We start from the raw sequence: 115,343 nt of genomic DNA, 5'->3' as shown, positions 1-115,343 counted from the left end.
CGAAGGGTGATCATGCCGATGTTGCCGCCGCTGGAGCCGATGTGCGGGCCGTCGGCTTCAGAAGAACCCTGGGTCGCAAACACTTCCGCGAGGTTTTCCGGGTCGCCCAATTGGTTGGAATAGACGCTGTAGTTGCCCGAATCGTTGATCGGCACGCCATCGACGGAAACCCCGATCTGGTCGGAGTTCATGCCGCGCATGGTGAAGTTGGTGCCACTGGTGCCACTGGCGTCATCACTGGAAACGTTGATGCCCGGCGTGTATTTGAGCTTGTCGATGGCGTTGGCGGTCGACGACATCTGGTCCATGGCTTCCTTGGTCACCGTCGAACGCGCCTTGGCACTTTCTTCGCGGATCATGTGGCCGTTGCCCAGGGTCTGTTTGCCGGCGATGTCCACCGAGCCAACGTCCTGCGTGGTGTCTGCCAAAACCAATGGCGCAAAGCTACCTAGGCCCGATGCAAAAAGCAGGGCAGAGAGTGTGTTGATCTTCACAAGTAGATCCCTTACGTGCATCTATCTGTTGTTATGGAGGGCGGTACTGGCTGTCAGAACCGGGTGAACGGCGACGCCAGTCTTCCTGACCACCTGCTCAGGAATCCGAGGATGATCCTTGGCGCGTGTAACGGTTTGGTGACAGGTTTGGGCAATTAGGATGAAGGTTAAGTGAAGGATCTACAGACAGCGCGATACCTGACCTGTAGCAGTCGCCAGGAAATGATCGCGAGAAAAATAGTTGTAAACGGCAGTGGCCAGCAAACCGATCGTGTCTAGCGCAACACAATCATGCGGCCCAAGAGCGAGTGCTGTTCAAACCCCAGCACCGCCTGCAGGGCATTCAAAACCGCGACTGGGTCCTGGCTCGGAAAACTGCCACTGACACGCTTGGCGCCCATCTCGTCGTTCAGCAACAGAATGCGCCCCGGATAGTAACGGCTCAGGTCCTTGACCACGTCAGCCAACGGCGCCTTGTAGTAATTGAGCCAGCCGTCACGCCAGGCCAGGCGGGATTCACTGTCGACCGCGTGTATCGCTTCGGCCACACCGTCGGCGTAAGCCACTTGCTGGCCCGCCGTCAGAACCTGCTGCTGGCCTTGCCTGGACGGCGTCACGCCAACCCGACCGGACAACACCGTCACCTGCGCGCCAGCCGGTTGCAGGCGCACTTCGAACTGTGTGCCCAACACCCGTGCTTCGCCGCTGCCGGCCTCGACCACAAAGGACTGGCCGGTGTGGGTCACGCTGAAAAAACCGGCACCGCGACGCAGCTGGATATGCCGCTCACCGTGGCTGAAATCCACGGCGATGGCGCTGTCGGCATCCAGGGTCACTTGGGACTGGTCGGCCAGGGTCACGGTCTTCACCTCACCCGGCGCGGTCACGTAATCGGCGCCCAAATCATCCACCCAACGCGACGGCTGCCAACCGGCGCCCATCGACACCATCACCAGCAGGCACGCGGCCATGGCCAAGGCGCCAGACCAGCGCAGGGTGCGCGAACGTTTCGAGCTGTTCATCGCATTGAGGTAACCCTGCAAGGCCAGGGCGTCTTCGCCTGCCAGTGTGCGCGCCGGTACTTCGCTCAACTCCCACAGCACCTGGGCCTGGGAATAGGCCTCGACGTGGGCAGGATCGGCCCGCAACCAGCGGCTGAACGTGGCCTGGTCGCCACTGCTGGGCTGGTCGTGCAACAGGCTCAGCCAGTCGAGCGCGGCCTGTTCCTGGGCGGGCGTGGGGGTGACGTTCACGGTGCTTTCCCTGGCGTGCGTGGGGGCAATGGTTCGCGAAGGCTGGCCTTGCAGGCTTCAAGGGCACGCATCATATGTTTTTCCACGGCGCTTTGGGACAAGCCCATGGCCCTGGCGATTTCTGCGTACTTGCGGCCGTGGATGCGGTTGAGCAAAAAAATCTGCCGTGTGCGCTCCGGCAGGCTGCGCAAGGCGGCTTCGACATGGCGCAGATCATTGCCCGCTTCGAGCGCTGCCTGGGGTTCTGAGCCCTGATTGTCCTGCTGCTCCGGCAGCCAGCCTTCGCTGCTGCGCACACGGGCGCCTTCGCTGCGCAAGTGGTCAATGGCGATGTTGCCGGCGCAACGCAGCAAGTAAGTGCTGAGCTCTTCGACCTGCACCAGCGGGCGGCGCCAGAAGCGCAGGAATAGATCCTGTACCAAATCAGCCGCCGTGGCGCGACACCCCACCCGGCGGCTGACCAGGGCTTCCATTTGCGAACGCTGGGACAAAAACACCTGCAAAAAATGCGCACGCCCACCGGCCGCATCGGTGTGCGGGCTGTCCTGGGATTCGGGTGGCGTGCTGATCATCATCACAGGCTCAGATTAAGGCGAAGGCCGCGACAGGGCTGGCCAGCAGGCCGACGCCCGCCAGGATCAAGGCCAGCCTTGGTCGATACGGCAACAGCAACACCAGCAGCAGCGCGCTGAGCATCAACACCGCGCACCACTCCACCAACCCTTGGGCCCAGCCTGAAGCGGCGACGGCGGGCCAGATCGACACGCCCAGCAACAACCAACCGGCCATGCGCAGGCTTGAACGCCGCGCGGGCGATGGCTTGCTGTGCAGCAACTCGCCGTGATGGCGGTCGGTGGCCAGGCACAACGCGGTAAACCCGGCGTAACACATCAACAGCGCGAGCAGCATTCAGTGCGCCTCCTGCTTTAGTGTGATTGACCGCACGCGTTCGGCCTTGGGTTGCGTTCGGTGCTGCATCTTCCACGCCGCCCAGGTGAGGAACAGGCCGCTGGCCAGGCAGGTCAGGTCGAAGCCGGCCATGGCCCAGTCACCCTTGGCCAATGACGTGCCCAAGTGCTGTGAGGTGGTCAGCGCGTTGAGCAGTGGAATCGCCACAAACAGCAGCGCAGCGAAGCTCAGTTGCTCGACCCAAGCCTGGCGACCACGGCGCCATACAGCATGTAGCAAGCTCAGGCCCCAGACGATAAAGAAGGTTTGTATTTCCCAATCGGAACGTTCGGCGAAGCTCACCGGCAACAGGCGGTTGGCCCAGAAAAACGCCGCGATGGCGATCATCAAGCCAGACATGCTGGCGATGTTGAGCACTTCCACCAGCCGCAGTTCAAACGGCATTACGCCGGTTTTAGCGTGCTTGAGCTGGCGCTTGCCCAGCCAGATCACCAGGCCGGTGCCGATCATCGCCGTGCCCGCCAGGCCACAGATAAAGTACAGCCAGCGCAGCACCGGGCCGGCGAAATGGCCCATGTGCAGGCCATAGAAACTGCCACCAATCGCCGCCGGCAGCGATTGCTCGCCACTGACCCGCAGCAACTCGCCGGTGGTGCCGTTGAATGACACGCTGCTGCCAAAGTCATGCACCACGCGGTCGGAGCCGGCGCGCACCACATTCACCGACGCATTCACATCGCCAGGGTTGTTGACCACCAATCGGCCCACATGCCCACCGGCCCATTGCGTGCGCGCCTGCTCGTACAGTGGCCATAACGGCAGCAACTTGCCCGGCTGGCCGAGTGCCGGTGCATTGTCAGTATTGGGGAACACTTCATTAAAGAACGCGCGGCTGTCGTTGCCGTACGAGGCGAGGATCGGCGCGGGCATCACCATGCTCATGAAGATTACCAGGCTGCTGTAGGTGATCATCAGGTGAAACGGCAGCACCAGCACACCCACCGCGTTATGCCCGTCGAGCCAGGAGCGCTGGCCCTTGCGTGGGCGGAAGGTGAAGAAGTCCTTGAAGATTTTCTTGTGGGTGATGATTCCGGTGATCAGCGCGACGAACATCACCATGGCGGCGATGGTCGACAGCCAGCGGCCCCACGGGTAAGGCATTTGCAGCTGGAAGTGGAAGCGGTAGAAAAAATCGCCGCCCATGCTTTCTCGGGCCTGAACGGGTTCAGCAGTGACGGGATCGAGGACTTTCTGGATGAAGTTGCCGCGTTTGCCGGGGTCAATCTTGTCTTGCCACATCACCGACAGGCCAGGGTCACGGCTGTTGGGCAGAGTGATAAACCAGCGCGCGGCGTTGGGCGCCTGTTGCTGCAGATAGGTTTGCGCAGCGGCAAGGCTGCGCGCTTCGTCCAAGGGATACGCCTGCACTTCGGGCTGCATCCAGTGGGTAATTTCGTCCTTGAAATAGGCCAGGGTGCCGGTCAGGAATATCGCAAACAGCAGCCAGCCGAAGATCAGGCCGGCCCAGGTGTGCAACCAGGCCATCGCCTGGCGAAAGCCCTCTTTCATGTGCGTGCCATCCAAAAACCCACGCCCGCCAGGGTGGCAAACAACGCGCTGGGCAGCATCACGCCAAACCAGGCGCGCGAGGCTGTGCGGCAAGCGAAGCACCAGATAACGGCCAGCAGATAGAACACAAACGAACTCATCATCCCGGTGATGACCGCATCGGCGCGCGAGGTGGGCATCCACAGCGCCAGGCACACGGCGGCCAGGGACGCCATCAGATAGCCGCCGACCACGGCAGCCAGCGCACGCGAAGTGACGGCGAGGCGGTAGGTGACGGGCAGTGAGGGTTTGCTTTTCATGCGGGAGACGCCAGATTCATCAGCGCGCAATATTAATGATAAATATTCTCATAAGCAAAAGAGAACGGATGAATCACCTGCCCGCATGGATTGCCGAATGCGTATCACGCCCCTTACAATGCGAACAATTCTTGTTCTCTAAAGTACATTGATACTTTCGGAGTGAACGCGTTGCAGCCGCCCAACACCGTCGAAGTCCTGTACCACGACCATCACCTCTGGCTTACCGGCTGGTTGCGACGCAAGCTCGGCTGCCCGCAAAGCGCGGCGGACCTGGCGCAAGACACCTTTATCCGTGTGCTCAGCGCCCGCGAAGCCCCCACGCTGATCGAACCACGCGCCTTCCTCACCACCATAGCCAAGCGCGTGCTGTGCAACTTCTACCGCCGCCAGGACCTGGAACGCGCTTACCTTGACGCCCTCGCGCAGATCCCCGAACACGTGGCGCCCTCGGAAGAAGAGCGCGCCATCATCCTGCAAACCCTGGTGGAGCTGGACCAACTGCTCGACGGCCTGCCCGTGCAGGTCAAGCGCGCCTTCCTGCTGGCCCAGCTCGACGGCCTGACCTACGCACAAATCGGCGCCGAACTGGGCATCTCCATCGCCACGGTCAAGCGCCACCTGAATAAAGCAGCGATGCGCTGCTACTTCGCCCTATGAACTTTTCCACGCAAGTGGCCGAACAGGCGGTGCACTGGCTGATGGAAATGCAGCAAGGCGCGCTTAGCCCACGTCAGCAAGCGGCGTGGCAGCACTGGCTGAATGCCCACAGTGAACATCAGCGCGCGTGGGACCATATCCAGCGCGTCAACCAGCGCCTGCGGGGCATGCCCTCGCCTCTCGCTCACGCGGCGCTGAACACGCCGCAATCGAGCAGCCGCCGCCAGGCGCTGAAGCTGTTGCTGATTCTCGGCGTGGGTTCGGCGGCCGCCTGGGGCTTGCGCCAACAGCATATTTTGCCGCCGCTGAGCGCCGACTACCGCAGCCCTATCGGCGAGCGTCGCAAGGTGCAGTTGGCCGATGGCAGCCAGTTGCAGCTCAATACCGGCAGTGCGGTGGATGTGCATTTTGATCGGCAGCAGCGCCTGATCCGTGTGCTCGAAGGCGAGATCCTGTTGACTGCACGCGCAGGCGATACGCCACTGCGCGTACTCACCGGCCAGGGTTTGCTCAGCAGCCAGGCCGCCCGGCTGAACGTGCGCCAGTTCAACGACCATACCCAACTGGCGGTGTTCGACGGCCACGTCGAGGTGATGCCCAACAACTACAGCGGTTTGCCGTTGACGGTCGAGGCCGCGCGCCAGGTCAATTTCACTCGCAAAGGCTGGGACACACCGCGCCCGACCGACGCCAACAGCGGCGCGTGGGCCGACGGCATGCTGGTGGCGGCGCATATGCGCCTGGAAGATTTCCTTACCGAGGTTGGCCGTTATCGCCGGGGCCAGCTCAACTGTGACCCGCAAGTGGCGAACCTGCTGTTGTCCGGCAGTTATCCATTGGCCGACAGCGAGCGCATTCTCGACCTGCTGGAAGTCAGCCTGCCGGTCAAAGTGCGGCGTTTTACCCGTTACTGGGTGACGGTCCAGGCACGCGCCTGAAATTTTTTTCGATAACAGTGAGCCGTTTTCCACACCTCGCGTGACAGAGAAGGAAAGCCACCTTGATCCTTCCTTCTCAGGACCGCACGTCATGCCCCAGCAGCCGACCCTTCTCGCCCGCACCTTGCGCCAACTGTTACTCGGCGCCAGCCTCAGTTTCACCGTACTGCCTCAGGTGATGGCGGCCGAGGCCAAGCCGTATCACATCGCACCGGCCTCGCTGGAAGCGGCGCTGAATCAATTTGGTCGCGAAGCTGGCGTGCTGATTTCGTTCGGTTCCCAAGTCACAGCCGGCCTGCAGAGCCGTGGTTTGTCGGGCAATTACAGCGCCGACGAAGGCCTGCAAAAATTGCTGGAAGGCACGGGCCTGCAAGCCCGCGCCGAGGGTGACAAGGCCTACAGCCTGCAACCGGCCAGTGCGCCTGCGACCGTGGAGCTGCAAACCTCCAGTGTGGTCGGCGACTGGCTTGGCGACGCGGCGCAAACCAATGTGTTCGAGCACCCTGGCGCCCGTGACGTGATCCGCCGCGAAGAATTCGAACGCCAAGGCGCCACCCAGGCCCGCGATGTGCTCAACCGCATCCCCGGCGTCAACGCCCCGGAAAACAACGGCACCGGCAGCCATGACATGGCGCTGAACTTTGGTATTCGCGGCCTCAACCCACGCCTGGCCTCGCGTTCCACCGTGTTGATGGACGGCATTCCGGTGCCGTTCGCGCCCTATGGCCAGCCGCAGTTGTCTTTCGCGCCGATCAGCATGGGCAACATGGACGCAGTAGACGTGGTTCGTGGCGGCGGTGCCGTGCGCTACGGCCCGCAGAACGTCGGCGGCATTGTCAACTTCGTGACCCGCGCAATTCCGGATGCACCGACCGTCAAAGGCGGTTTGCAGACCGAGACCAGCCCGTCCTCCAGCCATGACGGCTTCAAGACCACCGGCAACCTGCTGGCTGGCGGCACTGCCGACAATGGCCTGGGTGGCGCAATCCTGTACTCCGGCACCCGCGGCGGCGACTGGCGCGAAAACAGCAACACGCGCATCGACGACCTGATCCTCAAGGGCAAATACCAGCTGGACGACGCCAACAGCTTCAACGCCATGGCGCAGTACTACGAAGGCCAGGCCGATATGCCCGGCGGTTTGAACGTCAAGGACTACAAGGCTGACCCGTACCAGTCCACCCGCCCTTACGACAAGTTCTGGGGCCGCCGCACCATGTTCAACGCCGGCTACCGCTACCAGGAAGACCGCCGCGAATTTACCGCCAACACTTTCTTCACCACCACCTTGCGTAATGGCTACCTGGACCAGGGCAACTTCCTGTCCTTGTCCCCGCGCGAATACTGGGTACGCGGCCTGGAAACACGCTTCGCCCAAGGGTTCGATCTTGGCCCCACCAGCCATGAAGTGGGCGTCGGCTACCGCTATATCAGCGAAGCCGGCCACGAGATGCGCTACCGCACGCCGATCAGCGCCAACCAGCAACTGCCCAACACCAACAGCCGCAACGACCGCGACACCCGTGGCGCCACCGAAGCCAACGCGTTCTTCATCGATGACCGTATTGATATCGGCAAGTGGACCATCACGCCGGGCGTGCGCTACGAGATGATCGAATCCCAGCAGACCAACAACCTGAGCAACGTCAAATACAAAGGCGATTACAACACCGCGCTGCCGGCGTTGAATGTGCTCTATCACGTCACCGAAGACTGGAACCTCTACGCCAACACCGAAGGTTCGTTCGGCAGCGTGCAATACAGCCAGATGCCCAACCGCGTGAGCAGCGGCGAAGTGAAACCGGAAAAAGCCCGCACCTGGGAACTCGGCACGCGCTACGACAACGGCAGCCTGCGTGCGGAAATCGGCGCGTTCCTGATCAACTTCGACAACCAGTACGACAGCAACCAGACCAACGACACCGTGATCGCCCGTGGCGAAACGCGCCACCAGGGTATCGAGTCGAGCATCAACTACGCCCTCGACGGCTTGAGCCCGGCGCTTGCGGGCTTTGACGTGTACGCCACCTACGCCTATGTGGACGCGACCATCCGCGAAGACGGCCCAAACAAAGGCAACCGCGTGCCCTTCTCGTCCAAGCACAAAGGCACCCTGGGCGTGGGTTATACCGAGGGCCGCTGGAAGCTCAACCTCGACAGCAGCTACCAAAGCAGCCAGTTCGCCGACAACGCCAACACCCAGGCGGAAACCGCCGACGGCGCCAACGGACGCATCCCTGGCTACATGCTGTTCAGCAGCCGCGCGGCGTATGACTTCGGCCCGCAACTGTCGGATTTGAACGTGGCGGTCGGTGTGAAAAACATCTTCAACAAGCAGTACTTCACGCGCTCGTTCGACGACAACAACAAAGGCAAATACGTGGGGGAACCGCGCACGGTGTACGTGCAGACCTCCATCGCGTTTTAGGCACCGGCGAGGCTGCGAAGGCGGCGGCACAGGCGAGATATAAGCTGCCTGACCCACCGCTTTCGCAGCCTCGCTAAAGCTCGACAGCTCCCACAGGGGATCGGCTGTGTTAGTGAGGTTCGGTTCGCAGGAACATCGCGCCAAACACACATCCCCCCAGCAACAAAGCTCAACTGTGGGAGCTGTCGAGCCCCAGCGAGGCTGCGAAGGCGGCGGCACTGGCGAGATATAAGTTGCCTGACCCACCGCTTTCGCAGCCTCGCTGGGGCTCGACAGCTCCCACAGGGGATCGGCTGTGTTAGTGAGGTTTCGGTTCGCAGGAACATCGCGCCAAACACAAATCCCCCCAGCAACAAAGATCCAATGTGGGAGCTGTCGAGCCCCGGCGAGGCTGCGAAGGCGGCGGCACAGGCGAGATATAAGTTGCCTGACCCACCGCTTTCGCAGCCTCGCTAAAGCTCGACAGCTCCCACAGGGGATCGGCTGTGTTGGTCAGGCCTCGGTTCGCAGGAACATCGCGCCAAACACAAATCCCCCCAGCAACAAAGATCCAATGTGGGAGCTGTCGAGCCCCGGCGAGGCTGCGAAGGCGGCGGCACTGGCGAAATATTAGCTGCCTGACCCACCGCTTTCGCAGCCTCGCTAAAGCTCGACAGCTCCCACAGGGGATCGGCTTTGTCGTTTAGAGCTACGTTGGCCGACTCTAACTGCCTGCCAGGCAACTCGGGGTGCCCGCCACCAAGGCGTCAATGGCACAGCGCGTCTTGGCGGGCATGTGTGCGGCCGTCGGCCAGATCACGTGGATTGGCGCAGGCTGGTCGCGGTGGTTCGGCAGTACCGCTTCCAGTTGCCCGCGCAGCACGTAATGCGCAATCAACCAGCTCGGCAACCAGGCCAGGCCCACGCCCGCAATCGCGGCATCGGCCACGGCCTGGAGGTCGTCGAGCATCAACAGCGAAGGCACACCGGGGCGCTGCGAGGTATTGCAGCGGTAGGCAATGCCTCGGTGTGCGGCGAGGTCGTCGATAGCGTTGATTGGCCCGACCCGCTGCAAATAGGCTGGCGAAGCAGCCAGGCCAACCGATTGTTCGCCCAGGCGACGCGCACTCAGGCGGTCAGTGTCCGGCAGCGGACCAATACGCACGGCCACGTCGAAGCCTTCCTGTGCGAGATCGATCAACCGGTCAGAGAACGAGATCTCGATCTCCAACGCCGGGTAACGGTCCATCAACCCCCACAACGCTGGCGCTGCGTAATGATGGCCGAAAGCCAAAGGCAAGCTCGCCCTTAAACGCCCGCGTGGCTGCTGCCGCCCGCTCTCCAGCACCGATTCGGCAGCTTCCAGCTCTGCCAGCGCACGCAAACAATGTTCGTAGTACGCCTGCCCATCTTCAGTCAGACGCTGGCGGCGGGTGGAGCGCTGCAACAGGCGAGTGCCCAAGCGTGCTTCCAGGCGCGCAAGGCCTTTACCCACGGCCGAACGCGTAAGGTTCAGTCGTTCGGCAGCCTCGGTCAGGTTGCCGCTCTCGACGACTTGCAGAAAGAGCTCAACACCATCAAAACGCGGAGTGGCCATGCTTAATTGTCGCCCTTAATTCCCTTATCAAAGGAAAACTTATCACGAATAAAGAATTCTGCTCCCGCGAGAATAGCGCTCTCTCTCAAGTAAAAGGAATATCCCATGCCGCCCGCCGCCGCCGTATCCGCCGTCAGTGCCCCGCGCACCGCCAGAGATGGCCTGGCACTCACCGCCGTGTGCCTTGTGGCACTGATGTTCGGGCTGGAGATCTCCAGTGTGCCGGTCATCCTGCCAACCCTGGAACAGCAACTGGGCAGCGGTTTTCAGGATTCGCAATGGATCATGAACGCCTACACCCTGGCCTGCACCAGCGTCTTGATGGCGGCGGGTACGTTGGCCGACCGCTTTGGACGGCGGCGCATGCTGGTGTTGTGCCTGTGGCTGTTTGGATTGGCTTCGCTGGCCTGCGGGCTGGCCAATGATGCTTCCACACTGATCGCGGCGCGCTTTGTTCAAGGCATAGGCGCCGGGGCGATGATGATCTGCCAGTTCGCCATTCTGTCGCACCAGTTCCGCGAACCGGCGGCGCGCGCGCGGGCCTTCGCGATATGGGGCGTGATCGCAGGCGTGGGCCTGGGCTTCGGGCCGATGGTCGGCGCGTTGATTCTGGCGGTCGCGGACTGGCGCTGGGTGTTCCTGGTGCATGTGCCGCTCACGCTGCTGACCTTGCTGCTGCTGCGCATCAGCGTGCAGGAATCCCGCGACCCGGCCGGCCATCGGCTGGATATCGCCGGCATGCTGACCTTGACGCTGTCGGTGTTCGCCTTGGTGTATTTCATTACTCAGGGCAGCGAAAACGGCTTCGGCAGCCCGGCGATGCTCGGCTGGGCCGGTTTGTCGCTGGTCGGGCTGCTGCTGTTCATCTCTGTTGAGCGACGCAGCGCGCACCCGATGTTCGATTTTTCGGTGTTCCGCATCCAGCGTTTCAATGGCGCGCTGATGGGTTCGATCGGCATGAATTTCAGTTTCTGGCCCTTCATGATCTACCTGCCACTCTACTTCCAGGCCGGCCTGGGCTACGACACGCTGACCACCGGCGCGGCCTTGCTGGCTTATACGCTGCCAACCTTGCTGGTGCCGCCGCTGGCGGAACGCCTGGCCCTGCGCTACGGCGCCGAACGTATTATCCCGCTGGGCCTGGGTTTGATGGGTGCAGGGTTTATCACCATGGCGGCAGTCAATGGCGCGCAGCAGCCGAGTATCGTCTGGGTACTGTTCAGTTGCGTGTTAGCGGGCGTGGGACTGGCGCTGACCAACTCACCGACCACCAACACCACCACCGGAGCCGTCTCGGCCGACCGCGCAGGCATGGCCTCGGGTATCGACCTCAGCGCGCGGCTGATCACGCTGGCGCTCAACATCGCCTTGATGGGGCTGGTGCTGCTGCTGGGCATTGGCCATCACCTTTCCAGCCTGCTGCCTGCCACCACGGCGTTGGATTGGCCGGCTATCAGCCAGAACATTGCGGCGGGCAAACTGGACGCGCTGGTACTGGCGCCTTCAGACGCCCAGGCCGCGCTGCGCCACGGCGCCGGCTGGGCCATGCTGTTTGCGGGGTTGGGTGCGTGTGGGCTGGCGATCTTGAGCCGGTACTTTTTCCAGCAGCGCCCCTGAACGAAAACGGGCCTGCAGATGCAGGCCCGTTTTATTGGGGTTGAAAAAACACTCAGCTATCAGCTGTTAAGCGCAGCCTGTTCGTTTTCCAGAAATTCCTCTTCCAACTCGGCCTCGTCGGCCTTGGTATCCGGCAAGCTCTGCCCTGCGGCGCGTGGTTTGCCGCGCAGTTTGCCGTACAGATGCTCCAGCGCATGCTCAAGCTTGGTGGCGGCGCCATCGATCGCCTGTTCCAGCGTATCGGCCTTGTGCAGTACCGACAGTGGTTGATGGCCCTTTGGCCGTGCTTCCAGACGGCAACTCAGATCGTGGGGGCCGGGCTTATCGCCATTCTCATCCTTCAGGTAGACCTCAACGCGGGTCAGGTCTTCTTCATAACGTTCGAGCGTGCTCTCAATGGTAGTTCGTACCCACTCCTCCAGTCGGATGCTGCTTTCAATATGGTTATCGCTATTGACTTGGATTTGCATAGTTCTTCCCTTATTTCAGCTAGCTCGCGAGAGGTCACAACTGCGACACCGGGGTGGTGAAACCATGACCTCTTGATTACACAATTGAGCACTGCGCAGAACATTTCAACCCCTTTGCAAAGATAAATCCCACATTACAAATTAACCCTGACTACGAGCATAAACGCTGTTAGGGTGGGGAGTTAGTTACATGTTCTTACGCCCAGCGAACCTTATAATTGCCCCTCTCCCAACGGGTGCAATCCGCGAAAAATCCCCGCTTCCTCTACCAGCCAGTCATGCACCGCACGCACACCGGGATGGCTCAACGCGCCCGGCGCATACAGCAACACATAACGTTTGTGGTTGGGCACGGCCAGGCCGAAGGGCACGATCAAGGTGCCGCGCTCCAGTTCATCGTTAAGCAAGGTGCGCCGCGCAATCGCCACGCCCATACCGGCGATGGCGGCCTCGATGGTCAGGTGGTTGCGGTTGAAGGTGTGGCCACGGCGCACGTCGGCGTCGTGGTAGCCGATAGCATTCAGGTAAAACTCCCACTCGGCGTATTCATAACTCCCACGCCAGGCGGTGATGTCGTGCAACAGCGGAAAATGCACCAGGTCCGCCGGGCCATGCAACGGCGGCCTCCCGCGCAGCAGGCTCGGCGCGCACACCGGAAAGATCTGTTCATCGAGCAGGGCTGTGGATAACAGGCCGGGGTAGCTGCCGTCGTTCAAGTCGATGGCGAGGTCGAAGTCGCCCTCGTGCAAGGCGATGCTGCTGTCTTCGGCGACCATGCGCAGCTGGATATCCGGGAAGCGCTGCTGCAAACGCGGCAAACGCGGAGTCAGCCACTTGCCGAGAAACGACGGGATCGAGCGCAAGCGCAAAGTGCCGCTGATCATCCCCGCGTCCAGCCGCTGCAATTCCGCATCAATACTGCCGTAGGCCTCGCCCACGGTCGCCGCCAGCCTTTGCCCCTCGGCACTCAGCTCCACGCCACGGGCACGCCGATGAAACAGTCGAAAGCCCAAGCGCTCTTCCAACTGGCGAATTTGTTGGCTCACCGCCCCCGGCGTGATGTGCAGTTCTTCGGCGCAACGGGTAAACGATAAATGCCGCGCGGCGCAGGAAAACACGTGCAGCCAGACATAGGTCTGGCCATGGAGAGGGCGAGTCATAGCGTTTAGTCCTGCTAAAGGGTGTCTTAGGATAATTCGTTGGTCAGTGCCGATCCAGAGGCTCAGTATCGCGCCAATTCCGCCTGCTCTACAAAACATGGCAGCGATTTCTACTCCATTGCTTGTAAGGCTTTAGCATGGCTATCAGTGTTTTCGATCTATTCAAAGTGGGCATCGGCCCGTCCAGCTCCCATACCGTCGGCCCGATGCGCGCAGCGGCGACCTTCGCCCAAGCCCTGACCGACCAGCAATTGCTGGCCGATACGCGACGTATCGAAGTGCGCCTGTACGGCTCGCTGTCCGCCACAGGCGTAGGCCACGCCACCGACCGCGCCAGCGTGATGGGGTTGATGGGCGAATGGCCAGACAAGGTCGACCCCACGTCGATCAATGCACGCATTCAGCAGTTGCGCGAATCCGGTCGATTGCTGCTTGCCGGCAAACAGGAGATTGCCTTCAACTGGCACACCGACCTCCTGCTGCTCGACGAAAGTCTGCCTTACCACCCCAACGCCATGTCCCTGCACGCCTATGGCGAAAACGGCCTGCTGAGCGAGCAAACCTATTACTCGGTGGGCGGCGGTTTCATCATCGAAGCGGCCGAAGCCGCCTCGGGCATCGCGCCTGCCAGCGACGTCGAATTGCCCTACGACTTTTCCAGCGCCGTCGAACTGCTGGCCTTGTGCAACAAGCACGGCCTGCGGGTTTCCGAGTTGATGATGGCCAATGAACGCGCGTGGCGCTGCGACGAAGAAATCCGCAGCGGCTTGCTGCATATCTGGTCGGTAATGCGTGAATGCGTGGAGCAAGGCCTGCGCGATGAAGGCATCTTGCCAGGCGGTTTGGATGTACCGCGCCGGGCGGCGAAATTGCATCGCAGCCTGCTGGAAATCGGCAAACCCAACGTGATCACCTCCACTTTGTCGGCGATGGAATGGGTCAACCTGTTCGCCCTCGCCGTCAACGAAGAAAACGCCGCCGGCGGGCGCATGGTCACCGCGCCGACCAATGGCGCAGCAGGGATTATCCCGGCCGTGCTGCATTACTACATGAAGTTCAACGCCGATGCGTCGGATGACGATGTGGTCAATTTCTTCCTGGCGGCTGCCGCCGTGGGCATTCTCTGCAAGAAGAACGCTTCGATCTCCGGCGCCGAAGTCGGCTGCCAGGGCGAAGTGGGCTCAGCTTGTGCCATGGCCGCCGCCGGCTTGGCCGACATCCTCGGCGCCACGCCAGAGCAATTGGAAAACGCTGCCGAAATCGGCCTGGAACACAACCTCGGCCTGACCTGCGACCCGGTCGGCGGCCTGGTGCAGGTACCGTGCATCGAGCGCAACGCCATCGCGGCCGTCAAGGCGATCAACGCCACGCAAATGGCCCTGCGCGGTGACGGCAAACACTTTATTTCCCTCGACCGGGTGATCCGCACCATGCGCGATACCGGCGCCGATATGCATGACAAATACAAAGAAACTTCACGGGGCGGCCTGGCGGTCAGCTGGGTGGAGTGCTGATCGGAGCACTTTTACCCGTCCCCTACGTGAGCCCGCGCAAAAATAATAACGAGGCAATATCGATGACTGATGTACGTACACCTGCCGCTGAAAACCCTGCTGTTGCTGTAGATAACGCTTTAGACAACACTGTCACCACCGGCTGGACCAAACACGACACCACCTGGATGCTCGGCCTCTACGGCACCGCCATTGGCGCCGGCACCTTGTTCCTGCCGATCAACGCCGGCGTTGGCGGCTTCTGGCCGCTGATCGTGCTGGCGTTGCTGGCCTTCCCGATGACCTTTTTCGCTCACCGTGGGCTGACGCGCTTTGTGCTGTCGGGCAAATCCGGTGACATCACCGAAGTGGTCGAAGAACACTTCGGCGTCGGCGCGGGCAAGCTGATCACGCTGCTGTACTTTTTCGCGATTTTCCCGATCCTGCTGGTGTACAGCGTGGCGCTGACCAACACCCTGAGCAGCTTCATGGAACACCAACTGCACTTGGCCCCGCCGCCTCGGGCGATCCTGTCGCTGGTGCTGATCCTCGGCCTGATGGCCATTGTGCGCTGCGGCCAGGGCGTGATCGTCAAAGCCATGAGCGTGCTGGTGTACCCCTTTGTCGCCGCCTTGCTGTTGCTGGCCGTGAGCCTGATCCCCAACTGGAACGGCGCGTTCTTCGCTTCCGCCAGTGAAGGCATGCCGTTGCCGCTGTTCTTCAAGACGCTGTGGCTGGCGATCCCGGTGATGGTGTTCTCCTTCAACCATTCGCCGATCATTTCCGCCTTTGCCGTCGACCAGAAGCGCGTCTACGGCCCACAGGCCGAACGCAAAAGCAGCGGCATCCTCGCCACCGCCCACGGCATGATGGTGCTGACGGTGATGTTCTTCTGCTTCAGCTGTGTGCTGGCCCTGTCGCCGGCAGACCTGGCGGCCGCCAAGGCGCAGAACATTTCGATCCTGTCGTACCTCGCCAACCACTTCCAGACGCCAGTGATTGCTTACGCCGCGCCGTTGATCGCACTGGTGGCCATCACCAAGTCCTTTCTCGGCCACTACATCGGCGCCAGCGAAGGTTTCCAGGGTTTGATCGTCAAATCCCTGCGTGGGCGTAACCGTTCGATGTCATCCAAAGGGCTGGAACGCTGCACCGCGCTGTTCATGGTGCTGACATGCTGGGCCGTGGCGACCTTCAACCCAAGCATCCTGGGCATGATCGAAACCCTGGGCGGGCCGATCATCGCGTGCCTGTTGTTCCTGATGCCGATGTACGCGATCCGCCGCGTGCCCTCTCTGCGCCAGTATTCGGGCCAGGTGTCGAATGTGTTTGTGGTGCTGATCGGGTTGATTGCGCTGTCTGCGATCGTTTTTTCGGTTTTGCCCTGAAATCGAACACAACCCATGACAAATGTGGGAGCGGGCTTACCCGCGATAGCGCTCTTTCAGCCAGAAATTATTCTGCTGATACACCGCAATCGCGGGCAAGCCCGCTCCCACATGGGTATTGCAGCGCCTGGTAGAGCGCTATACGGCACGCCCCTTGCTGTACAGCTAACGAGGCAAACGGACCTTGTGAAACCTCAGCGACGGAGTGGCCGGTGGTCAGGCAATGCGAACTTAACCAGACACCGGTCGTCAATGACTGCATGTTCTTATCAGGCGGTAACGCACCATGGACAATCCTTTTCAGATCATCACTGACACCTTCACGCCCACCTACCGCGTCAACCTGAGCATCCAACGGCTCGACGGCAGCATCATGCTCACCCTCTCGGACGAGACGGGGGTGGTGGCCAAACGCATGATCAGCGCCGAACAACGCAACGACCCAGAGCGGCTCAAGCGCCTGGTGCAAAGCATTCAGTTCGGCATCGCCATCGAACAGGGCCACAGCGCCATGGAGATTCTGGCGGTGATGACGGACGGCGACAGCCATAAACTCTTGCAGCCACCGCCCGCCCGCACCCTGCCCTTCAGCGTCGGGCTTTAAAGCTCGCCCTTCTCGGTTTCAAGGCTCGCCTCGCCCTTGCGCCGCGGGCCTTCGACCTTCACCGACGGGAACGCCGACGAAGCGTAGCGCACCACCAGAATCGAGAACGCCAGCAATAGAATGCCGCCGCACAAGTAGATGATGCCGACGTCCGGCGGGTTGTGGTGCGACACGTTGGAGATCAGCAGGCGCGTCAGCGCGGTGATCGCCACGTAGATCAGAAAGCGCACGGGCATGTGGTTGGTCTTGAAATAAATCCCGACCATTGCGCCCAACTCCAGGTAGATGAACAGCAGCAAGATGTCATCAATCTTGATGTGCCCGTTCTCCAGCATCCCCAAAAACTCCATCACCGCCGCCCAGGCTGTTACGGCACCAATGGCGAACAGCGCCAGGTAGTGGAACGTCTCGACGAACAGATTGCCCAGCGACTCGGCCAGCCCATGGACTTGCTGACGCAGCTTTTCGGCCCAGTTGATTTTCACGATGATGCTTCCTTAGGTCGGCTCGACCGGATATTGCGGGTTAGACGTGACGGTTGTTCTGCATGCAGAAAAAAGGCCAGTGGCAGGTATAAGATGATGGCGGGGTGACATGAGACACGGCAAACCCCTATTTACCGGCTACATTAAAAAACTGCTACCCAAACACAGTGGTTTGACTTAACCTTTTGGCTGTATATAAATACAGTAGTCGCAAAAGACAACTATCGTGAAGGCATGTGAGGTGGTGAATGGCCGTCGAAGTGGTATACCGCAGCAGCCGAGATCTGGAGCGTTTGTTCATGGATAAAGCCGAAGCTGACCGTCATGACAAGATGCTTGAACTCGCTGAGTTGCTGGCAGAAGTGTTGCAAAAAGCCGTGCCGTCCCTGAGCGAGCAGCAGGTGGAGGAAGCCGGGATCTACATGGCGAAAAATCGCGATGTGTTTGCCAAGGCGTTCAAGAGCCAGCCGGACGCATTGTCCGAGTTGCTGAACCCGGCGGCAGAATAAAGCCCGAATTGAACAGGCCCTGAATCATTGATTCAGGGCCTTTTTAATGCCTGGGCTATTTGTAGAGCAGGCGCTCGGCCAGCTCGTCCGCCACCCGCGCGGGGGAGCGTTTTTCGGCTTGGGCATGGGCGAAGATTTCGGTGAGGCGCGTGCCGATGTTCGACAGGTGTGCGGTGATGGCGGGCAACTCGGTGCCGGCGTGTTTGAGGGCGACGTAGATCAGGCCACCGGAGTTGATCACGTAGTCCGGAGCGTAAAGGATGCCGCGCCCTTCCAGTTGGTCGGCAATGTCCAGGGTGGTCAATTGCGCGCTGGCGGAACCGGCCACGGCGGCGCAACGCAGTTGGCCGACCGTGTGGCGGTTGAACACCGCGCCGACACCGCACGGCGCCAGAATGTCACACGGCGTGCTGAGCAACGCATCATTGGCGATGGGGTGTGCGCCGAGCTGCTCCATGGCCAGTTGCACCTTGCCATGGTCGATGTCGCTGACCAGCAGTTCGGCACCCGCCGCGTGCAGTTGTTCGGCCAGAGCAAAACCGACATTGCCCAGGCCCTGGATCGCGACGCGCAGGCCTTCGAGGTTGTCACTGCCCAGACGCGCCATGGCGGTGGTGCGGATGCCGGTGAACACCCCCATGGCGGCATGGGGCGCCGGGTCGCCGGCGGCTGTAGTGCTGGTAACGAAGCGGGTGTGTTGGGCGATGCAGTCCATGTCGGCCACCGAAGTGCCGCTGTCGATTGAGGTGACAAAACGGCCGTCGAGTTTTTCGATACAACGGCCGAAGGCTTCAAAAAACGCGGCGCGGCTTTCCACGTGCACGGGGCGGATGATCACCGCCGTGCCGCCGCCCACCGGCAAGCCGGCCAGGGCAGCTTTGTAGCTCATGCCTTGGGCCAGGCGTGCGGCATCGGCCACGGCACTTTCATCGTCGGGATAAGCAAGATAACGGCAACCGCCCAAGGCGGGGCCGAGGCGGCTGTTGTGGATGGCGATGACGGCCTTCAACCCGGTGACCGGGTCGACGCTCAGGTGCAGCGATTCAAGGCGGGTGCTGTGCATAAGCGCAAACATCGTCAAGCTCCCGAATCACTTCTGGTAGAGGCCCCAGTATAGGCTTGCGGTAGAAAACTGCTGAATCACGCTGGAATAAGACGCCAGGTTTCATAGGCATCAGGACATAAGCCCGCAGGACATTTCCTAAGTTACTGGACGAAAATTCACAGCAAGGCTAAAACGTGGGCATCCGCCGGAGAATGCAATGAATCCCCGCACAGCCTTTTTCGCCTGCCTGGACCGCTCACCGCCTGCGCTGTTTGAAGCCGCGTTGTGGATGGCGGCTGAACACGATCCGAGCGTGCAACCCCTGTTGATCCTGCAAGACCTGACCTTGCTGCAACAACAGATCAGCGTAGGCATGCCCATGCTGCCGGCGGATGAACTCGGCCAGCCGTTGCTGCGGCGCATGAATGACCTGGGGTTTGCCCAGGATGATTCCACACCGCTACGCCCCGCCGCCGCGTTGCTCGACAAGGTACTGCTGCGCAAACGCGGCCAACCCTTGGCCATGGGCCTGATCGCGCTGGAGATGGCGCGGCGCCTGGATATCCCCATGGCGGGGGTTAATTTCCCCGGCCATTTCCTGCTGCGGGTGCCCGGTGCCGACCACCTGTTGGACCCTTGCGGTGGCCGGCGCCTGTACCCCAACGACTGCCGCGAGTTGTTGCACCGCCAGTACGGGCCAAACCTCAAGTTGCAGGCCGAGCACCTGCTCACCGCCGAACCGCGCGCGATCCTGCAACGGCTGTCGCGTAACTTGCGCCAACTGCACCTGGCCAACGACCACCCGCTGTCGGCCCTGATCGACGCCGAGCGCGTGCTGGAGTTGGGCAATGCCAGCGCTGCGGATTACCTGGCGCGGGCCAGCCTTTACCAGCGCCTGGACTGCCCGAGTGCCGAGCGCTTTGACCTGGAACACGCCCTGTTGCTGAGCGAAGACCCGATCCAGCGCCTGCGCCTGGCCGAGCGGCTGGGGCATTTGCCGCCTAACACCGTGGTGCACTGAACTACTTGTTTTTGGCGATCAGGATTTATTGTGGCGAGCGGGCTTGCCACAACAAGCCAGCTCCCACATTTGATCTGCTTTGAATCAGTGATTGGCCGGTGCCTTGAGCATTTCGCTGTGCAACGGGCCCTGCGGCGCGTTGGAGCCAGGCGAGCGCACTTGAATGATCAACAGCGCCGCAATCACCGCCGGAATCGCGCAGAAGAAGAAAATCTGCTCCACCGGAATATGCATCGCCAGCAACATGCTGCCAAACAGCGGCCCCAGGATTGAACCGAAGCGCCCCACACCCAACGCCCAGCCGGTGCCGGTAGCGCGCACGTGTGCCGGGTAGAAATTACTGGCGAAGGCGTTGAGCGTCAGCTGCCCGCCAATAATGCAGAAGCCGGCCGCGAACACGCAGGCCACCAGATAACGCGGGTTGTCGTGGTTCAGCCCGAGCAAAATCGTGCAGACCGCAGCCGCCGCCAGCACGCCGGAGAGCAACCGCACCTTGCTTTTCAGGCGGTCGGCAAACCAGGCCATGCCGATGGCGCCCAAGGTGCCGGCAAACAGGAACATCGAGGTCACAAGGTTCGCTTGCTTCAACGCCAGGCCGCTCTCCAGCAGCAGCGTCGGCAGCCAGCTGATCATGAAATACAGCAGGATCAGGCTGACAAAAAAGGTCGCCCAAATCAGCAAGGTCGGGCGCGCATAGCCGTTGCGAAACAGTTCCACCACCGTGAGTTTGCTGCCCTGCTCCTGAAGGTTTTGCACCTCACTCGCCTGCGGTGGCTGCCAGTCGGGCAGCATGCGCGCCGTGACCTTTTGCAACCGCGCATACGGCGGCGCATCCCGCAGCAAACGCGGCAAGGATTCCGGCAGCAACCACACCAGGAAAGGGAACAGCAGCAACGGCGTCACCCCGCCCGCCAGGAAGACCGCCTGCCAGCCGTAACCTTCGATAAACCCCGCCGCCACAAACCCACCCGCCGCGCCACCGAACGAGAAGCCGCAGGCGGCCAGGGTCACCATCAGGGTGCGCATGCGCGGCGGGGAATATTCCGACATCAACGCCATGGCGCTGGGCATCGCGCCGCCCATCCCGATGCCGCAGATAAACCGCGCAGCCATCAGGGTGGTCAGGGAATTGGCGAACACCATCAGCACGGTAAGGCTCGCGTAGATGAGTACGCAGCCAAGCAGGATGCGGCGCACGCCGAAGCGGTCGGCAAGCGGCGTCACCAATAACGAGCCCAGGGTCAGGCCCAACAGGTTGGCGCTGAATACCGGGCCGAACGCGGCTTTTTCCAGCCCCCAATCCTTGGCCAATGCAGGCACTACGTAGCCCAGCACCTGGGCGTCATAGCCGTCGGTTACCAGCAGCAGCGCCAGCAACAGGAGAATCAACCACTGGTAGCGCGACACCGCACGGGCGTCGAGTGCCGCGCGAAAGCTGGCAATCTGATTGTGCATCGCAAGGTACCTGTTATTTTTATAAGGATGACGCGGATCAAACGGTGGGAGCTGGCTTGCTTGCGATGACGGTGTGTCAGCCAGTGCATTATCAACTGATAGACCGCTATCGCAGGCAAGCCAGCTCCCACATTGATTTAGGGTGTGTCAGGGGTGTCAGGTTGATTCGCCGGATGCGCCTGCACAAACGCCGGATGCTGCGCCGCCAGCGCGGCCACTCGCCCGATACGTGGGTACGCGCCCAACGGCACCTTGAAGCGCTCAGCCGCGTACAGCTGCGGGATCAGAAACGCATCCGCCATCCCCGGCTGGTCAGCAAAACAAAAACCTTCATCGCCAATCAACTGTTCCACCGCGCCAAGGCCCTGGCTTATCCAATGCCCGATCCACTCGAGCACTTGCGCCTCGTCATGCCCCCATTTGCGCAACAGGTTTTGCGTGCTGGAGTTGTGCAACGGATGGATATCGCAGCCAATGATCGACGCCACCGCCCGCTCATGGGCACGGGCCGCCAAGTCCTTGGAGAGCAGCGGCGCCTGTGGATAACGCTCTTCCAGGTACTCGATGATTGCCAGTGATTGGATCAACAGTTCACCCTCATCGGTACGCAGCGCCGGTACACGGCCCTGCGGGTTGATCGCCAGGTAGTCGGGCTGGCGATTCGCGCCGCCCGGCGGCACCAGCAAATTAACCGGCACGGCGGTAAAGTCCAGGCCCTTGAGCGCCAGGGCAATGCGCACCCGGTACGACGCCGTAGAACGGTAGTAGGTATAGAGTTGCATCGCCCTGCCCTCTTAGCGTGCTGCGATCACGGTGCCACGGCATTCGCCGAAACCGATGGAGGCAAAACCTTCACGGCTGCAACGGGCACGCAGGATGATTTCGTCACCATCTTCAAGGAATTTACGCACTTCACCGGAGGCCAGTTCAATCGGCTTTTTACCGCCTTCGGTGATTTCCAACAGGCTGCCGTACTGCCCCGGTTGCGGCCCGGACAAGGTGCCCGAACCAAACAAATCACCAGCCTGCAGCTGGCAGCCGTTGACGCTGTGGTGTGCAACCAACTGCGCTACGGTCCAGTACATGTGCTGGGTGTTGCTCAGGGCCAGGCGGTGTTCCGGCAGGTTTTGCTCGCGCATCGCAGCGGTGGTCAGCAGCACTTCCAGCTCGATGTCCAGGCCTCCCGTGGCCTGGTCACGCGTATCCAGCAGGTACGGCAGCGGCTGCGGGTCACCTGCGGGACGTGCCGGTTGGGCCTTGCGGAACGGCTCCAGCGCTTCGGCAGTGACCACCCACGGCGAGATGCTGGTGATGAAGCTTTTCGACAGGAACGGGCCGAGCGGCTGGTATTCCCAGGCCTGGATATCCCGTGCCGACCAGTCGTTGAGCAGGCAGAAACCGGCAATATGTTCAGCGGCGTCGCCTATGGCAATCGAGTCGCCCATGGCATTGCCCTGGCCGATCCAGATGCCCAGTTCCAACTCATAATCCAGGCGCGCGCACGGGCCGAAGGTTGGCTCGGTCTGGCCGGCCGGCAGCGTCTGGCCTTTAGGCCGACGTACGTCCGTGCCCGAGGGGCGAATGGTCGAGGCGCGACCGTGATAGCCAATCGGCACGTACTTGTAGTTGGGCAGCAACGGGTTGTCGGGACGGAACAGTTTGCCGATATTTTGCGCGTGTTCGATGCCGACGTAGAAGTCGGTGTAATCGTTGATCTTCGCCGGCACATGCATCTGGCAATCCGCCGCGCGGTGCAGTACCTGCGCCTCACGGGTGTGCAGCTTGCTGCCTTCGGCGAGCAGTTCCAGCAGGCGCTCGCGCAAGGCTACGCGTGGGCCACGGCCGAGTTCGAAAAAGCCGTTCAGTTGGCCACCGGCAGTGGCTTCGACCGCACGGCGTGCTTCACCTTCAAACTCGTCCAGCGCAGCGTGCAGGTCAAGAATCGAATCGCCAATTGCCACGCCACTGCGCGGGGCCGAGCCATTGATGCTGAACACGCCCAGCGGCAAGTTCTGCAAGGGGAAATCGCGGTGGCCGTTGGCGGAGGCTACCCAGCTGCGGGCAAGTGTTGGCTGAGTCATGGTTATCTCCGGTTCGGGTTGAAGGTGGCGGGCAGCGAGGCCCAGCACGCGTCGTAAGAAGGTTGCAGTTGTGGGCACTCAAGGGCGAACTGTGTGGGGCGCAGCACTTGGCTGGTCTCGAACATGAAGGCCATGGTGTTATCGATCTTGTGCGGCGCCAGCGCCACGTTGATGGCTTTGGTGCAGGTCTCGCCGTCCGGGCCGTGGGCGCTCATGCAGCTGTGCAGTGACGCGCCGCCCGGCAGGAAACCCTCGGCCTTGGCGTCGTAGGCGCCCTGGATCAGGCCCATGTATTCGTTCATCAGGTTGCGATGGAACCACGGCGGGCGGAAGGTATTTTCGGCCACCATCCAGCGCGGCGGGAAGATCACGAAGTCGAGGTTGGCCAGGCCGTGCACGCTGGTGGGCGAGGTCAGTACGGTGAAAATCGACGGGTCCGGGTGATCGAAACTCACCGTGCCGAGGGTGTTGAAACGGCGCAGGTCATATTTGTACGGCACGTTATTGCCGTGCCAGGCGACCACGTTCAGCGGCGAGTGGTCCAGCTCGCAGGCCCACAGTTCGCCGAGGAATTTCTGCACCAGCGTGGTCGGCTTTTTGCTGTCTTCGTAGTGAGCGACCGGTGTGAGGAAATCACGCGGGTTAGCCAGGCCGTTGCTGCCAATTGGCCCCAGGTCCGGCAGGCGCAGTGGCGCGCCGTGGTTTTCCGCAACGTACCCGCGTGCCTGGGCATCCAGCAGTTCGATGCGAAATTTCAGACCCCGGGGCAGCACCACGATTTCCAGCGGCTCGACGTCCAGCACACCCAACTCGGTGGCGATACGCAGGCGGCCCTGCTCGGGGACGATCAACAGTTCGCCATCGGCGTTGAAGAACACCCGTTCCATCGAACGGTTGGCGCGGTAGTTGTAGACGCTGATGCCGGAGGGTTTTTCCGACCCGGAGTTGGCGACCATGCCGACCAGGCCGTCGATAAAGTCAGTCGGTTCGCCGGGAATATCCAGCGGGTTCCAGCGCAAGCGGTTCGGTGTCACCGCACCCAAAGGCCCACCGGCCAATTGCCGTTCCAGCTTGATAAACGCCGGGTGGTTGGCCGACGGCTGAATGCGATACAGCCAGGTGCGGCGGGCTTCGCTGCGCACCATGGTAAAGGCCGTGCCGGAGAACAGCTCGGTGTACAGGCCGTAGGGAGCTTTTTGCGGGGAATTCTGGCCGACCGGCAATGCGCTAGGCAACGCTTCGCTGGCGAACTCATTGCCGAAACCCGACTGGTATTCGAGGTTCATGGACCGTCCTCTGTGCGGAAGTTGTTTTTATCGTAATCCAGTTACGCATAACGTAATTTGATCACTATCGACCGTCAAGCTATAAAGACGCCCATTCATCTCTCGGATTCTCGCCCTTCCATGGAAAAGCCCCGCGACACCGGTAAACAGAAAGTCCGCTCGGCCGAAGTGGGCACCGATATCCTCAAGGCGCTGGCCGAGCTGTCCCCCGCCACCTCGCTGTCGCGTCTGGCCGAACATGTGCAGATGCCGGCGAGCAAGGTCCACCGCTATTTGCAGGCGCTGATCGCGTCGGGGTTTGCCGAGCAGAACACCGCCACCAACCACTACGGGCTGGGCCGCGAGGCGTTGCGCGTGGGCTTGGCGGCGCTGGGCAGCATGGACGTGTTGAAAGTCGGCGCGATGCCCCTGGCAGAACTGCGCGATGAGTTGAATGAAACCTGCTTTCTGGCGGTGTGGGGCAACCAGGGCGCGACCGTGGTGCAGATCGAACCGGCGGTGCGTGCCGTCACCGTGGTGACGCAGTTGGGTTCAGTGTTGCCGCTGCTCAGCTCGTCCACCGGGCTGGTGTTTAGCGCTTACCTGCCCTCTCGGGAAACCGTGGAATTGCGCGAACGCGAGATTCAGGCCGGGACTGCCCATGCCCTGGCGGACGACAAGGCTTACGCCAGCACCTGCGCACAGATCCGCAGCCGGGGCCTGCACTTTGTGCATGGTTTGCTGATGCCCGGCGTCGATGCGTTGTCGGCGCCGGTGTTCAATGCGGTTGGGCAAGTCGCGGCGGTGATGACCGTGGTCGGCCCCACCTCACTGTTCCATGCCGATGAAGACGGCCCGGCGGCGCAGCGCTTGCTGGCGGCGACCCGGGCCGTGAGTTGGCGCATGGGCTATCAGCCCTGAATCACTCGTCCCAGCGTGACAGGGCCAACGCCACGCGGTTTTCCACGGCTTTGACCTGCGCGCCGCCCACCACGTAATTGTTGCTCAGCATCGAGAACACCAGCTTGCGCCCTTTGGTATCGGTGATGTAACCGCTCAAGGACGACACCCCGCCCATGGAGCCGGTCTTGGCATGCAGGTTGTTCTCGGCCGCGGTACCGCGCAGGCGATAACGCAGGCTGCCGCCGGTCATGCGATCGGTGTTACCGGCAATCGGCAACGCGTTGTACCAGGCGTTGAACCACGGCTGTTTGCTCGCGGCCAGCAGCAGGTCGGTAAGGTTCTGTGACGACACCAGGTTACGCCGCGACAGGCCCGAGCCGTCGACCTGGCTCAGCGTCGCCGTGTCCAGCCCCTGGCGCTTGAGAAACCCGGCCACCGCCACCGCACCCGCTGCCGCTGTGCCGCTGTTGGCCGTCTGGCGGCCCATGGCCTTGAGCAAGGCTTCGGACATATTGTTGTTCGAGAGTTTGAGCAGCGGCGTAATCAATTCCTGCAACGGCGCCGATTTATGCTCGGCCAGTACCGTTACCGCCGCCGGGCTTGCGCCGCCCATCACTCGACGGCCAAGCACCATGATGCCTTGCTGCGCCAGCGCTTGCTCGAACAGGTTGGCCACCAGTTGCGTTGGCTCCCACACACTCACCAGCTGCTCGCTCTGTCGCCCCGGCGCCACGGCACCACTGAGCTGCAGCAGGTTGGTGCCATGGCGACGGTTGATCCCGTAGGTGTTGCCCGGACCACTGATAGCGCGGTTGCTCAGTTGCAGGTAGTTGGTCGGCGGGAAGATGTCGACACTCACGGCCTGCCCGGCCCGCGCTGGCGCCTTGGCGGTGACCAGCACGCTGCCGGCATCAAAATCGGTATTGGGTGACACGGTCAGCGCCGAAATCTGTGCGCCGTAGTAGGTGGTTTCATCATCGTGGGACCAGTCGACACCCAGCCGCTCGGCGTCAAACCAGGTGTCGTCAAACACCAGATCGCCCTGCACCTGACGCACGCCCTGGCTGGCCAACTGCGCCGCCAACGCCTGGTAATCGGCGAACTGAATGGTCGGGTCGCCCAGGCCACGCAGGTACAGGTTGCCAGTCAGACGGTCGCCCTGGCGAATGCCGTTGCTCAACAGTTGCGTGGCGAACCGGTACTGCGGCCCGAGCACATCCATGGCTGCGGCCGTGGTCAGCAGTTTGAGGTTGGAAGCCGGCACCAGCCGCGTGCGCGGGTTGTGCTGATACAGCGTGGCGCCACTGTTGGCGTCCCGCACCATCAGCGAGACCGAAGCGCCCTGCAGCGCCGGGTCGGCCAGCAATTGGTCGAGGCTCTGGCCGGTAGCCGTCTTCGAAGGCGTGGCGCAACCACCCAGTAACAAACTCAAGCCCACCAGCATCGCGCTGGTGTGTATCCATCGACCCAACTGCATCAGTACCGTTTTCCCGCAAAAAATTCAGTGGCGGCAACGCTACCAGCTCAATGCCGTTGTGGCGAGCGTGGCTGCTGTGGGATCGGGCCTGTTGTGGCGAGGGAGCTTGCTCCCTCGCCACAGGATGTCGCCTGCCTTAGAACTGCAGGGTGCTGGAAACCGACACCTGCCGCGCATCGCCGATGGACACAAACTGGGTGTTCACCGACGAGGTGTAGTAGGTGCGATCAAACAGGTTCTTCACGTTGAGCTGGAACTTGACCTTCTGGCCGTCGATCTTGGTGTCGTAGCTGGCAAACGCATCGGCCACGGTGTAACTCGGCAGTTCGAAGCTGTTGGCCGCGTCCCCGGCCCGTTCGCCCACGTAACGTGCACCGGCGCCCACACGCAGTTGGTCACCCCCCAAGAGGCTGCCGAAGTCATACACGGCCGACAATGACGCAGTGTTTTTCGCCACGTTTTGCAGGCGATTGCCTTTGAGCGTCGGGTCTTCGGTCACCTCGGCATCGGTGTAGGCGTAGCTGCCGATCAGGCTCCAGTTGTCGGTGAGCTGGCCGCTGGCGTCCAGCTCAAGGCCACGGGAACGTACCTTGCCCGCCACACTGTAGACGGCGGCCAAACCGTCGCCGACCTGCACCAGCACGTTGCGTTTTTCGATATTGAACAGCGCCGCACTCGCGGTGATGCGCCCCGGTATGTCGAGCTTGGTGCCCAGCTCCCAGGCCTTGGACTGTTCCGGTTCCAGGCTGCCGTCCAGCACGCTTTTGTTCGCCAACGGTGCGATGGTGGAGTTGGGTTTGAACGACTCGGTGTAGCTGCCGTAGAACGACAGTTGATCGGTGTAGCGATACACCAGGCCGGCACGCGGCACCCACTTCTGGCCATTGCCATCGGTGTTGGCGGTGAACGGCACGCCTTTGCCGGCGTATTGGTCGTACATCTGGTAGCGCGCACCGCCGACCAGAATCCACTGGTCATTGAGGTGAATGGCGTCCTGGAAGAACAGCGAATCGCTGCGCAGCAGGTCGGTCTGGTTACTGTCCGGCGCGCTGACTTTGGTGCCCGCGACTTCGTTGCCATACACCGGGTTGTTGTAGTCGAAGACACCGCGCGGCGCCTGGCGAATCAGGTCGGCACGGTAGATCTTGCGGTACTCGTCGTCGAGCCCGAACACCAGGTCGTGCTGCATGCCGCCGACATTGACCTTGCCTTCCAGGCTGGTGGTGGCGAAGCGGTCGGTGGTCAGTGCTCCTTGGGTGCCGTCCATGCTGCGGGTCAGGGTGCCGTTGGTGTTGACCTTGACTACGCGCACCTGGCTGGCGTCGTAGGTTTCGCGGTTCCAGCTGTAGCCGAAGTGCGCCTTCCAGTCGTCGTTCAAGTCGTGGTCGACTTCCAGGCGGTACAGGTCGGAGCGGCCTTGCATATTGTTGAACGGCTCATCCAGGCGACGGGTCGCGGGGATGTTCAACGGGTGGTTGGTCTTGGGGTCGATGGCGGTGCCACGGTCGAACGGCGAGAGAAATTCGCGGTGCTCATAGGCGAACACTACTTTGGTGGTGTCGCCGTACCAGGCCAGAGACGGCGCCACTAACGTTTCGCGGTGAGTGCCGAAGTTGCGCCAGTAATCCTCGTCTTCGTGGTCGACGATCAGCCGATAGGCCAGGCCGCTGTCACCAATCGGGCCGGTGGTGTCGAGGTTGCCGCCGCTGCCGTTCTTGCCGTCACCGAAGGTCGAGCCACGCGCGGTCAACGAGGTGGACTGCACCAGCTCGGGCTTTTTGCTGACGATATTGACCACGCCGCCTGGGTCCTGGATGCCATACAGCAAAGACGACGGGCCTTTGAGCACTTCGACGCGCTCGGCGGTGGCGTTCAGCGCGCGGCCCTGCACCACGGGCATACCGTCCTTCATGATCGAGCCGTTACGGTTGTCACCAAAACCGCGCAGCATCACCGCGTCCTGGGTGCTGCCGAGGGTGTTGGCCTGGGTGATGCCACTGATATTGCCCAGGGCGTCATCCAGGTTGCGCGGCTGTTGGTCACGCAGCACTTGGGCCGGCACGACGTTGACGGTTTGCGGGGTTTCCAGCAGCAGGCCGTGGGAGCGCATCACCGAACTGGTGGGCGGTGGCTGATAGCTGGTGGTGTCCTGGGCTTGGCTCGCGCCGCTGATGGTGGTGGCGCCCAGGTTGACTGCGCCGTCGGTGGGCACAGGCTCAAGCGCCAGAGTACGGGCGTCGATCTGGCGAAAGGTAAAGCCTGAGTTGCCGAGCAGCCGTTGCAGGGCCTGGGTGGCACTCATCTGCCCGCTGACCGCCGGGGCCTTGAGACCATAGGGCGCTTCGTCGGTGTAGATCACGCTGATGCCGGTCACCCGGCTGAAATCACTCAGCGCCTGGGGCAGCGGTTTGGCTGCCAGGGCAAAGTTGAACTGGGCACTTTGTTGTTCCTGCGCCTGCGCAATCGCCAGGGGCAGCAACGCCAACCCTGATACTGCCAATACCGAGGCTCCCAGCCACTGTTTTACCCAACCGCCCGCCGTCGACTTCATGCTGTGAGAACCCGTGTAGAAAACACTGTTAATGCGAATAGCTCGCAGTTTCAGACACTACACGGATGGGCGGGCGATTTACCTCACCTTTGTTTGCAAATATTTTTATTTATTGCGCCTGAATGCGACACCCCATGCGCTGCACCGCTCGCCGCCAGGCATTCCTTGGCGCTCTTCTTGAGTTTTTTGATCAGTCGCTCCTGGCGCAGCGCCTCGCCCTTGCTCGCACATTGCTCGGTGTACACCAGCGCAACCGCCGGGCTGGACAGAAAGAACCGCGCGCCCTTGCCGCTTTGGTGGCAAGCAAATCGGCGCAGCGGATCGTTGCTGATGCCGCAATAGAGTGAACCATTGGCGGCACGCACCAGGTAGACGAACCAGGGTTTGGGTTCAGGAAGATCAGTCACAGGTCATTTCGGCAAACCAGAGGAGCGCCAATCTTATCAACGACCCGCCTGAAATGCCTTCAAGCCTTTAAGCGCCTGGGCACGCACGGCGTTTTTCAACGCCGGCGACCAACCCAGCAACCAGCCCTTCAAGCCCAGGGCCTGGCGCGACCAACGCCACAGGTCGAAGTGGTCGTGATGCTCACAGATCTTGCCATCACGAAACACAAAGCGTGCGCCGATATCGTTGACCACTGTGTTGCCGGTGGCGCTGAACAAATACGTGGCCACCCAATGCGCACTGCCGGTGGTTTCGTCACTGCGCACGTGGTCGAACGTGAGGGAAAAGTCTTTGGCCCGCGTGGTGAGCATGCGCCACATGTCCCCGGCGTCACGGCCGCGCAGCTCGCCGAACGCCGGGTCGCTGAATACCACGTCGTCGGTGTAGCAGTCAGCCATGGCTTCGGCGTCCAAGCGTTGAAACGCACTGTAAAAGGCGATGATCAGGGCGTTATGGGCATCACTCATGGGCAGGCTCCGCAGGCGTCGAAAGAATAGGCGCACGATAAGCTGCCCACGCTGCGCTGGCTACTGACATTCGCCACGCAAATGATGAGCCTACGGCACCATTCCAACACTGCGAGCATAGGCGAACAGGTCAACATCGGTGGAAATACTCAGCCGCTGCATGGCCGTGCTTTTCTGCTTGCTGATCGTGGAAATACTGCGATTGACCTGTGCCGCGATCTCGCTGACGGTCATGCCACTGGCCAGCATGCGCACCACCTCGCGCTCCTTGCAGGATAATTGCGGCTCCTGGGACTGATCGCCCGTGCCCGCCTCGACCATTTGCACGCGCAGCGACTCACTGGCGAAGGTCTGGCCGGCACACACAGCCTTGATCGCCAGGGGCAGTTCCTTGGCGGAAGCACTTTTGGCCACCACCGCCTTGGCCCCATGGGCGAAGGAAGCACGCAAGGTGGCGACGCTGGCGAACATGGTCACCAAAATCACCGGCAACTGCGGATACTGGCGGTGCAACAGGCTCAACAAGCCGTAGCCATCGGCCTGCTGGCCGCCCGGCATGGCGAAGTCCGTGACGATCACATCGCACGGCGTGGTACTTAACAGGCAGAGCAGTTGATCGGGGCCATCAGCCTCAGCGACCACTTTGCATCGGCCGTGCGCCTCAATCACGACTTTCTGCCCGATACGAACAATGGGGTGATCGTCAGCAATAATTACTCGAAGCATAAATCCCCACGAATGATGGCAACTTGAATCCGCGCAAAATACCCCCGCAGGTGCTCATCAACAACCGCTAACAAACAGACGCTTGCAGTCGCCCCCAATGTTCACTAGTTCACATTTTTTTGCCTACAGAACAACAGGAAAAAACCTACAACCAAAACTAGATCGTCGGATTGCAAACGCCTGAAGCAAATACCGTTCTTCAGACCTCGGTCAGGTACTCGAGATACACCAGCAACCGGGCCAGGAACAATTCCAATTGCACCTTGTGCGCGGCAACGCCCTGGGACCGGACCTGCTCAATCAGCTTCACGGCACACGACTCAAGGCCGGTACCGCCCAAAAACACCAGGCTGCCGACCAAACGATGCAGGCGCTCAGCCGTCAGTGGCGCGTTCAACGTCGAGCAGGCATGGCGCAATACACGATGGTCTTCCCACGCTTCCAGCAACAGGGTTTCCAACAACTGATCGACGATATCCCCACTGCCAAAGGTTGCGACCAGCGTGGCCCGGGTTGGCCAGCCGGCGCGCGGCGCAACAGTCTCCTGGGCGACGGAGCAGTCATCCTCGCCCGGCAACCAACGCGCCAGCACTGCGTGCAATTGTTCCAGCGTCAGTGGCTTGATCAACCAGGCATCCATGCCGGCATCGCGGCAACGTTTGGGGCTGTCGTTTTGCAGGTTGGCGGTCAAGGCAATGATAGGCACGCGTCTCATCCCGGTGTCGCACTCATGTTGGCGAATGGCGCGGGCCATGCTGTAGCCGTCCATAAAGGGCATCTGGCAATCGCTGATCACCAGATCGAAGGGGCGACTGGTATAGGCCACCAGCCCGAGGTAGCCGTCGGCGGCCACCTCGTGTCCCAGCCCCAGTTTCTGCAATAACCCACCCAGCAACAGGCGATAGGCAGAATGGTCATCCACCACCAGCACGCGCAGGCGCCGCCAATGAAACGCAGGTGTGCCTGGCGGCTTCAGCAGGCGGCTCGCTCTTGTGGTTGAACCTACCAGCGAACCCATCAGTACCTCTATCGCGACTATTGATCCGGCAGCAATCCGCAGCACTGGCGCAATAGCCCGTGAGGCCCGTCATGCAGCAATGGTCGACGCATTCTTTTGAATGCTATCGGCCGCAAACAAATAACCTTTTGAGTTAATAAAAGCCCATACAACTACTACGAAAATCCCCCCCTGAATCGTTGCCTTCGCGCCGTCCTGCCAATGTCGTATTAGTTGTATTTCCCCTGCGCATCCCCCTCGCTAAATTGTGCTCACCCCAAAGAGGGTCGGCTTGCCACTCCCCGGCAACAGCCAATAAACATCGAGACCGCCGCTTGGCCAACCACCCGCTCATACCGGGCCGGGCGTAGCCCTGCACGCGCCTCTATCTGCCAGTTTGCAATGGAACATTAAAATGAAGACCCCTGTATCCCTGTTGAGCAGTGCCCTGCTGCTCGCGATGACTTCCTCGGTATTGGCCGCCAGCAGCGTCGACTTGACCGTCAAAGGTTTGATCACCCCCAGCGCCTGCACCCCCAGCCTGCCGGGCGATGTCGACTTCGGGAAAATCGCCTCGAAAGATCTGAATGTCGACACCCGAACCTGGCTCAAGCGCCAGACCTTGCAACTGAGCGTGAACTGCGATGCCGCGACTCTGTTTGCCATTCACCCCGTCGACAATCGCGCAGGTTCTGCCGCTTATGCCTTCGCCTTTGGCCTGGGCTTGATCAACGACACCCAGAAACTCGGCGCCTTCAGCTTGGTGTTCAGCAACCCCGTCGCCGAAACGGCCTCCACGCTGGTAGCGATGTACAACGCCGAGGGTCGATGGACAGAAATCCTTCCGGACGACAGCATTGCGCCAAATGACCTGGTGGCGCTGGGCAGCCGTGGTGACTCCGGTTGGGCACCGCACCCGATCAAGGACGCAATCATGGACGTCACTGTCGTTGCCTCGATCGAGCCCGCAAAAAACCTGACTTTGACCAGCGAGGTGGCAATCGACGGCTCCGCGACCTTCGAAGTCAGGTACCTGTAAATCGCCAATGCCTTTGGCCTGGGCGTGATCAACCAGACAGAGAAGCTCGGTGCGTTTCAGTTGTCATTCGGCAACCCCGTCGCCCCGATCCCTTCGACCGTGCTGATCATGAATTCCGAAGGCGATTGGTGGGAGCTGGTCGAGAGCGACGGCATCGGCCCCGACAACTGGGTGGCCCTGGGTAGCCGCAACAGCAGCGACTGGGCTCCCCACCCACTGCAGGACATGAGCATGGACGTCACGCTGCGTGCCGCAATTGCACCTGCGAACGACCTGACATTGACCCAGGAAGTGCCTCTCGATGGCGCCGCGACCCTTGAAGTCATGTACCTGTAACCCCCCTTAACCCGCCCCCATGCCCGAGGAGACCCACTGACCATGAAGGTTTTTGCCACCCCCTTGATCGGCGCCTTGCTGCTCTGCCCGACAGCGTTCGCCGCCAGTAATACCGAGTTGCTTGTCCAAGGCATTATCACCCCCAGCGCCTGCGCGCCGGTGGTCTCCGGCGGCGGCAACGTCGACTTCGGCAAGGTATCGGTCAAGGACCTCAATACCGACACCTACACCGATCTGCCACGGGAAATCATGCTGTTGAGCGTGCGCTGCGATGGGCCGACGTTCTTCACCCTCAACACCATCGACAACCGCGCAGGCACCACCGCCAACCACTTCAGCTGGCATGGCCTGGGCATGACGCCCAATGATGAAAAAGTCGGTGATGCCGGGCTTGGCCTCTACGTGCCGGTAGCCGACGGCGTGCCGGTGCGCACCATCACCTCCAGGGATGGCGGCGTGACCTGGATGCCCTCGACAATGCTCAGCCACACCCTGCTGACAGCCGTTGCCAACAACGATGGCGTGATGCCGATTGCGATCGAGGAACTGGACGCCGAGATCCGCCTGATCACCCACATTGCACCCGCAAACGGCCTGACGCTGACCGACGAAGTGCCTATCGACGGCCACGCCACCGTACAAGTCAATTACCTTTAAGGAGCCGCACCGATGAAAGTACGATTGGCCGCTCTGGCCGCCAGTGTATTGCTGCTTAACTCGGCGAACACGTTCGCCGCTTCCAGCGTCGACCTGACGGTAAAGGGCCTGATTGTGCCCAGCGCCTGCACGCCCAGCCTGTCCGGTAGAGGCGTGATCGACCATGGCAAAATTTCCGCCAAAGACCTGAACTCAGACCGTATTACCGTGATTGGCAACCATTCGCTGAGCATGGCAGTCAATTGCGACGCCCCTATCCTGTTTGCCTTGCACTCGATCGATAACCGCACGGGTTCGGGTCTCGCCACGGACTACGGCCTGGGTTTTATCAACGACACCCAAAAACTGGGCCGGTATTCGCTCACCCTGCGCAACCCGGTCACGGGTGACGGCACAGTGGTGCAAACCATTGGCTCGTATGACCTGGAAACCTGGTACCAGGAAAAGTTCTGGGACCCAGGCATGTACATGTCCGTCGCCGCAATGGATGACGACACCCAACCCGTCCCTGTCCAGGACTTGAGCGTTGATCTGGAGGTGCAGACCATCATCAATCGCGCCGATGGCCTGGACTTGAGCAACGAAGTGAACATCGACGGCTCCGCCACCCTTGAAGTGAAGTACCTCTAACCCATGGCCGCCCATCCCTTGAACAGAGTCGGGCATGGGCTGCGCCTACCTGTGCGGGTACTGAACAGGTTCGCCTGTTGCCTCGCCGCCCTGCTGTGCCTGGCCGATGCCCACGCGGCTTCAACTGTCGACCTCACGGTGACCGGCCGGGTCACCCCTGACGCCTGCCTTATCGAGTTTACCCATGACGGCACCGTCGATCATGGCAAGATTCCTTCCCACAGCCTCAACGCCGACGAGTTCACCGTGCTGCCTGTCCAGGTGCTCGACCTGCGCGTGCAGTGCGCCAGGCCGATGCTGTTTGCGCTGGTGGGCATCGATAATCGCGCCGACTCCTCGTCGGCCCCCGATTACTTCTACGGGCTGGGCAGGAACATCCACGTCCCGCAGGAGCGTCTGGGTTCGGTGGCGTTGGCCTATCGCAACGCCGTGGGCGATGCGCAGCCCATGCAGGTAATGGCTTCCATCGACTACGGCGAAACCTGGTCACAGGAGCCCAACGCCTACCCTCGCGTGTTTATGGCCTTTGCGCGAGTCGGGGACCGCCAACCGGACTTCATCGGCCAGTTGACCGTTCAGGTTCAAGTAAGCACCGCCATCAATTTTTCGCAGTACCTGACCCTGGACCAGGAAGTCCCGCTCGACGGCTCGATTGTCCTGGACCTGCGCTATCTCTGAACGATCCTCTTTTGGCCTAATGGAAACCCCGTCATGACGACGATATTCTCAAACACCGCTGTGGGCCTTGTCGCCCTGCTGCTGATCCTTGGCAATCAAGTCAAAGCCGATGGCATGGTGCCGGATACTTCGGTGGTCATCGTGCATGAAGCCGATGGCGAAGCGGCGGTGTCAGTGACCAACACTGACAGCCAACTCGCGCTGCTGCATGTCACCTTGCAGGACATTCCTGAAGACACCGAGCCACTGCTGCTGGTGACGCCGCCGCTGTCGCGGGTCGAGGCGTCCAAATCCCAATTGGTGCGTTTCATCCTGCAGAACCAGCAGCCGCTACTCACCCAGCGGCTTAAACGCGCAGTGTTCGAAGGCATGCCCCAAGGCCGCGCGGCCACCGCCGCCGGGCATGCCCGTGTGGGCGTGACCGTGCGCCAGAACCTGCCGGTGATCGTGCATCCCAAAGGCCTGGCGCCCAACCGCACGCCGTGGACCGACCTGACCTGGACCCTGCGCGACGGCCAATTGCAGGTGCGTAATGACACGCCGTATGTGGTGCGCCTGGCGCAGGAACTGCTGCTGTTGCCGAGTAACCGCAAGGCGATGCTGCCGCGCACCTATGTACTGCCGGGTGAGGCATTGAGTGTGCCGGCCGGCAATGACCAGGCCACCACGGTCAGGCTGCAGCCGGCCACGGTGTATGGATTTGCGGTCAAGGCCTACGACGCACCGATCACCCTCTGACTAAAAACCACAGGCGCCGTATACAGACCGCCGCCTGATAACGAAGTGACGGCTCATTGACCGTCACCGGAACGCCTGGGAGCTCCGGGCCTGTGCGTTCACTATTCGAGTACCTTGCTTGAAAACAGTATTGAGCTACCGTGACGGCGAAGCCGTGTCCGACAGCCACTCCAGTCAGACCCTGCCACTGGTGGTATTGCTGTGTGCGTTGTTGCCCGCCAAATCCTGGGCCGACGACTCGAGCCCTTCGAGCTTCGATGCCCAGACCCTGCATCAACGCGGCATTGACCCACAGCTGGCCAGCCTGCTGCTGGCGGCACCGCGCTTCGCCGCCGGGCGGCACACCGTCAACCTGCGGGTAAACGGCCAGCGGCGTGGCCGACAGGATTTGACTTTCGATCAACAGGGCAACCTGTGCCTGGACCGCGCCTTGCTGGACGCCGCTGACCTGGTGACGCCCAGCGACACGCCGGGCTGTCAGGATTTTCTCGCGCAGTATCCACAAACCCTGGTGGAGCCGGACCCGGCCACACTGACGGTGTCGCTGGTGGTGCCCACCGAAGCCCTGCGTCCTGTGCAGCAGGATATTTCGGGCTACGAGACCGGCGGTTTTGCCGGGCTGCTCAACTACGACCTCAGTGGTTTTTACAACCGCTCCGGCGATGACGCCAGCCGCTTTGGCTCAGCCAATACCGAAGTCGGGTTCAACGCCGGCGACTGGATCGTGCGCAGCCGCCAGGTACAGACCTGGCAGGATGGGCTGTCGCGCAGCACTCACCTGCAAGCCTATGCGCAACGCACCTTCGCCAGCCACCAGGCGGTGCTGCAAGCCGGGCAGATCAACCTCTATAACCCCGTACTGTCCGGTGCGCAGATCACCGGCGTGCAAGTGCTCACCGAACATGCGCTGCAAGAACAAGGCGAAGGCGCGTTGATTCAAGGCATCGCTAACAGCCCGGCACAGGTGGAAGTGCGCCAGAACGGCGCGCTGATTCATTCCACCGTGGTGCCCGCCGGGCCCTTTACCCTGAACGATGTACGCCGCTTGAACACGCGCTCGGACGTCGAAGTCACGGTCAAGGAAAGTGTCGGTGGCGAACGGCGTTTCACGGTGCCGGCGGCGATGCTCGGCCTTGGATTACCGGCGCCGGGCTATTCCGTGGCGGCGGGCCGGGTGCGCAATGTGGGTGACGCCAAGAGCGATGATCCGTGGGTGATGAGCGCCGGCTGGACCGGCGCCCTGCACCCGCAATTGACCCTGGGCACAGGCGTGCTGGCGGCCAGCGAATACCGCTCGGCGGGCGCCAGCCTGGGCTGGTTGCCGTGGCTGGACAGCCAGATCCAGCTGTCGACTCAGCTGTCCAATTCCCTGGGGTGGGAAAAGGTCTCGGGCGTGCAGACCGACCTGTCATGGTCCCAGCGCCTGGGCGAACAGTGGTCGATCAGCGCCGCCAACTCCTGGCGCAGCGTCGGTTATCGCGAACTGGAAGAAAGCACCTACGCGCGCGACGACAGCCCTGGGCGCAACAGCGAGCGTCGCATCTCACGTTATCGCGACCAGCAAAGCCTCAACCTGGGCTGGTCACACCCGCTGCTGGGCGCATTCAGCGCCGGGGTTTCGCGCTCGGCCAATTTCGCCGGCGACAGCAGCAGCCGCGCCTTGGCTTCATGGGGCACGAGCATCGGCGCGGTATCGTTATCGGCCAGTGCCGAGTGGCAAATGGGCGGCAGCCAGCAACAGGACAACGCAGTCTATTTGAACGTCAGCGTGCCGCTGGGCGCAAGCCGAAGAATGCGCAGTTGGGTGCGTAACTCCGGCGGTGAAAACCGCACCGGCCTGGGCGTTACCGAGCAGATCGACGATCAACTCAGCTATCGCGTCGGCGCCGAACACGACAGCAGCGATCATCAGGTAGAAACCACGCTGGGCGTCTCGGCATTGCCGCGCTATAGCCAGCTCGATTTCAGCTACAGCCGCTCCGATGCCGAGCGTTCCAGTTACCAGGGTGGCGCGCGCGGCGGTGTGGTGCTGCACAGCGACGGCATGACCTTTTCCCCCTACCCGGTGCGCGACACCTTCGCCCTGATATCGGTCGGCGACATGAGCGGCATCAAGCTCAGCACGCCCAGCGGCCCGGTGTGGACCGACTGGCTAGGCCAGGCCGTGGTGCCGCAAGTCGCCGCTTATGGCCGCAGCCCGGTGGAAGTGCAGACCCGTTCGCTGCCGCGCAATGCCGATATCAACAACGGCCTGGCAATGATCTCGGCCGGGCGCGGCGCCGTGGACCGGGTTGAGTTCGGCGTCGGTCTCACCCGCCGCATGCTGCTTACCGTCAGCAACGACCAGGGTGAGCCGCTGCCGGCGGGCGCCTCCGTCAGCACTGCCAGTGGTGAGTTCGTCACCTTGGTGCAGGACGGCAGCCAGGTGTTTCTACCCAATGTATTGGAGCAGCCAACGCTATGGATAACCACGCCGCAAGGTGGGCGTTGCGAGCTGCGCTACGAACTGCCGGCGAAGGCCGATCCGTCGGTGTACTTCGAAACTGCTCCCGCACGTTGCAACGTGCCTTGAGGATGTCCGCGATGCCCGTCACACCTTATCTGCGTCAACTGTGCCTGTGGCTGCTGCTCGGCGTCGCCGGTACTGCCCAGGCCCTGGAAGAATGCCAACTGAACGTCAGCGAAGCGCTGGTGGATTTCGGCCGGATGAGCCGTCTGGCGCAGAACGACAGCGCGCCGCAACGCCTGCTCGGCGAGCGGCGCCTGAGCGTGACCGTCAACTGCCCGCAAGCCGAAGACCTCAGCCTGTTCTACCGCGCCCTGGCCGCCAACCCGCAGCGCCTGCAATTTACCGAGCACGGCAGTTACGCCATCGAAGCCGGCAGCGCCCTGCTCGACGGCCGCGCCGTAGAACTGGGTTTGCTGTCGGCCACCGGCCAGGCGCCCGTCGCTATTGGCAACGTGCTGGAGTGGCGTCCCGGCCACGGCATTGCGCCGGTCGAGCGCGGCGCGGTACTCACCGGCAACACCTTGTCGCTGCAACTGACCTTACGCGCCTGGGCCGACCTCGCCGCCACACAAGTGCGCGATGCCACCACCTGGGAAACCACCGCAATGGTGTACGGGGCACAGCACGGCCGCTACCGGGAACTGACACTGCGTGCGCACTTTGCGCCGATCGCCTGCCTGCCCTCGCTGTCGGACCACGGCGTGGTGGACTACGGCACCCTGTATGCCAAGGACTTGAGTGCCACCAACGAATCGCCGCTGCCCATCCGCACCCTGCGCTTGAGCGTGACCTGCGACGCGCCGATTCCCTTCGCCCTGCGCATGAAAGACAACCGCGACGGTTCGGCCACCGGCGGCACCGATGAAACCGCCTATGGCCTGGACCTGGACGCCAGTCGCAACAAGATCGGACGTTTTTACCTGACCATCGACCCGGCGGAGTTCAGCGCCGATAGCTTCCCCACGCTGTACCGCACCGACTCCACCAGCAATGGCGTGGCGTGGAGCAGTTCCACCGCACGGCAGATCCCCATGGCCGCCAACAGCATCCTCGGTTTTACCGACAAGACCGGTGTCACCACCGGCCCGGTCGCCATCCAGACCCTGACCGGCACCCTGCGCATCAAGACTTACCTGGCGCCCATGCAAAGCCTGGATCTGCGCGAGGTGGTGCGAATCAACGGTTCCGGCACCCTTGAAATCATCTATCCCTAACCCGTCACTGCAAGGAGTCCGCCCCATGAAAACCCACGTCCTTTACAGCGTGCTGTTACTGGCCTGCGCCCCCTCGTTGCTGGCTGCCTCGGCAGTGGACTTGAGCGTCAAAGGCCTGGTCACGCCCGCCGCCTGTTTGCCGCAGTTCCCCGGCGGCGCCTTGATCGACTACGGCAAGATCGCCCAGCAAGACTTGAACCTGGCGACCGCTACGCGCCTGCCCGTCAAGACCCTGACCGTCGGCATTGCCTGCAGCGGCACCGTGCGTTATGCCCTGCGCATGCGCGACAACCGCGATGGCTCGGCCATGGTCAACAGCGAGATTTACTACGGCCTGGGGTTCGATATCAGCGGTAATCGCCTGGGGGTCTACTCCATGACCTTCGACCCGCGCCAGACCCAAGCCAGCAACACCGCGCAGATCTTCGGCACCGAGTCCACCACCGGCGGCCTGGCGTGGCGCACGTCCAACCTGAACCCCATCGATATCGGCTCCAGAAGTTACCTGGGTTTTACCGATGTAGAGGGCAGTGTCAGCGGGCCGGCAGCGCTGGGTTTACTGCTGAGCACCGTCACCGTGCAGACGGTGATCAATGCTCGGCAGAACTTGGATCTGAGCGCGCAAACGCCGCTTGATGGCTCGGCCACTCTGGAGGTGGTCTACCTCTAGAGTTTCTCGCTGGTCACTTGAACGTAGCGCGCACGCCCGGCGCCCAGGCCCGCGACAATCGCACCCAGGCCGATCACGCCGAAGATCCAGCCGATGGCCGACCAGCCGCCGGTCCAGTCATGCACCAGGCCGACCGCAAACGGCCCCATTGACGCCAGGGTGTAACCAATGCCTTGGGCCATGCTCGACAGGTTGGCGGCGACGTGAGCGTCACGCGAGCGCAGCACGATCAAGGTCAGCGCCAGGCTGAAGGTGCCGCCCTGCCCAAGGCCGAGCAGAATCGCCCAGCCCCACAAACCGTCCAGCGGCGCATACAGGCAACCGAACAGGCCGCCGAGGGTCAGCAGCATCACCACCACAATCGCCAGGCGCTGGTCCTTGCCGCGGGTGGCCAGCCACGGTGCGGCCAGGGAACTGAGCAGTTGCACGATGATCGAGCCTGAGAGCGCCAGGCCCGCTTCGGTGGCACTCAGGCCGCGCCCAATCAGGATCGACGGCAACCAGCCGAACACGATATAGGCCAGGGACGATTGCAGCCCCATGTACAAAGTCACCTGCCAGGCCAGCGGGTCACGCAGCAAGCCCTTGACCCGATAAGCCACCTGATGGGCGCCGTGCTTTTGCCTCACTTGCGGCAACCAGAACAGGGCCGCCAGCAACGCCGGAACAACCCAGAACCCCAGGCCGATGGCCCAACTGTCGGCGAAGTGCTGACTCAGAGGCACCGTGGCCCCGGCTGCCAACGCGGCGCCCAGACACAACGCCATGGTGTAGACGCCGGTCATGGCGCCCGCCTGCCTGGCAAAATCACGCTTGACGATACCCGGCAGCAATACGCCAATAATGCCGATGCTCGCGCCAGCGATCAGGCTGCCCGCGAACAAACCCACTTCACCGAACGCACTGCGCAAAATGATGCCGCAGGCCAAGGTGATCAGAATCCCCAGCACCACGCGCTCGGCACCAAAACGTCGGGCCAGGATCGGCGCAGTCGGCGCGAACAGACCCAGGCACAACACCGGCAAGGTGGTCAGCAACCCGGCCTTGGCCGCCGATAACCCCAGGCTGCTGGAGACTTCAGCCAGCAACGGCGACATGCTCGACAGCGCCGGCCGCAGGTTCAACGCCACCAGCACCAGACCCAGCAGCAACAGCCACGGGCGAGCCACCTGCACAGGGGCCTGCTGGACGGCTTCGTCATCGGCTTCGGCGTCTATCAGCAGTTCTTCGAGTTCAGTCGTACGTTTGGCTTCAAGGTTCATTGATCAACTGCCGGCAGAGGGATTTGGCGCGTTCGGGGTCTTGGTTTTCTACCGCGTCGAGCAAGGCGATATGCAGATCGAATACCGCCTGGCGACGGGGTGAGATGTTCAGGGTCTGACGCAACTGGGCGCCGACGATGCTGGAAAAATACTGATACAGCTCGCTCAACGCCGGGTTGCACGCGGCATCCACCAGGCGCTTGTGAAACACCAGGTCAGCGCTGATATAGGCTTCCAGATCACCGTGGTACAGCTCGCCGCTGCGCTCAAGGGCTTCACGCAGCCCTTTGAGGTCGTCCTCGGTACGGCGCAATGCCGCCAGGCCGATGGCCTCCACTTCGAGAATCTGCCGCGTCTCCTGCGCCTGCGCCAGTGTGCAGTGGGACAGCGCACGCATTGTGCCCAACGGGTCGGTCATCGAGCGCAGGTAACTGCCGTCGCCCTGGCGGATTTCGATCAGACCCGAGAACGCCAGGACGCGCATGGCCTCACGCACGGTATTACGGCTGATGCCCAGTTCGGCGGACAACTCCGGCTCGGTGGGCAGGCGTTCACCGATAGCCCATTTGCCTTCGGTAATACGCCAACGCAGTTGCTCCAACGCTTGATCGACCAAAGAGCGTTTGATCAGGGGGGCGATGTCTGTCATGGAGTTTTCACTTTCATCCAATCATAGGATGAATTTTCCTACAGCCTATTCAGATCTGCCTACAAAGGCAACGCACTAGGGTTCCTAGGCAACAAACGGAGCAGTATTTTCGATTGGTAAAATTACCCTTAAAGGGTAATTATTGGACTCAGGTGTCTTATGGAAAAGTACACACCTCACTACGATCTGGCCGTGATCAAGGCGGATGTCAGGCGACTGGGTGCCAGGGCATTCACCCGTGCAGCCAAGGAGGCGGGAACGCAACTCGACCTCGACATCAGCGAGATGCAGGCGGTCGTTTTCAAACTACAAAACAGGATGTTGTACAAGTCGATGACCACCTATGCCGATCACCGCGTCTGGCAGGACGTCTACCACATCCATTCACACGGTCTGGAGATTTACATCAAGGTCACTTACTGCTCCGGCAGTAACCCACCGGTGATCTCCTTCAAAGGGATGAACCTATGAACACCCAACATTGCTTCATATGCGGTGCCCCCGACGCCATGGTGCGTTTTGAGGGCCGCAGTGAAACCCTGCGCATCAAAGGCATGGAACAGCACATTGAGGATCTGTCCGGCTGGGAGTGCCAACTGTGCGAGGACGGCATGTATGACCCCGACAGCAGCGAACGCCATGCCAAGGCAAGCGATGACCTGCTGCACGCCGCTCGACGGATGATGGGCGCCGAACTCAAGCGTATCCGCCGCAAACTGCACCTCACGCAAAAAGAAACCGTGCAGTTGCTGTCCGGTGGCGGGCACAACGCATTCTCACGCTACGAACGCGGAGAAATAACGCCGCCCAAACCGTTGATGGTGTTGATGCGCCTGCTGGACCGTTACCCGCATTTGCTTGCCGACGCCAAAGAGCTGGCCGAAGGCGCAGACCTGCGCAACGCCTTCACCTGCACTCCCCATAACCAAACACAAGAAGCCCTCAAAGCGTCTTGAACAGGCAAAAATAAACCCGGCACCAGGCCGGGTTTATGGGTTCAAGCTTCGATCAATGCAGAATCTGGCTCAAGAACAACTTGGTCCGGTCATTCTGCGGGTTATCGAAGAAGTCATTCGGCGCCGCCTGTTCAACGATCTCGCCCTTGTCCATGAAGATCACGCGGTTGGCCACGGTGCGCGCAAAGCCCATTTCGTGGGTGACGCACAACATGGTCATGCCGTCTTCGGCCAGGCCGATCATGGTGTCGAGTACTTCCTTGACCATTTCCGGGTCGAGTGCCGAGGTCGGCTCATCGAACAGCATGATTTTCGGTTTCATGCACAGGGCACGGGCGATGGCCACACGCTGTTGCTGGCCGCCGGACAGTTGCCCCGGAAACTTGTGCGCCTGCTCCGGAATGCGTACACGCTCCAGGTAATGCATGGCAATTTCTTCGGCCTTGCGCTTGGGCATCTTGCGCACCCACATCGGCGCCAGCGTGCAGTTCTGCAGGATGGTCAGGTGCGGGAACAGGTTGAAGTGCTGGAACACCATGCCGACTTCACGGCGGATCGCTTCGATCTGCTTGAGGTCGTTGGTCAGTTCCACGCCATCGACCACGATGCGGCCCTGCTGGTGCTCTTCCAGGCGGTTGAGGCAGCGGATGGTGGTGGACTTGCCCGAACCCGACGGGCCGCACAGCACGATACGCTCGCCCTGCTTGACGTTGAGGTTGATGTCTTTCAACACGTGGAACTGGCCGTACCACTTGTTGACGCCCTGCATCTGGATAATGCCTTCAGGGCTCACAGGCTGTTTGATTGCTTCGCTCATAACAACAACTCCTAACGCTTGTGGCCTGTGTCGAGCTTGTGTTCCAAATGAATGGAATAGCGCGACATACCAAAACAGAAAATCCAGAACACCAGGGCGGCGAACACGTAGCCTTCAGTGGCCATGCCCAACCATTTAGGGTCGGCGGCGGCTTGCTTGACGCTGTTGAGCAGGTCGAACAGGCCGATGATGATCACAAGGCTGGTGTCCTTGAACAACGCGATAAACGTGTTGACGATGCCGGGGATTACCATCTTCAGGGCTTGCGGCAGAATCACCAGGCCCATGCTGCGCCAGTAACCCAGGCCCATCGCCGCGGCCGCTTCGTACTGACCTTTGGGAATCGCCTGCAAGCCACCGCGCACCACCTCGGCCACGTAGGCCGACTGGAACAGGATCACGCCGATCAATGCACGCAGCAGCTTGTCGATGCCCATGCCTTCGGGCAGGAACAGCGGCAGCATCACCGAGGACATGAACAGCACGGTGATCAACGGCACGCCGCGCCAGAACTCGATGAAGGTCACGCAGACCACCCGAATCGCCGGCATGTTCGAGCGTCGTCCCAGTGCCAACACAATGCCCAGCGGCAAGGCGCCGGCGATGCCGACAGTGGCGATCACCAGGGTCAGCATCAAGCCGCCCCATTGGCTGGTAGGCACGTTGGTCAGGCCCAGAACCCCACCGTGCAGCAGGCAGTAGGCGATGATCGGGTACAGCACCAGGAAACCCAGGCCATACACAGCCTTGCGTTGAAACCGCGAGATGAACAACGGCGCCACGCCCACGATAGCCAGCCACACGGTCAGGTCCACGCGCCAGCGCAGGTCGCCGGGGTAGTAGCCATACATGAACTGCCCGAAGCGCTGTTGGATAAACACCCAGCAGGCGCCCTCTTTGGTGCAATCGGCGCGCGTGGTCCCGACCCAGTTGGCATCCAGGATGGCCCAGTGCAGGATGGGCGGCACGATCAGGTAAATCAGGTAGAACGCCAACAGTGTCAGCAAGGTGTTGAGCCAGCTGGAAAACAGGTTGGCGCGCATCCAGGCCATCGGTCCGAAGACTTTGTTCGGCGGCGGCATATCGGGTTTGAAAGTATGCGAACTCATGTGCGTTTCCTCACCGCTCGATCAGCGCAATGCGCTTGTTGTACCAGTTCATCAGCAGAGAAATGCTGATGCTGATCGCCAGGTACACGCTCATGGTGATGGCAATGACTTCGATGGCCTGGCCGGTCTGGTTGAGCACCGTGCCGGCAAACAGCGAAACCATTTCCGGGTAACCGATACCGGCGGCCAACGACGAGTTTTTCGCCAGGTTCAGGTATTGGCTGGTCAGCGGTGGAATGATCACCCGCAGGGCTTGCGGAATGATGACCTTGCGCAGCGTCGGCCCAGGGCGCAGGCCCAGGGAACGTGCGGCTTCGGTCTGGCCGTGGCTGACGGACTTGATGCCCGAACGCACGATCTCGGCAATAAACGCCGCCGTGTACACGGTAAGCGCCAGGGTCAGCGCCAGCAGTTCAGGGATCAGTACCCAGCCGCCGACAAAGTTGAAGCCTTGCAACTTGGGCATTTCCCAGTGCAGCGGCGCGCCGAAGACCAAGGCACACAAAGCCGGGATCACAATAAACAGCGCCAGGCCCGCCCAGAACTTATGGAACGGTACGCCGGTGGCCTCAAAGCGTTTGTTGGCCCACCGCGCCATCAGCACGATCGCCACAATGGCAACCACCACACTGGCCACAAACGGCCAGAACCCATCGGCAGCCAGCGCCGCCGGCATGTTCAGGCCACGGCTGCTGACAAAAAAGGTGTCACCGAAGTTATGGCTGTTGCGCGGCCCCGGCATGGTCAGGAATACCGCGAAGTACCAGAACAGGATTTGCAGCAACGGCGGGATGTTGCGGAACACTTCCACATACACCGTCGCCAGCTTGTTGATCATCCAGTTGGGCGACAAGCGCGCCACGCCGATGATGAAGCCCAGGATAGTCGCCAGGACCACACCGATCACAGTCACCAGCAGGGTGTTAAGCAGCCCGATTACAAAAACGCGGGCATAGCTGTCCGATTCGGTGTAGTCGATCAGATGCTGAGCGATGCCGAAGCCGGCACTGCGCTCAAGAAAGTCGAAACCCGAGGTAATGCCCCGGTGTTGCAGGTTGGTCTGCGTATTGTTGAAGAGGTACCAGCCCAGCGCGACGACCGCCACAATGGTGATGATCTGGAAGAGCCACGCACGCACTTTAGGGTCGCTGAAGCTGAGCTTCTGCTTGGGTGCGCCGATTTGATTTTGCATGAAGTGCCCCGCAAAGAATGGAACAGAACATCACCCGGTGGTTGGCCCACCGGGTGATAGAACCATCAGCGATCAGCGCACAGGGGGCGCGTATTGAATGCCACCGTTGGTCCACAGTGCGTTCAGGCCACGGTCGATTTCCAGCGGGGTGCTCTTGCCCAGGTTGCGCTCGAACACTTCACCGTAGTTACCGACTTGCTTGACGATCTGTACAACCCAATCCTTTTTCACTTTCAGGTCTTTGCCGTATTCGCCGTCAGCACCGAGCAGACGAGCAACGTCCGGGTTCTTGGTGGACTTGGCTTCAGCTTCAACGTTTTTCGAGGTGATGCCGGCTTCTTCAGCGTTGAGCATGGCGTAGCCAACCCAGCGCACGATGGCCAGCCACTCGTCGTCGCCGTTACGCACGACCGGGCCCAGTGGCTCTTTGGAGATGGTTTCCGGCAGAACCACGTAGTCTTTCGGCGAAGCCAGTTTGCTGCGCTGTGCGTAGAGCTGGGATTTGTCCGAGGTCAGCACGTCGCAACGACCGGATTCCAGCGACTTGGCGCTTTCATCGGAGGTGTCGAAGGTGATCGGCGTGTACTTGAGGTTGTTGGCGCGGAAGTAGTCGGAAACGTTCAGCTCGGTGGTGGTACCGGCCTGGATGCAGATGGTTGCACCGTCCAGTTCCTTGGCGCTTTTAACGCCCAGCTTGTTGTTCACCAGAAAGCCAACACCGTCGTAGTAGGTGATGAAGCCTGGGAATTTCAGGCCCATGCCCGCATCGCGCGAACTGGTCATGGTGGTGTTGCGCGACAGTACGTCGACTTCGCCGGACTGCAGCGCGGTGAAACGCTCCTTGGCGTTCAACTGGCTGAATTTGACCTTGGTTGCGTCACCGAACACGGCAGCGGCCACAGCGCGGCACACGTCAGCGTCGATCCCGAGGATCTTGCCGCTGGCATCCGGCACCGAGAAACCCGGCAAGCCGTCACTCACGCCGCATTGCACAAAGCCTTTCTTCTGCACGGCGTCCAGGGTGGCGCCAGCTTGGGCAAAACCACTGACACCCAGTACAGCAGCCGCGCAAACGATGGCCAGGGTGGATTTCAATACCTTCATTCAAACCTCCAGTTGCTCTTGTTGTGTCGGAGCTCGAACCTCAGCGCACCCTTATGAGGCGATATCGACCCGTGTTGGCTTTTTTTGGGGTCAAGCGGCATGAGGTTTTCGCGGTAATTCCAGTTGCTATCCCACAAACGGCAGTCACTGATAGTGTTACCGTCCTAAGATAGTTCTGACATCGACCTACACATAGCAAGGCGCGTACCAGAGTGGTGGCTGAGTCGTTTCAGCCCATGGTCAATAGAAAAACATTCAACGTTGCGACATTCTCTTAATAGATCAACCCGTCGCGCACCGTTCCGACGCACCCAATCGGAGCGCACGCACATATATGGAGCAGACATGACCGAACCCTTGATTCTTCAGCCCGCCAAGCCCGCAGACGCCTGCGTTATCTGGTTGCATGGCCTGGGTGCCGATCGCTACGACTTTTTGCCGGTGGCCGAAGCGTTGCAGGAAAACCTGCTGAGCACGCGCTTTGTTTTGCCCCAGGCACCGACACGCCCGGTAACTATAAATGGCGGTTACGAGATGCCGAGTTGGTACGACATCAAGGCCATGAGCCCGGCCCGATCGATCAGTCTGGAAGAGTTGGAAGCATCTTCCAAAATGGTCACCGACTTGATCGAAGCGCAGAAGAGAACCGGAATAGACGCTTCACGAATTTTCCTCGCGGGTTTCTCCCAGGGCGGCGCCGTGGTTTTCCACACCGCCTTCCTTAACTGGCAGGGACCGTTGGGTGGCGTAATCGCCCTCTCGACTTATGCACCGACCTTCGGCGATGAGCTGGAGTTGTCCGCCAGCCAGCAGCGCATTCCAACGCTATGCCTGCACGGCCAATACGACGACGTGGTGCAGAACGCCATGGGCCGCAGCGCCTACGAGCATTTAAACAGCCGTGGTGTCACCGTGACATGGCAGGAATACCCAATGGGTCACGAAGTGTTACCCGAAGAGATACGCGATATCGGCGCCTGGTTGGCCGCCCGCCTGGGCTGAACACCCGCCTTTATGTAGCTGTATGACAGACGCACTACGCCGCGCCCGTTTCTTGCATTACACTGGCCGGCGTACATTCCTTAACCAATTAATGAGATCACCGTGCTCAAAGCACTTAAGAAGATGTTCGGCAAAAGCGAGGCTGAGCCGCTCGCGCCAGTTCCCAGTGCTCCCGTGCCCTCCTCCGGCAGCCGCAATGACGGCCAACAGCCCGGCCGGACCGCCCCTGCCGCACAGCCGCAGAAGCCAAAGGTGACCGCGCCCGAACAGGCCCAACCTGTCGAGGCAGCCCCCGCGCCGGCGCCGAAAGCGCCGCGTCGTGAACGTGCACCGAAGCCGCCCGTGACCCCGTGGAAACTCGAGGACTTCGTGGTCGAGCCCCAGGAAGGCAAGACCCGCTTCCATGACTTCAAACTGGCCCCGGAACTGATGCACGCCATCCAGGACCTGGGCTTCCCGTACTGCACGCCGATCCAGGCGCAGGTGCTGGGTTTCACCCTCGCCGGCAAAGACGCCATCGGCCGCGCGCAGACCGGCACCGGCAAGACCGCCGCGTTCCTGATCTCGATCATTACCCAGCTGCTGCAAACGCCGCCACCCAAAGAACGCTACATGGGTGAGCCGCGCGCACTGATCATCGCCCCGACCCGCGAGCTGGTGGTGCAGATCGCCAAGGACGCCGCCGACCTGACCAAGTACACCGGCCTCAACGTCATGACGTTCGTAGGCGGCATGGACTTCGACAAGCAGCTCAAGCACCTCGAAGCCCGCCACTGCGACATCCTGGTGGCCACGCCAGGCCGCTTGCTCGACTTCAACCAGCGCGGCGACGTGCATTTGGACATGGTTGAAGTGATGGTGCTGGACGAAGCCGACCGCATGCTCGACATGGGCTTCATCCCACAAGTACGCCAGATCATTCGCCAGACCCCGCCGAAAAACGAGCGCCAGACCCTGCTGTTCTCCGCGACCTTCACCGAAGACGTGATGAACCTCGCCAAGCAGTGGACCACCGACCCGTCCATCGTCGAAATCGAAGCGCTGAACGTTGCCAGCGAAAACGTTGAGCAACACATCTATGCCGTGGCCGGGGCCGACAAGTACAAGCTGCTCTACAACCTGGTCAACGACAACGGTTGGGAGCGCGTGATGGTGTTCGCCAACCGCAAGGACGAAGTGCGCCGCATCGAAGAACGCCTGGTGCGTGATGGCGTCAACGCCGCGCAACTGTCTGGCGATGTGCCGCAGCACAAGCGCATCAAGACTCTGGAAGGTTTCCGCGAAGGCAAGATCCGCGTGCTGGTGGCCACCGACGTGGCCGGGCGCGGCATTCACATCGACGGCATTAGCCACGTGATCAACTTCACCCTACCGGAAGTACCGGACGACTACGTGCACCGCATTGGCCGTACTGGCCGTGCCGGGGCGGCGGGTGTGTCGATCAGCTTTGCCGGCGAGGATGATTCGTACCAGCTGCCGTCGATCGAAACGTTGCTGGGTCGCAAGATCAGCTGCGAGACGCCGCCGACGCATTTGCTGCGGGCGGTAGAGCGCAAACGCCCTTAAGAGCTGAAATGCAGTAGCAAATGTGGAAGCTGGCTTGTGTGGGAGCTGGCTTGCCTGCGATACAGGCACCTCGGTTTTTCAGTTGCACCGAGGTGATGCTATCGCAGGCAAGCCAGCTCCCACAAAAAAGCCCAGCTCCCACACAAGCTGGGCTCCCACATGTAGTTTTGCATCAACCTTACTTCCAGCGATCCGCCGCCGCGTGATCACTGCCCCGCCCTTCCACCCAACGCGGCCCTTGCGGGGTGTTCTCCTTCTTCCAGAACGGCGCCCGCGTCTTCAAGTAATCCATCACAAACGCACAGGCATCAAACGCTGCCTGGCGATGCGCGCTGGCTGCCGCCACAAACACAATCGGCTCGCCCGGCTCCAGCGCGCCAATGCGGTGCAGCACTTCGAGTTTGAGCAACGGCCAGCGCTGCTCCGCCTCAACGGTGATCTTGGCCAGAGCCTTTTCGGTCATGCCGGGGTAGTGCTCAAGGAACATCCCGGACACGTCGCGACCGTCATTGAAGTCGCGTACATAACCGACAAAACTCACCACCGCGCCCACGCCGACATTGGCGGCGTGCATGGCGTTGACCTCTGCGCCGGGGTCAAATGCCTCGGCCTGTACGCGAATGGCCATGCTCAGCCTCCGGTCACGGGCGGGAAAAACGCCACTTCATCACCGGCCTGCACCGGCTCGTCGAGGTCGCACAGTTCCTCGTTACGCGCGCACATCAAGCTGCTTTCGTTGAGCACTGCAAATTCCGGATCACCGGCCAACGCCAGGCGCACCGCATCGACGGTTGCGAACTCGCCTTCCATCTCCAGCGAATCGAAGCCTGTGGCTTCGGCATAGCGCGCAAAAAACAATACGTTGATGCTCATGCCTGGTCCGCCTTGAAATGCCCGCTTTTGCCGCCAAGCTTTTCCAGCAGGCGGATACTTTCGATGGTCATGCCACGGTCCACGGCCTTGCACATGTCGTAGATCGTCAGCGCGGCGACACTGGCGGCGGTCAGCGCTTCCATCTCTACGCCGGTCTGGCCGCTGAGTTTGCAGCGCGCGAGGATATGCACGGCGTCCACACCGTCGGCGCGCAGTTCAACCTTGACGCCGGTCAGCATCAGCGGATGGCACAGCGGGATCAGGTCACTGGTTTTTTTCGCCGCCTGGATCCCGGCGATGCGGGCCACGGCAAACACGTCGCCCTTGGGGTGGGCGCCGTCGACAATCATTTTCAAGGTGTCGGGCAACATGCGCACCCGCGCTTCGGCCACGGCTTCACGGAACGTCACGGCTTTGTCAGTGACGTCGACCATGTGGGCGCGACCTTGGGAATCGAGATGAGTCAGCACAGGGATACTCCTGATCAGGAGCGGCAATTGTAAACCTGTGAGTCAATTTTGCGCAGGGCTGTTTATCCCATGAAAAAAGGGGCGCAAAGCGCCCCTTCAAAAACCAACGCTTGCGTTAGAACCGGAAAGTAAACCCGGCATTGATCCCGTTGTTGTTACCTCGGTTGGACAGCAAACCGCTGTAGTTCAACGACACCAGGGTGTCCTTGGTCAGGGCCATTTCCGCACTGGCCTTGATCACTGCGCCATCGCGAGCCACAGGCACGCTGTTGACCGCAAACGCGTTGTCGCTGCCGGAAAACTTCAGCGAGGCGTCGCGATCGGTATCGCCAAACTGATGCTCCCAGCCCAGCTCACCACGCAACGTCACCGCCGAGGTGGAACTGACCGGCAGTTGGGTATGTGCGCGCAGTCCCAGGGTGGAAAGCGTGGCGTCCTGGCTTTGCTTGCTGGCATGCAAGGCTGCGGCGCCGCCTTTTTCCTTGAACGAATCGCTCTGGTAGTTCAGGTAGGTCAGGTTGGCGAAGGGTTCGAACTGGCTCCACTGGGTGTAACCGATCTCGGCAAACACCTGGTCGGTACGCGCGTTGTAGTCGGCTTTGTCGTAGTCCGACTGGTTGGCGTAAGCCACGCGGCGCGAGCTGTCGATACGGTGCCAGGTGGTGGCGCCGCCCATGCGCAGAGCGATCGCGTCAAAGCGTTTGCCGCCGTAGACCGACAGGTGATAGTTGTCACTGTCCGCCGACGCCGACTCGCCATTGAGGTGGCTTTGGGTGTAGCCGGTGGCGGCGCCCACACGCCAGCCGTCGCCGACCTCCGTGTCGAGGCCCAGCAGCACGCCACTGGTAGACGAGGAGTAACCGCTGGCGTTGTTGTCACCGCTGACGTTATTGCGACCGCCCAGCAGTTGGACCCAGCCGCCGTTGTCATGGGTGTCGATTTGCGCGCTGGAATCCAGCGCCTGAGCCTGTTGCAGACGGCCGTTGACCGCTTCACGAATGTAACGGCTGTCGGCCATTTGCGCCGCCGCCACATCCGAGTGCAGTTGCCCCGAGAGCTGCTTGAATGCCGCCTGCGCCTGGGCCGCCGAGTCCGAGGCCAGCAGGCTTTCATACACCGGGCTGCCAGCGCCCAAGGCTTCGGCCGCCGTCGCCACGGCGCGTTCATTGCGGGTTTGCGCGATGCTGGCAAAGGTCGTCTGGTTACGCGCCACGGCCAAGCTGAGTTGGTTCGGCTGATAGCTCAGTTGAGTGCCGATAAACAGGTAGTTGGGCGTGATCGCTGCAAACTGGCCGTTGATGCCTTGGCTGGCGGTAAGGATGTTGAACTGCTGGCCCACCAGGCTACTGGCCTCAGTGGCCGACAGCAGGTTCGGGCTGTTTTCCAGGGACACGGTCACCACACCACCGTTAAGGGTGGCGACGCCGCTGCTCTGGATCTGGTCGCTTCGCCCGTTCGGGCCGACTTCCACGGCGTATACCGAACCAGGGTTGAAGGTCACGTCGCCAGTGCGCAGCGTACCGATCGAATGGCCCGGTGCCACACGCCCGCCGGTGTTCACGGTCAAGGCGCCGACCGTGCCGTTACCGGCCAGGGTGCCGCCCAACGTGGTCAGTACGCCGTTATCCGCATTGCGGGTGCCCACTGCGCTGCCATCCACGGTCACGGCGGAGGTCAACGAGCCGTCTACCGACAGCTTGCCGCCGCGCACCCAGGTGCTGCCCGAATAGGTGTTCTGGCCCTCGAGCACCAGTTCGCCGTCGCCCGACTTGGCCAGGCTGCCGACGTAGATCGCGCCGGTGAGCAAATCCTTGCCGCGTGCCAGCGTCGCCTGTTCCCGGGCGTGGCCGATTTCATATTCAAACTGGTCATCGTCAGAGGCATTGGCGGGCAAGCCGTTGAGCCAGCCTTTCTGTTGCTTGGTGGCGGCCCAGGTGGCTTGTTCGGCGGTGTCTTCTACACGGCGGGCGCGGATCGCCTCATCGGAAATCGGATTAGCCCAGATATCCCGCGTGCCGGTGGGCAATGCCACCGCCATCGAGCCGAGGAACTGCCCCGGCCCCTGCATGGCTTTTTGCAGGTTGGGCAAGCCCCAGCCGCTGACCACGCCGGGCACTTGCGGCGTGCCCGGCGCGGCGTCGTGCACAGGTTGCAGGTTGTCGTAGGTGCGGCCGCCGGTCAGGTCGCCCACCGGCGTATCGGGACCGTCCGGCGCCTGCAGGCTGGAGGTGGTCAGCAACACATCCCGAGCCTGGCTGGCGGTCATGTAGGGGAAGCGCTGAATCACCAGGGCCAAGGCACCGGAGACGCTCGGCGCAGCCGCAGAGGTGCCGTTGGCATTAGGGATGATTTCCCCTTCAGGCCCGGTGGACGGAATACCCGAAACGCCCATCACGCACCACCACTTCGACATGCCGCAGCGGTTGTAGACCTGAGCGCTGGTCTCGTCGTAGCCGGTGATCGAGAGGAATTTACTCTCGATATCCGGCTTGAAAAACGGCAGGTTGGCGTTGGTGTCCGGGTTGGCACCGTGGCTGTCGTTGCCCGCCGAGATAATCTGGATAAAGGTGTTCTGCCGCGCGGCGTCAGCCATCGCGTCCATCCAGGTCTTTTGCCCGGCGTGGGCCTTGTCCCAGAACGGGCGATAGGCGGCGGTCATGTCACGCAAATTATCAGCCGCGCTGTCGCCTACGTTGCCGAAGTGGTTTTCCACATCATTGCGCGAATTCTGGCCCCAGCTCTGGTTGACGATCGAGACGTTCTTCGCCGCCAGCGCGTTGTAGCTGGCCATGAACGCGTTGTAGTCCAGGTCATTGGAGCCCTGGAAACGGTTGTCGTCAGTGCCGCCGGTATTGGCGACAAAGATATTCGCGTCAAACGCAATGCCATGCATGCCGGTGCCGTTGCGGCTGGCGCCCAGCACGCCGGACATCTCGGTGCCGTGACCGTCATTGATGGTCGGGTCGTACTCACCGGAAATACTGAAGTGCTCGCCCTTCTGAAACTCGCCATCGGGCGTGTCATGAATGTAACGCGGGTGGGTGGCGTAGTACTCGCCGGTGGAGGTTACGGCCTGCACACGGTCCTGGCCCTGAGCATTCTTGCCCTGGAACTCGAAGTGTTCAGTGAGGATGCCCGAGTCGAGCACGCCGACGTTAACGCCCTTGCCGGTCATGCCCAAGGCATAGGCGTAGTACGCGTTGGTGCGATCCAGGCCGGAGTTGACCTGGGCTTCGGGGGTTTTCCAGGTTTGCGCGTTGGCGCTCCAGTCACGGGTGGCGCCGGCCCAGGATTGGCCGGCATTCAGTTGCGCGTTGAGGTTGCTGCTCACGCCAGGCTCTACGTAGGTGTAGGGCTTGGCCGCCGGCAGATTGGCGATAATGGCCTTGGAGAAGTCGAGAATATTGGTGGTATAGCGCCCGCTGTTGCTGAACAGCCGGCTACGGTAGTAATCCAGGCGCGAGGCGTAGTCCAGCGGCCGCTTGGTATCGCCGAGCATGGCGCCGATGGTGAGGTTTTCCGGTTGCAGTTCGTAGTTTTGCTTGAGGGCCGAATCGAACTTGCCGGACTGTGCGGCAAAGTCCTTGGCCGCAAGGTCGACGATATCGGCGTAGGCGAACCGCAGGTTTTTATACACATCGGTGTTGGGGCCAAACGAGGCAACGGCTTTTCTGAAGGCCGACTCCAGCACTGGCGACGTGTAGGGGTAGGCGTCATCGGCGCAGGCCATGGAGCCTTGGCCCAGCCACAGGGCCAAGCCGAGTGCGATAGGTGTAAGGGGTATCGATTTGGAGCCTATAGCGCGCTTGCGTTTTTGCGACAAAGTGAAGCCATTACCTGCTGCGTCCATTTTCCTTTCCCTTTGAATATGTGCTTCGTCAATGAGCGATGTATCGGGCTTTTTGTAATAGGCAGGATCACGCACAAGACCAACGCCGGGTCTTGAATAAATCGTCGAATCAAAGCGATCGCGTTTCGACGGGGTTACGCAGTTTTCTTATAGTTTTCGGCGATAAAAAATGTAACAAAATAATTACAAATCCTACAAGCACCCAGGACGCATTAACGAAGACAAATGTCGCCCATAACAAAAACCCCGAACTTCGCAAGAAATTCGGGGTGTTTTGTGGCATTTAGCCACTAACTACAGCATGGGCGATTACAGATGGGATTCGGCGTACTCGGCCAGAATCGAACGTGGCACCCCTTGCAGCGCGATGTGCACGCCGTTGGGGAAGTCTTTGAAGCGTTCAGTCAGGTAGGTCAGCCCGGAGCTGGTCGCGGACAGGTAAGGGGTGTCGATCTGTGCCAGGTTGCCCAGGCACACCACTTTGGAACCGGCGCCGGCACGGGTGATGATGGTTTTCATCTGGTGCGGTGTGAGGTTCTGGCATTCATCGATCAAAATCAGGCTTTGCTGGAAGCTGCGACCTCGGATGTAGTTGAGGGATTTGAACTGCAACGGCACTTTGCTGAGGATGTAGTCGACGCTGCCATGGGTGTTTTCGTCATCCATGTGCAAGGCTTCGAGGTTGTCGGTGATCGCCCCCAGCCACGGCTCCATTTTTTCCGCTTCGGTGCCGGGCAGAAAGCCGATCTCCTGGTCCAGGCCCTGCACGCTGCGGGTGGCGATGATGCGGCGATAGCGTTTGGTCACCATGGTCTGTTCGATGGCGGCCGCCAGGGCGAGGATGGTTTTCCCCGAACCCGCAGCACCGGTCAGGTTGACCAGGTGAATGTCCGGGTCGAGCAGCGCATACAGCGCCAGGCTCTGGTAGATATCACGCGGTTTCAGGCCCCAGGCTTCCTGGTGCAACAGGGGTTCCTGATGCAGGTCGAGGATCAGCAGCTTGTCGACCTGGATCTCTTTGATCCAGCCCACAAACCCCTGTTCGTCGATAATGAATTCATTGATGTGCACGGCCGGCAGGTTGTCGATCAGCTGTACCTGGTGCCAGGTGCGGCCATGGTCCTGACGGGTTTCGACCTTGCTGACCAGATCCCAGAAGGAACCGGTCACGGTGTGATAACCCCGCGACAGCATCGACACGTCGTCGACGAGCTGGTCGGTACTGTAGTCCTCGGCAGCGATCCCACACGCTCGTGCCTTGAGGCGCATATTGATGTCTTTGGTCACCAGCACCAGGCGCAGGTCCTTGTCGCGCGCGTGCAGGTCGATCAATTGGTTGATGATTTTGTTGTCGTTGAGGTTTTCCGGCAGCAGGCTGTTGGGCTCGCTGCGTTTGCTCATCAGAATCGACAGCAAGCCCTTCGGCCCGCTTTTGCCACGCTGGATCGGTACGCCGACTTCAACGTCCTCGGGCGAGGCTTCGCCCAGGGTCTTGTCGATCAGGCGGATCGCCTGGCGGCATTCGGCAGCCACGCTGTGGTGCCCGCTTTTGAGTTTGTCGAGCTCCTCAAGCACGATCATCGGGATGGCGACGTGGTGTTCTTCGAAGTTAAGCAGTGCGTTTGGATCGTGGATCAATACGTTGGTATCAAGCACATAAAGGATTGGCTGGTCGGAAGAAGGGTTACGTCCATGATCATCCATACTCGGTCACCTTTGTGGGAGCCATTCGACGCAATACCTGGGCGGTGCTGCGCCTCGATTCGACCACCGACTGCACCTGAGTGACGTCAAGTGCAGTGCCCACATGAGGAGTCTTGGAAGACGCCACCTGTGTTGCAGGGTTCGGCGATCTGACTTCGTAATACCGCAAAACCCATGACAGGAAAAAGCACTTTGACGCTTTTTTGAAGTTTATTTTTCAGGATGACGAATAGCACTAGCCGAGTGCCAGTGACCCCGTTAAAGTCGGAAGTCCGCCTGCATCGAAATGTCGCACAAAATCACCCCTGAAATCCCCCATCCCTAACAGGGCCGGGCACTTCAGCGAAATGCCTCCCGGCAGTCCTGCCACCCCAAGCCACTTTGCGCCGTTGCCTGCAATAACATCGGCAATGCCACCCGCGCCTTGTCCTGGGTGTCGTGAAACACAATCACGCCTTTGCGCCATAACAGCATCAACGTCAGCACCCGTTGCGCCGATTCATCGGCCTTGAGTTTGCCTGGTTCGTCCTGGGAGTCGATGTCCCACAACGCCACCTGCAAACCCTGGGATTGGAAGAAACCCTGGCTGTCGGCACGGCGCTGGCCATAGGGCGGGCGAAACAGCGGCACGTAGTTTTCCGGCATCAGGTTCTGCACCAGCGCAGCGCTGCGCGTAATCGAGCTTTGCCACTCGACCCAATGGCTATGGGACCGGTATTGCCAACCCTGGGTGCCCACGCACTGGCCTTGGTACAACGCCTGCACGTCACTGCTGGAACTGCGCTCCACGCGGGTTTGCAAACTGCTGCCAAGGGCGAAGAACGTGGCGTTCATCTTCTGCTTGCGCAGGTAGTCGGTGAGCCAGTCGGTATTGCCGCTGACCGGCGCCGGGCCGCCGTCGAAGGTCAGCAGGAACAGCCGGTCGTTCAACTCGTCGCCATTGCGTTCGTGGTCACCAAAACGCAGCACTTCGCTGCTGATCTGCGGGAACAGCGCGGCTTTGCGCAGCAGTTCGTCCAAGTAGCGTTCATGGAAGTTATGGCTGGGCCCGGCCCAGCCTATATAGAAGGAGTTATCGCTGACCTGGAACTTGCCGGCCTGCTCGCGCAGATCGTCCATGTTTTCCACCAGGTAGCAGAACGAGGCGTCCTCTTCGCAGCTTTGCTGGGCGGCCGTGTAGTTTTCCAGCAAGCGCTGCCAGAGCTGGCGACGCAGGTCGTCGACGGCGGCCAGGTTGATGATCTTCAGGCCCAGACGTAGTTTGAGGGCGGCCTCATCCTGGTTTTCGCTGGCCAGCAGGCCATGGGAGAACATCAGGATTTCGGCGCGTGAGGCGACATCGAACAGTGCCGGGCTGCTGAGCTTTTCGGGCCAGGTGGTGCGGTCCAGGCTGGCCACATCCACCGGCGCGGCGTTGGCGTTCAGGCACAGCAAGCAGGCTGACAATAAAAGTGCTAGGCGCACGCAGGGTCTCCCTCTCCAGAGTTGCCGCCCATCATAGCGGATCGTGCCTATCGCCATCATAGGTGGAGTCAAACCACTCAACCCCCTAGAATCCCTGCCACGATTACAGGAGCCAACTTCATGCTGATGGTGATTTCCCCCGCCAAAACCCTCGACTTCGAGTCAAAGCCGGTCACCCCGCGCTTTACCCAACCGCAATACCTCGACCACTCCCAGGAACTGATCGAACAATTGCGCGAACTGAGCCCGGCGCAAATCAGCGAGTTGATGCACGTCTCCGACAAAATCGGTGGCCTCAACGCCGCCCGTTTCGGCAGCTGGACCCCGGCCTTCACGCCGGCCAATGCCAAGCAGGCGCTGCTGGCATTCAAGGGTGACGTTTACACCGGCCTGAATGCCGAAACCTTCAGCGATGCCGATTTCAGTTACGCCCAGGACCACCTGCGCATGCTCTCGGGCCTCTACGGCCTGCTGCGCCCGTTGGACCTGATGATGCCGTACCGCCTTGAGATGGGCACCAAACTGCCCAACGCCCGCGGCAAAGACCTCTACGCGTTCTGGGGCACGCGCATCAGCGAATGGCTGAATGAAGCGTTGGCCGAACAAGGCGACGACGTGCTGCTCAACCTGGCCTCCAACGAGTACTTCTCGGCGGTCAAGCGCACAGCCCTGAACGCACGCATCATCAACACCGAGTTCAAGGACCTGAAGAACGGCCAGTACAAGATCATCAGCTTCTACGCCAAAAAGGCGCGAGGCATGATGAGCCGTTTTGTGATTGAAGAGCGCATCAACGACCCAGCCAAGCTCAAAGCATTTGACGTGCAGGGTTATCGCTTCAATGCGGAGCAGTCCAAGCCGGACAATTTGGTGTTCCTGCGCGATCACGCACCGGAATAGGGCCTTGTTACGTCCTCACCGACGCTAAAGATCCAATGTGGGAGCGGGCTTGCTCGCGAATGCGGTGTATCAGTCAGAGTATCTGTTACTGACAGACCGCATTCGCGAGCAAGCCCGCTCCCACATTTTGTTCGCATTCCAAATCCAATATCGTCATTTATTTGGCGCCAAAAAACCCTCAAGCAAATTCCTAACGAATCTTTCACTCGACATTCGTCATTTTTTTTCGTAGTGGCACCACTTTTTTCAAACACTAGTGGCACAAAACTATCCCCTCTCTTCAACTCCCCATAACCACTCGCCCAAATAGCAAGTGCTATCAATATAGTACCAGTGCCATCTTTTCTAATATTTCAAGAAATTTCCGGAAACAGGATGAGCGGCCAGGAACTTCACCCTAAAGCACCGCTCATACCACCGGTAACGAAATTCTCTGTTGCTGTAAGAGATGACTTACATGACCAACCCACGGAAGTAGCAAAGTTGTCATATTTCAACTTTGACTCAGGAGTCATATTGCCAATTGATTAGTTTATAGCGGCGACAAGGATGAATTGCCACGCACTATAAGGCCAAGGCCAAGCTTCCCCTAATGGGTCAGTGAGAGAACCCAAGGCATTGATATTTAAAGGCTATCAGCCTCTATCAAGGCCCTGAGGCACTGACGCCAGGCCCTTCTCCCAGGAAGGCCGGCTGCATTTGAGGGCAAGCTCCAATAACAAGGCCACGTTGCGCACACCTTGGGTGCACTTATTAGTCACTCGTCATTAAACATGCCTGCACGCGGTAAGTCGGCGTCTATTCGCCCAACTTTCGCGGCATCAGTGACGCTTGCAAACATGAACTCCAGCCATCTAATGGCCTGTATTAAACAACGAGGTAATTGCGATGCGCATCAGCATATTTGGTTTGGGTTACGTTGGCGCAGTCTGTGCCGGTTGCCTGTCTGCCCGTGGCCACGAAGTGGTCGGCGTAGACATCTCCAAGGATAAGATCGACCTGATAAACGCGGGTAAATCGCCGATCGTTGAACCGGGTCTGGGCGAACTGTTGAGCCAAGGCATCGCAAACGGTCGACTGCGCGGCACTACCAACTTCGCCGACGCCATCCGCGATACCGACCTGTCGATGATTTGCGTGGGCACGCCGAGCAAGAAAAACGGCGACCTGGAACTCAACTACATCGAAGCGGTATGCCGCGAGATCGGTTTTGTCCTGCGTGACAAAACCACCCGTCACACCATCGTGGTGCGCAGTACCGTACTGCCAGGCACCGTGGCCAACGTAGTGATCCCGATTCTGGAAGACTGCTCCGGCAAAAAAGCCGGTGTCGACTTCGGCGTGGCGGTGAACCCTGAGTTCCTGCGTGAATCCACTGCCATCGCCGACTACGACTTGCCACCGATGACCGTCATCGGCGAATTCGACAAAGCCTCCGGCGATGTCCTGCAGTCGCTGTACGAAGAACTCGATGCACCGATCATCCGCAAGGACATCGCCGTCGCCGAGATGATCAAGTACACCTGCAACGTGTGGCACGCCACCAAGGTCACGTTCGCCAACGAGATTGGCAACATCGCCAAGGCTGTCGGCGTCGATGGTCGTGAAGTGATGGAAGTGGTCTGCCAGGACAAGACCCTCAACCTGTCCCAGTACTACATGCGCCCAGGTTTCGCCTTCGGCGGTTCGTGCCTGCCCAAAGACGTGCGCGCCCTCACCTACCGCGCCAGCACCCTGGACGTGGAAGCGCCGCTGCTCAACTCGCTGATGCGCAGCAACGAATCCCAGGTGCAGAACGCCTTCGATATCGTCGCCGGCCACGACAAACGCAAAGTCGCCTTGCTGGGCCTGAGCTTCAAGGCCGGCACCGACGACCTGCGCGAAAGCCCGCTGGTGGAACTCGCGGAAATGCTGATCGGCAAGGGCTTTGACCTGAGCATCTACGACAGCAACGTCGAGTACGCCCGTGTCCACGGCGCGAACAAGGACTACATCGAAGGCAAGATCCCGCATGTGTCGTCGCTGCTCAACTCCGACTTCGACGACGTGATCAACAACTCCGATGTGATCATCCTCGGCAACCGTGACGAGAAATTCCGTGCCCTGGCGCACAACGCTCCCCACGGCAAACAGGTGATCGACTTGGTGGGCTTCATGTCCCAGGCCACCAGTGTCAGTGGCCGTACCGAAGGCATTTGCTGGTAACAGCAACGGCAAGTTTCGCGCTGCATGTGTCCTGATCCCCAGCACGTGCAGCGTGGAGCCTTCTTCACCTTCGGATGACGCTCATGTCCAAGTTAAAACACCTGATGCTACAGTCGGCCGGCTGGCTGTTCTTTCTCAGCCTGCTGATGGGTCTCGCCCTGCTGCTGCCGGCGAGTACGTTCGACTCCGAGTCGAAGAATTTTATTTTCCTGATTGGCGCCGTCGGCATCTGGCGCTACTCGATGGGTGCTACGCATTTCTTTCGCGGCATGCTGTTCCTGTACGTGGTCTACCCGCACTTGCGCCGCAAGGTGCGCAAGCTGGGCAAGGCGGCAGACCCGTCCCACGTATTCCTGATGGTCACCAGCTTCCGTATCGACGCGCTGACCACCGCGCAGGTCTACAGCTCGGTGATTCGCGAAGCCATCGAGTGTGGCTTCCCCACCACCGTGGTGTGCTCGCTGGTGGAGATGTCCGATGAGCTGCTGGTGAAAAGCCTGTGGGAACGCATGAACCCGCCGGAGCGCGTAAAGCTCGACTTCGTGCGCATCGCCGGCACCGGCAAACGCGACGGCCTGGCATTCGGTTTCCGCGCCATCTCGCGCCACCTGCCGGATGACCGCGCCGTGGTTGCGGTGATCGATGGCGACACCGTGCTCGCCGAAGGCGTAGTGCGCAAGACCGTGCCGTGGTTCCAGCTGTTCGGCAATGTCGGTGGCCTGACCACCAACGAATTCTGCGAAGTGCGCGGCGGCTACATCATGAGCGAGTGGCACAAGCTGCGCTTCGCCCAGCGCCACATCAACATGTGCTCCATGGCCCTGTCCAAACGCGTGCTGACCATGACCGGGCGCATGTCGGTGTTCCGTGCCAACGTGGTGACCGACCCGAGCTTTATCGCCGACGTGGAAAGCGACTCGCTGCAACACTGGCGCCTGGGCCGCTTCAAGTTTTTGACCGGTGACGACAAGTCGAGCTGGTTCAGCCTGATGCGCCTGGGCTACGACACCTTCTACGTGCCGGACGCCGCGATCCACACCGTGGAACACCCACCGGAAAAGAGCTTTATCAAGGCCAGCCGCAAACTGATGTTCCGCTGGTACGGCAACAACCTGCGCCAGAACTCCCGCGCCCTGGGCCTGGGTATGCGTCGGTTGGGCCTGTTCACCAGCATCGTGTTGTTCGACCAGCGCGTATCAATGTGGACCTCCCTGCTCGGCCTGACCGTGGCGATCATCGCCACCTTCAAATACGGCGGCGCGTTCATCCTCGCTTACCTGCTGTGGATCGGCATCACCCGCCTGATCCTGACCCTGCTGCTGTCGTGCTCCGGCCACAAGATCGGCCCGGCCTACCCGGTGATTCTCTATTACAACCAGATCATGGGCGCGCTGGTGAAAATCTACGTGTTCTTCCGCCTTGATCAACAGTCCTGGACCCGCCAGGACACCAAACTGACCCGCGATTTGGCCAGCTTTCAACGTTGGTTCAACACCTGGTCGTCTCGGACCATGACCTTCTCCGCCGGCAGCATTTTCGTCGCCGTGTTGCTGATGATGGTCTGACCCAGCCAAGCCTGAATTAACTAGGAAATCGAACATATGAACAGCCCAGTAAACGCCAACGTTGTCCACGAATCCGAAGCCCAGCGCCAACATGCCCGGGTCAAAATCCCGGCCAAGCTGCGCTTCTTCAACACCGACCGCACCCAGACCGAAGCACGGGTGATCGACCTGTCCGCCGGTGGCCTGGCGTTCACCGCCACCCAGCCGCTGACCGTCGGCGAAGTGCACAAGGGCCGCCTGCAGTTCGTGATCGATAACCTCGGTCTGGCCATGGATGTAGAGCTGCAGATTCGCTCCTACGACCGCCAAAGCGGCCGCACCGGTTGCCAGTTCCAGAACCTTGACGCCCAGGATATTTCCACGCTGCGCCACCTGATCACTTCGCACCTGTCCGGCGACATCGTGACCATGGGCGACGTGCTGGCCACCCTGCAACGCGACAACTTCACCAAGGCGCGCAAGGTCAAGGACGGCGGCAGCGGCATGACCGCGTTCGGTCGCTTGCGCGCGGTGGTGTTCAGCGCAGGGATCTTCATTGTCGGCCTCGCCGCGTTCGGTTTTGTGTTCAAGTCGGTGTACGGCATGTACTTCGTCAGCCACGCCCAGGCCGGCCTTGTCAGCGTGCCCGGCATGAACGTGACCATGCCGCGCGACGGCACTGTGCAGAGCCTGCTCAAAGGCGACGCGGTTGCAGCCAAAGGCGCGCCACTGGCGACGTTCAGCACCAGCATGCTCGATGTGCTCAAGGGCCATCTGGACGAAGACCAATTGCAACCGGCCAAGGTTGAAGAGCTGTTCGGCAAGCAAATGACCGGCACCCTGACCTCGCCGTGCGATTGCGTGGTCGCCCAGCAATTGGTCGCCGACGGCCAATACGCCAGCAAGGGCGATGTGATCTTCCAGCTGGTGCCACGCGGCAGCCAGGCCAATGTGGAAGCGCGCTTCACCTATCGCCAGTTCGCTGACGTACGCCCGGGTACACAGGTGAGCTTCCAGGTCGCCGACGAAGAACAGCTGCGCACCGGCACCATCGTCAGCAGCACCAGCCTGAACAGCGCCGACTTGTCCTCCGACATTCGCGTGCAGATCAAGCCGGATGCACCGCTGGACAGCACCTATGCCGGCCGCCCAGTGGAAGTCACCAGCGACCGTGGCCCTTCGCTGAACTGGCTGATCGATAAAGCCATGGCTCACGGTCTGTAAGCGGAGGACATGCCTGTGATGACTCTCTCAAATACACCGCGGCCCCTGTGGGAATGCTCTTCTGTGGGAGCCGGGCTTGCCCGCGATGGCGGCGGCGAATCCAACACCGCCATCGCAGGCAAGCCAGCTCCCACACAGAGCAGATTTCACTCAGCCTCTGTGTTCTGCACATTGGCACTGGCGGTCTCTCTGGCCGGTTGCGCCGGCCTGCCCGACCAACGCCTGGCCAATGAAGCTCTAAAGCGTGGTGACACCGTCACCGCCCAACAGAACTACCAGCAGTTGGCAGACCTGGGCTACAGCGAAGCCCAAGTCGGCCTCGCTGACATCCAGGTCACCACCCGCGATCCCGAGCAAATCCGCCAGGCCGAGGCCACTTACCGCGCGGCCGCCGATACGTCGCCGCGTGCCCAGGCACGTCTGGGCCGCCTGCTCGTGGCCAAACCCGGCGCTACCGAAGCCGAACAGCACGAAGCCGAAGGCCTACTGAAAAAAGCCTTTGCCAATGGCGAAGGCAACACCCTGATCCCGCTGGCGATGCTGTACCTGCAATACCCGCACAGCTTCCCCAACGTGAACGCCCAACAGCAAATCAGCAAATGGCAGGCGGCGGGTTACCCGGAAGCAGGTTTGGCCCAGGTGCTGCTGTATCGCACCCAGGGCACCTACGACCAGCACCTGGATGATGTGGAGCGCATCTGCAAGGCGGCGCTGAACACCACCGATATCTGCTACGTCGAGCTGGCCACGGTTTATCAGAAGAAAGCCGAGCCGGAAAAACAGGCCGAACTGCTCAAGCAGCTCGAAGCCGGTTACGCCCGTGGCACCGTCACCGCCCAGCGTGTCGACAGCGTGGCCCGCGTCTTGGGTGACGCGACCCTCGGCCAGCCGGACGAAAAAACCGCCCAGGCCCTGCTGGAAAAAATCGCCCCCGGCTACCCGGCCTCCTGGGTCAGCCTGGCGCAACTGCTCTACGACTTCCCCGAACTGGGCGACGTCGACCAAATGATGAAGTACCTGGACAACGGCCGCGCCGCCGACCAACCGCGCGCCGAGCTGTTGCTGGGCAAGCTCTACTACGAAGGCAAGTGGGTGCCGGCAGACGCCAAGGCCGCCGAAGCGCATTTCGAAAAAGCCGTGGGCCGTGAAGTCGCCGCCGATTACTACCTCGGCCAGATCTACCGCCGTGGCTACCTGGGCAAGGTCTACTCGCAAAAAGCCCTCGACCACCTGCTGACCGCTGCACGCAACGGCCAGAACAGCGCCGACTTCGCCATCGCGCAATTGTTTTCCCAGGGCAAGGGCACCAAGCCCGACCCATTGAACGCCTATGTCTTCAGCCAATTGGCCAAGGCCCAGGACACGCCGGAGGCCAATGACCTGGCCACGCAGCTCGAAGCTCCGCTCACGCCAGAACAACGCGCCGAAGGCCAACGCCTGGTGCAACAGGAACTGGCCACGCGCGGCACCCTGGCCCAGAGCACGCTGCAACTGCACGCCCTGCAAGAAGAAGACGGCGAGGAATCCCTATGAAGCTCAACCCATTCGTCAAGGCCGGTATCGGCCTGACCTTCGCCCTGCTGTGGTCGTGCCCGACCCTGGCCGCGCTCACCGAAGCCAAGAACTTCGGCCTGGAAGTCAAAGCCACCGCACAGTCCGAAGATGACCGCGACCTCGGCACGCAAAAAGGCGGCGACGTCAATGGCATCGGCCTCGACCTGCGCCCGTGGGTCTACGGCGAAAGCGGCGCGTGGAGCGCCTACGCCATGGGGCAGGCGGTCGTGTCGAGTGACATCATCGAGACCGACCCCCTGCAACAATCGGCCGATGACGAAAATCAGCAAACCACCAACAACGACCGCAAGGCCAAGAAAAACTACCTGGCCATGCGCGAGTTCTGGGTCGGCTACAGCGGTTTCACGCCTTACCCGGGCGAGCTGCTCAAGCTGGGTCGCCAACGCCTGCGCAATGACGACGGCCAATGGCGCGACACCAATATCGAAGCGCTGAACTGGACCTTCGATACCACCCTGCTCAAGGCCAATGTCGGCGTCGCCGAACGCTTCAGCGAATACCGCACCGACCTCAAGGAGCTGTCGCCCAAGGACAAGGACCGCCAGCACCTCTACGCCGACGCCGCCTACCAGTGGACCCCAGGCCAGTGGATCGGCTTGCGCGCCCACCACACCCATGACAACGGTAAGCTCGACTACCCGGAACCGGGCGTGGCGACCGACTCGTTGGACAAGCGCGAGAACGGCGACCTGACCTGGCTCGGCATCGAAGCCAACAGCGACGCCTATAACTGGCGCAACACCAATACAGTGAACTACTGGGCCAGCGTCACCGGCATGAAAGGCAACCGCGACACGGTCAATGCCCTCAACGCCGACGGCACCCGCCCAACCCAGGCCAAGCGCAGCGACGACGTGAATGGCTGGGCCACTGATATCGGCGTGCGCCTGCGCCTCGACCCGCAGTGGCAGGTCGGCGCGGCCTATTCCCGCGCCAGCGCCGAATACGAGCAGAACGGCCTGCAAAGCAACCGTTCGAACTGGACCGGCACCCAGTCCCGCGTGCATCGCTTTGGCGAAGCGTTTCGCGGCGAGATGAACAACATGCAGTCCATGAGCCTGTTCGGTTCCTGGCAGCTGCGCGAGGACTATGACGCCAGCCTGGTTTATCACAAGTTCTGGCGCGTCGACGGCAACAAGCCGGTGGGCAGCAATGGCATCGATGCGGTGCAGAACAACACCGACGACGTGACCGGCGCGATTCTTTCCAGCACCTCGTTACCGCTGGAAGACGGCAAAAAAGACCTGGGTCAGGAGATGGACCTGGTGGTCACCAAGTACTTCAAGAAGGGCCTGTTGCCGGCCGCCCTCAGCCAGTCAATCGACGAACCCTCGGCCCTCGTGCGTTTGCGTGCAGGCGTGTTCAAGCCGGGTGACGCCTACGGCAGCCAGGTCGACTCGTACATGCACCGCGCGTTTGTCGACGTGGTCTGGAAATTCTGATGGGAGCCTGCGCAATGAATGCTCAAAGCCTACTCGTCGCGGCAATGCTGATGGCCAGCGCCACAGCCTTTGCCGATACGGCGGCCAAGGCGCCGACCATCGCCAAGGAACTGCAACAGGCCAAGACCTACACCATTTCCAGCCCGCCGACCGCGCCGCTGGAAATGCCCAAGCCTGCGCTGCCCGACCTGACTGGCTACACCGCGGCGGCGATGGAAAAGAAGATCGTGCGCAGCAAGCCGGGCAAAGTCAGCATCCGCCGCATGATGCAGGAAGACGCGCTCAAGGACTTTATCGGCGGCGATAACAAGATGGCCGAATGGGTGGTGCGCCAGCACGGCATTCCCCAGGCGATCTTTGTCGACGACGGCTACATGAACCTCAAGGACCTGCTCGGCAAAGTGCCCAAGCAGTACCTCAGCGAAACCTCGCCGGGGGTGTTTTTGGCCAAGTTGCCGATTGTGGTCGGGCGCAAAGGCATCCTCGACATCGACAAGAAGACTCAGGAGCTGCGCCTGTCCCAGCAAGCGGGTTCGTTCTTGATCAACGACGGCCAGCTGTTTGTACGTGACACCAAAATCACCGGCTGGGACGAAAAGACCAACGGCCCGGCGCTGTTCAAGTCGCCCAAGGAGTTCCGCCCGTTCCTGCTGGCCTGGGGCGGCACCGAGACCTACATCTCCAAGACCAAGATGGCCAGCTTTGGCTACGCCAACAGTAAGTCGTACGGCGTGAGTATTTCCCAGTACACGCCGAACATGGCCAAGGTGCTCAAGCGTGCGGAACCGACCGGCTGGATCATCGATTCCGAGTTCTCGGACATGTGGTACGGCTTCTATTGCTACGAGACCACGGGCTTTGTGATCAAGGGCAACACCTACAAAGACAACATCGTCTACGGCATCGACCCGCACGACCGTTCCCACGGCCTGATCATTGCCGACAACACCGTCTACGGCACCAAAAAGAAGCACGGCATCATCATTTCCCGTGAGGTTAACGACAGCTTCATCTTCAACAACCGCAGCTACGACAACAAGCTCTCGGGCCTGGTGATCGACCGTAACAGCGTCAACAACCTGATCGCCGACAACGAGATCTACCGCAACCACACCGACGGCATCACCCTCTATGAGAGCGGCGACAACCTGTTGTGGGGCAACAAGGTCATCGCCAACCGTCGCCACGGCATCCGCGTGCGCAACAGCGTGAACATTCGCCTGTACGAGAACTCCGCCATGGCCAACGGGCTGACCGGCGTGTACGGGCACATCAAGGATTTGACCGACACCGACCGCGACATCGCCCTCGACCCGTTTGACACCAAAGTCTCGTTGATCGTGGTCGGCGGCGAGCTGGCCGGCAACGGCAGCGGGCCGCTGTCGATTGATTCGCCATTGAGCATCGAGCTGTACCGCGTATCGATGCTGGCGCCGACCAAATCCAGCGGCATCAGCTTTGCCGGCGTGCTGGGCGATCGCCAGGAAGAGATTCTCGACCTGCTGGTGCGCCAGCAGAAAGCCGTGCTGATCGACCCTGTCGAACGCCAGACCCAAATGCAGGACTGAGGATGACCCTTATGCACCCACACATGATCAAACTGCTGAGCCTCTCGGGTCTGACCCTCGGCCTGCTGGCGGCCAGCCAGGGCGTGCGCGCCGATGAAGCCAAAGCCCCCACGTTCACCGCCGAGCCGTGCTGCAGCCTGTGCCCGGCCGCCCATGACGCAAAAAACTACACCACGCGTTACCAGCAGAACTTCACCACCCTGGTGCAAGCCCAGGGCGACTGGCTGTTCCGTACCCAGGAAGATTTGCGCACCGAATTCGACACCAGCCCCGCCGGCTACAAACGCATGCAGCAACTGCACGATGCGTTCAAGGCCAAGGGCGTGGAGCTGGTGGTGGTCTATCAGCCGACCCGAGGCCTGGTGAACCGCAACAAGCTCAACCCCGAGGAAAAAGCCGCGTTCGATTTCGACAAGGCGCTGGGCAATTACAAAAGCATGCTCGGCCGTTTCGCCAAGATGGGTTATGTGGTGCCGGACCTGTCGCCGCTGACCAACGAACAGTTGCCCGATGAACTGCCGGCCCACGACTTCTACTTCCGTGGTGACCAGCACTGGACCCCGTACGGCGCTCAGCGCACGGCAAAAATCGTCGGCGCCAAAGTGCGGGCCATGCCCGAGTTCGCCGATATTCCCAAGCGCGAATTCGAAACCAAACGCTCCGGGCGCATGGGCAAGACCGGCACCCTGCACAACATGGCCGGGCAACTGTGCGGCACCAGCTACGCAATCCAGTACATGGACCAGTTCACCACCGAGCCTAAAGGCGAAGCCGGTGATGGCGACTTGTTCGGCGATTCGGGTAACCCGCAGATCACCCTGGTGGGCACCAGCCACAGCGGCAAGAACTACAACTTCGCCGGTTTCCTGGAACAGGAAATCGGTGCCGACATCCTTAACGTCGCCTTCCCTGGCGGCGGCCTGGAAGGTTCGATGATCCAGTACCTGGGCAGCGACGAGTTCCAGAAAACCCCGCCGAAAATCCTTATCTGGGAATTCTCGCCGTTGTACCGCCTCGACCAGGAAACCATTTACCGCCAGATGATGGCGCTGCTCGACAACGGCTGCGAAGGCAAGCCTGCGCAAATGAGCGCCAGCACCACGCTCAAACCCGGCAAGAACGAGTTGATGGTCAACAGCGCCAACAAAGACCTGCGCAACGCCAACCATCAGGTCGATATCCGCTTCGCCGACCCGTCGGTGAAAACCTTGCAAGCCACCCTCTGGTACATGAACGGGCGCCACGAGGACATCAAGATCGAGAAACCCGAAACATCCGATACAGACGGGCGTTTCGCCTTTGAACTGCGCACCGATGAAGACTGGGCCTCGCAGAACTTGCTGGCCGTGGAAGTGCAAGGCCCCGAAGCGGGCACTGCCGCGCAGAAAGTCGAAGCGAAAATTTGCACACGCAACGTGTTCCCGGCGAGTGGTCAACAGACCGCCCAGCTTGGGAAGTGAGGTTACTTATGCAGAAATTATTGATTCCAACGCTGCTGGGCCTGGCGATGTTCGCAGGTGTAGTCAACGCCGCCGCACCACTGCGTCCACCTCAGGGCTATTTCGCCCCGGTGGAAGCGTTCAAGACCGGCGACTTCAAGAATGACTGCGACGCCATGCCGGCGCCGTACACCGGCTCGCTGCAATTTCGCAGCAAGTACGAAGGCTCGGACAAAGCCCGTTCCACCCTGAATGTGCAATCGGAAAAAGCCTTTCGCGACAGCACTGCCGACATCACCAAGCTGGAAAAAGACACCAGCAAGCGCGTGATGCAGTTTATGCGCGACGGCCGCCCGGAGCAGCTGGAATGCACCCTCAACTGGCTTACGAGCTGGGCCAAGGCGGATGCGTTGATGTCCAAGGACTTCAACCACACCGGCAAGTCCATGCGCAAATGGGCGCTGGGCAGCATGGCCTCGGCCTATGTGCGCCTGAAGTTCTCCGACTCGCACCCGCTGGCCAATCATCAGCAGGAATCGCAGTTGATCGAAGCCTGGTTCAACAAGCTCGCCGATCAAGTCGTCAGCGACTGGGACAACCTGCCCCTGGATAAAACCAACAACCACTCCTACTGGGCCGCATGGTCGGTGATGGCCACTTCCATCGCCACCAACCGTCGCGACCTGTTTGATTGGGCGGTGAAGGAATACAAAGTCGGCGCCAACCAGGTGGACGCCCAGGGCTTCTTGCCCAACGAACTGAAGCGCCAGCAACGCGCCCTGGCGTACCACAACTACGCGCTGCCGCCGCTGTCGATGATCGCCAGCTTTGCCCTGGTCAACGGTGTGGACCTGCGCCAGGAAAATAACGGCGCGCTCAAACGCCTGGGCGACAAGGTGCTGGCCGGGGTGAAAGACCCGGACATCTTCGAGCAGAAGAACGGCAAAGAGCAGGACATGAAGGATCTCAAGGAAGACATGAAATTTGCCTGGCTTGAGCCCTTCTGCACCCTCTACACCTGTGCGCCGGAGGTGATCGAGCGCAAGCACGGCATGCAACCGTTCAAGACTTTCCGCCTCGGCGGTGACCTGACCAAGGTCTACGACCCGACGCACGAAAAAGGCAAAAAAGGCAGCTGATACATAGCTCCCGGTTGGACTCGGTCCAACTGTGGGAGCTGGCTTGCCTGCGATAGCGGTCTGACATTCAACATTGATGTCGACTGATACACCGCCATCGCAGGCAAGCCAGCTCCCACAGTTAACCCGGTTCCTTCAGTGAAATTGCAATACAACCTCCCGCGAAATCGTGGGGGGGTTTGGGGGGGCTCTGGCCCTTGACTGTTGGTTAAACATGGAGAGATCGGGATGGTTTTCTCGTCCAATGTGTTCCTGTTTCTGTTCTTGCCGATCTTTCTCGGCTTGTACTACTTGAGCGGGCAACGCTATCGCAATCTGCTGCTGCTGATTGCCAGCTACGTGTTCTACGCCTGGTGGCGAGTGGACTTCCTGGCGCTGTTCGCCGCCGTGACGCTGTGGAATTACTGGATCGGCCTCAAGGTCGGCGCCGCCGGCGTGCGCACCAAACCGGCGCAGCGCTGGCTGTTGCTCGGCGTGGCTGTCGACCTGTGCATCCTCGGCTACTTCAAGTACGCCAACTTCGGCGTCGACAGCATCAATGTGATGATGAAGTCGGCGGGCCTGGAGCCGTTTATCCTCACCCACGTGCTGTTGCCGATTGGCATCTCGTTCTACATCTTCGAGTCCATCAGCTACATCATCGACGTGTACCGTGGCGACACCCCGGCAACCCGCAACCTCATCGATTTTGCGGCGTTCGTGGCGATCTTCCCGCACCTGATTGCCGGCCCCGTGTTGCGCTTTCGCGACCTGGCCGACCAGTTCAACAACCGTACCCACACCCTCGACAAGTTCTCCGAGGGCTGCACGCGGTTCATGCAGGGTTTCATCAAAAAGGTCTTCATCGCCGACACCCTGGCGGTGGTGGCCGACCATTGCTTCGCCCTGCAAAACCCCACCACGGGCGATGCCTGGCTCGGCGCGCTGGCCTACACCGCGCAACTGTACTTCGACTTCTCCGGCTACAGCGACATGGCCATCGGTTTGGGCTTGATGATGGGTTTCCGCTTTATGGAAAACTTCAAGCAGCCGTACATCAGCCAGTCGATCACCGAGTTCTGGCGCCGCTGGCACATCAGCCTGTCCACGTGGCTGCGTGACTACCTGTACATCACCCTGGGCGGCAACCGTAAAGGCACGCTGACCACCTACCGCAACCTGTTCCTGACCATGCTGCTCGGTGGCCTGTGGCACGGCGCAAACATCACCTACATCGTGTGGGGCGCGTGGCACGGCATGTGGCTGGCGATTGAAAAAGCCATCGGCCTGAATACCGCGCCACGCAGTTTCAACGTGGTTCGTTGGGCCTTTACCTTCCTGCTGGTGGTGATGGGCTGGGTGATCTTCCGCTCAGAGAACCTGCACGTCGCAGGCCGTATGTACGGTGCGATGTTCAGCTTTGGCGAATGGTCGCTGTCGGAACTCAACCGCGCCAGCCTCACTGGCCTGCAGGTGGCGACGCTGGTGGTGGCCTACGCAACGCTGGCGTTCTTCGGCCTGCGCGACTTCTACACCAACCGCCCTGCCGAGAAAGCCAAGCCTGCCGACCCGAGCCTGATCAAGGCCGTGCCTGGCGACAACCCGGACAGCATTCACCAGCCAGGTTTCACCGTCGGCCAGGACGCCGCCGTACAACCGGCCTACTGGACCGCTGACTGGCCACGCTACGCGATGCGCGCTGCGGTGCTGCTGCTGTTTGTGGCGTCGATCCTAAAACTGTCGGCGCAGAGTTTCTCGCCGTTCCTTTACTTCCAATTCTGAGGGAGCCGACCATGACCCGTTCATTTCGCGTCCTCTATATCACGCTGTTCCTGCTGGTGCTGCTGGCCTTGGGCGCCTGGTCGACGCGCAGCTTCTTCGGCTTCAGCACCAACGCCGACGCCACTGTGCTCAACGGCCGCTGGACCAAGGCCGTCGAGACCCACTACGACGATGAGTTCCCGATCAAGCGCCTGGGCACCAACCTCTGGGCGGCGCTGGACTACAAGCTGTTCAATGAAGGCCGCCCCGGCGTGGTGCTGGGCCGCGACCACTGGCTGTACAGCGATGAGGAATTCAACCCCATCGTTAACGAAGACCAGAACCTGCAAGGCAACTACGCGCTGGTCGAAGGCGTGCGCCAAAAACTCAAGGCCCAGGGCATCCAACTGGTGATGGCGATCGTGCCGGCCAAGGTGCGCCTGTACCCGGAACACGTGGGTGAAGTGAAACCGGCGAGCATCCACGCCAATCTGTATGAGGACTTCCACGCCCGTGTGGCGGCCGACAAGATCATTGCCCCTGACCTGCTTGGCCCGCTGCAACAGGCCAAGCTGGGTGGCACACAAGTGTTCCTGCGCACCGACACCCACTGGACCCCGGACGGTGCGGAAATCGCTGCCAAACAGTTGGCCAAGACCATTGCCGACAAGACGCCGCTGAGCGGTGAGCCACAGCGCTTTGTCACCGAAGCCGAAAAAACCGAACCGCACAAAGGCGACCTGCGCCTGTTCCTGCCGCTGGACCCGCTGTTTGAAAACCTGATGCCACCTAAAGAGCCATTGCAAAAACGCGTCACGCACCTGGCGGAGAACAAAGGCGACGACGCGCTGTTCAGCGACAGCGAAACCCCAGTGGCCCTGGTGGGCACCAGCTACAGCGCCAACCCCAACTGGAACTTCGTCGGCGCCCTCAAGCAAGCCTTGCACAGCGACGTCATCAACTACTCCGAAGACGGCCACGGCCCGATCCTGCCGATGCTCAGCTACCTGAAAAGCGATGACTTCAAGAACAGCCCGCCCCAAGTGCTGATCTGGGAGTTTCCGGAACGTTATCTGCCCGTCAACAACGAAATCGGTGATGCCGACCCGCAGTGGGTTGCGCAGCTTAAACAAGCCGGTTCGCGCCAACAGAACATGGCTTTGAACACTCAAAAATCCGAGACGCCCGACCGGGCGCAAAACTGAAAGAGAGGTAACTCACATGACTTTCACTACAACTCCTCGTCGTCTCGCTAAAACCCTGGCTATCGCAGCCGGCATGAGCTTCGTATCGATGTCCGCCTTCGCCGGCGGCGACGCCGCCCTCTACGGCCCAACCGCGCCAAAAGGCTCAAGCTTTGTACGTGTGTACAACGCCAGCAACCAGGAAGTCAGCGCCACCGTCGGCGCCACCAACCTGAGCGACGTTGCGCCGCTGGCCAGCAGTGACTTCAGCTTCATGCCCGGCGGCGACTACAGCGCCAAGGTCGGCAGCCAGACCGTACCGGTCAAGCTCGCGGCCGATCACTACTACACCCTGGTTAACAGCGGCAGCGGCCAGCCGCAGCTGATCGAAGAGCCGCCGTTCAAGAACAAGCAGAAATCCCTGGTGCGTGTGCAAAACCTCAGCGACAAGGCCCTGACCCTGAAGACCGCCGACGGCAAGACCGATGTGGTCAAGTCGGTAGCCGCCAAGGGCCGTGGCGAGCGCGAGATCAACCCGGTGAAAGTGAGCCTGGCGTTGTATGACGGTGACAAGAAAGTCGGCGATGTGAAGCCAGTGGCTTTGGAACGTGGTGAAGCGGCGGTGCTGTATGTGACCGGCTCGGGTTCGAGCATTTCGCCAGTGTGGGTCAAGCGCCCCGTGTCGACCCGCTGATGAGTTTTCTGAACTGACACCGGCCCCTGTGGGAGCCGGGCTTGCCCGCGATGGCGGTGGTGAATCCAACACCGCCATCGCAGGCAAGCCAGCTCCCACGCTGACCGAGGCAGTCCGTTCAGACCGAGACAAAAACAAGAGTGAAACGACAAACCTTCGTAGCTCTGACCCAATCGATTCAAGGAGAAACACCCATGATCCCAGTAATCCTTTCCGGTGGTAGCGGCTCACGTCTTTGGCCGCTTTCCCGCAAACAGTTCCCCAAGCAATTCCTGGCCCTCACCGGCGAACACACGCTGTTCCAGCAGACCCTGGAGCGCCTGGTGTTCGAAGGCATGGACGCGCCGATCGTGGTCTGCAACAAGGACCACCGTTTTATCGTCAACGAGCAACTCAACGCCCGCAAGCTCGAATGCCAACGCGTGCTGATGGAACCCTTCGGCCGCAACACCGCGCCGGCCGTGGCCCTGACTGCGATGATGCTGGTCAACGAAGGCCGCGACGAGCTGATGCTGGTACTGCCCGCCGACCACGTGATCGACGACCAGAAAGCCCTGCAACGCGCCCTGGCCCTGGCCACTGTGGCCGCCGAGCGTGGCGAGATGGTGCTGTTCGGCGTCCCGGCGACCCGTCCGGAAACCGGTTACGGCTACATCAAGTCCAGCAACGATTCGCTGCTGCCTGAAGGCGTCAGCCGCGTGCAACAGTTCGTGGAAAAACCCGATGAAAAACGCGCCGTCGAGTTCGTCAAAAGCGGCGGTTACTTCTGGAACAGCGGCATGTTCCTGTTCCGCGCCAGCCGCTTCCTCGAAGAGCTGAAAAAACACGACCCGGACATCTATGACACCTGCGTGCTGACCCTGGAGCGCAGCGAACAAGATGCCGACACCGTAACCTTCGACGAAGCTACCTTCGCCTGCTGCCCGGACAATTCCATCGACTACGCGGTGATGGAAAAAACCCAGCGCGCCTGCGTGGTGCCGCTGAGTGCCGGCTGGAGCGACGTGGGTTGCTGGGCCTCGTTGTGGGCGGTCAATGACAAAGACGTCAATGGCAACGTGAGCAAAGGCGACGTGGTGATCCAGGACAGCCGTAACTGCATGATCCACGGCAACGGCAAGCTGGTGTCGGTGATCGGCCTGGACAACATCGTGGTGGTGGAAACCAAGGACGCGATGATGATTGCCCACAAGGACAAGGTCCAGGGCGTCAAGCAGATGGTCTCCACCCTCAACGACCAAGGCCGCAGCGAAACCCAGAACCACTGCGAAGTCTACCGCCCGTGGGGCTCCTACGACTCGGTGGACATGGGTGGGCGCTTCCAGGTCAAGCACATCTCGGTCAAGCCGGGCGCGTGCCTGTCGCTGCAGATGCACCACCACCGCGCCGAACACTGGATAGTGGTCAGCGGCACGGCTGAAGTCACTTGTGACGAAAACGTGTTCCTGCTCTGCGAGAACCAGTCCACCTACATCCCGATCGCCTCGGTGCACCGCCTGCGCAACCCGGGCAAGATCCCGTTGGAGATTATTGAAGTGCAATCGGGCAGCTACCTGGGCGAGGACGATATCGAACGCTTCGAAGATATCTACGGGCGCTCGACGCCGGTTGAGCGTGGCGTGTCGGTGAAAACTATCGCGCAGTAACACGGTCGTACAAGCAGCCCTCACCCAGCCCGTTGCGTCCCCTATCCGCAGCGGGTTGGGTGGGGGCTTTTTTACGTCCACGCTTTACGTGAAAACGCTCGCCATGTACTTACACTTTAGGCGGTGTGTTCCCATGAGAGATGACGCGATCGACTAACTCGCCGTTGGGGCCGCCCCGGTATTTCAATGGAATTGCAAACGGCACATCCACATAAAAAATATGCGGGTTATCAGGGCTTTGTATGATATTCAAGCCCGACGTATTGATTTCATAGTAGTGCGACATTTTATCCAACGCATTGCCATATTTACGCTTTCCGAAGATGGTTTCGGAAATCTGCCTGGTCGGCATATCTCCTGGTGCCAAGTCGGTAAAATAATGCCGGCCTCGCTTTCCGGGTAGCGCTTTACCGCTCAAATCTGAACTTGAAGGCGAAAGGCTTCGATCGGCCGCGATCGCGGCATGCGACTTGGGCCCGGTATAGTGATAAAAAACATTTTTGCCTCTTACCGGGGGTTCCATGAGCGCCTTTTCACCCGGAAAACTTTCCGGCACGTTGGGTCGCTTATAGGCCGGTTGCCCAATTGTCGCGCTACTCGTGCCGGCGCTTCCTGCGGAAATGCCCTGGCCCGCAGGGCGCTTGATCCCTTGGGTAACCACCGTAGGGTTTGGAGCCCCACCCGGCAATCGGCTCGCTCGCCACTCACCATTACCGGCGCTTTGCAGAAACGCTTGCACCCTAAAGAGTTTTGGCGTTGCCGATGGCGCGCTTGGGTCTACGATAGCAACCCGTCCATCCCGCGCGTGGAAGGCCGAATCAATCTCATACACCCTGCGGATGTTGGTATCGTCAGTAAAGTGCACATACCACTTTTCGCCGACGTTGTACGTACCATCGGGCCGCAAAGGTCGGCCCTTGATGACATCATCCGACACGGCGATTGCACTCAGGTCGAGTTTTGGGCTTGCAGCAGTCTTTGGCGCCGGGGCGATGCTTGTAGAAGGCGACAGGACCACCGGGGTTTTGATTACCGGCCGCAACGGTGCGGCACGAACGGTGGGAATACCGGATGCTGCCACGGCAAACTCAGAATAGATGGCACGCGCCATACCCGGACTTTTTACCAGCCTCGGCAGGATTCGGGTGCCGGCACGCAAGGCCGTCACGCCTGCCTTGCCTAAGCGGGCGCCCATAGACACGCCTTTGCCGATAACGGGCAACAAGTCCATGAAGATCAAGGCGACTTCAATGCCAAACAAGGCTTTGTTCGTTTTCGATTGAGCCGCGACCTCTGCGCTGCTGACAGATTGGTGGTCCGCTTGGTCGATGACCAACGCGACTTTCTGCTTGTACAGTTCATCCTGAACATTGCCATTAATGGGCGTGAGTGTGATGGGGTCTTGCGTCAATTTGAGCATCTTGACGAGCGTATCAATGGTACGGGATGGGCTCTTGGTCACATCGAGTGCGTATTCCTTGAGTGCCCTGCCCGCCTGATCCACATCATCTTTATCAGCCGTTTTTTTTCTGCTCGCGGTGTAGAGCCTCCACTCTTTTTTTTCCATCAAGGCATTCAGAGCGCTCATATCGGCCACTTCGCGAAAAGACACACCGTCGGGTGCATCCGGCGTGTACAGCACTAACTGCGCGTCAGAGGTATTGCCGATCACCATGACGCCCTGAACCGGCAAACCACGTTGGACGAGGGTATTAGCGACAATGTTTTTTCCATCAACCTGAGGTCGGTTGGCCGGGTCAGGAAAATCAAGAACGGCCGCCAGCCACTGCGCCCCCCGCTTGCTGCTGGTGTCTTGGGTGGCTTCTGCTTTATAGGTGTCCGGGTTGAGTGCTGAGAGAAAAGCCTCTTTATCCAAACTGTCGCTCAAGCTGGTTTTCCATGCTTTACGCAGCGCGCCTGCAGCACCCGACTGGGCGTCCGTAGCCAGCTCCTTTTTGAGCAGTTGGGTATACGCGCCTCCCACATCAACGGTATTGACCACCCCCTGAGCTGCGAGTCCTCCAGGATCACCTGCTTACCGTCGTCTCCCAGGATGGGCTGGCCGTGAGTGTCGATCAGCGGCAGTTTGTAAATGACTTGAGCGAAACGACCTCTCTGCATCGCGGGAAATTCGCTGGGGTTTTTCAACGCCAGATCCGTCAGCGACACTTCGTGGCTGCGCACACTGGTCGTATGAGTACTACTGGGTCCGCCACTGTGAAGATTAGACCTGATTTGCACCTGCACCATTAGCTTGTCCGCATCCACCTGCGCGGAGGGGTACAGCGTTTTGATGGTTTCGTTCATCCTGTCTCGGGAAAAGACGCCCAAGGACGGAATTTTTTCAAGCAACGGTGTCAGTGCGCGCGTGCTGTTTGCCTCGGAGTGCTCCAGGAAATCAAACAGTGCGTCTTGCGCAGGGTTCAGGTTTTTCAGCCACTCAGGCGCCAACTTATCGGCCAGCTTTTCATCCCGCGCCGCCATGGCATTCTCGCCACTGAGCAGGTACGACCAGTCAGCGGCATCATCGACTGCCCGCAATGCCTTCGGATCGTCCGCCAGGCGGGCAAGAGCCTCTTTGACTTCCTCTTGCTGGCGCTTGAGCATCCAGGGTATTCCCTCCGCCAGCACATCCCCCGTCAAGGGTTCAGCGCTCAACATCACATCGTCGCCAGAAGGGGGCTCAGGCCTGTTTTGCAACGACAATGGCAGCGTTTGCAGTATGGTTCCGCCCACATCAATGCGCTGTGCAACCGCCTGGCGTGCCTGAGCTGGGGTTGCGAACTCTTCGAACCCTTCATCGGGGGTGTACAGTACGACCGGCCCATTAGCATCATCGAGTGGCAGGGTCCGGCCGTTCGTCCAGGCGGGTGGCCTAACGTGGGAACCATCGGTGCTGGTGATGAGGAAGCTGCCCGCCATCAACGCACCCCGCTCAGTACCGTTATCGATGGTAAGCGGGTAGACACCAGGGCGTGCACCGTTAGGGAAGGATTGTTCCCGTTCGGCCAGCGTTGGGTATTGCAGCGCGGCGTCGATCAATCGCTTGCTCGCATCGCTCATTGTTCCATCGCTGACGCGCAACGCGGCCAGGGTCGACAGTTGCTGCTTGTGCAGCGTCAACAGATGGTTTTGAGGGGACTCCAGAACGTCGGGATCTCGCAAGGTCGGGCGGGGGGTTGTCCAGAATGCCTGAAGGACCTGCGGAAATTGCGTGACAACGTTCTGGGCAAGCTCATCCAGCGAGAATTTCGTTACGACTGCGGCATTCGCATAGGTAGCCGTGCTTGGGGTGTATACATCGGAAGGCACAGCGCTGTCGTCTTCGACCTTCTTGCCAGGGTTGGCCAGCAGTGCCGCAACCTTTCGGTTCAAGGCATCCAGCAGCGGCTCCGAAGACAGCGTTTTCACGCTGCCATCGCTCAGCGTGGTCCTGCGCTCGAAGGTCAGGTCTTCTGGCTTCAGGTTCGGTCGGTCCGCAAACATTTGGGCGAGTTTCTGGTTCAGAAAATCTGTGAATCTCGGTTGCACATTGTGCAAACGTTGCATGTCATGGGTCAGGTTGTGGTGTTGATAGTTGAATGCTTCCTGATTGCTGACATTGAATTGTTTCACCAGTTGAGGGAACTGCACCCTGACCGGTGGTATTCCGGGCGAAGTGGGTAGAGGAATGCCCCCAGGCGCGTAGGTCAAAACAGGTGGAGAAGGCGTGAGCCTGTGTAAGTTATTGGCAAGACGGGCTCCGGCTCCGATTTCGTTTGAGTCGTTGTGGGTGTGCGCAGAGATAGGGCGAGGCGAATTTCCAGTGGACTGCAGCATAAAAGAACCTTGATTGGAGGTATGGATGTCGTCGCTACGCTCCCTGTAGGTCTGTAGCTAAGTGACTGTCCAATGCACGACGGTTCCCTTGTAAATGTAAGTCAAGTACCCCGGCACTGTCAGACACCACTTGCGGCCCTTGTGCGCCGCAGTGAGAACACCTCCTTTGCCTACAGTCCGTGCGCGTTCCCTGCCGCTCGGGGCATGTACATAGTCAACTTCGCCCGCCGACGGGAAGGACGGCTCATCCCTTCGTGAGGCTGCCCCCATGTGCTTCGGCGTTCTACTGAGCATCACCGGGCTGATCCCGTTGGAAATCACCGAAGTGCAATCGGGCAGCTGCCTGGGCGAAGACCATATCGAACGGTTCGAAGATATCTACGGGCGTTCCACCCCGGTTGAACGTGGCGTGTCGGTGAAAACTATCGCGCAGTAACACGGTCGTACAAAAAGCCCTCATCCAGCCCGCTGCGTCCCCTATCCGCAGTGGGCTGGGTGGGGGCTTTTTCTTTGGGTTTTGCAGTGACCGTAAGGGCCTCTTCGCAGGCAAGCCAGCTCCCACATTCGACTGCATTCCAAGGGCATACCCGGTCCAACGGTGGGAGCTGGCTTGCCTGCGATGGCGTCCGAAAGCACCCCGCCAGCATTGACCCCTGCCCCCTTCCTGCCTATCCTCGCGCCTGTCACGACTCATTCGTGATGAGGTTTGACGGCCTCCGATACTCATAGGACCAAGCACAGCGTTATGGCGACTGTGCGTGGGGCGCTTTCGAGCGCGCCGGGTTCCTATGACCGGTCCGTCAACCTGCGTACAGTTGCCACCCATTCGTTTGACGGCGAAGCGTGGCAGCTCCGATTTTCATAGGAGTTTCACCATGTCCAAACAAACCACCCGCCCCACCCCCTTCGGCCCCAGCGAGCGCAGTGAAGAACCTCTTTTTTGCGTACAACCCGGCATTCCCATCGAACATGCACTGGAACATGCCAGCTATGTTTTAGGCACCGCGCGCGTGCTCACCTTGGCAGCTCAAGACCTGTGCACCGAACACCAGAGCTATCTGAACTGGGCCAGCCTGCAATTGGCTGAAACCGGCTTGGCATTGGTTGAGGCTTCGATCGAAGGTTTGCAGGCTGATTCTTCTGCTCAGTAAGTAAGTTTTCGCAGGCAAGCCAGCTCCCACAGTGGAACGCAATCCAACGGTGGGAGCTGGCTTGCCTGCGATGGCGTCCGTCCGGCCAACACTTATCTCAAGCTACCCAATCCCACCTACGCTTAAGTTAGGATGCTCGTTCCCTATTCGAGGTGGTCTCCATGTTCTTCGGCGTTCTCCTGATCATCACCTGGCTGATCCTGCTGCTGCGCTACCCCGCCAAGGCCTTGCCGGTATCGCTGGCCGCTGCCGTCGGCTTGGGTTTCGTCGCCATCTGGGTGGTGTGGCTGGACAGCCGCGAAGCGTCGCAACTGGCGCGCCTGGAACTGCGCATCAGCTACGCGCCGCAGGATTGCCCGGCCGACCGCCCATTGAAACTGGTGCTGATCAACGGCAACGACGTGCCGCTCACCGAGTTGCGCTGGCGTCTCGCGGCCTATGCGCCGGGCGACACGGTGAACCTGGCCGATAACGTTTATGCTGCCCCGCGCTATCGCGGCCCCGGCGAACTACAGGCCGGCGCCACCTGGGACGACTGCCTGCCCACGCCGCCCCTGCGCCCCGGCTACCGCCCACAAACCCTGGAATTTCGCGCCGAGCACCTGCAAGGCAGTTTCTCGGACTGACAAAGGATTGATCCATGCCCAACGTACTCATCACCGGTTGTTCCAGTGGCATTGGCCGCGCCCTGGCTGACGCCTTAAAATCCGCAGGCTTCGACGTATGGGCCAGCGCCCGCCGCGAAACGGACGTTACCGCCCTGGCTGCTGCCGGCTTCAATGCCGTGCTACTGGACGTCAACGACAGCGCGGCCTTGCAGCGCCTGGCCGAACAACTGGGTGAACTGGATGTGTTGATCAACAATGCCGGCTATGGCGCCATGGGCCCGCTGCTCGATGGAGGCACCGAAGCCATGCAGCGCCAGTTCGAGACCAACGTGTTTTCCATCGTCGGCGTCACCCAGGCGCTGTTCCCCGCGCTGCGGCGCAGTAAAGGTTTAGTGGTGAATATCGGCAGCGTTTCGGGTGTGCTGGTCACGCCGTTTGCCGGTGCGTACTGCGCCTCGAAAGCCGCGGTGCATGCCTTGAGCGATGCATTGCGTATGGAACTGGCGCCGTTTGGCGTGCGCGTGCTGGAAGTACAGCCAGGAGCCATCGACACAAGCTTCGCGAAAAACGCTGGTGCCCAGGCCGAACTGCTGATCAACGAACAATCGCCCTGGTGGCCCTTGCGCGAAGGCATTCGTGCGCGCTCCCAGGCCTCGCAGGGCAACCCGACTTCTGCCGAGCAATTTGCAGCTCAAGTGCTCAAGGCGGTGCAACACCCAAAACCGCCAAGGATGTTGCGTGCGGGCAATGGCAGCCGAGCGTTGCCGTTGATGGCGGCGCTGTTGCCAAAAGGTTTGCTGGAGAAAGTCCTGAAGAAGCGCTTCGGACTCTCTGGCTCACTCTAGCCCTTCATAAAATCAATAAACGCCCGCACCTTCAGCGGTAAATGCCGTGTATCCGGGTACATGGCGTAAATGCCTTGCGGGGCAAAGCGATGATCCGCCAGTAAGCGCACCAAACGCCCGGCGTCCAGATCACCCTGCACCAGCCATTGCGGCAGCACCGCCACACCATGCCCACGCGCGGCGAAGGCCTGGAGAACAGAGGCGCTGTCGGCAACCAGCGCAGCAGGGCCGGAACGGTATTGATGCTCGCCGCCGGCCGGGTCGGTCAGGCTCAGCTCCGTCAAGCGGCCATGGCCCAGCTTGGGCACGCGCTCCAACGCGTCCAGGGTTTGCACCTGGGCAAACTCAGGCGCGGCTACGGCAAACACCTCAAAGGTCGACAGCTGCACCGCCCGGTGATTGGAGTCGAGCAGTCGCCCCAACCGAATCGCCACGTCAAAGCGCTCGGAGATCAAGTCCGCATGGGTGGAGGATGTGGATAAGTGAATGTTCAAGTCCGGGTGCAGGCGCCGAAAAGCTTCCACCGCTGGGGCGACAACTGCCAGCGCGTATTCCACCGTGGTAGTGATGCGTAAGGTGCCTTTGAGTTGCGCATGTTCAGAACGGGCTTCTTCCACCGCCAGCCGGGCTTCTTCCAGCATGCGCGTGCAACGCAGGTAAAAGCGCTCACCGGCATCCGTCAGCGCCAATTGGCGAGTGCTGCGAGTTAACAGGGTCACGCCCAGTTCCGCCTCAAGGCGCTTCAGGTTGAAGCTGACCACGGCGCGGGTCTGGCCCAGCCGGTCGGCGGCGGCGGTGAGCGAGCCGGCCTCGACCACGGCTTTGAAGGTGTCGAATCGGTCCAGGCTGACCATAAGCCTCGCGCTCCTTTGTCAAAATATTTTTGACAAACTAACAGGCAAACCGGCGTATCCCAAACCCTGCATCACGCCTACCCTGCCCGCTTCACTCGCAGGATCGCGTTTATGACCTACCGCTCGAAAGTCGCCTGGATCTTTCTACTGGGTTTTGCCCTGGACCTGGTGAACATGTTTGTCGCCACCGTCGCCTACCCGGATATCGCCCTGGAACTGCACGCCTCGGTGACGCAATTGGCCTGGGTCAGCAACGCCTACATGCTCGGGTTGACCGTGATCATTCCTTTTAGCGTGTGGCTGGCAGCCCTGTTGGGCGAACGCAACCTGATAGCCACCAGCCTGTTGCTGTTCGCGGGAGCCTCGGTGATGGTTGGCCAGGCCGGTACGATTGAAGCGCTGATCGGTTGGCGTTTGCTGCAAGGCCTGGGCGGTGGCTTGCTGATCCCAGTGGGGCAAGCCCTGGCGTATCGGAACTTTCCACCCGCGCAACGCAGCTCACTGACGGCGCGCGTCATGTCGGTAGCCCTGCTGGTGCCGGCGTTGTCTCCAGCATTGGGTGGCGTGATTGTCGACAGCGTCTCGTGGCGCTGGATCTTCTACGCCAACCTGCCGCTGGCGTTGATCACCTTGCTGCTGGCAGTGCTGTGGATAAAACCCGACGTGCCCGCAACGGAGCGACCGGCACTGGATGTGGGGAGTATCTTCAAGCAAATCCGCAGCCCGATGCTGCGCGTGGCGATGCTGGTGTACCTGTGCATCCCTGGCGTATTTATCGGTACCAGCCTGATCGCCATCCTCTACCTGCGCGGCCTGGGCTATGACGCCACACAGACCGGTGCGCTGATGCTGCCGTGGGCAATGGCATCGGCACTGGCGATTTACCTGAGTAAAAAACTGTTCAACCGTTGCGGTCCAAAACCGTTGCTGCTGGCGGGCATGGCCCTGCAATGCATTGGCATCCTGCTGTTGAACCAGTCAACCTGGGTGATTCCCGCCTACGCGTTGATGGGGCTGGGCGGCAGTCTGTGCAGCAGCACCGCACAGACGCTGGCGTTTCTCGACATTGGCGCCGAGCGCATGGGCCACGCCAGCGCCCTGTGGAACATCAACCGGCAAGTGAGCTTTTGCCTCGGCGCGGCGCTACTCAGCGCGCTGTTGTCGGCCTTGGATTCCTTCGCCACAACCTTCACGATAGCCGCAGCCCTGACACTGCTGCCCCTTTTTGCGGTGCTGCGCCTGGATGCGTCCAGGGTACAGACACTGCTTCATCCTGCCAGCGAGCCACAACAATGATTGATTACAGCGACTTTTTTGAAGAAGTGATCCAGACCCACGTCGAGATCGAACAATGGTTTGCCGGGGTCGCGCCTGAAGGCACGTTGCAGAACTTGCTCGCGCGGTTTTCGCCTGAGTTCAGCATGGTTGCACCCGCCACGGGCACGAGAGTGAATGCAGCCGGGGTTAAAGCGTTGTTCACGCGCCTGGGCGGTATGCGCCCGGGGTTGAAGATCACCTTGAGCGAAATGGCCGGGATCGACCGGCACGCGCGCGGCGCTACGGTGACATACCGTGAGCATCAGGTGGATGACAGCGGCACTCAGACCGACCGCCGCGCCACCGTGGTGTTCGAAAAACAGGCGAGCGGCGCGCTGCTGTGGCGCCATCTGCATGAAACCTTCATCAAGGCATAACACAGCCAAAACTGTGGGAGCTGGCTTGCCTGCGATGGCGGTGGGTCAGCTGAAAACAGGTCAACTGACAGCCCGCTATCGCAGGCAAGCCAGCTCCCACAGTTAGTTCTGTGTCGGGTTGACGATGACGGTGCAAGTGATGCCAGCCGCCAACAACACGCCTTCCGGCACTTCATCAATATGAATCCGCACCGGCACCCGCTGGGCCAGGCGCACCCAGTTGAAGGTCGGGTTCACATCGGCGATCAGCTCACGGCTCTCGGGGTTGTCGCGGTCGTAGATCCCTCGCGAGATGCTTTCCACGTGGCCCTTGAGCGTCTCGCCGCTCATCAATTGCATATCGGCTTTATCGCCGACTTTGACGTGCGGCAGCTTGGTCTCCTCGAAGAAGCCGTAGACCCAGAACGAGTTCATGTCCACCACGGCCATTTTCGCCTCACCGATGCGTGCGTAGTCGCCACGATGCACATTGAGGTTGGTGACATAGCCGTCCACTGCCGCCACCACGTGCGTGCGTTTCAAGTTCAGCTCGGCGGCTTCCAGTTGCGCCAGCGCGTGCTGGTAATCGGCCAGGGCCGAGTCGGCGATGTTGCTGGCGTCGTCGCGGTTTTCCCTGGAGATCACCAAGGCGTCGAGGTCGGCACGGCGATGGGCGTTGACCTTGCGCATCTCCCAGGTGGCTTTGCGCGAAGCCACCAGCGACTGCGCCTGCTTGACCGCAATGCGGTAGTGCTCAGGGTCGATCTGCATCAGCAGGTCGCCCTTTTTCACCAGCTGGTTATCACGCACCGGCACGTCGACCACTTCACCGGTGACGTCGGCCGCCACATTGATAATGTCGGCGCGCACGCGGCCGTCGCGGGTCCAGGGCGTTTGCATGTAATGCACCCACAGCGTGCGGCCAATCCAGATCGCCAAAGCCAGTACCAGCAAGGTCGCGAGCAGGCTGAAAAACTTTTTCATCGGGGCATTCTCAACGGTAGACGCTCAGCGCCAAGGCGCCGAACAGGCAAACGAACAGGCTCAGGCGCAACAACGCCGGGTGCCAGAAAAAACGGTACAGGTCGAACCCGGCCAGGAAGCGGTCCAGCGCCCAGGCCAGCACGGCCGCAATCAAAAACATCAGGGTCATGGTCGGCATATACAGGCCGTGGAACGCGATTTCACGGGGCATGCGGGGCTCCTTTAAGGGCCGCCAGTGGCGATTGCGGGTCGAGCAACGAGGTGCGGATAAAGTGCAGGTAGCTCTTCACACGCCGCAGGGCCGAGGTGTCAAAGTGCGGGGCGAAGGGTTCGTCAGTGGCCTGCACGCGGCTGATCGCGTGGTCGACAGCGACCAGGCCGCGCTCCAGGTTGCTCGCGCTGGGTTGCAGGAACAACCGCACCAGCGAGCGGCCCATCACGCGGATCGCCTGGCGCCACGGCTGGGATTCGGCATACGCCGGGTGCACCGGCAAAATCGCCTGTTCCTTGCGCAGCTCGATGATTGCGTGGCCGACCTCCAGCACCACGAACATCCAGCGCAGCAAATCACGCTGCACGTGCGGTTGGCCGGCGGCGAGGCCGTAGGCCTGGTGCAGCAAATCGCGGGTGCGGCTTTCAAAACTCGAGGCCAGGCCCTTGAGCTTGCCGCTGATCGCGTACACCACTTGCTCGCGCAGGTCCTGCTCCAGACGGCGCCACAGCCAGCGGCTGTTGGGCGGCAGGATGATCGCCCCCGCCGCCGCGCACACCAGCATGCCGATGATCATGGCAATGTAGTCGTTGATAAAGGTGTAGGGGTTGTAGACCGTAAGGTTGTCCGGCACCGAGCCGGTGCTGAAGAAGATCAACAGGCCGACGCCCACGCCGGCATATTGCGGGCGTGAGGCCAGGAACGCGCCGAAGATGATCACCGGTGCGAGCATCACGCACAGCAGCGGGAAGCCGTCGATCCAGGGGAACACGAAGAACATTTCGACAAAGCCCACCAGTGCGCCGATCAAGGTGCCGCAGGCCATCTGGAACGCCATGCGCTTGGGGTTGGGCGTGGCGGCGGACAGGCCGACCGTAGCGGCGGCAATCAGGGTCATGGTTGCGCCGCTGGGCCAGGCGGTGGCCACCCAGTAGCTGCCCAGCACGATCAGAATGAACGACGCACGAATTCCCGAAGCCGCGCAGGCCAGCCAGTTGGTCTTGGGGATAAAGGTCTCGTTCCACTGTTCGCGTTCATGGCTGTGGTCGGCCAAGGAAGCGTGGGTCAGCGCGTAGTTGTGCAAGTCATCGACAAAGCGATAAAGCAGCTCATAGGCGGTATGAAAATCCAGCTGCTCGGCTTCGCTCGGGTTGCCCTCTTGAAAGGCCGCACGCAGAGCACGCACCTTGGCGGGCAGTCCGTCCTTGTAGGCGCTGAGCTGGTTGACCAGCCGTGCGGCGTCGGGGCTGGTAAGTGCCCGGCCGGAGAAGCCATCGAGCACTTCGGCAAGGTCCTGCAGGCCAGGCTTGATCGCCGCAACCACGTGATCGGCCTCATCGGCACGCAACCGTTCGAGCAACTGGTGCAGGGCGTTGAAACGCGTGGTGATGCTCATGAATTCGCTGTTGAGGCGGCTGAGCCGACCATTGCGCCGACGCATGTGCGGGTCTTCGAACACGGTGACACTGCGCAGCCCTTCCAGGCCCACCGCCTCAGCGATAAAGCGCACATTGCTGGCCTCGAAACCGTCGCGCTGGCTGCGCCCACGCAGGCCGTCGGTGACGAACAGCGCGAACACGCCAAAGCGTTGATACAAGGCGTTGCGCATCGCCGCGCTGGAGGTTTGCGGCAGGATCGCGGCGCTGACCACGGTGGAGCAGATAATCCCCAGGGAAATTTCCAACACCCGCCAGACCGCCGCCATAAACGCGCCGTCCGGGTTCGCCAGCGCCGGTAAACCGACCATCGCCGCCGTATAGCCGGCCAGCACAAACCCGTAGGCGCGAAAGTTGCGATTACGCGTGGCACCCGCGGTGCACATACCCACCCAGATCGCCAACGCGCCGAGAAACAACTCGGTGTTCTGCGCAAACAAGGCAATCAACAAGACCATCACCGCCGAGCCCGCCAAGGTGCCGAGGAAGCGATAAAAGCTTTTGGCAAACACCTGGCCGCTCTGCGGTTGCATCACGATAAACACGGTGATCATCGCCGTGCGCGGTTGCGGCAACTCCAGGCGCATGGCCAGCCACAACGTCAGGAACGCAGCAATCAGCACCTTGAAGATATACACCCAGGTCACGCCGTCGCTGCGTGCCCAGTCGAAAAAACCACGGCGCCACTCAAGGGAGTGCAACCAGCGCAGCGGTGCAGGCAAGGGAGTCATTAGTCTACTCAGTGATCAAACACGGCGAGCGCCGCCGGGGTTTTGCTGGGAAGTGTCTTGGCGTCCTGTGGTACGTCGTTGCCGGCGCCGAGCCCGCCACCCAATGCCGTAACCAGCTCGGCATGGGCACTCAGGCGCGCGGCCTGCACTTGTTGCTCAACCTGTTGCTGGCGGAACAACAAGGTCTGGGCGTTGAGCACATTGAGGTAATCGGTAAGGCCGCGCTGGTAGGCGATCATGGCGATGTCGTAGGTTTTCTGCGCCGAAGCCACCGACTGCGCGGCAAAGGTGGCTTGCTTGTCCATGGATTCGCGGCGGATCAACTGGTCGCTGATGCCCTTGAGTGCATTGACCAGCGTCTGGTTGTACTTGGCCACGGCGATGTCATAACCGGCGCTGGCTTCGCCCAATTGCCCACGCAAACGACCGCCGTCGAAGATCGGCAAGCTGATCGCCGGGCCGACGGTGTAGTTGAATTTCTGCCCGCTGAGAAACCCCAGCATCGTACCGCCGGTGGCCACATAGCCGAGACTACCGACCAGATCGACGTTGGGGTAGAAACCGGCGTGCGCCACATCGATGCCGCGCGCCTGGGCGGCGACCTGCCAGCGGCTGGCGACCACGTCCGGGCGTTGGCCGAGCAATTGCGCGGGCAGGCTTGAGGGCAGCTTCAGCGGCGCAGCCAGGGACAAACTCGGGCGTAGCAGTTGCGCGCCTTGGCCTGGGCCTTTGCCGGCCAATGCCGCGAGCTGGTTGCGGCTCAGGGCGATTTCTTCGTCGAGGGCGTCGAGTTGGCGATGGGTTTCCGGCAGCGGCGTTTCAGCCTGGCTCACGTCGAAATGCGTGCCGATCCCGGCATTCAGGCGCTTGTTGGCCAGGTCGAGAATCTGCTGTTGCTGGGCCAGGGTGGCGGCGACGATATCGCGGTTGGCAAAGTGCAACGACAGTTGGATATAGGCGCGTACCACATTGTTCTGCAATTCGAGCTGGGCCTGACGCGCTTCGGCGGCGCTCATGTGCGCCAGGTCGACGGCGCGTTCGCTGGCATTGCTTTCGCGGCCCCACAGGTCAAGGGCGTAGCTCAGGCCCAGGGACGAGGTGTTGTCCCAGGTATTGGCACCGCTCAACGCCCCCGGCCCGTAGAACTGATCTTTCGGCCAGCTATGGCGCTTGAGGGTGGTGTCACTGTTGATCTGCAGCGACTCGGCCGACTCGGCAATCCCGGCCATGGCCCGCGCTTCCCGCACCCGCGCGGCGGCCATGGCCATGCTCGGGCTGTTTTGCGTGGCAAGGTCGACCCAGCGGTTGAGCTGCGTGTCGCCATAGGCTTGCCACCATTGTGTGGTGGGCCAGTGGGCGTCCTGCGCGGCGCTCTGGATGGCGGCGTCGGTGGCCAGGGTATTGGCGTTGAGGGCCTGGCCTTGGGGGGCGATTCCTCCGGTTCCGATGCAGCCGCTGATTGCTAACGATAAGGCCAAAACACTGAGAGCCTTCAGCTCTCTGCTGATGCGACGCGGCACGGCGAACGAATTCCTGAGGTGGTGAGGCGGGGAAGGTGGCGCAATTCTAGGGGGCGCCATGGGGAACGATAAGCTGGCATTCCTGTGAATCTTTGTTACCGTTCAGGCGATAATCCGTTGGTAGGGATCACTGGACGGCGTAACTTTCTGTCACAATTTGCTATCTCCCTTGAGAACACTCCATGGACACTTTGCAAAATATGCGCGCCTTCAGTTGCGTGGCCGAGGCCGGCAGCTTCACCGCCGCCGCCGTGCAACTGGACACCACCACCGCCAACGTCTCGCGCGCGGTCTCCAACCTTGAGGCCCATCTGCAAACCCGCTTGCTCAACCGCACCACTCGCCGCATCGCGCTGACCGAGGCCGGCAAGCGCTATTTGCTGCGTTGCGAGCAGATCCTTGCCTACGTCGAGGAAGCCGAGGCGGAAGCCAGCGACGCCCACGCACGCCCCGCCGGGCAGTTGAAAGTGCACACCATGACCGGCATCGGCCAGCATTTCGTGATTGATGCCATTGCCCGTTACCGGCGCACCCACCCCGACGTGACCTTCGACCTGACCCTGGCCAACCGCGTGCCGGACCTGCTCGACGAGGGTTACGACGTCTCGATCGTGCTGGCCAGCGAACTGCCGGACTCGGGTTTTGTGTCCCAGCGCCTGGGCATCACCTACAGCATCGCCTGTGCCTCGCCGGATTACGTCAAGGCCAAAGGCTGCGCGCAGCGGCCACAGGATTTGCTCAACCACGCCTGCCTGCGCCTGGTCAGCCCGGTGGTCCAGCTGGATAAATGGACTTTCAATGGTCCCGAAGGCCAGGAAAGCGTGGCGATCAACACCTCGCCGTTCCTGGTCAACTCGGCCGATGCGATGAAAACCGCGATCACCAGCGGCATGGGCGTCGGCCTGCTGCCGGTGTATGCGGCTATTGAAGGTTTGCGCAACGGCTCGCTGGTCCGGGTGATGCCCACCTATCGCTCGCAGGAACTGAACCTGTACGCCATCTACCCGTCGCGTCAGTACCTGGACGCGAAGATCAAGACCTGGGTGGAATACCTGCGCGGTTCGTTGCCGGAGATTCTGGCGGCGCATCAGGCGGAGTTGGTGGCGTATGAGTTGAGCGGCAGCCTCGGCGGCACACGCCTGGCGAACTGACTTTGGAAGACGGCCCCACAAACACCATCCATTTACTGTGGGAGCTGGCTTGCCTGCGATAGCATCGCCTCGGTACTGCTGATACACCGAGGCGTCAGCATCGCAGGCAAGCCAGCTCCCACATTTTGAGCGGAGTTCTGCAATGAAAAAGACTGTCCTCGCCTTCAGCCGTGTCACCCCGGAAATGATCGAACGCCTGCAACAGGATTTCGAGGTGATCGCGCCGAACCCCAAGCTGGGTGACCTCAACGCTCAATTCAATGAAGCCCTGCCCCACGCCCATGGCCTGATCGGCGTAGGCCGCAAGCTGGGGCGTGCGCAGCTGGAAGGCGCGAGCAAGCTGGAAGTGGTGTCCAGCGTGTCGGTGGGCTACGACAACTACGACGTGCCGTACTTCAACGAGCGCGGGATCATGCTCACCAACACCCCCGATGTGCTCACCGAAAGCACCGCCGACCTGGCCTTCGCCCTGCTGATGAACAGTGCGCGCCGCGTGGCCGAGCTGGATGCGTGGACCAAGGCCGGCCAGTGGAAAGCCAGTGTTGGCGCGCCACTGTTTGGCTGCGATGTACACGGCAAGACCCTCGGCATAGTGGGCATGGGCAATATCGGCGCAGCCGTGGCCCGGCGTGGGCGCCTGGGCTTCAATATGCCGATTCTGTACAGCGGCAACAGCCGCAAGACCCAGCTTGAGCAGGAGCTGGGCGCGCAGTTTCGCAGCCTGGACCAGTTGCTGGCCGAGGCGGATTTTGTCTGCCTGGTGGTGCCGTTGAGCGACAAGACCCGCCACTTGATCAGCACGCGCGAATTGGGGCTGATGAAGTCCAGTGCGATCCTGATCAACATTTCCCGTGGGCCTGTGGTGGATGAACCGGCGCTGATTGAAGCGCTGCAAACCCAGAAAATCCGTGGCGCCGGGCTGGATGTGTATGAACAAGAGCCGCTGGCTGAATCGCCATTGTTCCAACTGAGCAACGCCGTGACCCTGCCGCATATCGGCTCGGCCACCCATGAAACCCGTGAAGCCATGGCCAACCGTGCCTTGGATAACTTGCGCAGCGCTCTGTTGGGCCAGCGTCCGCAGGATCTGGTCAACCCGCAGGTCTGGAAGGGCTGAACGCACCACGGCAGGAGCGAACTATTGTGGCGAGCGAGCTTGCTCGCGCTGGAGTGCGCAGCGCTCCCAGGCTTTTGGGGCCGCTGCGCTGCCCAGCGGGAGCAAGCTCCCTCGCCACAAGCGTCCACCCTTCAGTTTCCAGGGTCTGAGTCGATAACCCTCTATAGATCGTCATCCCTGATCCACAGAAGGTTTTTATGTCCACCACCAAAGCCCGCGCAGATTCACTCTCGCTTCTGCTCTTTACCTTGCGCAGCGGCAAGCTGATGGCCATCAACCTGCTCAAAGTCAGTGAAATCATTCCCTGCCCGCCGCTAACCAAGCTGCCGGAGTCGCACCCGCACGTCAAAGGTATCGCCACCCTGCGCGGCGCCTCGCTGTCGGTGATCGACCTGAGCCGCGCCCTCGGCGAAATGCCGCTGCAAGACCCGAACGGTGGCTGCCTGATCGTCACCGATGTCAGCCGTTCCAAGCAGGGCCTGCATGTGCAGGCAGTGAGCAAGATTGTGCACTGCCTGACCACCGACATCCGCCCGCCGCCCTATGGCTCCGGTGGCAATCGCTCGTTTATCACCGGCGTGACGCAGGTCGAAGGCGGCCTGGTGCAGGTGCTGGATATCGAAAAGGTCATCCACGGCATCGCCCCGGCCCCCGTTGAAGCGGCGCCGACCGACTTGACCATGGAAGAAGCCGAAGTACTCGGTAACGCGCGCATCCTGGTGGTGGACGACAGCCAGGTGGCTCTGCAGCAATCGGTGCACACCCTGCGCAACCTCGGCCTGACGTGCCACACCGCGCGCAGTGCCAAGGAAGCCATTGATGTGCTGCTGGAGCTGCAAGGCACGGTCGAGCAGATCAACGTGGTGGTGTCGGACATCGAGATGTCCGAAATGGACGGTTACGCCCTCACCCGCACCCTGCGTGAAACCCCGGACTTCCAGGAGCTTTACGTGCTGCTGCACACCTCGTTGGACAGCGCGATGAACAGCGAAAAAGCCCGTCTGGCCGGTGCCGATGCGGTGCTCACCAAGTTCTCGTCGCCCGAACTGACCAAATGCCTGGTGGTAGCCGCGCAAACTGTGGCGCAAAAAGGCCTGTAAGCGGTGGCGGAGTATTTCCAACTGCTGCGCCGCGACCTTACTACCAGCCTGCCAGCCCCGCAGTGGCCGGCCAATACTCGGCTGGATCATTACCGCGATGAGCTGGCCCCGGCCATCCATGCCGTATTGCGCATGACCCAGGAACAGGGCGGCGGCCGTGTCCCCAGCCTGGCAGAGTGGCGCCGGCAGTTCATCACCGACGCCGAATTCGACCCCACGCTATGCCTGGTAGCCAGTAACGCAGACGGCATTCTCGGCGTGGCCCAGTGCTGGACCAGCGCGTTTATCAAGAACCTCTCGATCCACCCGTGCGCCCAAGGCCAGGGGCTGGGGCGTGCCTTGTTGCTGCACACCTTCCACGTGTTCAAGCAACGCGGCGAACCCTATGTGGACCTGAAGGTGCTGGAAAGCAACCAACGCGCCCGGCAGTTGTACGAAAGTGCCGGCATGCTGTTTGTACTGCGTGACCAAGTGCCCGAGAACTGACAGGCACTGGCGCATAACTTGCTTCCACTGAGCCTGAACAGTGAATAGAGGCAAAAACCCGCCACCGTTCAAGAGTGCCCTCTGACCTTGCCTGGTGACAGATCCTCCATGAACACTCACTTTTCCTGCGTGGGTTGCGGCAAATGCTGCTGCGACCATCACGTTCCCCTGACCCTCGAAGAAGCCCGCAGTTGGGCGGCTGACGGCGGTAACGTCATCGTGCTGGTGGAGGGTTTTCTCGGCAGTGGCCTGGGTTTGCCGGTGCAGCAACGCGAGCATGCCGAACGCCGTTCAGTGATAGTGCCGAGCGGCAATACCGAGGCGTTTGTGGCAATCACCTTTGCCGCCTACAACGCCGGGCGTTGCCGGAATCTTGACGAAGACAACCGTTGCGGCATCTACGAACGCCGTCCGCTGGTGTGTCGCATCTACCCGATGGAAATCAACCCGCACATTCCTTTGAACCCCGCCGCCAAGGATTGCCCGCCGGAGTCCTGGGAACAGGGGCCGGCGCTGATCGTCGGCGGTGAGTTGATGGATGCAGAGCTGGCTGAGCTGATCCGCCGCTCCCGCCAGGCCGACCGTGACGATGTGCAGACCAAGGAGGCTGTGTGCGCCTTGCTGGGTATTCGTACCACCGCGCTCAAGGGCGATGGGTTTACTGCGTATTTGCCGGACATGGCTGCCTTTGCCCAGGCGATCGAGTGGGCGATTGGGCAACCCTCGGTGGCTAATGAGTGGGTGTTTCATGTGTCCGGCATGGACATCGCCGAGCAGGTGCTGGATGCGGGGGCGCAGATTGCCACTGAGGTGCCGGCCAACTATGCGTTTATTTCGTTGAGAGCGGCTTAGACTCGACGCGGCCAGTGTGGATGTGGGAGCTGGCTTGCCTGCGATGCGGGCAACTCGGTCCACCAGGACACCGAAGAGATGCCATCGCAGGCAAGCCAGCTCTCACAGTTGAACGGGTATGGCCGCCTGTTGGCCATGGGCTCATGTTCCGCGCAATTAATTGGCCATCACTGGATAAAGGGCGGCTCATCCAAGTGATAACGCGCCAGAATCCGCTGGTATTCACCGTTGTGCATCAGTTGTTCAAGCGCATGGTTGAGATCGTTACGCAAGCTGGAATCAAACTTGCGTACGGCAATGGCAATGCCATTGCCCAGCAGTTCGCCGGACAAGGCCGGCCCCATAAAGTCGAAATCCTGGCCATCCGGGGTGTCGAGCAGCGCCTTGCGAATTTCCACAGTGCCTTGCAGCGTCGCATCAATAGTGCCGGCCACCAGGCTGCGAGCCAGTTCGTCGTTGAGCCAGAAACTCTTGATGATGACGCCCGCCGGCGCCCACTGCGACCGCGCAAAGGCTTCGCGGTTGCTGCCCAGCAATACACCGACACGCTTGCCCTTGAGCGAGCGTGTGTCGGGCAACAAGCCGGAGTCCTTATGGGCCACCAGACGCGTGGTAAAGGGATACAGATTATCGGTGAACCCCACCCATCGCCGTCGCCCCGAGGTGGCGGCCATGCCCATGATCGCATCGAACTGCCGGGCTTCGAGGGCCGGGAAGTCTTCGACAAACACCTGATCGACCCAGGTGCAGCGCACATTCAACTGTGTACACAGGGCATTGCCCAAGTCGATGTTCAAGCCCACCAATTGACCTTGCGGGCTACGACTCTGAAAGGGCGGGAACTGCGCGGCAACAGCAAAGCGGATTTCGCGCCGGGGTTGATCATCGTCGGCCACGGCGTCGGTCGACAGCAAGAGGGCAAGTGCTGCACACAGGGGTATCAAAGCCACGGGAAACATCCTTTTCCAGAAAGACCAGCCTTGGCCACCCGGCCCGATCTGAACGGTCGGGGGGTGGAATCAAGGCTGTGCAAGCTTTCTAGAAACGGTCGTGGGTCTTCAATCAGAAATATCAGCAGGTGTTGTAGTCCGCACCTGATAAAACGCTGGTCGTTCTATTCTCAGCGTTTACCCATCGAGCGGCGAGTGCCCGGCGGCGCCATGCCTGGCGACTTGGTGTGGCCGTTCTTGGCGCCATTCTTGTACCAAGGCTGGGCGGCATTCTTGGCCCCGGCCAGTTCACCCGGCTTGAACGGAAACTTGAACGCCGGGATCTCGGCTTTTTCAACGCTTTGAGCGTCAGCCGGATCGACGAGGTCGGCCGCTTCAACAGGGGGTTGTGTCGGGGAAGTCATGGAAGCTCCGGAGCGTGCAGAAAATGAGGCGGCGGCCGACTTGCGGGCCACGCTGGCGCGCAGTATACCTGCGCGCCTCGGATCTTTAACCAACGCCGTTACGAATGGTCGGACTTTACTGACAGCGCTGTCAGTTAGCAGTCACCGTGCTGACCGGGTTGGCGGGCTATAAAGAACGCTCACTCTCCCAACCCTTTGCCTCGGCGCCCCACCCCATGCACATTCAACGAAAAACCGCCCTGTTCGTGGGTGCCCTGGTGGTCGTGGCAATTGCAGCCTGGGCCTTCAACCGACCGGCCAAAGCCAAACTGGCGGTGTCCACCGCCATCCCGGTGCGGGTGGTGAGCGTCACACAGCAGGACATTCCTCGATTTGTCAGCGGTATCGGCTCGGTGCTGTCGCTGCACAGCGTGGTGATCCGCCCGCAAATCGACGGCATCCTCACCAAGCTGCTGGTCAAGGAAGGCCAACTGGTCAAGGCCGGTGACCTGCTGGCGACCATCGATGACCGCTCGATCCGCGCCAGCCTCGACCAGGCCAAGGCACAACTGGGCGAAAGCCAGGCACAACTGCAAGTGGCGTTGGTGAACCTCAAACGCTACAAAGAACTGAGCGTCGACGACGGCGTTTCCAAGCAGACCTATGACCAGCAGCAAGCCCTGGTCAACCAGCTCAAGGCCACGGCGCAAGGTAATCAGGCCGCGATTGATTCGGCCCAGGTACAGCTTTCCTACACTCAGATTCGCTCGCCTGTCACCGGCCGTGTCGGTATTCGCACTGTGGATGAAGGTAACTTCCTGCGTATGAGTGATACCCAAGGCCTGTTCTCGGTGACGCAAATCGATCCGATCGCCGTGGAGTTCTCGTTGCCGCAACAAATGTTGCCAACCCTGCAAGGCTTGATCGCCGCGCCCACTCAAGCCAGCGTCGATGCCTACATGGGCGCCGACACTGACGGCCAGACCGGCGACCTGCTCGGTGAAGGCCACTTGAGCCTGATCGACAACCAGATCAGCTCCACCACCGGCACCCTGCGCGCCAAGGCTGAATTCAACAACGCTTCGCAGCGCCTGTGGCCGGGGCAACTGGTGACCATCAAGATCCAGACCGCCCTCGACAAAAACGCCCTGGTGGTGCCGCCGACCGTGGTGCAACGTGGGCTCGACGCGCATTTTGTGTACCGCGTCAACGGTGACAAGGTTGAGATCGTGCCGGTGCAGGTGGCCTATCAGGACAGCGACGTGAACATCATCAAAGGCGTGCAAGCCGGTGATGTGCTGGTCAGCGATGGCCAGTCGCGGCTCAAGGCCGGTGCGCAGATCGAGGTGCTCAAAGAGCCACCGCAAGTGATCCAGACCGCCCAAGCCAAGGTGCAACCATGAGCGGCAGCCGTTCGCCGTCCGCCTGGTGCGTCGACCACCCGGTTGCCACCCTGCTGCTGACCTTTGCCCTGGTGCTGCTGGGGCTGATTGCCTTCCCGCGCCTGGCCGTGGCGCCGCTGCCGGAAGCGGAATTCCCGACCATCCAGGTCACCGCCACCTTGCCCGGCGCCAGCCCGGACACCATGGCCTCCTCCGTGGCCACGCCATTGGAGGTGCAATTCAGCGCCATCCCCGGCATGACCCAGATGACCTCCAGCAGCGCCTTGGGCTCAAGTCTGCTGACCCTGCAATTCACTCTGAACAAAAGCATCGACACCGCCGCGCAGGAAGTGCAGGCGGCGATCAACACCGCCTCCGGCAAACTGCCCAGCGACATGCCGAGCCTGCCGACCTGGAAGAAGGTCAACCCGGCTGACAGCCCAGTGCTGATCCTCAGCGTCAGCTCCGACAGCATGCCCAGTACCGAGCTGAGCGACTATGTGGAAACCCTGCTGGCGCGCCAGATCAGTCAGATCGACGGCGTTGGCCAGATCAACATCACCGGCCAGCAACGCCCGGCGATTCGCGTACAAGCTTCACCGGACAAACTCGCGGCCATCGGCCTGACCCTCGCCGACGTGCGCCTGGCCATCCAGCAGTCCAGCCTGAACCTGGCCAAAGGTGCGATTTACGGCGAGAACAGCGTGTCGACGTTATCCACCAACGACCAGTTGTTTCACCCGGAGGAATACGGCCAACTGATCGTTTCCTACAAGAACGGCGCGCCGGTGCAACTGCGTGATGTCGCCAAAGTCATCAATGGTTCGGAAAACGCCTACGTACAGGCCTGGTCCGGTGACACGCCCGGGGTCAACCTGGTGATTTCGCGCCAGCCCGGCGCCAACATTGTCGAGACCGTGGACCGCATTCAAGCCGAGCTGCCGCGCCTGGAAGGCATGTTGCCCGCCTCGGTGCAGGTCAGCGTGTTGACCGACCGCACCAAGACTATCCGCGCGTCCTTGCATGAAGTGGAAGTGACCCTGCTGATCGCCATCTTGCTGGTGGTGGCGGTGATGGCGCTGTTCCTGCGCCAATTGTCGGCGACGCTGATTGTGTCCAGTGTGCTCGGCGTGTCGCTGATCGCCAGTTTCGCGCTGATGTATGTGCTCGGCTTCAGCTTGAACAACCTGACGCTGGTGGCGATCGTGATCGCCGTGGGCTTTGTGGTCGACGATGCCATCGTGGTGGTGGAGAACATTCACCGTCATCTGGAGGCGGGTCTGGATAAACGCGAGGCGGCGATCAAGGGCTCCGGCGAGATCGGTTTTACCGTGGTGTCCATCAGCTTCTCGCTGGTGGCGGCATTTATTCCGCTGCTGTTCATGGGCGGCGTGGTCGGGCGGCTGTTCAAAGAGTTTGCGCTGACGGCCACCTCGACCATCCTGATTTCGGTGGTGGTTTCGCTGACATTGGCGCCGACCCTGGCCGCGCTGTTCATGCGCGCGCCGACTCATCATGCCCATGACAAACCGGGTTTCAGCGAGCGCCTGCTCGCCGGCTACGCGCGCAACCTGCGCCGCGCGCTGGCGCATCAACGCAGCATGGCGGCGATCTTCATGGTGACCCTGGCACTGGCCGTGGTCGGTTACGTGTTTATCCCCAAGGGGTTCTTCCCGGTGCAGGACACCGGCTTTGTACTCGGCACCAGCGAAGCGGCGGCCGACGTGTCGTACCCGGACATGGTCGCCAAGCACAAGGCCCTGGCCGAGATCGTCAAGGCCGACCCGGCTGTGGCCGCGTTTTCCCACTCGGTGGGCGTGACCGGCAGCAACCAGACCATCGCCAACGGCCGTTTCTGGATCGCCTTGAAAGACCGCGGTGATCGCGATGTGTCCGCCAGCCAGTTCATCGACCGCATCCGCCCCAAACTGGCCAAGGTGCCCGGCATCGTCTTGTACCTGCGCGCCGGCCAGGACATCAACTTGAGTTCCGGCCCAAGCCGCGCCCAGTACCAATATGTACTCAAGAGCAACGACGGCCCCACGCTCAATACCTGGACCCAACGCCTGACCGAAAAACTGCGCGCCAACCCGGCCTTTCGCGACCTGTCCAACGACCTGCAACTGGGCGGCAGCATCACCCACATCAGCATCGATCGCCAGGCGGCGGCACGCTTTGGCCTCACCGCCACAGACGTCGACCAGGCGCTGTATGACGCGTTTGGCCAGCGCCAGATCAACGAGTTCCAGACCGAGATCAACCAGTACCAGGTGGTGCTGGAACTCGACACCCAACAACGCGGCAAGGCCGAAAGCCTGAATTACTTTTACCTGCGCTCACCGCTGACCAACGAGATGGTGCCGCTGTCGGCACTGGCCAAGGTCGACCCGCCCAGCGTGGGGCCGTTGTCCATCAGCCATGACGGCATGTTCCCGGCGGCCAACCTGTCGTTCAACCTGGCGCCCGGCGTGGCATTGGGCGATGCGGTGATCATGCTCAACCAGGCCAAGAACGAAATCGGCATGCCGACCACCCTGATCGGCACCTTCCAAGGCGCCGCCCAGGCGTTCCAGAGTTCGCTGGCCAGCCAACCGTGGCTGATTCTGGCGGCGCTGGTGGCGGTCTATATTATTTTGGGTGTGCTGTATGAAAGCTTCGTGCACCCGCTGACCATCATCTCCACCTTGCCCTCGGCGGGTTTGGGGGCGTTGATCATGCTGTGGCTGCTGGGCCAGGATTTTTCGATCATGGCCTTGATCGGGCTGGTGCTGCTGATCGGTATCGTCAAGAAAAACGGCATCCTGATGATCGACTTTGCCCTGGAAGCCCAGCGCGTGCGCGGGCTGCCACCTGAGGAGGCGATTTATGAAGCCTGCGTCACCCGGTTCCGGCCGATCATCATGACCACCCTCGCCGCCCTGCTCGGCGCCGTGCCGTTGATGCTCGGCTCCGGGCCAGGCGCGGAACTGCGCCAGCCGCTGGGGATCGCGGTGGTCGGCGGCCTGTTGGTGAGCCAGGCGCTGACGCTGTTCACCACACCGGTCATATACTTGTACCTTGAGAAGTTTTTCCACAGGCCCAAACCAGCGCTGGCGCTGGCGACCACACACTAAAGGCGGGGTCATGCGCGTCCTGATTATTGAAGATGAAGAAAAAACCGCGGACTACTTGCACCGCGGCCTGACGGAGCAAGGCTACACGGTCGATGTAGCACGCGAGGGCGTCGAGGGCTTGCACCTGGCGCTGGAAAACGACTACGCGGTGATCGTGCTTGACGTGATGCTGCCCGGCCTCGACGGCTTTGGGGTGTTGCGCGCACTGCGGGCACGCAAGCAGACGCCGGTGATCATGCTCACCGCCCGCGAGCGTGTGGAAGACCGCATCCGCGGCCTGCGTGAAGGCGCCGATGATTATTTGGGCAAACCGTTTTCGTTCCTCGAACTGGTGGCGCGCCTGCAAGCGCTGACCCGTCGCAGTGGCGGGCACGAGCCGGTGCAAGTCACCGTGGCCGACCTGTGGATCGACCTGATCAGCCGCAAGGCCAGTCGCAATGGCCTGCGCCTGGACCTGACCGCCAAGGAGTTCTCGCTGCTCAGCGTATTGGCACGGCGTCAGGGTGAAATCCTGTCCAAGACCGCGATTGCGGAAATGGTCTGGGACATCAATTTCGACAGCGACGCCAATGTGGTGGAAGTGGCGATCAAGCGTCTGCGCGCCAAGCTCGACGGGCCGTTCGAACACAAGTTACTGCACACCATTCGTGGCATGGGTTATGTGCTGGAGAGCAGAAGTGTCGGCTAACTCCATCGCCGTGCGCCTGAGCGGCATGTTCACGTTGGTGGCGCTGCTGATCTTCGTGTTGATCGGCGGCGCGCTGTACCAGCAAGTGGATCGCGGCCTGGGCTTGTTGCCGGGCGCCGAACTGGATGCGCGCTACAGCGTGCTGGAGTCCTCGGTGAACCGCTTTGGTACACCCGACCACTGGGCAAAAATCACCGCCAAGTTGAAGTTGCTCGGCGAAGAAGACACGCGCATCCGCTTCTGGGTGGTGAGCAGCGACCCGAGCTACGAATACGGCAACCCCACTGCGCAGATCCGCGCATTCGCCCAGGGGCCGACCGGCAAGCGCGACCTGCGCCTGCCTGGGCATGAATACCCGTTCAAAGTGTTGGTGAGCCAGTTCGCGGCCAAGGATCAACGCCCGTCACTGCGTTTTATGATCGCCATCGACACCGAGAACTTCCGCGCCACTCAGCACCATCTGTTGATGGTCTTGATCGGCCTGGCCTGTGTCGGCGTCGCGCTGGCGGCGCTGCTGGGCTTTTGGGTCTCGCGTATCGGCCTCAAACCGCTGGGCAAGCTCTCGGATGAAGCGCAAAAACTCGCCCCGCCCAAACTCTCCGGGCGCTTGCAGTTGTCGCCCTTGCCGCCGGAGCTGAGCCAGTTCGTCAACTCATTCAACGCCACACTGGATCGAGTCGAGCAGGCGTATTCACGCCTGGAGTCATTCAATGCCGATGTGGCCCACGAACTGCGCTCGCCGCTGACCAACCTGATCGGCCAGACCCAAGTGGCGCTCACCCGTGGTCGTTCGGCCGAGCATTATTTCGAGGTGCTGCAATCGAACCTCGAAGAACTGGAACGCCTGCGCTCGATCATCAATGACATGCTGTTCCTGGCCAGCGCCGACCAAGGCAGCAAGGCCACCAAACTGATCGAAAGCTCCCTGGCCGATGAAGTCGCCACTACCCTCGACTACCTGGACTTCATCCTCGAAGACGCCCAAGTCAACGTGCGCGTACACGGAGATGCCTTGGTGCACATCGAAAAAGCCCACCTGCGCCGCGCGCTGATCAACTTGCTGAGCAATGCGGTGCAGCACACCGCGCCGGGGCAGAACATTGACGTGAGCATTGAAGTGCAGGAGCAGTGGGTGGCGATTGGGGTTACCAACCCCGGCGATGAAATTGCCAGCGAGCATTTGCCGCGCTTGTTTGAACGCTTCTACCGGGTGGACGCGTCGCGCAGTAACAGCGGCGCGAATCACGGGCTGGGGCTGGCGATCGTCAAGGCAATCGCGTTGATGCATGGCGGCGATGTGTTTGTGCGCAGTGAGGGTGGCGGCAATACCTTTGGCATTACCTTGCCGGTCTGACTCTTCAGAACACATCGATCCAGTGTGGGCGGGCTTGTGTGGAAGCTGGCTTGCCTGCGATAGCATCGCTGCGGTGTTGCAGATGTACCGAGGTGTCTGCATCGCAGGCAAGCCAGCTCCCACACAAGCCAGATCCCATATAGCCAGCTTCCCCACTGGATCTCAAAGGCCTGACTGTTGCGGTTTGGGCAACAGTCATTATCTTGTTACACTCTATATCGCACCGCTCACCTGCGTTACTTTGACGCACCGATGAGCGCGACGGCAAGGCAGCTTCCCGCTCACCCGAATTTCCCTCGACTTATTTCCAGGGCTCTACACTGGGAATCTGTTTAAAGCCGCTGACTTCAGCGGCTTTTTTTTGCCGTAAAAAAAGGCCAGGCACCCCCTCACGACATTGGCCGTTTTCGATTGACCAAAGGAGCTAAACCGGTGAAGAACTCGCTGACGTTCACCCCGTTATTCCTCGCGATTGCAGCAACGATCGTCCCCCTTGCCCACGCGGCAGACTCGCCCCCCGCTGACGGTTTCGTCGAAGGCTCAAGCCTCAAGATCAATACCCGCAACTACTACATGAACCGCGACCGCCGCGACATTCACACCGATGACAGCAAAGAATGGGGCCAGGGTTTTATCGGCACCTTCGAATCCGGCTACACCCAGGGCACCGTCGGTTTTGGCCTGGACCTCAATGCCATGCTCGGCCTCAAGCTCGACGGCGGCGGCGGCACTGACGGTTCCAGCATCCTGCCTTACGGCAGCGGCAACGGCAAAGCCCCTGGCTCGTTCTCCACCGCTGGCGGCACCTTGAAAATGCGCGCCTTCGACACCGAGCTCAAAGCCGGCGACCTGTTCCTTAACAACCCGGTGATCGCCGGCGGCATGACTCGCATGTTGCCGCAGACGTTCCGGGGGGTGAGCCTGGCCAACCACAGCTTCGACGGCTGGATGCTCGAAGGCGGCCAGGCGAGCTTTACCAAGCTTTACAACCAGAGCGGCCACCGGCGCATCGGCACCAGCTACGGCACGTTGCCCGCCAACGCAGACAGCCAGCACCTGAACTGGGCCGGTGTGTCCTTCAGCGGCGTTCCGGGCCTGACCAGCAACCTGTACGCCTCCGAACTCAAGGATGTGTGGCACCAGTACTACTACGACCTGGACTACACCTACGCACTGAACGACCTGGTCAGCCTCAACCCGGGCCTGCACTACTACCACACCCAGGACACCGGCCAGTCGTTGCTGGGCAGCATCGACAACAACACCTACAGCCTACATTTCACCGTGGGTGTGGGCAACCACAGCCTCACCGCCGCGTACCAGCGGGTCAACGGCAACACACCGTTCGACTACATCACCCAAGGCGACAGCGTGTACCTGGACAATTCCCAGCAATACTCGGACTTCAACGGCCCCAACGAGCGCTCGTGGAAGCTCAAGTATGCCTACGACTTTGCAGGCCTCGGCATGCCGGGGCTGACGTCCGCCGTGTCGTATATCAGCGGCAAGACCGACCTGACCAAGGTCGACCCCAACAGCCGTGGCTACAGCGCCTGGTACAGCGCCGACGGCAAAGACGCCAAGCACTGGGAACGCGACATCGACTTGAAATACGTGGTGCAAGGCGGCAAAGCCAAGGACCTGGCCGTGCGCCTGCAGTGGGCAACCAATCGCGGTGGCAATGGCTACTCGGCGGTGGACCGGGATGTGGATGAATACCGCGTGATTGTGGATTACCCGATCAACGTGTTCTAGGCCTGAATCTGCCTGACGATGAAGAGCTGATGTGAGAGCTGGCTTGTGTGGGAGCTGGCTTGCCTGCGATAGCATCGCTGCGGTGTTGCAGATGTACCGAGGTGTCTGCATCGCAGGCAAGCCAGCTCCCACGCCAAACCTGCGTTTGCCTACTACGCTATTGGCATCCTCGAAGCAGAAGTACGCCCGATGAGTCCAAGTCTCAACCGACCCACCCGTCGCCCGGAACGCTTGTTGATCCTGGGCAGTTGCCTCACGGTGTTCCTGATCGTGGCGATCGTCACCGCGCTGCTGATTCGCGAACATGCCAACACCTTGCAGACCGCCAAGCGCACCGCCAATAACATCACCCAACTGATCGACGCCGATGTGCTGCGTAACGTCGAACTCTATGACATGGCCCTCAAGGGCCTGATTGCCGCCACCGAACGCAGCGACCTGCAGGGAGTGTCCGCCAGTATCCGCCATCTGGTGCTGTTCGATCGCTCGGCCGCCGCGCCCTTCAAGGGCGACATTCTGCTGCTGGACCCCAGTGGTGAAGTGATCGCCGACTCCTCACTGCTCACCCCCAAGACCGGTAACTTCGCTGATCGCGACTATTTTCAGGCACACCGCAGAAACCCTGAGCAGGGGCTGTATATCAGCCGCCCATTCCTGGCCCGTTGCGTGTGTGATGACCAGTGGCGCATCGCATTCAGCCGCCGCGTGTCATCGCCGGACGGGCGCTTTCTGGGCGTGGCGGTGGCCTCGATGCGTCTGTCGTACTTCCAACAGTTGTTCAGCGGCCTGAACATCGGAAGCAACGGCACCATCAACCTGATCAACCACCAAGGCATCCTGCTGGCGCAACAACCGCTGCTGGAAGCGGACATGATCGACAAGGACTTGAGCCAGCGCCCCAATGTCGCGCGCATGCTGCGTGAACGCGATGGCAGCTTTCATGGCGTCTCTAGCGTCGACAACCAGCCACGGCTGTATAGTTTTTCGAACGTGGGCACCTTGCCGTTAATTGTCGCGGTGGCGTTGTCCAGCGATGAAGTGTTTGCCCCATGGCGGCGCGCAGCGTGGTTGGTCAGCATGGCCACGGGCGTGTTGTGCATCGGCCTGTTGTGGCTCACCTGGATGCTGAGCAAGGAACTGCGCCGCCGCCATCGCGCCGAGCAAGTGCTGTCAGAACTGGCAGCCACCGACGCCCTGACCGGCCTTGCCAACCGCCGCACTCTGGACCAGCGCCTGCGCCTGGAATGGGACCGCGCACAACGCTCGACCGAGCCGCTGAGCCTGCTGATGATCGACGTGGATCACTTCAAAGCCTTCAATGACCTGCATGGCCATCGAAGCGGTGATGAAGCATTGCGCGCAGTCGCCCAAGTAATCGAAGACAACATCCGCCGACCGGCCGACTTGGCGGCGCGCTACGGTGGCGAAGAGTTTGCGGTGGTGCTGCCGCATACCGATGCCAAGGGCGCCTGGTTGATTGCCGAACATATCCGCAGCAGTGTCGAGCATTTGCCACGGGGGGCCGGTGCCGAAGGGCCGATTACGGTGAGTATCGGTATGAGCACGTGGCAAAAACGCAGCCGCATGTCCCTTGAGGACTTGCTGCTCAATGCCGATCAGGCGCTGTATGAGGCCAAGCACACCGGGCGCAATCGCATTGTCGAGGCCGCGGCCCGCCAGGTCTGATCGGCGCTCGGGGCGTGGTAACGATCGGCATAAAAAAAGGCCACCCGAAGGTGGCCTTTCAAAACTAAAGAAAGAGAGTTGTTACTTACACCGCCGCAACGGGACGCATGTAAGAGATCGGTGCGGTGCTGGCATCTTCGAAGGTCACGACTTCCCAAGCGTCTGTCTGCTCAATCAACTTGCGCAGCAGCTGGTTGTTAAGGGCGTGGCCCGACTTGAAGCCTTTGAACTCGCCTATCAGGCTATTGCCCAGCAGGTAGAGGTCACCGATTGCATCGAGGATCTTGTGCTTCACGAATTCGTCTTCATAGCGAAGGCCGTCTTCGTTCAGTACACCATCCGCGTCGACCACAATGGCGTTTTCAACGCTGCCGCCGAGTGCGAGGTTGTGCTTGCGCAGGTACTCGATGTCACTCATGAAACCAAAGGTACGGGCGCGGCTGACTTCTTTTACGAACGAAGTGCTGGAAAAATCCACGCTTGCACTTTGGGTGCGGTCACGGAATACCGGGTGATCGAAATCGATCTCAAAGCTCACTTTAAAGCCTTCGAACGGAACGAAGGTGGCGCGCTTGTCGCCGTCTTCTACTGTCACTTCCCGCAGAATGCGAATGAACTTCTTGGCTGCGTCCTGTTCTTCCAGGCCGGCAGATTGAATCAAGAATACGAAGGGTCCAGCGCTGCCATCCATGATCGGGACTTCGGACGCGGAGAGCTCGACGTAGGCGTTATCGATGCCCAGGCCAGCCATGGCCGAGAGCAAGTGCTCCACCGTGTCCACTTTGACGTCACCGTTGACCAACGTGGTCGACATCGTGGTTTCGCCAACATTTTCCGCGCGAGCAGGAATCTGCACCACAGGGTCCAGGTCGGCACGAACAAACACGATGCCGGTGTCGACAGGTGCAGGTTTGAGAGTCAGGTATACCTTCTCCCCGGAGTGCAGACCTACACCTGTGGCACGGATAATATTCTTCAGGGTGCGTTGTTTAATCATGGCTTGGACCGCTTCAGCGCAAATTGCGAACTGGTATCAACAAAGGCTGGCGATAATAGCAGACCAGACCTTTGCTGAACACCAATCACCTTCATAGCCCTGATACATTCCATTAATCGGCCTGACGACGCAAGAATGCCGGGATGTCCAGGTAGTCCAGATCATCTTGCGGATTCAGGCTACGGGACGCCGCAGCACCGGCCTGAGCCTGGTTGCGCATCACGGTCGGACGGTCCAGGTCACGGTAGTTCACAGACGGCAGTTCCTGGCGCGCAGGCGCTGGAGCGGCAGCTTGCTGGCTGGCGTGGCTGTTGTGGCTGGTATGAACGGTATTGTCGATGACCTTCACAGGCTTCTCGATTTTTGCGCCCAGGCCGGTCGCAACCACGGTCACGTGCAGTTCATCGCGCATGTCCGGATCAATAACGGTACCGACTTTGACCATGGCGTGCTCGGAAGCGAAAGCTTCGATGATGCTACCCACGTCGGAGTACTCACCCAGGGACAGGTCAGGGCCGGCGGTGATATTCACCAGGATGCCGCGTGCACCTTGCAGGTTCACGTCTTCGAGCAACGGGTTGCGGATCGCCGCTTCAGTGGCTTCGCGTGCACGGTTCGGACCGCTGGCGCAGCCAGTGCCCATCATCGCCATGCCCATTTCGCTCATCACGGTACGCACGTCGGCAAAGTCGACGTTGATCATGCCTGGGCGCTTGATGATGTCGGAGATACCGCGAACGGCACCGGCCAGTACATCGTCAGCCTTGGCGAACGCGGACAGCAGGCTGGCGTCCTTGCCCAGGATGGTCAGCAGCTTCTCGTTGGGAATGGTGATCAACGAGTCGACGCTTTCAGACAGCAGACGGATACCTTCGTCAGCGATCTGCATACGCTTGCGACCTTCGAACGGGAACGGACGCGTCACGACAGCAACGGTCAGAATCCCCATTTCCTTGGCCACTTCGGCAATGATCGGGGCTGCACCGGTACCGGTACCGCCGCCCATGCCGGTGGTGATGAACACCATGTTGGTGCCTTGCAGCACTTCAGCAATACGCTCGCGGTCTTCCAGCGCGGCTTGACGGCCGACTTCCGGGTTGGCGCCAGCGCCGAGGCCCTTGGTCACAGCTGTGCCCAATTGCAGGATGGTCCGCGCGCCGATGCTTTTCAGCGCCTGGGCATCAGTGTTGGCGCAGATGAATTCAACGCCTTCAATGTTGCTCTTGACCATGTGATTGACAGCGTTGCCGCCGCCACCGCCAACACCGATTACTTTGATAACCGGGCTTGCGGGGATGTTGTCTACGAGTTCGAACATGTTCCCTCTCCTTTCGTTTTCTCTAGTTTTTTCGCCTACTACTTACTGCGGTGTTGCGGTAAATCTTTAGAAATTGCCTTTTACCCAAGCCTGCAGCCGCTCGAACAACGGCGCTTTGGCTTCGTCGTCGCCGCCACGGTAGCTGTCACGGATGCTCGGGCCCGACAGGGAAATGCCGTCGGTCTGCTTTTGCAGCCCGTACAACAGCAAGCCCACACCGGTGGAATAAATCGGGTTGCGCACTACGTCGCCCAGGCCTTTGACGCCATGGGGCACGCCCAGGCGCACGGGCATGTGGAAGATTTCCTCGGCCAGTTCGACCGCGCCTTCCATCTTCGAGGTGCCACCGGTCAGCACGATGCCGGCCGGGATCAAATCTTCATAGCCGCTGCGGCGCAGTTCAGCCTGGATCAGGGTGAACAGCTCGTCGTAGCGTGGCTCGACCACTTCGGCCAGGGCCTGGCGCGACAGTTCGCGCGGTGGACGGTCGCCCACGCTCGGCACCTTGATGGTTTCACCGGCACCGGCCAGTTTGGCCAGGGCGCAGGCGTAGCGAATCTTGATTTCTTCGGCGTACTGGGTCGGCGTACGCAGCGCCATGGCGATGTCGTTGGTGACCTGGTCGCCCGCAATCGGGATCACGGCAGTGTGACGGATCGCACCTTCGGTGAAGATCGCGATGTCGGTGGTGCCGCCGCCGATGTCGACCAGGCACACGCCCAGCTCTTTTTCGTCGTCGGTGAGTACCGAGTAGGCCGAGGCCAACTGCTCAAGAATAATGTCGTCGATTTCCAGGCCGCAGCGGCGCACGCATTTTTCAATGTTCTGTGCGGCGTTGACGGCGCAGGTCACCACGTGAACCTTGGCTTCCAGGCGCACGCCCGACATGCCCAGCGGCTCGCGCACGCCTTCCTGGTTATCGATCACGTAGTCCTGCGGCAGGGTGTGCAGCACGCGCTGGTCAGCCGGGATCGCCACGGCCTGGGCGGCGTCGAGTACGCGCTCAAGGTCGGCCGAGCTGACTTCACGGTCGCGAATCGCCACGATGCCGTGAGAGTTCAGGCTGCGGATATGGTTGCCGGCCACGCCGACGAACGCCGAGTGAATCCGGCAACCGGCCATCAGCTGCGCTTCTTCAATGGCGCGCTGGATCGACTGCACGGTGGACTCGATGTTCACCACCACGCCCTTCTTCAGGCCCCGGGACGGATGCGTGCCGATACCGACGATTTCGATCACACCGTCTTCCCCGACCTCGCCAACCAGCGCCACCACCTTGGAGGTGCCGATATCGAGACCGACGATCATTTTTCCGCTTTGCACGTTTGCCATGGGTCCTGCCTCTTCTTAATTCTTCGCGACAGCGGGTTTGGCTGTCGTCGGCGCAGCTGGTTCACGCCAGCCGACGGCCAGGCCGTTGGCGTAACGCAGGTCGACGCTCGCAATGTTCGTAATCTGTTCTTTCAAGGTCTTGTCATAGATGGCAATAAAGCGGCGCATCTTTTCCACCAAGCGGTCGCGTCCCAGCAACAACTCGATGCCCGGGCCGGAACTGCCTGCCCCGGTGGTCAAAAACCAGCTGCCCCGCTCACGCAATTCCAGGCGTGCGATGGAGAAACCCAATGGCCGCAGCATCTGGCTCAGCGCCTGGTACTGCTGCATCACTTGCTGCTGCGCCCGCTGCGGCCCGAACAGCTGCGGCAGGTGCTCATAGTTGGCCACCTCACGCGGCGCAAACGCCTGGCCCTGGTTGTTCAACAGCGCGCCATCACCCCAACGGGCCACGGGCAGTTGCTCTTCCAGGCGAATCGTCACCTGGTCCGGCCATACACGACGCACTTCGGCGTGAGCGATCCACGGCATCTGTTCCAGCTCTGCGCGCATGCCCGCCAGGTCGATGGTAAAGAAGCTCGCCGCCAGGTACGGGCCGATGCGCTGCTGTACCGCTTGCTGGCTGATGTAGCTCAAGTCGCCCTGCACGCTGATCTTGTTGATCGGCCGGTCGGCATACGGCAACAGGCGTTGTGCGCCCTCGTAAGTGCCGAAGCCCAACGCCACCAGCAACACCGGCCAGAACAGCGCTTTGAGAAAACCAAAGTTGGCTTTCGGCAGGCGCGCCGACATCGGCTCTTTAGCCACCATTCGGCTGGCACCTCGGGGCACCGGCTTGCGGCTGGGCACTGGAGGCTGCTGATGACGAAGCGATGCGCCGTTCATGGGGTTAGCCTCTTGGCTCAATGCTTGCGGCCAGGATCGCCAGCACTAACTGCTGGAAGTCCAGACCGGCAGCACGGGCTGCCATAGGTACCAGGCTGTGATCGGTCATGCCCGGAGCGGTGTTAACTTCAAGGAACCAGAAATTCCCTTGGTCATCCTGCATCACGTCTGCCCGCGCCCAACCGGCGATACCCAGTGCCTCACAGGCTTTCGCCGTGAGGTCCATCAATTCCTGTTCCTTGGTTGCGTCGAGGCCACACGGGATCCGGTACTGAGTATCGGAAGCCACGTACTTGGCGTCGTAGTCGTAAAAAGTGTGGGGCGTGCCCAATGCGATAGGCGGTAATACCTGGCCACGCAGGGTGGCGATGGTGTACTCGGGACCCTGGATCCACTGTTCCACCAACACTTGCGAATCGTAGGTACTTGCCGCTTTCCATGCGTCGATCAATTCGGCGGCCGAGTTCACTTTGGCCATGCCGATACTGGAGCCTTCATGGGCAGGTTTGACGATCAAAGGCAGGCCCAGTTCCTTGGCTGCAGAAATACAATCGTCTTCGCTGCACAGCACGCTGTGACGCGGGGTTGGAATACCCAGGCTGTGCCACACCTGCTTGGTGCGCAACTTGTCCATGGCCAGTGCCGACGCGAGGATGCCGCTGCCGGTGTAAGGAATGCCCAGGCACTCCAGCAAGCCTTGCATGCTGCCGTCTTCACCACCACGGCCGTGCAAAATGATGAAGGCACGGTCGACCTTCTCGGCCTGCAAGCGGGCGAGGAAATCGTCGCCCACATCGATTCCGAATGCATTTACGCCGGCGCTTTGCAGCGCTTCGAGCACGGCATTGCCGGACTTGAGCGAGACTTCGCGCTCAGCGCTTTTACCGCCGAACAACACGGCCACGCGGCCGAAGTCGGCAGGCGTGATGGTCGAGAACAGGGAGGCGTAGTCAGTGATCATCTCGACTTCCCCTTCGCAGCCGCAAACAGCGGGCTGGCGAGCAGCTTGGGCGCAAGGCCACCGATATCACCGGCGCCCTGGCACAGCAGGATGTCACCGGCACGCAGCAGCGGCTTGACGATCGGCGCAAGGTCCACACCGCGTTCGATGTAGATCGGGTCCAACTGGCCGCGCTGACGGATGCTGTTGCACAGCTTGCGGCTGTCGGCGCCCGGAATCGGCTCTTCACCGGCCGGGTAGACTTCCATCAGCAGCAGCACGTTGGCATCGGCCAATACATTGACAAAGTCGTCGTACAGGTCGCGGGTGCGGCTGTAGCGATGCGGCTGGTACACCATCACCAGGCGGCGCTCCGGCCAGCCACCACGCACGGCTTTGATAACGGCTGCAACTTCAGTTGGGTGGTGACCGTAGTCGTCCACCAGCATCACGTCGCCGCCTTCTACCGGCAGTTGGCCGTAGACCTGGAAGCGCCGGCCAACACCGGCAAAACGCGACAGGCCTTCGACGATGGCCTCATCGCTGACGCCTTCATCGGAGGCAATGCAGATGGTCGCCAGCGAGTTCAATACGTTGTGATTGCCCGGCATGTTCACCGACACGTCCAACGGCTCGCGGTCAGGGCGCAGCACGGTGAAGAAGGTTTGCATGCCTTCCTGGCGCACATTGATCGCGCGCACGTCGGCGTCTTCGCTGAAGCCGTAGGTCACGGTTGGGCGTTTGACCGATGGCAGGATCTCACGCACCACCGGATCGTCCAGGCACACCACGGCCAAACCGTAGAACGGCAGGTTGTGCAGGAACTCGACGAAGGTTTTCTTCAACTTGTTGAAGTCACCGTCGTAGGTGGCCATGTGGTCTTCGTCGATGTTGGTAACGACAGCGACCAGCGGCTGCAGGTGCAGGAAGCTCGCATCACTTTCATCGGCTTCGGCGATCAGGTAACGGCTGGTGCCGAGCTGGGCATTGGTGCCGGCTGCATTCAGGCGGCCACCAATCACGAAGGTCGGGTCCAGGCCACCGGCGGCGAACACCGAGGCGATCAGGCTGGTGGTGGTGGTTTTGCCGTGCGTACCGGCCACGGCAATGCCATGGCGATAGCGCATCAGCTCGGCCAGCATCTCGGCGCGTGGCACCACTGGAATACGGCGCTCAAGGGCGGTGGCCACTTCCGGGTTGGAGGTGTTCACGGCGCTGGACACCACCAGCACGTCAGCCTCGGCGGCGTTCTCGGCGCGGTGGCCGATGAAAATCTGCGCGCCAAAAGACTTGAGGCGATCAGTGACCGGCGACTCTTTCAAGTCCGAGCCGGACACCTGATAACCCAGGTTCAGCAGTACTTCGGCAATCCCGCACATGCCCACGCCGCCGATGCCGACGAAGTGGATACGACGGATGCGGCGCATTTCGGGCTGCGGCATGGCTTTCTGATTCTCAACCATGGGCCACCTCCAGGCAGATATCGACCACGGTGCGGGTTGCGTCAGGTTTAGCCAGGCGGCTTGCGGTGCTCGCCATGCTGTTGAGTCGTTCCGGTTGCATCAAAACCTCGGTCAGGCGTGCGGCCAAATCGGCGGCGCCAGTCGTTCTTTGCGGCAGCAGGAAGGCAGCGCCCTCCCCGGCCAAATATTCGGCGTTGCGGGTCTGGTGATCGTCGATGGCGTGGGGCAAAGGCACCAGCAAGGACGGCAGACCGGCGGCGGCCAGTTCACTGACGGTCAGCGCACCAGCGCGACAGACCACCAGGTCGGCCCAGCCATAGGCATGGGCCATGTCTTTGATGAAAGGCTGTACGTTCGCCTCGACACCGGCCTCGCGATAGCGGGCAGCAGTGATTTCATCGTGGTTTTTACCGGCCTGGTGGAACACTTCGGGACGCAGGTCCACGGGCAGCAGCGCCAGGGCTTCAGGCAGCAATTTGTTCAGCGGCTCGGCGCCCAGGCTTCCGCCCAGGATCAGCAAGTGCGGCTTGCGCCCTTCCAGCGCCTGACGAGCAATGGCCATGAACAGTTCGGTACGCACCGGGTTGCCGGTGGTACGCAATTTGTCCGAGGCGCCGAAGGTCTTCGGGAAGGCTTCGCACACTCGGCTGGCCAACGGCACCAGCAGGCGGTTGGCCGTACCGGCGACGGCGTTCTGTTCGTGCACGATCACCGGTACGCCGGCGAGCCTGGCGGCAACACCACCCGGGCCGGTCACATAACCACCGAAACCGAGCACGCACACCGGCTTCAACTCACGAATCACTTTGCGCGCCTGCCACACCGCCTTGAGCAACACGAACGGTGCCTTGAGCAGGGACAACTTGCCCTTGCCACGCAAGCCGGTGACGTTGATCAAGTGCAGTGGCAAGCCGGCATTCGGGACCAATTCGTTTTCGATGCCACGTGGCGTACCGAGCCAATGCACGGTGTAGCCACGGTTCTGGAATTCACGCGCGCACGCCAGGGCCGGGAACACATGGCCCCCGGTGCCGCCCGCCATGATCAGCACGTTAGCGCCCATGGTTCGGCTCCTCGGCAAAATCGCTCTCGCTGAATTCCATCTCTTCGCTGCCCAGGTGAGTACGGCTCTCCCACTCGATGCGCAGCAGCAAGCCCAGGCACACGCAGCAGATAACCAACGAGCTGCCGCCGTAGCTGAGAAACGGCAGGGTCAAACCCTTGGTCGGCAAGCGACCGATGTTTACCCCGATGTTGATCAGCACCTGACCAATCCACAAAAACGCCAAGCCGTAGGCAACATAGGCTGCGAAAAACTGCTTGGCTTTCTCGGCCCAGAGACCGATGTAAAGCGCTCGCACGCAGACGAACATGAACAGTGCAACGGTGCACAGCGAACCCACGGCACCGAGCTCTTCGGCAAGCACGGAGAACACGAAGTCGGTATGCGCTTCCGGCAGGTAAAACTGCTTTTGCACGCTAT

102 protein-coding genes and 1 pseudogene (2 of these 103 only partly in view) are annotated in these 115,343 nt (G+C 60.9%); 53 read left to right on the top strand and 50 right to left on the bottom strand.

The annotated features are described in order from the left end of the window. The 6 genes from PSH96_RS05380 to PSH96_RS05355 form a co-directional block, all read right to left on the bottom strand. A protein-coding gene (locus tag PSH96_RS05380) for a TonB-dependent receptor (RefSeq protein ID WP_305457977.1) crosses the window boundary here: on the bottom strand, window positions 1-494 show its 5' end (the start). Its footprint begins 1,747 nt before the window's first position; the window shows 494 of its 2,241 coding nt (coding positions 1-494); its start codon is at window positions 492-494; its stop codon lies off the left edge, out of view. Window positions 495-769: 275 nt separating this feature from the next. After that, on the bottom strand, window positions 770-1,747 hold the full coding sequence (locus PSH96_RS05375) for a FecR family protein (RefSeq protein ID WP_305457976.1): 978 nt from the start codon (window positions 1,745-1,747) through the stop codon (window positions 770-772). Continuing rightward, window positions 1,744-2,322 carry an RNA polymerase sigma factor gene (locus tag PSH96_RS05370; protein WP_056858899.1) on the bottom strand — a complete coding sequence of 193 codons (579 nt, stop codon included), beginning with the start codon at window positions 2,320-2,322 and terminating at the stop codon, window positions 1,744-1,746. The genes PSH96_RS05375 and PSH96_RS05370 overlap by 4 nt, the downstream gene beginning before the upstream one ends. Window positions 2,323-2,329: 7 nt before the next feature. Next, window positions 2,330-2,656 (bottom strand): DUF3325 domain-containing protein, encoded by a 327-nt coding sequence (locus PSH96_RS05365; protein WP_305457973.1) that lies wholly within the window; start codon window positions 2,654-2,656, stop codon window positions 2,330-2,332. Continuing rightward, on the bottom strand, window positions 2,657-4,225 hold the full coding sequence (locus PSH96_RS05360) for a PepSY domain-containing protein (protein WP_305457971.1): 1,569 nt from the start codon (window positions 4,223-4,225) through the stop codon (window positions 2,657-2,659). It abuts the gene before it with no gap. Further along, window positions 4,222-4,524: a DUF3649 domain-containing protein gene (locus PSH96_RS05355; protein WP_056858902.1), complete on the bottom strand. Its 303-nt coding sequence runs from the start codon at window positions 4,522-4,524 to the stop codon at window positions 4,222-4,224. Before PSH96_RS05355 ends, PSH96_RS05360 begins: the two co-directional genes overlap by 4 nt. Window positions 4,525-4,695: 171 nt before the next feature. On the opposite strand from PSH96_RS05355, the gene PSH96_RS05350 reads away from it, so the two are divergent. The 3 genes from PSH96_RS05350 to fecA all read left to right on the top strand — a co-directional run bounded on the left by PSH96_RS05350 (window position 4,696) and on the right by fecA (window position 8,550). Further along, the gene (locus PSH96_RS05350) at window positions 4,696-5,184 is read left to right on the top strand and encodes a sigma-70 family RNA polymerase sigma factor (RefSeq protein WP_305459991.1); all 489 of its coding nucleotides are present in this window, start codon (window positions 4,696-4,698) and stop codon (window positions 5,182-5,184) included. Further along, window positions 5,181-6,122, top strand: coding sequence for a FecR domain-containing protein (locus PSH96_RS05345; RefSeq protein ID WP_305457969.1), 942 nt, complete (start codon window positions 5,181-5,183; stop codon window positions 6,120-6,122). Before PSH96_RS05350 ends, PSH96_RS05345 begins: the two co-directional genes overlap by 4 nt. 91 nt (window positions 6,123-6,213) lie before the next feature. Then, window positions 6,214-8,550 carry a TonB-dependent Fe(3+) dicitrate receptor FecA gene (gene fecA / locus PSH96_RS05340; protein ID WP_305457967.1) on the top strand — a complete coding sequence of 779 codons (2,337 nt, stop codon included), beginning with the start codon at window positions 6,214-6,216 and terminating at the stop codon, window positions 8,548-8,550. 703 nt (window positions 8,551-9,253) lie between these two features. Here fecA and PSH96_RS05335 read toward each other — a convergent pair. After that, a complete protein-coding gene (locus PSH96_RS05335) occupies window positions 9,254-10,126 on the bottom strand; it encodes a LysR family transcriptional regulator (protein WP_305457965.1) in 873 nt (290 codons plus the stop codon). A gap of 105 nt (window positions 10,127-10,231) precedes the next feature. Between PSH96_RS05335 and PSH96_RS05330 the strand changes: the two genes are divergently transcribed. Further along, window positions 10,232-11,743 carry an MFS transporter gene (locus PSH96_RS05330; RefSeq protein ID WP_305457963.1) on the top strand — a complete coding sequence of 504 codons (1,512 nt, stop codon included), beginning with the start codon at window positions 10,232-10,234 and terminating at the stop codon, window positions 11,741-11,743. 59 nt (window positions 11,744-11,802) lie between these two features. On the opposite strand, the gene PSH96_RS05325 is transcribed toward PSH96_RS05330, so the two are convergent. Then, window positions 11,803-12,213 (bottom strand): HPF/RaiA family ribosome-associated protein, encoded by a 411-nt coding sequence (locus PSH96_RS05325; RefSeq protein ID WP_017135168.1) that lies wholly within the window; start codon window positions 12,211-12,213, stop codon window positions 11,803-11,805. Between the two features lie 212 nt (window positions 12,214-12,425). Continuing rightward, the gene (locus PSH96_RS05320) at window positions 12,426-13,373 is read right to left on the bottom strand and encodes a LysR substrate-binding domain-containing protein (protein ID WP_017135169.1); all 948 of its coding nucleotides are present in this window, start codon (window positions 13,371-13,373) and stop codon (window positions 12,426-12,428) included. Window positions 13,374-13,510: 137 nt separating this feature from the next. On the opposite strand from PSH96_RS05320, the gene PSH96_RS05315 reads away from it, so the two are divergent. The 3 genes from PSH96_RS05315 to PSH96_RS05305 all read left to right on the top strand — a co-directional run bounded on the left by PSH96_RS05315 (window position 13,511) and on the right by PSH96_RS05305 (window position 16,858). Beyond that, complete coding sequence (locus tag PSH96_RS05315) at window positions 13,511-14,887, top strand: L-serine ammonia-lyase (protein WP_305457960.1); 1,377 nt, start codon at window positions 13,511-13,513, stop codon at window positions 14,885-14,887. A gap of 62 nt (window positions 14,888-14,949) precedes the next feature. Continuing rightward, window positions 14,950-16,254 (top strand): serine/threonine transporter, encoded by a 1,305-nt coding sequence (locus tag PSH96_RS05310; protein WP_305457958.1) that lies wholly within the window; start codon window positions 14,950-14,952, stop codon window positions 16,252-16,254. 286 nt (window positions 16,255-16,540) lie between these two features. After that, a complete protein-coding gene (locus tag PSH96_RS05305) occupies window positions 16,541-16,858 on the top strand; it encodes a DUF3509 domain-containing protein (RefSeq protein WP_058419385.1) in 318 nt (105 codons plus the stop codon). Here PSH96_RS05305 and PSH96_RS05300 read toward each other — a convergent pair. After that, window positions 16,855-17,343, bottom strand: a complete 489-nt coding sequence (locus PSH96_RS05300) for a phosphate-starvation-inducible protein PsiE (RefSeq protein WP_056858911.1) — start codon at window positions 17,341-17,343, stop codon at window positions 16,855-16,857. The genes PSH96_RS05305 and PSH96_RS05300 overlap by 4 nt on opposite strands. A gap of 248 nt (window positions 17,344-17,591) precedes the next feature. Between PSH96_RS05300 and PSH96_RS05295 the strand changes: the two genes are divergently transcribed. Further along, a complete protein-coding gene (locus tag PSH96_RS05295) occupies window positions 17,592-17,852 on the top strand; it encodes a YebG family protein (protein WP_003188807.1) in 261 nt (86 codons plus the stop codon). A gap of 55 nt (window positions 17,853-17,907) precedes the next feature. Here the strand turns inward: PSH96_RS05295 and PSH96_RS05290 are convergent, their stop codons facing one another. Beyond that, complete coding sequence (locus PSH96_RS05290; RefSeq protein ID WP_305457953.1) at window positions 17,908-18,927, bottom strand: Glu/Leu/Phe/Val dehydrogenase dimerization domain-containing protein; 1,020 nt, start codon at window positions 18,925-18,927, stop codon at window positions 17,908-17,910. A 187-nt stretch (window positions 18,928-19,114) separates the two neighbouring features. Here PSH96_RS05290 and PSH96_RS05285 point away from each other — a divergent pair, with 187 nt between their 5' ends. Beyond that, on the top strand, window positions 19,115-19,918 hold the full coding sequence (locus tag PSH96_RS05285; protein ID WP_305457951.1) for a SirB1 family protein: 804 nt from the start codon (window positions 19,115-19,117) through the stop codon (window positions 19,916-19,918). A gap of 84 nt (window positions 19,919-20,002) precedes the next feature. Here the strand turns inward: PSH96_RS05285 and PSH96_RS05280 are convergent, their stop codons facing one another. The 4 genes from PSH96_RS05280 to hmgA all read right to left on the bottom strand — a co-directional run bounded on the left by PSH96_RS05280 (window position 20,003) and on the right by hmgA (window position 24,740). After that, window positions 20,003-21,373, bottom strand: a complete 1,371-nt coding sequence (locus PSH96_RS05280; protein ID WP_305457949.1) for an aromatic acid/H+ symport family MFS transporter — start codon at window positions 21,371-21,373, stop codon at window positions 20,003-20,005. Between the two features lie 137 nt (window positions 21,374-21,510). Next, window positions 21,511-22,155 carry a maleylacetoacetate isomerase gene (gene maiA, locus PSH96_RS05275; protein WP_305457947.1) on the bottom strand — a complete coding sequence of 215 codons (645 nt, stop codon included), beginning with the start codon at window positions 22,153-22,155 and terminating at the stop codon, window positions 21,511-21,513. A gap of 12 nt (window positions 22,156-22,167) precedes the next feature. Then, complete coding sequence (gene fahA / locus PSH96_RS05270; RefSeq protein ID WP_305457945.1) at window positions 22,168-23,454, bottom strand: fumarylacetoacetase; 1,287 nt, start codon at window positions 23,452-23,454, stop codon at window positions 22,168-22,170. Window positions 23,455-23,456: 2 nt separating this feature from the next. Continuing rightward, window positions 23,457-24,740, bottom strand: coding sequence for a homogentisate 1,2-dioxygenase (gene hmgA, locus PSH96_RS05265; RefSeq protein WP_305457943.1), 1,284 nt, complete (start codon window positions 24,738-24,740; stop codon window positions 23,457-23,459). 120 nt (window positions 24,741-24,860) lie between these two features. Here hmgA and PSH96_RS05260 point away from each other — a divergent pair, with 120 nt between their 5' ends. Further along, entirely contained in the window at window positions 24,861-25,640 is a 780-nt protein-coding gene (locus PSH96_RS05260; protein WP_305457941.1) for an IclR family transcriptional regulator, read from the top strand. Between the two features lies 1 nt (window position 25,641). Here the strand turns inward: PSH96_RS05260 and dacB are convergent, their stop codons facing one another. The 6 genes from dacB to PSH96_RS05230 form a co-directional block, all read right to left on the bottom strand. Next, entirely contained in the window at window positions 25,642-27,099 is a 1,458-nt protein-coding gene (gene dacB / locus PSH96_RS05255; protein ID WP_305457939.1) for a D-alanyl-D-alanine carboxypeptidase/D-alanyl-D-alanine-endopeptidase, read from the bottom strand. A gap of 136 nt (window positions 27,100-27,235) precedes the next feature. Next, a complete protein-coding gene (locus PSH96_RS05250) occupies window positions 27,236-29,650 on the bottom strand; it encodes a TonB-dependent receptor (protein ID WP_305457938.1) in 2,415 nt (804 codons plus the stop codon). Between the two features lie 83 nt (window positions 29,651-29,733). Then, window positions 29,734-30,057, bottom strand: coding sequence for a GIY-YIG nuclease family protein (locus PSH96_RS05245; protein ID WP_305457936.1), 324 nt, complete (start codon window positions 30,055-30,057; stop codon window positions 29,734-29,736). A gap of 36 nt (window positions 30,058-30,093) precedes the next feature. Further along, window positions 30,094-30,564 carry a nuclear transport factor 2 family protein gene (locus tag PSH96_RS05240; RefSeq protein ID WP_305457934.1) on the bottom strand — a complete coding sequence of 157 codons (471 nt, stop codon included), beginning with the start codon at window positions 30,562-30,564 and terminating at the stop codon, window positions 30,094-30,096. Window positions 30,565-30,654: 90 nt separating this feature from the next. Continuing rightward, entirely contained in the window at window positions 30,655-31,290 is a 636-nt protein-coding gene (locus PSH96_RS05235) for a response regulator transcription factor (protein WP_305457932.1), read from the bottom strand. 199 nt (window positions 31,291-31,489) lie between these two features. Further along, on the bottom strand, window positions 31,490-32,308 hold the full coding sequence (locus PSH96_RS05230) for a response regulator (RefSeq protein WP_305457930.1): 819 nt from the start codon (window positions 32,306-32,308) through the stop codon (window positions 31,490-31,492). 394 nt (window positions 32,309-32,702) lie between these two features. Between PSH96_RS05230 and PSH96_RS05225 the strand changes: the two genes are divergently transcribed. The 9 genes from PSH96_RS05225 to PSH96_RS05185 all read left to right on the top strand — a co-directional run bounded on the left by PSH96_RS05225 (window position 32,703) and on the right by PSH96_RS05185 (window position 40,758). Next, complete coding sequence (locus PSH96_RS05225; RefSeq protein WP_305457928.1) at window positions 32,703-33,326, top strand: DUF1120 domain-containing protein; 624 nt, start codon at window positions 32,703-32,705, stop codon at window positions 33,324-33,326. Window positions 33,327-33,350: 24 nt separating this feature from the next. After that, a complete protein-coding gene (locus PSH96_RS05220) occupies window positions 33,351-33,662 on the top strand; it encodes a hypothetical protein (RefSeq protein ID WP_305457926.1) in 312 nt (103 codons plus the stop codon). Between the two features lie 42 nt (window positions 33,663-33,704). Beyond that, window positions 33,705-34,319 (top strand): DUF1120 domain-containing protein, encoded by a 615-nt coding sequence (locus PSH96_RS05215; RefSeq protein WP_305457924.1) that lies wholly within the window; start codon window positions 33,705-33,707, stop codon window positions 34,317-34,319. Between the two features lie 12 nt (window positions 34,320-34,331). Beyond that, complete coding sequence (locus PSH96_RS05210; RefSeq protein ID WP_305457922.1) at window positions 34,332-34,949, top strand: DUF1120 domain-containing protein; 618 nt, start codon at window positions 34,332-34,334, stop codon at window positions 34,947-34,949. A gap of 3 nt (window positions 34,950-34,952) precedes the next feature. Next, window positions 34,953-35,627 carry a DUF1120 domain-containing protein gene (locus PSH96_RS05205; RefSeq protein ID WP_305457920.1) on the top strand — a complete coding sequence of 225 codons (675 nt, stop codon included), beginning with the start codon at window positions 34,953-34,955 and terminating at the stop codon, window positions 35,625-35,627. Between the two features lie 33 nt (window positions 35,628-35,660). Further along, window positions 35,661-36,365 (top strand): fimbria/pilus chaperone family protein, encoded by a 705-nt coding sequence (locus PSH96_RS05200; protein ID WP_305457918.1) that lies wholly within the window; start codon window positions 35,661-35,663, stop codon window positions 36,363-36,365. Between the two features lie 118 nt (window positions 36,366-36,483). Next, window positions 36,484-38,937, top strand: a complete 2,454-nt coding sequence (locus PSH96_RS05195) for a fimbria/pilus outer membrane usher protein (RefSeq protein ID WP_370694324.1) — start codon at window positions 36,484-36,486, stop codon at window positions 38,935-38,937. A gap of 11 nt (window positions 38,938-38,948) precedes the next feature. Next, window positions 38,949-40,088, top strand: coding sequence for a DUF1120 domain-containing protein (locus PSH96_RS05190; RefSeq protein WP_305457916.1), 1,140 nt, complete (start codon window positions 38,949-38,951; stop codon window positions 40,086-40,088). A 25-nt stretch (window positions 40,089-40,113) separates the two neighbouring features. After that, window positions 40,114-40,758 carry a DUF1120 domain-containing protein gene (locus PSH96_RS05185; RefSeq protein ID WP_305457914.1) on the top strand — a complete coding sequence of 215 codons (645 nt, stop codon included), beginning with the start codon at window positions 40,114-40,116 and terminating at the stop codon, window positions 40,756-40,758. On the opposite strand, the gene PSH96_RS05180 is transcribed toward PSH96_RS05185, so the two are convergent. Together PSH96_RS05180 and PSH96_RS05175 are read right to left on the bottom strand one after the other, a co-directional pair. Beyond that, the gene (locus tag PSH96_RS05180) at window positions 40,755-42,020 is read right to left on the bottom strand and encodes a CynX/NimT family MFS transporter (RefSeq protein WP_305457912.1); all 1,266 of its coding nucleotides are present in this window, start codon (window positions 42,018-42,020) and stop codon (window positions 40,755-40,757) included. The genes PSH96_RS05185 and PSH96_RS05180 overlap by 4 nt on opposite strands. Then, window positions 42,010-42,669, bottom strand: coding sequence for a FadR/GntR family transcriptional regulator (locus PSH96_RS05175; protein ID WP_305457910.1), 660 nt, complete (start codon window positions 42,667-42,669; stop codon window positions 42,010-42,012). Before PSH96_RS05175 ends, PSH96_RS05180 begins: the two co-directional genes overlap by 11 nt. 159 nt (window positions 42,670-42,828) lie before the next feature. On the opposite strand from PSH96_RS05175, the gene PSH96_RS05170 reads away from it, so the two are divergent. Together PSH96_RS05170 and PSH96_RS05165 are read left to right on the top strand one after the other, a co-directional pair. Continuing rightward, window positions 42,829-43,140 carry a type II toxin-antitoxin system MqsR family toxin gene (locus tag PSH96_RS05170; RefSeq protein WP_305457908.1) on the top strand — a complete coding sequence of 104 codons (312 nt, stop codon included), beginning with the start codon at window positions 42,829-42,831 and terminating at the stop codon, window positions 43,138-43,140. Next, window positions 43,137-43,625 carry a type II toxin-antitoxin system MqsA family antitoxin gene (locus tag PSH96_RS05165; RefSeq protein WP_169986946.1) on the top strand — a complete coding sequence of 163 codons (489 nt, stop codon included), beginning with the start codon at window positions 43,137-43,139 and terminating at the stop codon, window positions 43,623-43,625. The genes PSH96_RS05170 and PSH96_RS05165 overlap by 4 nt, the downstream gene beginning before the upstream one ends. Window positions 43,626-43,677: 52 nt before the next feature. On the opposite strand, the gene PSH96_RS05160 is transcribed toward PSH96_RS05165, so the two are convergent. The 4 genes from PSH96_RS05160 to PSH96_RS05145 all read right to left on the bottom strand — a co-directional run bounded on the left by PSH96_RS05160 (window position 43,678) and on the right by PSH96_RS05145 (window position 47,847). After that, on the bottom strand, window positions 43,678-44,442 hold the full coding sequence (locus PSH96_RS05160) for an amino acid ABC transporter ATP-binding protein (protein ID WP_003171943.1): 765 nt from the start codon (window positions 44,440-44,442) through the stop codon (window positions 43,678-43,680). An 11-nt stretch (window positions 44,443-44,453) separates the two neighbouring features. After that, entirely contained in the window at window positions 44,454-45,551 is a 1,098-nt protein-coding gene (locus tag PSH96_RS05155) for an amino acid ABC transporter permease (protein ID WP_305457905.1), read from the bottom strand. A gap of 10 nt (window positions 45,552-45,561) precedes the next feature. Then, entirely contained in the window at window positions 45,562-46,743 is a 1,182-nt protein-coding gene (locus tag PSH96_RS05150; RefSeq protein WP_065912585.1) for an amino acid ABC transporter permease, read from the bottom strand. Window positions 46,744-46,815: 72 nt separating this feature from the next. Continuing rightward, window positions 46,816-47,847 carry an amino acid ABC transporter substrate-binding protein gene (locus PSH96_RS05145; protein ID WP_305457903.1) on the bottom strand — a complete coding sequence of 344 codons (1,032 nt, stop codon included), beginning with the start codon at window positions 47,845-47,847 and terminating at the stop codon, window positions 46,816-46,818. A gap of 345 nt (window positions 47,848-48,192) precedes the next feature. Here PSH96_RS05145 and PSH96_RS05140 point away from each other — a divergent pair, with 345 nt between their 5' ends. Together PSH96_RS05140 and rhlB are read left to right on the top strand one after the other, a co-directional pair. Then, window positions 48,193-48,849, top strand: coding sequence for an alpha/beta hydrolase (locus PSH96_RS05140; RefSeq protein WP_065912583.1), 657 nt, complete (start codon window positions 48,193-48,195; stop codon window positions 48,847-48,849). Between the two features lie 96 nt (window positions 48,850-48,945). After that, complete coding sequence (gene rhlB / locus PSH96_RS05135; RefSeq protein ID WP_026013543.1) at window positions 48,946-50,415, top strand: ATP-dependent RNA helicase RhlB; 1,470 nt, start codon at window positions 48,946-48,948, stop codon at window positions 50,413-50,415. Between the two features lie 178 nt (window positions 50,416-50,593). On the opposite strand, the gene moaE is transcribed toward rhlB, so the two are convergent. The 6 genes from moaE to PSH96_RS05105 all read right to left on the bottom strand — a co-directional run bounded on the left by moaE (window position 50,594) and on the right by PSH96_RS05105 (window position 58,776). After that, window positions 50,594-51,043 carry a molybdopterin synthase catalytic subunit MoaE gene (gene moaE, locus PSH96_RS05130; RefSeq protein WP_305457900.1) on the bottom strand — a complete coding sequence of 150 codons (450 nt, stop codon included), beginning with the start codon at window positions 51,041-51,043 and terminating at the stop codon, window positions 50,594-50,596. A 2-nt stretch (window positions 51,044-51,045) separates the two neighbouring features. Next, window positions 51,046-51,288: a molybdopterin converting factor subunit 1 gene (moaD, locus tag PSH96_RS05125; protein WP_305457898.1), complete on the bottom strand. Its 243-nt coding sequence runs from the start codon at window positions 51,286-51,288 to the stop codon at window positions 51,046-51,048. Then, on the bottom strand, window positions 51,285-51,758 hold the full coding sequence (gene moaC / locus PSH96_RS05120; protein WP_056858942.1) for a cyclic pyranopterin monophosphate synthase MoaC: 474 nt from the start codon (window positions 51,756-51,758) through the stop codon (window positions 51,285-51,287). Before moaC ends, moaD begins: the two co-directional genes overlap by 4 nt. A gap of 115 nt (window positions 51,759-51,873) precedes the next feature. Continuing rightward, entirely contained in the window at window positions 51,874-55,608 is a 3,735-nt protein-coding gene (locus tag PSH96_RS05115) for an autotransporter domain-containing protein (RefSeq protein ID WP_305457896.1), read from the bottom strand. A 309-nt stretch (window positions 55,609-55,917) separates the two neighbouring features. Next, window positions 55,918-57,312: a PhoH family protein gene (locus tag PSH96_RS05110; RefSeq protein ID WP_012722339.1), complete on the bottom strand. Its 1,395-nt coding sequence runs from the start codon at window positions 57,310-57,312 to the stop codon at window positions 55,918-55,920. 339 nt (window positions 57,313-57,651) lie between these two features. Continuing rightward, on the bottom strand, window positions 57,652-58,776 hold the full coding sequence (locus tag PSH96_RS05105; RefSeq protein WP_305457894.1) for a polysaccharide deacetylase family protein: 1,125 nt from the start codon (window positions 58,774-58,776) through the stop codon (window positions 57,652-57,654). Between the two features lie 120 nt (window positions 58,777-58,896). Between PSH96_RS05105 and yaaA the strand changes: the two genes are divergently transcribed. From yaaA to PSH96_RS05040, 13 genes are all read left to right on the top strand, one after another. Beyond that, complete coding sequence (yaaA, locus tag PSH96_RS05100) at window positions 58,897-59,676, top strand: peroxide stress protein YaaA (protein ID WP_056858945.1); 780 nt, start codon at window positions 58,897-58,899, stop codon at window positions 59,674-59,676. Window positions 59,677-60,564: 888 nt separating this feature from the next. After that, window positions 60,565-61,881 (top strand): nucleotide sugar dehydrogenase, encoded by a 1,317-nt coding sequence (locus PSH96_RS05095; protein WP_056858946.1) that lies wholly within the window; start codon window positions 60,565-60,567, stop codon window positions 61,879-61,881. Between the two features lie 83 nt (window positions 61,882-61,964). Further along, window positions 61,965-63,446, top strand: a complete 1,482-nt coding sequence (gene alg8 / locus PSH96_RS05090; RefSeq protein WP_305457891.1) for a mannuronan synthase — start codon at window positions 61,965-61,967, stop codon at window positions 63,444-63,446. A gap of 36 nt (window positions 63,447-63,482) precedes the next feature. After that, window positions 63,483-64,649: an alginate biosynthesis protein Alg44 gene (locus PSH96_RS05085; RefSeq protein WP_056858948.1), complete on the top strand. Its 1,167-nt coding sequence runs from the start codon at window positions 63,483-63,485 to the stop codon at window positions 64,647-64,649. Window positions 64,650-64,658: 9 nt separating this feature from the next. Then, a complete protein-coding gene (gene algK / locus PSH96_RS05080) occupies window positions 64,659-66,182 on the top strand; it encodes an alginate biosynthesis TPR repeat lipoprotein AlgK (protein ID WP_305457888.1) in 1,524 nt (507 codons plus the stop codon). After that, window positions 66,179-67,666 carry an alginate export family protein gene (locus PSH96_RS05075; RefSeq protein ID WP_305457886.1) on the top strand — a complete coding sequence of 496 codons (1,488 nt, stop codon included), beginning with the start codon at window positions 66,179-66,181 and terminating at the stop codon, window positions 67,664-67,666. Before algK ends, PSH96_RS05075 begins: the two co-directional genes overlap by 4 nt. Continuing rightward, window positions 67,666-69,234, top strand: a complete 1,569-nt coding sequence (algG, locus tag PSH96_RS05070; protein WP_305457884.1) for a mannuronan 5-epimerase AlgG — start codon at window positions 67,666-67,668, stop codon at window positions 69,232-69,234. Before PSH96_RS05075 ends, algG begins: the two co-directional genes overlap by 1 nt. 11 nt (window positions 69,235-69,245) lie before the next feature. Next, window positions 69,246-70,694 carry an alginate O-acetyltransferase gene (locus PSH96_RS05065; RefSeq protein ID WP_305457882.1) on the top strand — a complete coding sequence of 483 codons (1,449 nt, stop codon included), beginning with the start codon at window positions 69,246-69,248 and terminating at the stop codon, window positions 70,692-70,694. An 8-nt stretch (window positions 70,695-70,702) separates the two neighbouring features. Then, a complete protein-coding gene (locus PSH96_RS05060; protein ID WP_305457880.1) occupies window positions 70,703-71,812 on the top strand; it encodes a mannuronate-specific alginate lyase in 1,110 nt (369 codons plus the stop codon). A gap of 228 nt (window positions 71,813-72,040) precedes the next feature. Beyond that, window positions 72,041-73,573, top strand: coding sequence for an MBOAT family protein (locus PSH96_RS05055; RefSeq protein WP_305457878.1), 1,533 nt, complete (start codon window positions 72,041-72,043; stop codon window positions 73,571-73,573). An 11-nt stretch (window positions 73,574-73,584) separates the two neighbouring features. Continuing rightward, window positions 73,585-74,757: an alginate O-acetyltransferase gene (locus PSH96_RS05050; protein WP_305457876.1), complete on the top strand. Its 1,173-nt coding sequence runs from the start codon at window positions 73,585-73,587 to the stop codon at window positions 74,755-74,757. 16 nt (window positions 74,758-74,773) lie between these two features. Next, entirely contained in the window at window positions 74,774-75,430 is a 657-nt protein-coding gene (locus PSH96_RS05045; RefSeq protein ID WP_016974208.1) for an alginate O-acetyltransferase AlgF, read from the top strand. Between the two features lie 194 nt (window positions 75,431-75,624). Beyond that, a complete protein-coding gene (locus PSH96_RS05040) occupies window positions 75,625-77,076 on the top strand; it encodes a mannose-1-phosphate guanylyltransferase/mannose-6-phosphate isomerase (protein ID WP_305457874.1) in 1,452 nt (483 codons plus the stop codon). A gap of 109 nt (window positions 77,077-77,185) precedes the next feature. Here PSH96_RS05040 and PSH96_RS05035 read toward each other — a convergent pair whose 3' ends face one another. Beyond that, entirely contained in the window at window positions 77,186-79,060 is a 1,875-nt protein-coding gene (locus tag PSH96_RS05035) for a dermonecrotic toxin domain-containing protein (RefSeq protein ID WP_370694353.1), read from the bottom strand. After that, entirely contained in the window at window positions 78,961-80,895 is a 1,935-nt protein-coding gene (locus PSH96_RS05030; RefSeq protein ID WP_305457870.1) for a dermonecrotic toxin domain-containing protein, read from the bottom strand. The genes PSH96_RS05035 and PSH96_RS05030 overlap by 100 nt, the downstream gene beginning before the upstream one ends. A gap of 298 nt (window positions 80,896-81,193) precedes the next feature. Between PSH96_RS05030 and PSH96_RS05025 the strand changes: the two are divergent. From PSH96_RS05025 to PSH96_RS05010, 4 genes and pseudogenes are all read left to right on the top strand, one after another. Then, a pseudogene (locus tag PSH96_RS05025) lies at window positions 81,194-81,331 on the top strand (hypothetical protein); the annotation flags it as partial. Between the two features lie 439 nt (window positions 81,332-81,770). Continuing rightward, complete coding sequence (locus PSH96_RS05020; RefSeq protein ID WP_064450788.1) at window positions 81,771-82,046, top strand: DUF3077 domain-containing protein; 276 nt, start codon at window positions 81,771-81,773, stop codon at window positions 82,044-82,046. A 161-nt stretch (window positions 82,047-82,207) separates the two neighbouring features. Then, complete coding sequence (locus PSH96_RS05015) at window positions 82,208-82,672, top strand: multidrug transporter (RefSeq protein WP_305457866.1); 465 nt, start codon at window positions 82,208-82,210, stop codon at window positions 82,670-82,672. Window positions 82,673-82,686: 14 nt separating this feature from the next. Beyond that, the gene (locus tag PSH96_RS05010) at window positions 82,687-83,499 is read left to right on the top strand and encodes an SDR family oxidoreductase (RefSeq protein ID WP_305457864.1); all 813 of its coding nucleotides are present in this window, start codon (window positions 82,687-82,689) and stop codon (window positions 83,497-83,499) included. Here the strand turns inward: PSH96_RS05010 and PSH96_RS05005 are convergent. Further along, complete coding sequence (locus tag PSH96_RS05005; protein WP_305457862.1) at window positions 83,496-84,353, bottom strand: LysR family transcriptional regulator; 858 nt, start codon at window positions 84,351-84,353, stop codon at window positions 83,496-83,498. The two genes, PSH96_RS05010 and PSH96_RS05005, sit on opposite strands and share 4 nt — an antisense overlap. A 111-nt stretch (window positions 84,354-84,464) precedes the next feature. Here PSH96_RS05005 and PSH96_RS05000 point away from each other — a divergent pair, with 111 nt between their 5' ends. Both PSH96_RS05000 and PSH96_RS04995 read left to right on the top strand, forming a co-directional pair. Then, window positions 84,465-85,649, top strand: a complete 1,185-nt coding sequence (locus PSH96_RS05000; RefSeq protein ID WP_305457860.1) for an MFS transporter — start codon at window positions 84,465-84,467, stop codon at window positions 85,647-85,649. Then, window positions 85,646-86,047 carry a DUF4440 domain-containing protein gene (locus tag PSH96_RS04995; protein ID WP_305457858.1) on the top strand — a complete coding sequence of 134 codons (402 nt, stop codon included), beginning with the start codon at window positions 85,646-85,648 and terminating at the stop codon, window positions 86,045-86,047. Before PSH96_RS05000 ends, PSH96_RS04995 begins: the two co-directional genes overlap by 4 nt. 102 nt (window positions 86,048-86,149) lie before the next feature. On the opposite strand, the gene PSH96_RS04990 is transcribed toward PSH96_RS04995, so the two are convergent. Genes PSH96_RS04990 through PSH96_RS04975 form a run of 4 tightly spaced genes read right to left on the bottom strand, consistent with a single transcriptional unit; the run spans window position 86,150 to window position 90,908 of the window. After that, window positions 86,150-87,010, bottom strand: a complete 861-nt coding sequence (locus PSH96_RS04990; RefSeq protein ID WP_305457856.1) for an HlyD family secretion protein — start codon at window positions 87,008-87,010, stop codon at window positions 86,150-86,152. A gap of 10 nt (window positions 87,011-87,020) precedes the next feature. Continuing rightward, window positions 87,021-87,221: a DUF1656 domain-containing protein gene (locus PSH96_RS04985; RefSeq protein WP_003171907.1), complete on the bottom strand. Its 201-nt coding sequence runs from the start codon at window positions 87,219-87,221 to the stop codon at window positions 87,021-87,023. Continuing rightward, window positions 87,211-89,388 (bottom strand): FUSC family protein, encoded by a 2,178-nt coding sequence (locus tag PSH96_RS04980; RefSeq protein WP_305457854.1) that lies wholly within the window; start codon window positions 89,386-89,388, stop codon window positions 87,211-87,213. The genes PSH96_RS04985 and PSH96_RS04980 overlap by 11 nt, the downstream gene beginning before the upstream one ends. An 8-nt stretch (window positions 89,389-89,396) precedes the next feature. Continuing rightward, window positions 89,397-90,908, bottom strand: coding sequence for an efflux transporter outer membrane subunit (locus PSH96_RS04975; protein WP_305457852.1), 1,512 nt, complete (start codon window positions 90,906-90,908; stop codon window positions 89,397-89,399). A gap of 182 nt (window positions 90,909-91,090) precedes the next feature. On the opposite strand from PSH96_RS04975, the gene PSH96_RS04970 reads away from it, so the two are divergent. From PSH96_RS04970 to PSH96_RS04950, 5 genes are all read left to right on the top strand, one after another. Beyond that, window positions 91,091-92,059 carry a LysR family transcriptional regulator gene (locus PSH96_RS04970; RefSeq protein ID WP_058419353.1) on the top strand — a complete coding sequence of 323 codons (969 nt, stop codon included), beginning with the start codon at window positions 91,091-91,093 and terminating at the stop codon, window positions 92,057-92,059. A 142-nt stretch (window positions 92,060-92,201) separates the two neighbouring features. Further along, window positions 92,202-93,176, top strand: a complete 975-nt coding sequence (locus PSH96_RS04965; RefSeq protein WP_305457850.1) for a D-glycerate dehydrogenase — start codon at window positions 92,202-92,204, stop codon at window positions 93,174-93,176. A 197-nt stretch (window positions 93,177-93,373) separates the two neighbouring features. Further along, window positions 93,374-94,276: a chemotaxis protein CheV gene (locus PSH96_RS04960; RefSeq protein WP_017138169.1), complete on the top strand. Its 903-nt coding sequence runs from the start codon at window positions 93,374-93,376 to the stop codon at window positions 94,274-94,276. Between the two features lie 3 nt (window positions 94,277-94,279). Beyond that, window positions 94,280-94,762, top strand: coding sequence for an N-acetyltransferase (locus PSH96_RS04955; protein ID WP_305457848.1), 483 nt, complete (start codon window positions 94,280-94,282; stop codon window positions 94,760-94,762). A gap of 108 nt (window positions 94,763-94,870) precedes the next feature. Then, complete coding sequence (locus PSH96_RS04950; protein ID WP_305457847.1) at window positions 94,871-95,614, top strand: YkgJ family cysteine cluster protein; 744 nt, start codon at window positions 94,871-94,873, stop codon at window positions 95,612-95,614. 167 nt (window positions 95,615-95,781) lie between these two features. Here PSH96_RS04950 and PSH96_RS04945 read toward each other — a convergent pair whose 3' ends face one another. Then, window positions 95,782-96,564 (bottom strand): transporter substrate-binding domain-containing protein, encoded by a 783-nt coding sequence (locus PSH96_RS04945; RefSeq protein ID WP_305457845.1) that lies wholly within the window; start codon window positions 96,562-96,564, stop codon window positions 95,782-95,784. Between the two features lie 170 nt (window positions 96,565-96,734). After that, the gene (locus tag PSH96_RS04940) at window positions 96,735-96,968 is read right to left on the bottom strand and encodes a hypothetical protein (protein WP_056858969.1); all 234 of its coding nucleotides are present in this window, start codon (window positions 96,966-96,968) and stop codon (window positions 96,735-96,737) included. Window positions 96,969-97,183: 215 nt separating this feature from the next. Between PSH96_RS04940 and PSH96_RS04935 the strand changes: the two genes are divergently transcribed. The 6 genes from PSH96_RS04935 (at window position 97,184) to PSH96_RS04910 (ending at window position 106,925) form a co-directional block, all read left to right on the top strand. Next, window positions 97,184-98,350, top strand: coding sequence for an efflux RND transporter periplasmic adaptor subunit (locus PSH96_RS04935; protein ID WP_305457843.1), 1,167 nt, complete (start codon window positions 97,184-97,186; stop codon window positions 98,348-98,350). Further along, window positions 98,347-101,442: a multidrug efflux RND transporter permease subunit gene (locus PSH96_RS04930; RefSeq protein WP_305457841.1), complete on the top strand. Its 3,096-nt coding sequence runs from the start codon at window positions 98,347-98,349 to the stop codon at window positions 101,440-101,442. Before PSH96_RS04935 ends, PSH96_RS04930 begins: the two co-directional genes overlap by 4 nt. A 10-nt stretch (window positions 101,443-101,452) precedes the next feature. Beyond that, a complete protein-coding gene (locus tag PSH96_RS04925) occupies window positions 101,453-102,130 on the top strand; it encodes a heavy metal response regulator transcription factor (protein ID WP_017138176.1) in 678 nt (225 codons plus the stop codon). Next, on the top strand, window positions 102,120-103,484 hold the full coding sequence (locus PSH96_RS04920) for a heavy metal sensor histidine kinase (protein ID WP_305457838.1): 1,365 nt from the start codon (window positions 102,120-102,122) through the stop codon (window positions 103,482-103,484). The genes PSH96_RS04925 and PSH96_RS04920 overlap by 11 nt, the downstream gene beginning before the upstream one ends. Window positions 103,485-103,916: 432 nt before the next feature. Next, window positions 103,917-105,239, top strand: coding sequence for an OprD family porin (locus PSH96_RS04915; RefSeq protein WP_305457836.1), 1,323 nt, complete (start codon window positions 103,917-103,919; stop codon window positions 105,237-105,239). Window positions 105,240-105,428: 189 nt separating this feature from the next. Next, window positions 105,429-106,925: a diguanylate cyclase gene (locus tag PSH96_RS04910; protein ID WP_305457834.1), complete on the top strand. Its 1,497-nt coding sequence runs from the start codon at window positions 105,429-105,431 to the stop codon at window positions 106,923-106,925. An 85-nt stretch (window positions 106,926-107,010) separates the two neighbouring features. Here the strand turns inward: PSH96_RS04910 and lpxC are convergent, their stop codons facing one another. The 8 genes from lpxC to ftsW all read right to left on the bottom strand — a co-directional run. Further along, complete coding sequence (lpxC, locus tag PSH96_RS04905) at window positions 107,011-107,922, bottom strand: UDP-3-O-acyl-N-acetylglucosamine deacetylase (protein ID WP_003171886.1); 912 nt, start codon at window positions 107,920-107,922, stop codon at window positions 107,011-107,013. Between the two features lie 112 nt (window positions 107,923-108,034). Beyond that, window positions 108,035-109,240: a cell division protein FtsZ gene (gene ftsZ, locus PSH96_RS04900; protein ID WP_056858975.1), complete on the bottom strand. Its 1,206-nt coding sequence runs from the start codon at window positions 109,238-109,240 to the stop codon at window positions 108,035-108,037. 66 nt (window positions 109,241-109,306) lie between these two features. Further along, complete coding sequence (gene ftsA / locus PSH96_RS04895; RefSeq protein WP_017138181.1) at window positions 109,307-110,572, bottom strand: cell division protein FtsA; 1,266 nt, start codon at window positions 110,570-110,572, stop codon at window positions 109,307-109,309. 15 nt (window positions 110,573-110,587) lie between these two features. Continuing rightward, window positions 110,588-111,457 carry a cell division protein FtsQ/DivIB gene (locus PSH96_RS04890; RefSeq protein ID WP_305457833.1) on the bottom strand — a complete coding sequence of 290 codons (870 nt, stop codon included), beginning with the start codon at window positions 111,455-111,457 and terminating at the stop codon, window positions 110,588-110,590. A 4-nt stretch (window positions 111,458-111,461) separates the two neighbouring features. Continuing rightward, a complete protein-coding gene (locus PSH96_RS04885) occupies window positions 111,462-112,418 on the bottom strand; it encodes a D-alanine--D-alanine ligase (protein ID WP_305457832.1) in 957 nt (318 codons plus the stop codon). Then, window positions 112,415-113,860, bottom strand: a complete 1,446-nt coding sequence (gene murC / locus PSH96_RS04880) for a UDP-N-acetylmuramate--L-alanine ligase (RefSeq protein ID WP_305457830.1) — start codon at window positions 113,858-113,860, stop codon at window positions 112,415-112,417. Before murC ends, PSH96_RS04885 begins: the two co-directional genes overlap by 4 nt. Then, the gene (murG, locus tag PSH96_RS04875; RefSeq protein WP_056858978.1) at window positions 113,853-114,923 is read right to left on the bottom strand and encodes an undecaprenyldiphospho-muramoylpentapeptide beta-N-acetylglucosaminyltransferase; all 1,071 of its coding nucleotides are present in this window, start codon (window positions 114,921-114,923) and stop codon (window positions 113,853-113,855) included. Before murG ends, murC begins: the two co-directional genes overlap by 8 nt. Beyond that, window positions 114,913-115,343 carry the 3' end of a putative lipid II flippase FtsW gene (gene ftsW, locus PSH96_RS04870; protein ID WP_056858979.1) on the bottom strand. 787 nt of this gene lie beyond the right edge of the window, so the window shows 431 of its 1,218 coding nt (coding positions 788-1,218); its start codon lies beyond the right edge, outside the window; it ends in the stop codon at window positions 114,913-114,915. The genes murG and ftsW overlap by 11 nt, the downstream gene beginning before the upstream one ends.

The sequence above is a fragment of the Pseudomonas sp. FP2338 genome (assembly GCF_030687515.1).
In the GTDB taxonomy this organism is placed as follows: Bacteria; Pseudomonadota; Gammaproteobacteria; order Pseudomonadales; family Pseudomonadaceae; genus Aquipseudomonas; species Aquipseudomonas salomonii.
Note: the sequence above shows the minus strand (reverse complement) of the source record. Positions and strands in the feature narration are given on the sequence as shown.

What these genes read in the sequence shown, in the direction of transcription:
- fecA (WP_305457967.1), top strand. Translation starts at nt 6,214, where the DNA reads ATGCCCCAGCAGCCGACCCTTCTCGCCCGCACCTTGCGCCAACTGTTA.
- PSH96_RS04980 (WP_305457854.1), bottom strand. Translation starts at nt 89,388, where the DNA reads ATGACTCCCTTGCCTGCACCGCTGCGCTGGTTGCACTCCCTTGAGTGG.
- PSH96_RS05325 (WP_017135168.1), bottom strand. Translation starts at nt 12,213, where the DNA reads ATGCAAATCCAAGTCAATAGCGATAACCATATTGAAAGCAGCATCCGA.
- PSH96_RS05145 (WP_305457903.1), bottom strand. Translation starts at nt 47,847, where the DNA reads ATGAAGGTATTGAAATCCACCCTGGCCATCGTTTGCGCGGCTGCTGTA.
- PSH96_RS05365 (WP_305457973.1), bottom strand. Translation starts at nt 2,656, where the DNA reads ATGCTGCTCGCGCTGTTGATGTGTTACGCCGGGTTTACCGCGTTGTGC.
- PSH96_RS04925 (WP_017138176.1), top strand. Translation starts at nt 101,453, where the DNA reads ATGCGCGTCCTGATTATTGAAGATGAAGAAAAAACCGCGGACTACTTG.
- dacB (WP_305457939.1), bottom strand. Translation starts at nt 27,099, where the DNA reads ATGCAGTTGGGTCGATGGATACACACCAGCGCGATGCTGGTGGGCTTG.
- murC (WP_305457830.1), bottom strand. Translation starts at nt 113,860, where the DNA reads ATGGTTGAGAATCAGAAAGCCATGCCGCAGCCCGAAATGCGCCGCATC.
- PSH96_RS05000 (WP_305457860.1), top strand. Translation starts at nt 84,465, where the DNA reads ATGACCTACCGCTCGAAAGTCGCCTGGATCTTTCTACTGGGTTTTGCC.
- murG (WP_056858978.1), bottom strand. Translation starts at nt 114,923, where the DNA reads ATGGGCGCTAACGTGCTGATCATGGCGGGCGGCACCGGGGGCCATGTG.
- algG (WP_305457884.1), top strand. Translation starts at nt 67,666, where the DNA reads ATGGGAGCCTGCGCAATGAATGCTCAAAGCCTACTCGTCGCGGCAATG.
- PSH96_RS05205 (WP_305457920.1), top strand. Translation starts at nt 34,953, where the DNA reads ATGGCCGCCCATCCCTTGAACAGAGTCGGGCATGGGCTGCGCCTACCT.
- PSH96_RS05155 (WP_305457905.1), bottom strand. Translation starts at nt 45,551, where the DNA reads ATGAGTTCGCATACTTTCAAACCCGATATGCCGCCGCCGAACAAAGTC.
- lpxC (WP_003171886.1), bottom strand. Translation starts at nt 107,922, where the DNA reads ATGATTAAACAACGCACCCTGAAGAATATTATCCGTGCCACAGGTGTA.
- PSH96_RS05185 (WP_305457914.1), top strand. Translation starts at nt 40,114, where the DNA reads ATGAAAACCCACGTCCTTTACAGCGTGCTGTTACTGGCCTGCGCCCCC.
- PSH96_RS05235 (WP_305457932.1), bottom strand. Translation starts at nt 31,290, where the DNA reads ATGCTTCGAGTAATTATTGCTGACGATCACCCCATTGTTCGTATCGGG.
- PSH96_RS05015 (WP_305457866.1), top strand. Translation starts at nt 82,208, where the DNA reads ATGTTCTTCGGCGTTCTCCTGATCATCACCTGGCTGATCCTGCTGCTG.
- PSH96_RS05005 (WP_305457862.1), bottom strand. Translation starts at nt 84,353, where the DNA reads ATGGTCAGCCTGGACCGATTCGACACCTTCAAAGCCGTGGTCGAGGCC.
- PSH96_RS05285 (WP_305457951.1), top strand. Translation starts at nt 19,115, where the DNA reads ATGAATCCCCGCACAGCCTTTTTCGCCTGCCTGGACCGCTCACCGCCT.
- PSH96_RS05065 (WP_305457882.1), top strand. Translation starts at nt 69,246, where the DNA reads ATGCACCCACACATGATCAAACTGCTGAGCCTCTCGGGTCTGACCCTC.
- PSH96_RS05150 (WP_065912585.1), bottom strand. Translation starts at nt 46,743, where the DNA reads ATGCAAAATCAAATCGGCGCACCCAAGCAGAAGCTCAGCTTCAGCGAC.
- PSH96_RS04890 (WP_305457833.1), bottom strand. Translation starts at nt 111,457, where the DNA reads ATGAACGGCGCATCGCTTCGTCATCAGCAGCCTCCAGTGCCCAGCCGC.
- PSH96_RS05230 (WP_305457930.1), bottom strand. Translation starts at nt 32,308, where the DNA reads ATGGGTTCGCTGGTAGGTTCAACCACAAGAGCGAGCCGCCTGCTGAAG.
- PSH96_RS05040 (WP_305457874.1), top strand. Translation starts at nt 75,625, where the DNA reads ATGATCCCAGTAATCCTTTCCGGTGGTAGCGGCTCACGTCTTTGGCCG.
- PSH96_RS05290 (WP_305457953.1), bottom strand. Translation starts at nt 18,927, where the DNA reads ATGTTTGCGCTTATGCACAGCACCCGCCTTGAATCGCTGCACCTGAGC.
- PSH96_RS04885 (WP_305457832.1), bottom strand. Translation starts at nt 112,418, where the DNA reads ATGATCACTGACTACGCCTCCCTGTTCTCGACCATCACGCCTGCCGAC.
- moaE (WP_305457900.1), bottom strand. Translation starts at nt 51,043, where the DNA reads ATGGCCATTCGCGTACAGGCCGAGGCATTTGACCCCGGCGCAGAGGTC.
- PSH96_RS05170 (WP_305457908.1), top strand. Translation starts at nt 42,829, where the DNA reads ATGGAAAAGTACACACCTCACTACGATCTGGCCGTGATCAAGGCGGAT.
- PSH96_RS04930 (WP_305457841.1), top strand. Translation starts at nt 98,347, where the DNA reads ATGAGCGGCAGCCGTTCGCCGTCCGCCTGGTGCGTCGACCACCCGGTT.
- PSH96_RS05110 (WP_012722339.1), bottom strand. Translation starts at nt 57,312, where the DNA reads ATGGATGATCATGGACGTAACCCTTCTTCCGACCAGCCAATCCTTTAT.
- PSH96_RS05360 (WP_305457971.1), bottom strand. Translation starts at nt 4,225, where the DNA reads ATGAAAGAGGGCTTTCGCCAGGCGATGGCCTGGTTGCACACCTGGGCC.
- PSH96_RS05260 (WP_305457941.1), top strand. Translation starts at nt 24,861, where the DNA reads ATGGAAAAGCCCCGCGACACCGGTAAACAGAAAGTCCGCTCGGCCGAA.
- hmgA (WP_305457943.1), bottom strand. Translation starts at nt 24,740, where the DNA reads ATGAACCTCGAATACCAGTCGGGTTTCGGCAATGAGTTCGCCAGCGAA.
- PSH96_RS05210 (WP_305457922.1), top strand. Translation starts at nt 34,332, where the DNA reads ATGAAAGTACGATTGGCCGCTCTGGCCGCCAGTGTATTGCTGCTTAAC.
- PSH96_RS05045 (WP_016974208.1), top strand. Translation starts at nt 74,774, where the DNA reads ATGACTTTCACTACAACTCCTCGTCGTCTCGCTAAAACCCTGGCTATC.
- PSH96_RS05115 (WP_305457896.1), bottom strand. Translation starts at nt 55,608, where the DNA reads ATGGACGCAGCAGGTAATGGCTTCACTTTGTCGCAAAAACGCAAGCGC.
- PSH96_RS04965 (WP_305457850.1), top strand. Translation starts at nt 92,202, where the DNA reads ATGAAAAAGACTGTCCTCGCCTTCAGCCGTGTCACCCCGGAAATGATC.
- PSH96_RS05370 (WP_056858899.1), bottom strand. Translation starts at nt 2,322, where the DNA reads ATGATGATCAGCACGCCACCCGAATCCCAGGACAGCCCGCACACCGAT.
- PSH96_RS05165 (WP_169986946.1), top strand. Translation starts at nt 43,137, where the DNA reads ATGAACACCCAACATTGCTTCATATGCGGTGCCCCCGACGCCATGGTG.
- PSH96_RS05180 (WP_305457912.1), bottom strand. Translation starts at nt 42,020, where the DNA reads ATGAACCTTGAAGCCAAACGTACGACTGAACTCGAAGAACTGCTGATA.
- PSH96_RS04950 (WP_305457847.1), top strand. Translation starts at nt 94,871, where the DNA reads ATGAACACTCACTTTTCCTGCGTGGGTTGCGGCAAATGCTGCTGCGAC.
- PSH96_RS05140 (WP_065912583.1), top strand. Translation starts at nt 48,193, where the DNA reads ATGACCGAACCCTTGATTCTTCAGCCCGCCAAGCCCGCAGACGCCTGC.
- PSH96_RS04910 (WP_305457834.1), top strand. Translation starts at nt 105,429, where the DNA reads ATGAGTCCAAGTCTCAACCGACCCACCCGTCGCCCGGAACGCTTGTTG.
- PSH96_RS05225 (WP_305457928.1), top strand. Translation starts at nt 32,703, where the DNA reads ATGAAGACCCCTGTATCCCTGTTGAGCAGTGCCCTGCTGCTCGCGATG.
- yaaA (WP_056858945.1), top strand. Translation starts at nt 58,897, where the DNA reads ATGCTGATGGTGATTTCCCCCGCCAAAACCCTCGACTTCGAGTCAAAG.
- PSH96_RS05175 (WP_305457910.1), bottom strand. Translation starts at nt 42,669, where the DNA reads ATGACAGACATCGCCCCCCTGATCAAACGCTCTTTGGTCGATCAAGCG.
- PSH96_RS05095 (WP_056858946.1), top strand. Translation starts at nt 60,565, where the DNA reads ATGCGCATCAGCATATTTGGTTTGGGTTACGTTGGCGCAGTCTGTGCC.
- ftsA (WP_017138181.1), bottom strand. Translation starts at nt 110,572, where the DNA reads ATGGCAAACGTGCAAAGCGGAAAAATGATCGTCGGTCTCGATATCGGC.
- PSH96_RS05335 (WP_305457965.1), bottom strand. Translation starts at nt 10,126, where the DNA reads ATGGCCACTCCGCGTTTTGATGGTGTTGAGCTCTTTCTGCAAGTCGTC.
- PSH96_RS04970 (WP_058419353.1), top strand. Translation starts at nt 91,091, where the DNA reads ATGGACACTTTGCAAAATATGCGCGCCTTCAGTTGCGTGGCCGAGGCC.
- PSH96_RS05320 (WP_017135169.1), bottom strand. Translation starts at nt 13,373, where the DNA reads ATGACTCGCCCTCTCCATGGCCAGACCTATGTCTGGCTGCACGTGTTT.
- PSH96_RS05055 (WP_305457878.1), top strand. Translation starts at nt 72,041, where the DNA reads ATGGTTTTCTCGTCCAATGTGTTCCTGTTTCTGTTCTTGCCGATCTTT.
- PSH96_RS04935 (WP_305457843.1), top strand. Translation starts at nt 97,184, where the DNA reads ATGCACATTCAACGAAAAACCGCCCTGTTCGTGGGTGCCCTGGTGGTC.
- PSH96_RS05345 (WP_305457969.1), top strand. Translation starts at nt 5,181, where the DNA reads ATGAACTTTTCCACGCAAGTGGCCGAACAGGCGGTGCACTGGCTGATG.
- PSH96_RS05050 (WP_305457876.1), top strand. Translation starts at nt 73,585, where the DNA reads ATGACCCGTTCATTTCGCGTCCTCTATATCACGCTGTTCCTGCTGGTG.
- alg8 (WP_305457891.1), top strand. Translation starts at nt 61,965, where the DNA reads ATGTCCAAGTTAAAACACCTGATGCTACAGTCGGCCGGCTGGCTGTTC.
- PSH96_RS05240 (WP_305457934.1), bottom strand. Translation starts at nt 30,564, where the DNA reads ATGAGTGATGCCCATAACGCCCTGATCATCGCCTTTTACAGTGCGTTT.
- PSH96_RS05250 (WP_305457938.1), bottom strand. Translation starts at nt 29,650, where the DNA reads ATGAAGTCGACGGCGGGCGGTTGGGTAAAACAGTGGCTGGGAGCCTCG.
- PSH96_RS05160 (WP_003171943.1), bottom strand. Translation starts at nt 44,442, where the DNA reads ATGAGCGAAGCAATCAAACAGCCTGTGAGCCCTGAAGGCATTATCCAG.
- PSH96_RS05075 (WP_305457886.1), top strand. Translation starts at nt 66,179, where the DNA reads ATGAAGCTCAACCCATTCGTCAAGGCCGGTATCGGCCTGACCTTCGCC.
- PSH96_RS04960 (WP_017138169.1), top strand. Translation starts at nt 93,374, where the DNA reads ATGTCCACCACCAAAGCCCGCGCAGATTCACTCTCGCTTCTGCTCTTT.
- PSH96_RS04985 (WP_003171907.1), bottom strand. Translation starts at nt 87,221, where the DNA reads ATGCCCCGTGAAATCGCGTTCCACGGCCTGTATATGCCGACCATGACC.
- PSH96_RS05020 (WP_064450788.1), top strand. Translation starts at nt 81,771, where the DNA reads ATGTCCAAACAAACCACCCGCCCCACCCCCTTCGGCCCCAGCGAGCGC.
- PSH96_RS05085 (WP_056858948.1), top strand. Translation starts at nt 63,483, where the DNA reads ATGAACAGCCCAGTAAACGCCAACGTTGTCCACGAATCCGAAGCCCAG.
- PSH96_RS05305 (WP_058419385.1), top strand. Translation starts at nt 16,541, where the DNA reads ATGGACAATCCTTTTCAGATCATCACTGACACCTTCACGCCCACCTAC.
- algK (WP_305457888.1), top strand. Translation starts at nt 64,659, where the DNA reads ATGCCTGTGATGACTCTCTCAAATACACCGCGGCCCCTGTGGGAATGC.
- PSH96_RS05190 (WP_305457916.1), top strand. Translation starts at nt 38,949, where the DNA reads ATGCCCGTCACACCTTATCTGCGTCAACTGTGCCTGTGGCTGCTGCTC.
- PSH96_RS05355 (WP_056858902.1), bottom strand. Translation starts at nt 4,524, where the DNA reads ATGAAAAGCAAACCCTCACTGCCCGTCACCTACCGCCTCGCCGTCACT.
- PSH96_RS05060 (WP_305457880.1), top strand. Translation starts at nt 70,703, where the DNA reads ATGCAGAAATTATTGATTCCAACGCTGCTGGGCCTGGCGATGTTCGCA.
- fahA (WP_305457945.1), bottom strand. Translation starts at nt 23,454, where the DNA reads ATGACTCAGCCAACACTTGCCCGCAGCTGGGTAGCCTCCGCCAACGGC.
- PSH96_RS04990 (WP_305457856.1), bottom strand. Translation starts at nt 87,010, where the DNA reads ATGAAAAAGTTTTTCAGCCTGCTCGCGACCTTGCTGGTACTGGCTTTG.
- maiA (WP_305457947.1), bottom strand. Translation starts at nt 22,155, where the DNA reads ATGCAACTCTATACCTACTACCGTTCTACGGCGTCGTACCGGGTGCGC.
- PSH96_RS05215 (WP_305457924.1), top strand. Translation starts at nt 33,705, where the DNA reads ATGAAGGTTTTTGCCACCCCCTTGATCGGCGCCTTGCTGCTCTGCCCG.
- PSH96_RS05315 (WP_305457960.1), top strand. Translation starts at nt 13,511, where the DNA reads ATGGCTATCAGTGTTTTCGATCTATTCAAAGTGGGCATCGGCCCGTCC.
- PSH96_RS04940 (WP_056858969.1), bottom strand. Translation starts at nt 96,968, where the DNA reads ATGACTTCCCCGACACAACCCCCTGTTGAAGCGGCCGACCTCGTCGAT.
- moaD (WP_305457898.1), bottom strand. Translation starts at nt 51,288, where the DNA reads ATGAGCATCAACGTATTGTTTTTTGCGCGCTATGCCGAAGCCACAGGC.
- PSH96_RS05295 (WP_003188807.1), top strand. Translation starts at nt 17,592, where the DNA reads ATGGCCGTCGAAGTGGTATACCGCAGCAGCCGAGATCTGGAGCGTTTG.
- PSH96_RS05330 (WP_305457963.1), top strand. Translation starts at nt 10,232, where the DNA reads ATGCCGCCCGCCGCCGCCGTATCCGCCGTCAGTGCCCCGCGCACCGCC.
- PSH96_RS05010 (WP_305457864.1), top strand. Translation starts at nt 82,687, where the DNA reads ATGCCCAACGTACTCATCACCGGTTGTTCCAGTGGCATTGGCCGCGCC.
- PSH96_RS05030 (WP_305457870.1), bottom strand. Translation starts at nt 80,895, where the DNA reads ATGCTGCAGTCCACTGGAAATTCGCCTCGCCCTATCTCTGCGCACACC.
- PSH96_RS05280 (WP_305457949.1), bottom strand. Translation starts at nt 21,373, where the DNA reads ATGCACAATCAGATTGCCAGCTTTCGCGCGGCACTCGACGCCCGTGCG.
- PSH96_RS04995 (WP_305457858.1), top strand. Translation starts at nt 85,646, where the DNA reads ATGATTGATTACAGCGACTTTTTTGAAGAAGTGATCCAGACCCACGTC.
- PSH96_RS05310 (WP_305457958.1), top strand. Translation starts at nt 14,950, where the DNA reads ATGACTGATGTACGTACACCTGCCGCTGAAAACCCTGCTGTTGCTGTA.
- PSH96_RS05200 (WP_305457918.1), top strand. Translation starts at nt 35,661, where the DNA reads ATGACGACGATATTCTCAAACACCGCTGTGGGCCTTGTCGCCCTGCTG.
- ftsZ (WP_056858975.1), bottom strand. Translation starts at nt 109,240, where the DNA reads ATGTTCGAACTCGTAGACAACATCCCCGCAAGCCCGGTTATCAAAGTA.